This window comes from Phytobacter sp. RSE-02 (assembly GCF_040578655.1).
Taxonomy (GTDB): Bacteria; Pseudomonadota; Gammaproteobacteria; order Enterobacterales; family Enterobacteriaceae; genus Phytobacter; species Phytobacter diazotrophicus.
On record NZ_JBEULY010000006.1, the window covers coordinates 1 to 115,343 of the forward strand.

General features: G+C 53.4%; 102 protein-coding genes (1 of these 102 running past the window's edge). 40 read left to right on the forward strand and 62 right to left on the reverse strand.

Annotation, left to right across the window (positions count from 1 at the left end; translation table 11 throughout):
- Positions 1-337 precede the first annotated feature (337 nt).
- On the reverse strand, positions 338-904 hold the full coding sequence (gene gmhB / locus ABU190_RS14235) for a D-glycero-beta-D-manno-heptose 1,7-bisphosphate 7-phosphatase (RefSeq protein WP_039078460.1): 567 nt from the start codon (positions 902-904) through the stop codon (positions 338-340).
- A gap of 188 nt (positions 905-1,092) precedes the next feature.
- Here gmhB and metN point away from each other — a divergent pair, with 188 nt between their 5' ends.
- The 6 genes from metN (at position 1,093) to proS (ending at position 6,676) form a co-directional block, all read left to right on the forward strand.
- Positions 1,093-2,124 (forward strand): methionine ABC transporter ATP-binding protein MetN, encoded by a 1,032-nt coding sequence (gene metN, locus ABU190_RS14240; protein WP_039078459.1) that lies wholly within the window; start codon positions 1,093-1,095, stop codon positions 2,122-2,124.
- Entirely contained in the window at positions 2,117-2,770 is a 654-nt protein-coding gene (locus ABU190_RS14245) for a methionine ABC transporter permease MetI (protein WP_039078458.1), read from the forward strand. Before metN ends, ABU190_RS14245 begins: the two co-directional genes overlap by 8 nt.
- Before the next feature lie 43 nt (positions 2,771-2,813).
- Entirely contained in the window at positions 2,814-3,629 is an 816-nt protein-coding gene (gene metQ, locus ABU190_RS14250; protein WP_071193686.1) for a methionine ABC transporter substrate-binding lipoprotein MetQ, read from the forward strand.
- Positions 3,630-3,736: 107 nt separating this feature from the next.
- Positions 3,737-4,141, forward strand: coding sequence for an Rcs stress response system protein RcsF (rcsF, locus tag ABU190_RS14255; RefSeq protein WP_039078456.1), 405 nt, complete (start codon positions 3,737-3,739; stop codon positions 4,139-4,141).
- Complete coding sequence (tsaA, locus tag ABU190_RS14260) at positions 4,138-4,845, forward strand: tRNA (N6-threonylcarbamoyladenosine(37)-N6)-methyltransferase TrmO (protein WP_354691771.1); 708 nt, start codon at positions 4,138-4,140, stop codon at positions 4,843-4,845. Before rcsF ends, tsaA begins: the two co-directional genes overlap by 4 nt.
- 112 nt (positions 4,846-4,957) lie before the next feature.
- A complete protein-coding gene (proS, locus tag ABU190_RS14265; protein ID WP_354691670.1) occupies positions 4,958-6,676 on the forward strand; it encodes a proline--tRNA ligase in 1,719 nt (572 codons plus the stop codon).
- 32 nt (positions 6,677-6,708) lie between these two features.
- Here the strand turns inward: proS and nlpE are convergent, their stop codons facing one another.
- From nlpE to ABU190_RS14280, 3 genes are read right to left on the reverse strand one after another with little or no spacing between them, the layout of a single operon-like run.
- Complete coding sequence (nlpE, locus tag ABU190_RS14270; protein WP_354691671.1) at positions 6,709-7,407, reverse strand: envelope stress response activation lipoprotein NlpE; 699 nt, start codon at positions 7,405-7,407, stop codon at positions 6,709-6,711.
- Positions 7,408-7,442: 35 nt separating this feature from the next.
- Entirely contained in the window at positions 7,443-7,865 is a 423-nt protein-coding gene (gene arfB / locus ABU190_RS14275) for an alternative ribosome rescue aminoacyl-tRNA hydrolase ArfB (RefSeq protein ID WP_354691672.1), read from the reverse strand.
- On the reverse strand, positions 7,862-8,407 hold the full coding sequence (locus ABU190_RS14280; protein WP_354691673.1) for a YaeQ family protein: 546 nt from the start codon (positions 8,405-8,407) through the stop codon (positions 7,862-7,864). Before ABU190_RS14280 ends, arfB begins: the two co-directional genes overlap by 4 nt.
- A gap of 193 nt (positions 8,408-8,600) precedes the next feature.
- On the opposite strand from ABU190_RS14280, the gene ABU190_RS14285 reads away from it, so the two are divergent.
- Both ABU190_RS14285 and rof read left to right on the forward strand, forming a co-directional pair.
- Positions 8,601-8,801 carry a YaeP family protein gene (locus ABU190_RS14285; protein WP_039078450.1) on the forward strand — a complete coding sequence of 67 codons (201 nt, stop codon included), beginning with the start codon at positions 8,601-8,603 and terminating at the stop codon, positions 8,799-8,801.
- Entirely contained in the window at positions 8,788-9,048 is a 261-nt protein-coding gene (rof, locus tag ABU190_RS14290; protein ID WP_039078449.1) for a Rho-binding antiterminator, read from the forward strand. Before ABU190_RS14285 ends, rof begins: the two co-directional genes overlap by 14 nt.
- Before the next feature lie 29 nt (positions 9,049-9,077).
- Here rof and tilS read toward each other — a convergent pair whose 3' ends face one another.
- The 20 genes from tilS to rpsB form a co-directional block, all read right to left on the reverse strand.
- The gene (gene tilS, locus ABU190_RS14295) at positions 9,078-10,367 is read right to left on the reverse strand and encodes a tRNA lysidine(34) synthetase TilS (protein WP_354691772.1); all 1,290 of its coding nucleotides are present in this window, start codon (positions 10,365-10,367) and stop codon (positions 9,078-9,080) included.
- A gap of 69 nt (positions 10,368-10,436) precedes the next feature.
- Positions 10,437-10,826: a VOC family protein gene (locus tag ABU190_RS14300; RefSeq protein WP_039078448.1), complete on the reverse strand. Its 390-nt coding sequence runs from the start codon at positions 10,824-10,826 to the stop codon at positions 10,437-10,439.
- 56 nt (positions 10,827-10,882) lie between these two features.
- The gene (locus ABU190_RS14305; protein WP_354691674.1) at positions 10,883-13,021 is read right to left on the reverse strand and encodes a lysine decarboxylase LdcC; all 2,139 of its coding nucleotides are present in this window, start codon (positions 13,019-13,021) and stop codon (positions 10,883-10,885) included.
- A gap of 106 nt (positions 13,022-13,127) precedes the next feature.
- Positions 13,128-14,087: an acetyl-CoA carboxylase carboxyl transferase subunit alpha gene (accA, locus tag ABU190_RS14310; RefSeq protein ID WP_039078446.1), complete on the reverse strand. Its 960-nt coding sequence runs from the start codon at positions 14,085-14,087 to the stop codon at positions 13,128-13,130.
- 12 nt (positions 14,088-14,099) lie between these two features.
- Positions 14,100-17,582 carry a DNA polymerase III subunit alpha gene (gene dnaE, locus ABU190_RS14315; RefSeq protein WP_354691675.1) on the reverse strand — a complete coding sequence of 1,161 codons (3,483 nt, stop codon included), beginning with the start codon at positions 17,580-17,582 and terminating at the stop codon, positions 14,100-14,102.
- Positions 17,583-17,607: 25 nt separating this feature from the next.
- Complete coding sequence (rnhB, locus tag ABU190_RS14320; protein ID WP_039078444.1) at positions 17,608-18,204, reverse strand: ribonuclease HII; 597 nt, start codon at positions 18,202-18,204, stop codon at positions 17,608-17,610.
- On the reverse strand, positions 18,201-19,349 hold the full coding sequence (gene lpxB, locus ABU190_RS14325) for a lipid-A-disaccharide synthase (RefSeq protein WP_354691676.1): 1,149 nt from the start codon (positions 19,347-19,349) through the stop codon (positions 18,201-18,203). The genes rnhB and lpxB overlap by 4 nt, the downstream gene beginning before the upstream one ends.
- On the reverse strand, positions 19,349-20,137 hold the full coding sequence (lpxA, locus tag ABU190_RS14330; protein ID WP_039078442.1) for an acyl-ACP--UDP-N-acetylglucosamine O-acyltransferase: 789 nt from the start codon (positions 20,135-20,137) through the stop codon (positions 19,349-19,351). Before lpxA ends, lpxB begins: the two co-directional genes overlap by 1 nt.
- Before the next feature lie 3 nt (positions 20,138-20,140).
- Positions 20,141-20,596 (reverse strand): 3-hydroxyacyl-ACP dehydratase FabZ, encoded by a 456-nt coding sequence (fabZ, locus tag ABU190_RS14335; protein WP_004145858.1) that lies wholly within the window; start codon positions 20,594-20,596, stop codon positions 20,141-20,143.
- Between the two features lie 104 nt (positions 20,597-20,700).
- On the reverse strand, positions 20,701-21,726 hold the full coding sequence (gene lpxD, locus ABU190_RS14340) for a UDP-3-O-(3-hydroxymyristoyl)glucosamine N-acyltransferase (RefSeq protein ID WP_039078441.1): 1,026 nt from the start codon (positions 21,724-21,726) through the stop codon (positions 20,701-20,703).
- Positions 21,727-21,729: 3 nt separating this feature from the next.
- The gene (gene skp, locus ABU190_RS14345) at positions 21,730-22,224 is read right to left on the reverse strand and encodes a molecular chaperone Skp (RefSeq protein ID WP_039078473.1); all 495 of its coding nucleotides are present in this window, start codon (positions 22,222-22,224) and stop codon (positions 21,730-21,732) included.
- Between the two features lie 119 nt (positions 22,225-22,343).
- Positions 22,344-24,758, reverse strand: coding sequence for an outer membrane protein assembly factor BamA (bamA, locus tag ABU190_RS14350; RefSeq protein WP_354691677.1), 2,415 nt, complete (start codon positions 24,756-24,758; stop codon positions 22,344-22,346).
- A 31-nt stretch (positions 24,759-24,789) separates the two neighbouring features.
- Positions 24,790-26,139: a sigma E protease regulator RseP gene (gene rseP / locus ABU190_RS14355; RefSeq protein WP_354691678.1), complete on the reverse strand. Its 1,350-nt coding sequence runs from the start codon at positions 26,137-26,139 to the stop codon at positions 24,790-24,792.
- An 11-nt stretch (positions 26,140-26,150) separates the two neighbouring features.
- On the reverse strand, positions 26,151-27,008 hold the full coding sequence (gene cdsA, locus ABU190_RS14360; protein ID WP_039078438.1) for a phosphatidate cytidylyltransferase: 858 nt from the start codon (positions 27,006-27,008) through the stop codon (positions 26,151-26,153).
- Between the two features lie 12 nt (positions 27,009-27,020).
- Entirely contained in the window at positions 27,021-27,779 is a 759-nt protein-coding gene (gene ispU, locus ABU190_RS14365; RefSeq protein ID WP_039078437.1) for a (2E,6E)-farnesyl-diphosphate-specific ditrans,polycis-undecaprenyl-diphosphate synthase, read from the reverse strand.
- 183 nt (positions 27,780-27,962) lie between these two features.
- On the reverse strand, positions 27,963-29,162 hold the full coding sequence (gene ispC, locus ABU190_RS14370; protein WP_039078436.1) for a 1-deoxy-D-xylulose-5-phosphate reductoisomerase: 1,200 nt from the start codon (positions 29,160-29,162) through the stop codon (positions 27,963-27,965).
- Between the two features lie 95 nt (positions 29,163-29,257).
- A complete protein-coding gene (gene frr, locus ABU190_RS14375) occupies positions 29,258-29,815 on the reverse strand; it encodes a ribosome recycling factor (protein WP_039078435.1) in 558 nt (185 codons plus the stop codon).
- A gap of 152 nt (positions 29,816-29,967) precedes the next feature.
- The gene (gene pyrH / locus ABU190_RS14380) at positions 29,968-30,693 is read right to left on the reverse strand and encodes a UMP kinase (RefSeq protein WP_039078434.1); all 726 of its coding nucleotides are present in this window, start codon (positions 30,691-30,693) and stop codon (positions 29,968-29,970) included.
- Between the two features lie 146 nt (positions 30,694-30,839).
- Positions 30,840-31,691 (reverse strand): translation elongation factor Ts, encoded by an 852-nt coding sequence (gene tsf / locus ABU190_RS14385; protein ID WP_039078433.1) that lies wholly within the window; start codon positions 31,689-31,691, stop codon positions 30,840-30,842.
- A gap of 139 nt (positions 31,692-31,830) precedes the next feature.
- Positions 31,831-32,556, reverse strand: coding sequence for a 30S ribosomal protein S2 (rpsB, locus tag ABU190_RS14390; protein ID WP_039078432.1), 726 nt, complete (start codon positions 32,554-32,556; stop codon positions 31,831-31,833).
- A 377-nt stretch (positions 32,557-32,933) separates the two neighbouring features.
- Between rpsB and map the strand changes: the two genes are divergently transcribed.
- The 4 genes from map (at position 32,934) to ABU190_RS14410 (ending at position 37,950) form a co-directional block, all read left to right on the forward strand.
- Positions 32,934-33,725, forward strand: coding sequence for a type I methionyl aminopeptidase (gene map, locus ABU190_RS14395; protein ID WP_039078431.1), 792 nt, complete (start codon positions 32,934-32,936; stop codon positions 33,723-33,725).
- A 183-nt stretch (positions 33,726-33,908) separates the two neighbouring features.
- Complete coding sequence (gene glnD / locus ABU190_RS14400; protein WP_354691679.1) at positions 33,909-36,584, forward strand: bifunctional uridylyltransferase/uridylyl-removing protein GlnD; 2,676 nt, start codon at positions 33,909-33,911, stop codon at positions 36,582-36,584.
- 30 nt (positions 36,585-36,614) lie between these two features.
- Positions 36,615-37,439, forward strand: coding sequence for a 2,3,4,5-tetrahydropyridine-2,6-dicarboxylate N-succinyltransferase (gene dapD, locus ABU190_RS14405; RefSeq protein WP_354691680.1), 825 nt, complete (start codon positions 36,615-36,617; stop codon positions 37,437-37,439).
- A 121-nt stretch (positions 37,440-37,560) separates the two neighbouring features.
- Complete coding sequence (locus tag ABU190_RS14410; protein ID WP_039078428.1) at positions 37,561-37,950, forward strand: DUF3461 family protein; 390 nt, start codon at positions 37,561-37,563, stop codon at positions 37,948-37,950.
- A gap of 100 nt (positions 37,951-38,050) precedes the next feature.
- Here ABU190_RS14410 and cdaR read toward each other — a convergent pair whose 3' ends face one another.
- From cdaR to dgt, 3 genes are all read right to left on the reverse strand, one after another.
- Positions 38,051-39,208 carry a DNA-binding transcriptional regulator CdaR gene (gene cdaR / locus ABU190_RS14415; protein WP_039078427.1) on the reverse strand — a complete coding sequence of 386 codons (1,158 nt, stop codon included), beginning with the start codon at positions 39,206-39,208 and terminating at the stop codon, positions 38,051-38,053.
- A 162-nt stretch (positions 39,209-39,370) separates the two neighbouring features.
- The gene (degP, locus tag ABU190_RS14420; RefSeq protein WP_039078426.1) at positions 39,371-40,819 is read right to left on the reverse strand and encodes a serine endoprotease DegP; all 1,449 of its coding nucleotides are present in this window, start codon (positions 40,817-40,819) and stop codon (positions 39,371-39,373) included.
- 135 nt (positions 40,820-40,954) lie between these two features.
- Positions 40,955-42,469: a dGTPase gene (gene dgt, locus ABU190_RS14425; protein WP_354691681.1), complete on the reverse strand. Its 1,515-nt coding sequence runs from the start codon at positions 42,467-42,469 to the stop codon at positions 40,955-40,957.
- Between the two features lie 108 nt (positions 42,470-42,577).
- Here dgt and mtnN point away from each other — a divergent pair, with 108 nt between their 5' ends.
- From mtnN to ABU190_RS14440, 3 genes are read left to right on the forward strand one after another with little or no spacing between them, the layout of a single operon-like run.
- Positions 42,578-43,276 carry a 5'-methylthioadenosine/S-adenosylhomocysteine nucleosidase gene (gene mtnN, locus ABU190_RS14430; RefSeq protein ID WP_039078424.1) on the forward strand — a complete coding sequence of 233 codons (699 nt, stop codon included), beginning with the start codon at positions 42,578-42,580 and terminating at the stop codon, positions 43,274-43,276.
- Positions 43,269-44,069 (forward strand): vitamin B12 ABC transporter substrate-binding protein BtuF, encoded by an 801-nt coding sequence (gene btuF, locus ABU190_RS14435; RefSeq protein ID WP_193795153.1) that lies wholly within the window; start codon positions 43,269-43,271, stop codon positions 44,067-44,069. Before mtnN ends, btuF begins: the two co-directional genes overlap by 8 nt.
- 14 nt (positions 44,070-44,083) lie before the next feature.
- Positions 44,084-44,707 carry a TRIC cation channel family protein gene (locus tag ABU190_RS14440; protein ID WP_039078422.1) on the forward strand — a complete coding sequence of 208 codons (624 nt, stop codon included), beginning with the start codon at positions 44,084-44,086 and terminating at the stop codon, positions 44,705-44,707.
- Positions 44,708-44,755: 48 nt separating this feature from the next.
- Here ABU190_RS14440 and erpA read toward each other — a convergent pair whose 3' ends face one another.
- Entirely contained in the window at positions 44,756-45,100 is a 345-nt protein-coding gene (gene erpA, locus ABU190_RS14445) for an iron-sulfur cluster insertion protein ErpA (RefSeq protein WP_039078421.1), read from the reverse strand.
- A gap of 193 nt (positions 45,101-45,293) precedes the next feature.
- Here erpA and hemL point away from each other — a divergent pair, with 193 nt between their 5' ends.
- Positions 45,294-46,574 carry a glutamate-1-semialdehyde 2,1-aminomutase gene (gene hemL, locus ABU190_RS14450; RefSeq protein WP_125125295.1) on the forward strand — a complete coding sequence of 427 codons (1,281 nt, stop codon included), beginning with the start codon at positions 45,294-45,296 and terminating at the stop codon, positions 46,572-46,574.
- A 149-nt stretch (positions 46,575-46,723) separates the two neighbouring features.
- Here the strand turns inward: hemL and fhuB are convergent, their stop codons facing one another.
- From fhuB to hrpB, 6 genes are all read right to left on the reverse strand, one after another.
- Entirely contained in the window at positions 46,724-48,706 is a 1,983-nt protein-coding gene (fhuB, locus tag ABU190_RS14455) for a Fe(3+)-hydroxamate ABC transporter permease FhuB (protein WP_354691682.1), read from the reverse strand.
- Positions 48,703-49,593 carry a Fe(3+)-hydroxamate ABC transporter substrate-binding protein FhuD gene (gene fhuD, locus ABU190_RS14460; protein ID WP_354691773.1) on the reverse strand — a complete coding sequence of 297 codons (891 nt, stop codon included), beginning with the start codon at positions 49,591-49,593 and terminating at the stop codon, positions 48,703-48,705. Before fhuD ends, fhuB begins: the two co-directional genes overlap by 4 nt.
- Entirely contained in the window at positions 49,593-50,390 is a 798-nt protein-coding gene (gene fhuC / locus ABU190_RS14465) for a Fe3+-hydroxamate ABC transporter ATP-binding protein FhuC (protein ID WP_125125298.1), read from the reverse strand. Before fhuC ends, fhuD begins: the two co-directional genes overlap by 1 nt.
- Before the next feature lie 47 nt (positions 50,391-50,437).
- Positions 50,438-52,687 carry a ferrichrome porin FhuA gene (fhuA, locus tag ABU190_RS14470; RefSeq protein WP_354691683.1) on the reverse strand — a complete coding sequence of 750 codons (2,250 nt, stop codon included), beginning with the start codon at positions 52,685-52,687 and terminating at the stop codon, positions 50,438-50,440.
- A gap of 251 nt (positions 52,688-52,938) precedes the next feature.
- Positions 52,939-55,476 (reverse strand): bifunctional glycosyl transferase/transpeptidase, encoded by a 2,538-nt coding sequence (mrcB, locus tag ABU190_RS14475; protein WP_039078415.1) that lies wholly within the window; start codon positions 55,474-55,476, stop codon positions 52,939-52,941.
- 180 nt (positions 55,477-55,656) lie between these two features.
- On the reverse strand, positions 55,657-58,086 hold the full coding sequence (hrpB, locus tag ABU190_RS14480) for an ATP-dependent helicase HrpB (protein WP_354691684.1): 2,430 nt from the start codon (positions 58,084-58,086) through the stop codon (positions 55,657-55,659).
- A 136-nt stretch (positions 58,087-58,222) separates the two neighbouring features.
- On the opposite strand from hrpB, the gene thpR reads away from it, so the two are divergent.
- The 9 genes from thpR to panD all read left to right on the forward strand — a co-directional run bounded on the left by thpR (position 58,223) and on the right by panD (position 65,445).
- Positions 58,223-58,753, forward strand: coding sequence for an RNA 2',3'-cyclic phosphodiesterase (thpR, locus tag ABU190_RS14485; RefSeq protein ID WP_354691685.1), 531 nt, complete (start codon positions 58,223-58,225; stop codon positions 58,751-58,753).
- A 12-nt stretch (positions 58,754-58,765) separates the two neighbouring features.
- Complete coding sequence (gene sfsA / locus ABU190_RS14490; RefSeq protein ID WP_039078412.1) at positions 58,766-59,470, forward strand: DNA/RNA nuclease SfsA; 705 nt, start codon at positions 58,766-58,768, stop codon at positions 59,468-59,470.
- 180 nt (positions 59,471-59,650) lie between these two features.
- A complete protein-coding gene (gene dksA, locus ABU190_RS14495) occupies positions 59,651-60,106 on the forward strand; it encodes an RNA polymerase-binding protein DksA (protein ID WP_001155227.1) in 456 nt (151 codons plus the stop codon).
- 125 nt (positions 60,107-60,231) lie between these two features.
- Positions 60,232-61,128, forward strand: a complete 897-nt coding sequence (gluQRS, locus tag ABU190_RS14500) for a tRNA glutamyl-Q(34) synthetase GluQRS (RefSeq protein WP_079497231.1) — start codon at positions 60,232-60,234, stop codon at positions 61,126-61,128.
- A 69-nt stretch (positions 61,129-61,197) separates the two neighbouring features.
- Positions 61,198-62,595 (forward strand): polynucleotide adenylyltransferase PcnB, encoded by a 1,398-nt coding sequence (pcnB, locus tag ABU190_RS14505; RefSeq protein WP_222557120.1) that lies wholly within the window; start codon positions 61,198-61,200, stop codon positions 62,593-62,595.
- Positions 62,596-62,663: 68 nt separating this feature from the next.
- Positions 62,664-63,149, forward strand: coding sequence for a 2-amino-4-hydroxy-6-hydroxymethyldihydropteridine diphosphokinase (gene folK / locus ABU190_RS14510; protein ID WP_110295033.1), 486 nt, complete (start codon positions 62,664-62,666; stop codon positions 63,147-63,149).
- A 117-nt stretch (positions 63,150-63,266) separates the two neighbouring features.
- Positions 63,267-64,058 carry a 3-methyl-2-oxobutanoate hydroxymethyltransferase gene (panB, locus tag ABU190_RS14515; RefSeq protein WP_271848845.1) on the forward strand — a complete coding sequence of 264 codons (792 nt, stop codon included), beginning with the start codon at positions 63,267-63,269 and terminating at the stop codon, positions 64,056-64,058.
- Positions 64,059-64,069: 11 nt separating this feature from the next.
- Entirely contained in the window at positions 64,070-64,924 is an 855-nt protein-coding gene (gene panC, locus ABU190_RS14520; RefSeq protein WP_079497233.1) for a pantoate--beta-alanine ligase, read from the forward strand.
- A 140-nt stretch (positions 64,925-65,064) separates the two neighbouring features.
- Positions 65,065-65,445: an aspartate 1-decarboxylase gene (panD, locus tag ABU190_RS14525; RefSeq protein ID WP_039078406.1), complete on the forward strand. Its 381-nt coding sequence runs from the start codon at positions 65,065-65,067 to the stop codon at positions 65,443-65,445.
- A 161-nt stretch (positions 65,446-65,606) separates the two neighbouring features.
- Here panD and ABU190_RS14530 read toward each other — a convergent pair whose 3' ends face one another.
- The 4 genes from ABU190_RS14530 to ABU190_RS14545 all read right to left on the reverse strand — a co-directional run bounded on the left by ABU190_RS14530 (position 65,607) and on the right by ABU190_RS14545 (position 69,167).
- Positions 65,607-66,851, reverse strand: coding sequence for a polysaccharide deacetylase family protein (locus ABU190_RS14530; protein ID WP_354691686.1), 1,245 nt, complete (start codon positions 66,849-66,851; stop codon positions 65,607-65,609).
- A 63-nt stretch (positions 66,852-66,914) separates the two neighbouring features.
- Complete coding sequence (locus ABU190_RS14535) at positions 66,915-67,355, reverse strand: PTS sugar transporter subunit IIA (RefSeq protein WP_271848842.1); 441 nt, start codon at positions 67,353-67,355, stop codon at positions 66,915-66,917.
- Positions 67,356-67,473: 118 nt separating this feature from the next.
- The gene (locus ABU190_RS14540) at positions 67,474-68,244 is read right to left on the reverse strand and encodes an ABC transporter permease (RefSeq protein WP_039078403.1); all 771 of its coding nucleotides are present in this window, start codon (positions 68,242-68,244) and stop codon (positions 67,474-67,476) included.
- Positions 68,241-69,167, reverse strand: a complete 927-nt coding sequence (locus tag ABU190_RS14545; RefSeq protein WP_354691687.1) for an ABC transporter ATP-binding protein — start codon at positions 69,165-69,167, stop codon at positions 68,241-68,243. Before ABU190_RS14545 ends, ABU190_RS14540 begins: the two co-directional genes overlap by 4 nt.
- 106 nt (positions 69,168-69,273) lie before the next feature.
- On the opposite strand from ABU190_RS14545, the gene can reads away from it, so the two are divergent.
- The gene (gene can / locus ABU190_RS14550; protein WP_039078401.1) at positions 69,274-69,936 is read left to right on the forward strand and encodes a carbonate dehydratase; all 663 of its coding nucleotides are present in this window, start codon (positions 69,274-69,276) and stop codon (positions 69,934-69,936) included.
- A gap of 74 nt (positions 69,937-70,010) precedes the next feature.
- Here can and hpt read toward each other — a convergent pair whose 3' ends face one another.
- Positions 70,011-70,547: a hypoxanthine phosphoribosyltransferase gene (gene hpt, locus ABU190_RS14555; RefSeq protein WP_039078400.1), complete on the reverse strand. Its 537-nt coding sequence runs from the start codon at positions 70,545-70,547 to the stop codon at positions 70,011-70,013.
- Positions 70,548-70,754: 207 nt separating this feature from the next.
- Here hpt and ABU190_RS14560 point away from each other — a divergent pair, with 207 nt between their 5' ends.
- Positions 70,755-73,142, forward strand: a complete 2,388-nt coding sequence (locus ABU190_RS14560; protein WP_039078399.1) for a glucose/quinate/shikimate family membrane-bound PQQ-dependent dehydrogenase — start codon at positions 70,755-70,757, stop codon at positions 73,140-73,142.
- A gap of 115 nt (positions 73,143-73,257) precedes the next feature.
- Here the strand turns inward: ABU190_RS14560 and cueO are convergent, their stop codons facing one another.
- A complete protein-coding gene (gene cueO, locus ABU190_RS14565; protein ID WP_354691688.1) occupies positions 73,258-74,841 on the reverse strand; it encodes a multicopper oxidase CueO in 1,584 nt (527 codons plus the stop codon).
- Between the two features lie 155 nt (positions 74,842-74,996).
- On the opposite strand from cueO, the gene ABU190_RS14570 reads away from it, so the two are divergent.
- The 3 genes from ABU190_RS14570 to speD all read left to right on the forward strand — a co-directional run bounded on the left by ABU190_RS14570 (position 74,997) and on the right by speD (position 77,116).
- The gene (locus ABU190_RS14570; RefSeq protein ID WP_039078397.1) at positions 74,997-75,344 is read left to right on the forward strand and encodes a YacC family pilotin-like protein; all 348 of its coding nucleotides are present in this window, start codon (positions 74,997-74,999) and stop codon (positions 75,342-75,344) included.
- Positions 75,345-75,440: 96 nt separating this feature from the next.
- Entirely contained in the window at positions 75,441-76,307 is an 867-nt protein-coding gene (gene speE / locus ABU190_RS14575; RefSeq protein ID WP_039078396.1) for a polyamine aminopropyltransferase, read from the forward strand.
- Positions 76,308-76,321: 14 nt separating this feature from the next.
- Entirely contained in the window at positions 76,322-77,116 is a 795-nt protein-coding gene (gene speD / locus ABU190_RS14580) for an adenosylmethionine decarboxylase (RefSeq protein ID WP_125125322.1), read from the forward strand.
- Between the two features lie 81 nt (positions 77,117-77,197).
- Here the strand turns inward: speD and ABU190_RS14585 are convergent, their stop codons facing one another.
- From ABU190_RS14585 to pdhR, 8 genes are all read right to left on the reverse strand, one after another.
- A complete protein-coding gene (locus tag ABU190_RS14585) occupies positions 77,198-77,371 on the reverse strand; it encodes a hypothetical protein (protein ID WP_165159226.1) in 174 nt (57 codons plus the stop codon).
- A 160-nt stretch (positions 77,372-77,531) separates the two neighbouring features.
- Complete coding sequence (gene yacL / locus ABU190_RS14590) at positions 77,532-77,894, reverse strand: protein YacL (RefSeq protein WP_039078394.1); 363 nt, start codon at positions 77,892-77,894, stop codon at positions 77,532-77,534.
- A 230-nt stretch (positions 77,895-78,124) separates the two neighbouring features.
- On the reverse strand, positions 78,125-80,722 hold the full coding sequence (gene acnB, locus ABU190_RS14595) for a bifunctional aconitate hydratase 2/2-methylisocitrate dehydratase (RefSeq protein WP_354691689.1): 2,598 nt from the start codon (positions 80,720-80,722) through the stop codon (positions 78,125-78,127).
- Between the two features lie 271 nt (positions 80,723-80,993).
- Complete coding sequence (locus tag ABU190_RS14600; protein ID WP_354691690.1) at positions 80,994-82,430, reverse strand: hypothetical protein; 1,437 nt, start codon at positions 82,428-82,430, stop codon at positions 80,994-80,996.
- Positions 82,431-82,585: 155 nt separating this feature from the next.
- On the reverse strand, positions 82,586-84,010 hold the full coding sequence (lpdA, locus tag ABU190_RS14605; RefSeq protein ID WP_039078471.1) for a dihydrolipoyl dehydrogenase: 1,425 nt from the start codon (positions 84,008-84,010) through the stop codon (positions 82,586-82,588).
- 196 nt (positions 84,011-84,206) lie between these two features.
- Complete coding sequence (aceF, locus tag ABU190_RS14610; protein ID WP_335257409.1) at positions 84,207-86,105, reverse strand: pyruvate dehydrogenase complex dihydrolipoyllysine-residue acetyltransferase; 1,899 nt, start codon at positions 86,103-86,105, stop codon at positions 84,207-84,209.
- Between the two features lie 14 nt (positions 86,106-86,119).
- Positions 86,120-88,783 carry a pyruvate dehydrogenase (acetyl-transferring), homodimeric type gene (aceE, locus tag ABU190_RS14615; RefSeq protein ID WP_039078391.1) on the reverse strand — a complete coding sequence of 888 codons (2,664 nt, stop codon included), beginning with the start codon at positions 88,781-88,783 and terminating at the stop codon, positions 86,120-86,122.
- Positions 88,784-89,068: 285 nt separating this feature from the next.
- Positions 89,069-89,833: a pyruvate dehydrogenase complex transcriptional repressor PdhR gene (gene pdhR, locus ABU190_RS14620; protein ID WP_039078390.1), complete on the reverse strand. Its 765-nt coding sequence runs from the start codon at positions 89,831-89,833 to the stop codon at positions 89,069-89,071.
- Between the two features lie 534 nt (positions 89,834-90,367).
- Between pdhR and aroP the strand changes: the two genes are divergently transcribed.
- The 3 genes from aroP (at position 90,368) to ABU190_RS14635 (ending at position 94,264) form a co-directional block, all read left to right on the forward strand.
- Positions 90,368-91,741, forward strand: a complete 1,374-nt coding sequence (gene aroP, locus ABU190_RS14625; protein ID WP_107224044.1) for an aromatic amino acid transporter AroP — start codon at positions 90,368-90,370, stop codon at positions 91,739-91,741.
- Between the two features lie 169 nt (positions 91,742-91,910).
- A complete protein-coding gene (locus tag ABU190_RS14630) occupies positions 91,911-93,317 on the forward strand; it encodes an MFS transporter (protein ID WP_125125324.1) in 1,407 nt (468 codons plus the stop codon).
- On the forward strand, positions 93,314-94,264 hold the full coding sequence (locus ABU190_RS14635; RefSeq protein WP_317086418.1) for a family 43 glycosylhydrolase: 951 nt from the start codon (positions 93,314-93,316) through the stop codon (positions 94,262-94,264). Before ABU190_RS14630 ends, ABU190_RS14635 begins: the two co-directional genes overlap by 4 nt.
- Before the next feature lie 141 nt (positions 94,265-94,405).
- On the opposite strand, the gene ampE is transcribed toward ABU190_RS14635, so the two are convergent.
- Together ampE and ampD are read right to left on the reverse strand one after the other, a co-directional pair.
- Positions 94,406-95,260 (reverse strand): beta-lactamase regulator AmpE, encoded by an 855-nt coding sequence (gene ampE / locus ABU190_RS14640; RefSeq protein WP_354691691.1) that lies wholly within the window; start codon positions 95,258-95,260, stop codon positions 94,406-94,408.
- Positions 95,257-95,820 carry a 1,6-anhydro-N-acetylmuramyl-L-alanine amidase AmpD gene (gene ampD, locus ABU190_RS14645; protein ID WP_354691692.1) on the reverse strand — a complete coding sequence of 188 codons (564 nt, stop codon included), beginning with the start codon at positions 95,818-95,820 and terminating at the stop codon, positions 95,257-95,259. Before ampD ends, ampE begins: the two co-directional genes overlap by 4 nt.
- 142 nt (positions 95,821-95,962) lie before the next feature.
- On the opposite strand from ampD, the gene nadC reads away from it, so the two are divergent.
- The 4 genes from nadC (at position 95,963) to hofC (ending at position 100,116) form a co-directional block, all read left to right on the forward strand.
- Positions 95,963-96,856 (forward strand): carboxylating nicotinate-nucleotide diphosphorylase, encoded by an 894-nt coding sequence (gene nadC, locus ABU190_RS14650; protein WP_039078384.1) that lies wholly within the window; start codon positions 95,963-95,965, stop codon positions 96,854-96,856.
- Positions 96,857-97,091: 235 nt separating this feature from the next.
- On the forward strand, positions 97,092-97,529 hold the full coding sequence (gene ppdD, locus ABU190_RS14655) for a prepilin peptidase-dependent pilin (protein ID WP_354691693.1): 438 nt from the start codon (positions 97,092-97,094) through the stop codon (positions 97,527-97,529).
- Between the two features lie 9 nt (positions 97,530-97,538).
- Positions 97,539-98,924 carry a type II secretion system protein GspE gene (gene gspE, locus ABU190_RS14660; RefSeq protein WP_354691694.1) on the forward strand — a complete coding sequence of 462 codons (1,386 nt, stop codon included), beginning with the start codon at positions 97,539-97,541 and terminating at the stop codon, positions 98,922-98,924.
- Positions 98,914-100,116, forward strand: coding sequence for a protein transport protein HofC (gene hofC, locus ABU190_RS14665; protein WP_354691695.1), 1,203 nt, complete (start codon positions 98,914-98,916; stop codon positions 100,114-100,116). Before gspE ends, hofC begins: the two co-directional genes overlap by 11 nt.
- Before the next feature lie 32 nt (positions 100,117-100,148).
- Here the strand turns inward: hofC and ABU190_RS14670 are convergent, their stop codons facing one another.
- The gene (locus ABU190_RS14670) at positions 100,149-101,192 is read right to left on the reverse strand and encodes a GMP reductase (RefSeq protein WP_039078380.1); all 1,044 of its coding nucleotides are present in this window, start codon (positions 101,190-101,192) and stop codon (positions 100,149-100,151) included.
- A gap of 328 nt (positions 101,193-101,520) precedes the next feature.
- On the opposite strand from ABU190_RS14670, the gene coaE reads away from it, so the two are divergent.
- From coaE to yacG, 3 genes are read left to right on the forward strand one after another with little or no spacing between them, the layout of a single operon-like run.
- A complete protein-coding gene (coaE, locus tag ABU190_RS14675; RefSeq protein ID WP_193795131.1) occupies positions 101,521-102,141 on the forward strand; it encodes a dephospho-CoA kinase in 621 nt (206 codons plus the stop codon).
- The gene (gene zapD / locus ABU190_RS14680; RefSeq protein ID WP_039078378.1) at positions 102,141-102,884 is read left to right on the forward strand and encodes a cell division protein ZapD; all 744 of its coding nucleotides are present in this window, start codon (positions 102,141-102,143) and stop codon (positions 102,882-102,884) included. The genes coaE and zapD overlap by 1 nt, the downstream gene beginning before the upstream one ends.
- Positions 102,885-102,893: 9 nt before the next feature.
- Positions 102,894-103,088, forward strand: coding sequence for a DNA gyrase inhibitor YacG (gene yacG / locus ABU190_RS14685; RefSeq protein WP_039078377.1), 195 nt, complete (start codon positions 102,894-102,896; stop codon positions 103,086-103,088).
- A gap of 39 nt (positions 103,089-103,127) precedes the next feature.
- Here yacG and mutT read toward each other — a convergent pair whose 3' ends face one another.
- The 11 genes from mutT to ftsW form a co-directional block, all read right to left on the reverse strand.
- Positions 103,128-103,517, reverse strand: coding sequence for an 8-oxo-dGTP diphosphatase MutT (mutT, locus tag ABU190_RS14690; protein WP_039078376.1), 390 nt, complete (start codon positions 103,515-103,517; stop codon positions 103,128-103,130).
- Positions 103,518-103,575: 58 nt separating this feature from the next.
- Positions 103,576-106,281 carry a preprotein translocase subunit SecA gene (secA, locus tag ABU190_RS14695; RefSeq protein WP_039078375.1) on the reverse strand — a complete coding sequence of 902 codons (2,706 nt, stop codon included), beginning with the start codon at positions 106,279-106,281 and terminating at the stop codon, positions 103,576-103,578.
- 59 nt (positions 106,282-106,340) lie between these two features.
- The gene (secM, locus tag ABU190_RS14700) at positions 106,341-106,841 is read right to left on the reverse strand and encodes a secA translation cis-regulator SecM (protein WP_039078374.1); all 501 of its coding nucleotides are present in this window, start codon (positions 106,839-106,841) and stop codon (positions 106,341-106,343) included.
- A 286-nt stretch (positions 106,842-107,127) separates the two neighbouring features.
- Positions 107,128-108,045, reverse strand: a complete 918-nt coding sequence (gene lpxC / locus ABU190_RS14705; RefSeq protein ID WP_039078373.1) for a UDP-3-O-acyl-N-acetylglucosamine deacetylase — start codon at positions 108,043-108,045, stop codon at positions 107,128-107,130.
- Positions 108,046-108,145: 100 nt separating this feature from the next.
- Positions 108,146-109,297 carry a cell division protein FtsZ gene (gene ftsZ, locus ABU190_RS14710; protein ID WP_039078372.1) on the reverse strand — a complete coding sequence of 384 codons (1,152 nt, stop codon included), beginning with the start codon at positions 109,295-109,297 and terminating at the stop codon, positions 108,146-108,148.
- A gap of 59 nt (positions 109,298-109,356) precedes the next feature.
- Positions 109,357-110,613, reverse strand: a complete 1,257-nt coding sequence (gene ftsA / locus ABU190_RS14715) for a cell division protein FtsA (RefSeq protein WP_039078371.1) — start codon at positions 110,611-110,613, stop codon at positions 109,357-109,359.
- Positions 110,613-111,443 (reverse strand): cell division protein FtsQ, encoded by an 831-nt coding sequence (gene ftsQ / locus ABU190_RS14720; protein WP_354691696.1) that lies wholly within the window; start codon positions 111,441-111,443, stop codon positions 110,613-110,615. The genes ftsA and ftsQ overlap by 1 nt, the downstream gene beginning before the upstream one ends.
- A 1-nt stretch (position 111,444) precedes the next feature.
- On the reverse strand, positions 111,445-112,365 hold the full coding sequence (locus tag ABU190_RS14725; protein ID WP_354691697.1) for a D-alanine--D-alanine ligase: 921 nt from the start codon (positions 112,363-112,365) through the stop codon (positions 111,445-111,447).
- Positions 112,358-113,830, reverse strand: coding sequence for a UDP-N-acetylmuramate--L-alanine ligase (murC, locus tag ABU190_RS14730; protein WP_354691698.1), 1,473 nt, complete (start codon positions 113,828-113,830; stop codon positions 112,358-112,360). Before murC ends, ABU190_RS14725 begins: the two co-directional genes overlap by 8 nt.
- Positions 113,831-113,886: 56 nt before the next feature.
- Complete coding sequence (gene murG / locus ABU190_RS14735; RefSeq protein ID WP_354691699.1) at positions 113,887-114,954, reverse strand: undecaprenyldiphospho-muramoylpentapeptide beta-N-acetylglucosaminyltransferase; 1,068 nt, start codon at positions 114,952-114,954, stop codon at positions 113,887-113,889.
- Positions 114,951-115,343: the 3' end of a cell division protein FtsW gene (gene ftsW, locus ABU190_RS14740; RefSeq protein ID WP_047371825.1), read on the reverse strand. The gene runs 852 nt beyond the window's last position; only the last 393 of its 1,245 coding nucleotides appear in the window; the start codon falls outside the window, past its right edge; its stop codon occupies positions 114,951-114,953. The genes murG and ftsW overlap by 4 nt, the downstream gene beginning before the upstream one ends.

Sequence of the window (115,343 nt, forward strand, 5' to 3'; positions counted from 1 at the left end):
GAATTACGTGTTCACTCGTTGAGACTTGGTATTCATTTAGTGTCCGAAGACATCAAGAATCCATGTCACTTTGAGTGCCCACACAGATTGTCTGATAAATTGTTAAAGAGCAGTGCAACGCGGCTTTCGCTCACCGTTGCGAGGTGGCGTATATTACGCTTTCCTCTTTCAGAGTCAACCCGTTATTTCAGGATTTTTCTCTTCAACCAACCCGGCTGTTTGTGTGAAGTGATTCACATCCGCCGTGTCGATGGAGGCGCATTATAGGCAGCCCACGATGAATGACAAGCGAAAAAATGCATTTTTATTTCAACCGCTCATCTTTTCATCATAACGGTTACTTTTGTTGCTTTTTGATAGCCGCAGGCAGGTCCGCAAGGCTATTAATCACCCAATCTGCCGCATTTTCCGCCTCTGGCGTGACGGGCTTGCCGGTACGCACCAGTACTTTCGTTCCCACATCTGCAGCGGTAGCCGCCTGCATATCTTCGAGTTTGTCACCCACCATATAAGAAGCAGACATATCAATGTGCAGATAGTCTCGAGCAGAAATGAGCATGCCCGGATGTGGTTTACGGCAATCACACACCTGGCGGAACTCTTCTACCGTCCCCTGAGGGTGGTGCGGGCAATAATAGATACCATCCAGCTCGACATCGCGATCGGCCAGCGACCAGTCCATCCATTCGGTGAGTGTTTCAAATTGCGCTTCGGTGAATTTACCACGTGCGATACCGGACTGATTGGTCACCACCACCAGCGCGAAGCCCATGGCTTTCAGTTCGCGCATGGCGTCAATGACACCGTCTATAAATTCGAAGTTATCAATTTCGTGCACATAACCGTGGTCGACATTAATAGTGCCATCACGGTCGAGGAAAATTGCGGGTACTGATTTTGCCACCGGGTTGCTCCTGAAAAAGGCATGTGGGCGTAGTATCTCATGTTTCACCGCACAGGAAAGTGCTCATCGCGCAGGGTTCGATTGATTTAGACGTCTGGATGCCTTAACATCCGCCTTGTTTACGGCCATCACCCGTAACAGGCAGAACAAAATGCCACGGCTAACTCTCATACGATAAAAATAATCTGATGATTAAACTTTCCAATATAACCAAAGTATTCCAGCAGGGAACTCGCACCATTCAGGCGTTGAACAATGTCAGCCTGCATGTTCCTGCCGGGCAAATTTATGGCGTCATTGGTGCCTCTGGCGCCGGTAAAAGTACGCTTATTCGCTGCGTTAACCTGCTTGAACGCCCGTCCCAGGGTAGCGTCCAGGTTGACGGACAGGAGCTGACAGCCCTTTCTGAAGCACAACTCACTAAAGCTCGCCGCCAGATTGGCATGATCTTCCAGCACTTTAATTTACTCTCTTCCCGCACCGTGTTTGGTAACGTCGCGTTGCCACTTGAGCTGGATAACACGCCGCGCGAAGAGATTAACCGTCGCGTCAAGGAATTGCTGGACCTGGTTGGACTGGGCGACAAACACGACAGCTATCCGGCGAATCTGTCCGGTGGTCAAAAGCAGCGTGTGGCCATTGCCCGCGCACTGGCGAGCAACCCGAAAGTATTGCTGTGTGATGAAGCCACCAGCGCACTGGACCCGGCAACTACGCGTTCCATTCTGGAGTTGTTGAAAGACATCAACCGTCGCCTGGGCCTGACGATTCTGCTCATCACCCACGAAATGGATGTCGTAAAACGCATTTGCGACTGCGTTGCCGTTATCAGTAATGGTGAACTGATCGAACAGGACACAGTAAGTGAAGTGTTCTCTCATCCCAAAACGCCGCTGGCCCAGCAGTTTATTCAGTCAACGTTGCACCTGGATATCCCTGAGGATTACCAGCAGCGCCTGAAAGATCAGCCACTGGCAGGCAGCGTGCCGATGTTACGCATGGAATTCACCGGTCAATCGGTCGATGCCCCACTGCTTTCTGAGACCGCACGCCGCTATAACGTGAACAACAATATTATCAGTGCGCAAATGGATTACGCCGGTGGCGTGAAATTCGGCATTATGCTGACAGAAATGCACGGCGAGCCGCAGGATACGCAAGCCGCTATTGCCTGGCTTAAGGAACACCATGTGAAAGTAGAGGTGCTGGGTTATGTCTGAGGCAATGATGTGGTTACTGGCGCGTGGCGTCTGGGAAACGCTGGCAATGACCTTCGTATCGGGTTTCTTCGGCTTTGTGCTGGGTCTTCCGGTTGGCGTGCTGCTGTATGTCTCGCGCCCTGGACAAATTTCGGAGAATGCAAAACTCTACCGTACCATTTCGGCGCTGGTGAATATTTTCCGTTCGATCCCGTTCATTATTTTACTGGTCTGGATGATCCCATTCACCCGTATTATCGTGGGAACGTCCATCGGCCTGCAGGCAGCGATTGTGCCTCTGACCGTCGGTGCAGCACCTTTTATTGCCCGTATGGTGGAAAACGCCCTGTTGGAAATCCCGACCGGCCTGATTGAAGCCTCCCGCGCAATGGGCGCAACTCCGATGCAGATCATCCGTAAGGTGCTACTGCCGGAAGCACTGCCGGGTCTGGTCAATGCAGCAACAATTACCCTGATTACCCTGGTGGGTTATTCCGCAATGGGCGGTGCCGTGGGCGCTGGCGGTCTGGGGCAGATTGGCTACCAGTACGGTTACATTGGCTATAACGCCATTGTGATGAATACCGTCCTGGCACTGCTGGTGATTCTGGTTTACTTAATTCAGTTTGCAGGCGATCGTATCGTTCGCTCTGTTACGCATAAATAACGTTGCTCACAACACAACGACTCTGAAAGAAAGGAAAAAACACATGGCTTTTAAATTCAAGACCTTTGCGGCAGTGGGTGCCCTGATTGGTTCTCTGGCTCTGGTAGGTTGTGGTCAGGACGAAAAGAATCCGAACCACATTAAAGTCGGCGTCATCGTCGGTGCTGAACAGCAAGTTGCCGAAGTTGCACAGAAAGTCGCGAAAGAGAAATACGGTCTGGACGTTGAGCTGGTAACCTTTAATGACTACGTTCTGCCGAACGAAGCGCTGAGCAAAGGCGACATCGATGCGAACGCCTTCCAGCACAAACCTTACCTGGATCAGCAGATCAAAGATCGTGGCTATAAACTGGTTGCTGTTGGCAATACCTTTGTTTACCCGATCGCAGGCTACTCCAAAAAAATTAAATCTATTGATGAATTGCAGGAAGGCGCTCAGGTCGCTGTACCGAATGATCCGACTAACCTTGGCCGCTCCCTACTGCTGTTGCAGAAACAGGGCCTGATCAAACTGAAAGATGGTGTTGGCCTGCTGCCGACCGCTCTGGATATTACAGAGAACCCGAAAAACCTGAAAATTGTTGAGCTGGAAGCCCCGCAACTGCCGCGCTCGCTGGACGATGCACAAATCGCACTGGCCGTTATTAACACCACCTACGCCAGCCAGATCAATCTGACGCCAGCAAAAGATGGTATCTTTGTCGAAGATAAAGACTCTCCGTACGTTAACCTGATCGTTACCCGCGAAGACAACAAGGACGCAGAAAACGTGAAGAAATTCGTTCAGGCCTATCAGTCTGACGAAGTCTACGAAGCAGCGAACAAAGTCTTCAATGGCGGTGCGGTGAAAGGCTGGTAATCCGGCCCGTCAGCAATATCCTTCAGGACGGGCTCATGCCCGTCTTGTCATTTGTGCAAGCTCCTGATTCAATAAGCGGCGTTAAGATCATTTTTTGAGGATATATTATGCGTGCTTTACCGATCTGTTTTTTAGCACTCATGCTGAGCGGCTGTTCAATGCTAAGCAGATCTCCTGTCGAACCTGTTCAAAGCACAGCAACCCCGCCTAAAACAGAACCAGCAAAACCGAAACCGCCGCGTCCGACGCCGGTTCGAATCATTACCAATGCTGAAGATTTGGTGGGTAAACCGTTCCGTGATTTAGGTGAAGTGACCGGTGACTCTTGCCAGGCAACCAATCAGGATTCACCTCCGAACATCCCGACCGCCCGTAAACGCATGCAAATCAACGCATCAAAAATGAAAGCGAATGCGGTTCTGCTCCACAGCTGTGAAATCACCAGCGGCACGCCGGGTTGCTACCGTCAGGCTGTATGCGTAGGTTCAGCACTGAACGTCACGGCGAAATGACCACATTTGCCATTGAGCAGATAGGCGTCATCCGCTCCCCCTATAAAGAAAAGTTTGCCGTTCCCCGCCAGCCAGGTCTGGTTAAACACGGAGGCGGCGAACTTCATCTGCTGCCTCCCTATAATCAGGCCGAAGCCGTACGCGGGCTTGAGGCGTTCAGCCATCTCTGGATTGTGTTCATTTTCCACCAGACGATGGCTGGCGGCTGGCGTCCTACGGTACGCCCTCCCCGGCTCGGGGGGAATGCGCGGATGGGGGTTTTTGCCACGCGCTCAACCTTCCGTCCTAATCCGATTGGCATGTCTTTGGTGGAGCTTAAAGGCATTCACTGCGAGAAAGAGCGTGTCATTTTGCAACTGGGCAGTATTGATCTCGTCGACGGCACGCCCGTCGTGGATATCAAACCCTATTTACCCTTTGCTGAGGCTTTGCCACATGCCAGCGCCAGTTATGCGCAGCAGGCCCCCGTCGCGGAGATGGCGGTGTACTTCACACCAGAGCTCGAAGCGGCATTTCCACAGTTAGAAAAGCGTTACCCGCAGCTAAGATCGTTTATTATTGACGTCCTGGCGCAGGACCCGCGCCCGGCATACCGTAAAGATGAGGAAATGGGGAAAACGTACGCGGTCTTGTTGCTGGATTTCAACGTGCGCTGGCGCGTGACCACTGCAGGTTTTGAAGTGTTTGCGCTGGAAGGCCGTTAATTTCTCCTCCCTCTACTTTTGGCATCTCTTTCTCGCTGGTAAACTGAATCACTTTTTTTGAATCAGGCTCCTTTTGAGTCTGTTCCAATCGTCCAAATGGAACCGTAACAACATGCGTACTAGCCAATACCTGCTCTCCACTCTGAAGGAGACACCTGCCGACGCCGAAGTCATCAGCCATCAGTTGATGTTGCGCGCCGGGATGATCCGCAAGCTGGCCTCCGGGTTGTATACCTGGCTGCCGACCGGCGTGCGCGTCCTGAAAAAAGTCGAAAACATCGTGCGTGAAGAGATGAACAACGCCGGTGCGATTGAGGTGTTAATGCCGGTCGTTCAGCCTTCTGAACTGTGGCAAGAGAGTGGTCGTTGGGAGCAGTACGGCCCGGAACTGCTGCGTATTTCTGACCGTGGCGAGCGTCCGTTCGTACTCGGCCCGACTCACGAAGAAGTGATCACCGATCTGATTCGTAACGAGCTCAGCTCTTACAAACAGCTACCGCTGAATTTCTTCCAGATCCAGACCAAGTTCCGTGACGAAGTACGTCCGCGTTTCGGCGTGATGCGTTCCCGTGAATTCCTGATGAAAGATGCCTACTCTTTCCATACTTCTCAGGAATCGCTGCAGGAAACCTACGACGCAATGTATGCCACCTACAGCAAAATCTTTACCCGCATCGGGCTGGAGTTCCGCCCGGTTCAGGCAGATACCGGCTCTATCGGTGGTAGCGCGTCTCATGAGTTCCAGGTACTGGCGCAGAGCGGTGAAGATGACATCGTTTTCTCTGATACCTCTGACTATGCCGCCAACATCGAACTGGCAGAAGCTGTGGCGCCGAAAGCACCGCGTGCAGCGGCAACTCAGGAGATGACGCTGGTTGATACGCCGAACGCGAAAACCATCGCCGAGCTGGTTGAACAGTTCAACCTGCCGATTGAAAAAACCGTCAAGACACTGCTGGTCAAAGCCGTTGAAGGCAGCAGCTACCCGCTGGTCGCCCTGCTGGTACGTGGCGATCACGAACTGAACGAAGTAAAAGCCGAAAAACTGGCACAGGTTGCCAGCCCGCTGACTTTCGCGACCGAAGCTGAAATTCGCGCCGTGGTAAATGCGGGTCCGGGTTCGCTGGGGCCGGTAAACATGCCGATTCCGGTCGTTATCGACCGTACCGTTGCGGCAATGAGCGATTTTGCCGCTGGCGCTAACATTGATGGTAAACACTACTTCGGTATCAACTGGGACCGCGACGTAGCCACCCCGGAGATTGCCGATATCCGTAACGTGGTTGCCGGCGACCCAAGCCCGGACGGTCAGGGGACGCTTCTGATCAAACGCGGTATCGAAGTGGGTCACATCTTCCAGTTAGGTACCAAATACTCTGAAGCGCTGAAGGCGTCCGTTCAGGGTGAAGATGGTCGTAACCAGATCCTGACCATGGGCTGCTACGGTATCGGGGTAACCCGCGTGGTAGCGGCGGCTATTGAGCAAAACTTTGATGACCGCGGTATCGTCTGGCCTGACGCTATCGCGCCGTTCCAGGTGGCGATTCTGCCGATGAACATGCACAAATCTTACCGTGTGCAGGAACTGGCCGAGAAATTGTATGCTGAGCTGAGCGCACAGGGTATCGACGTGCTGATGGACGACCGTAAAGAGCGTCCGGGTGTGATGTTCGCTGATATGGAGCTGATCGGTATTCCGCACACCATCGTGCTGGGCGACCGTAACCTCGACAACGACGATATCGAATACAAATACCGTCGCACTGGCGAAAAACAGATGATCAAGACGGGTGATATCCTGAATTACCTTGTCAGTGCCATCAAGGGCTAACAGTAAAAAGCCTCGCAAATGCGAGGCTTTTTTTATTGGTGATTACAATCTTTTCCGGCTATAAATTTCGCGTTTTTATCCGCCACCAGCGTCTTCTCCATCGCACCGTTATCCGTTTTCGGCTGTAGCGTGAAATGTCCTTCCACCTCCAGCAAAACCGGCTGCGAAGCCTGACCTGCCGCTGCTTTATATTGCTGTTCGAGCCGCGCATCGTTGCTGACTGCAATCCGTTTACCCGTCATACAATCAGCAAACTCCGCCACACTTGCCGTATGCGAATACATGCCACGCATCGCCATCGGCGTTGTCGGTAAGGTCGCCGCGACAGGCTGCAAGATATAATTTAGCTGTGAGTGAATCGGGTTCCCTTCACGATCCAACATTTCCAGCGCACTGCCTTTCGCACGGAAGTAAAGTTTCTCGCCACCTGCATCTGTCAGCACCAGCTTGTCCGCGGTGCGTGCCCATCGCCCGTAAGAGGCAAAATTTGATGGCGCTTTGCCACCCTGATAGCCCTGATTCATCACCCAGGTGCCATCCTTTTCAAGGAACAGTGAGGTTTCGATGCCTTCACAATCTGCGCACGGCAGAATACCGCGCCAGCTCTGTTGCATTGGCTTGAGCTTTTCAGCCCGCACGGGGGAGACGGTTTCCACCTCTCCCCGATTGTTGCACCCCATCAGCGCAAAGAGTGTCATTGCCACAGCCAAAGATACAATCGCTTTATTCACTCTTTCTTCCTTATGAACAGTTCTTATCTCGTCCGTCACTCCTGTGGGCGACGAACCTTCCCTCGTAGCGCTTTTACAGAAGATTTCTGCGCTTTTCCTGCCAGACGCCGCTCTTTCGATGCCCGTGTTGGACGGGTGGCCCGACGGCTTTTTTGCACCACCGTCAGTTCCCTGATTAACGCCACCAGCCGGGCAATCGCCGCTTCTCGATTCATTTCCTGGCTGCGGTACTCCTGCGCCTTGATGATCACCACGCCCTCGGCCGTTAAGAGATGATGCGTTGCTGCCAGCAACTTCTCTTTATAAAACTCGGGCAAGCTGGATGCACGAATATCAAAACGCAGATGGATCGCCGTAGAGGCCTTATTTACATGCTGCCCACCCGCCCCTTGCGCGCGAATCGCCGTAATCTCCAATTCTTCATCAGGAATACTGACATGGCGGGATATCTCAATCATGCGTGCTGTTGCCAGGTCGTCAGGTGGATTTCCAGATTGGTTTGAGTGTCGCTCAGCCAGATAGTTCCTTCCTGGAGAGTAGCTTGCAGTGACATTGTCCGCTCCGCCAGTCCACTCAGCATTGTCAGTTGCTCATCATCCAGGTACCAGATACTCAGATTTTTAAATCCAGCGAGTTTGCTCTGGTTCTGCTGCCACCAGATTTGTGCCGCACGCGAGTTATAGGTGAATAGCGCCACCTCTTTCGACTGCGAACAGGCCTTCTTGATGCGCCGTTCGTCCGGCAATCCGAGTTCGATCCACAGATCGATACCCAGATGATCGTTGCGCAGCCACACTTCGGGCTCGTCATCCGCACACAGCCCACGGGTGAACTGTAGCCGTTCATCGGCGAATTTAATCCATGCCAACAGGCGCAGCATCATGCGCTCCTGCGTCTCGGAAGGATGACGGGCAAGCGTCAATGTGGCATCGAGAAATTGATTCCGGTCTAAATCCGCCACATTCACAGTAGCTTTATAAATGGTTGCTTTGAGCGCCATACCGCCTCCTTTGCATAACAGCGGCTATTGTAGCGAATAAAGATATAACGTGCTGTTATCTCTTATTCTGCGGTTAATTCATCACTCTGATAATGACCCGTCGGGTATGGTATAGTCACCTTGCTAAACAGAGTTAATCTTCGTAGGCTTAATGGTATCTCACAGTAAAGCCAGGGTGCTGACAGGAGGACGTGTGGGAAATTATTGTGAGTTAATACGCCAGCGGTATGCGGAAATTGCCAGCGGAGACTTAGGGTATATCCCGGATGCGTTGGGGTGCGTATTGAAAGTTTTGAATGAAGTGGCTTCGGACGATGCCGTTTCAGAGTCGGTCAGGGAAAAGGCGGCGTATGCTGCCGCGAACTTACTGGTGAGCGATTATGTCAATGAATGATACCTATCAACCCATCAATTGCGACGACTATGACAACCTGGAACTCGCCTGTCAGCATCATCTCCTACTGACGCTCGAGCTCAAAGATGGCGAAACTTTGCAGGCAAAAGCCAGCGATTTAGTATCTCGCAAAAATGTGGAATATTTGGTTGTTGAAATTGCAGGAACAACGCGCGAACTGCGTCTCGACAAAATTGCCAGCTTTAGTCATCCGGAAATCGGCACCGTCGTGGTGAGCGAATCCTGACAGCACTTTCGGGCAGCGCTGACTGCCCGTTACTTCTGCCACATTAGCCGTACGCCTGGCTGCCCATTTTCTGCTTTGCCCTCCTGCGTGACAAACACGCCTGCCGCAGCAATCAGCGACTCACCGTAAAACAGTAGTGGTGTTGTATCCCGACGCCAGGGTGCCACGCCCAACTCCTGCCAGATCTTTTTAAGTTTACGGCCACCGTTACGCCCCTGGATGTGCAAGGTTCCCGTCGCCTGAAAGCGTACAGATACCACTTCGTCAGCGCCCGGTGGACGTAGTTCATCGCCCGGCACAAGGCGCAGAACGCCAAGCCCATCCGGCAACGTCAGCGGCAAAAAAGGATCCGTCCATTGCAGAACTTTTTCGCGCTGGCCCGCAAGCGCTTTAACCCACCACAAATAACCCTGATAACGGCGGATTTCATGATCGCCAAGGCGCAAGCATGGCGCTGCATCCTCTCTGGCTAACGCCACCTCTTGCCAGACCCGTAGCAACATTTCCCGGGCAGGCATCGGCGCCTGCTGCGCGGAAAGCCAACGTCGTAAGATAGCGGCGCGCCGTGCCGCACTTAACGTTTCCAGCGCCGCAATCGACAACCCACCGTCACGGTGTGTCGCCGCCGCAAGCTCGTCTGCCAGCAGTTCATCCAGCAATTGCTCCTGCTCGCCGCACAAGGCCGCACTCCGGGCGACCGCATCGGCAAAATGCGGCCAGCGGGCATTCAATGCCGGCAGAACGCGTAAACGCAGGAAGTTGCGGTCATAGGCATCATCAGCATTGCTCTCGTCTTCAATCCATGACAAACCATGTTGCTGCGCCCAGCGAAGAAGGGCTTCGCGTGTTTCGTTCAACAACGGTCTGAGGAGCATAGTGTCGGCAAACGGCAGCGTTTCCGGCATACCCGCAAGACCGGCCGGACCACTCCCCCGTTTAAGCGCCAGTAAAAACGTTTCGCACTGGTCGTCAAGATGCTGGGCGGTGAGCAGCAATTCTCCGGGGACTAACGCCTGAGTAAAGGCGGCATAGCGGGCTTTTCTCGCCTGCGCTTCAATTCCATTGCCTTCATCCACCAGTTGTACCCGATGAACAACAAGCGGTACCTGCCAGCCATCGCAGACCTGCTGACAATGAGCAGCCCATGCATCCGCATTGGGGCTTAATCCGTGGTGAATATGAATCGCGCGCAGGGAAATGTCCGGCTGCTGCTGACGCCACTGCACCAGACGGTGCAACAGTACTGTCGAATCGAGCCCGCCGCTAAACGCCACCAAAAACTGGCGTTGATGGGCAGGCAAGCGAGAAAGTAAGGGCATGATCATGGCATTAACCGAAACGGAAATAATGCCCGGCACGTTACCGGGCATTCCTGTGACTGGCAAGGCTTACTGCTGATAGAGTTCCAGCGGAAGGTTGTCAGGATCTTTAAAAAAGGTAAAGCGCTTACCGGTGTAAGGGTCAACACGAATCGCTTCGCACGAGACATTGTGCGCTTGCAGGTGAGCAACCGCCTGATCGATATCCACAACGCTAAAGGCCAGATGACGTAATCCGCAGGCTTCCGGCCCACTCGGACGTGCTGGCGGAAAGGGAAACGAAAACAACTCAATGACATACTGGCCATTCAGCGCCAGGTCTCCTTTCCAGGAGTCACGCTCTTCACGATAAACTTCGCTTTGCAGCGTAAAACCCAGGATATCGCAATAGAACGCTTTACTCTTTACATAATCCGTCGCGATGATGGCGATGTGATGTACCTGTTTTAAACCCAGCATAATGTCTCCTTTTGTCTTTGCGCACGTTACCGTTGTGACAGGTAACCCGCAAGAGGCTACGGTCTTTTTAAGACACGTACCCAATAGACGCCATCTTCTCCCCGCTTCGCGCCATGGATATCCGTTTCAAACCCCGGATAGTGCCGCCCTATCGCACAGAGCATTAACAGGAAATCCAAAACCGAGCGGCTCGCTTCGGTGATCATCTCCCCTGGCATCAGTAACGGCACGCCCGGTGGGTAAGGTAAGATCATATTGGCGGAGATACGTCCCGTAAGCCTTTCCAGTTCAATGGTTTCAACATCTCCACGGATTTGCTGCTGCCACGCCTGATGCGGCGTCAGCTTCATTTCCGGCAACACATCAAATGCCCGCAACATCAGTTGCGGCAGATCGTGCTGGCGGATCAATTTATGGATACCCTGCGCAAGATCCTGGATCCGCATATTGCGGTAGAAGTCGGGATCTTCGGCATACAGATCCGGCAGCATGTTCTTCACGCGTAAATTGAGATCGTAGGCACGCTTGAACTCCATTAACCCACGCAGCAGGCCCATGGCACGGGTTTTGTCGATCCCGATACTGAACAGGAACAACAGATTGTAAGGACCCGTTTTTTCAACTACCACGCCGCGCTCATCAAGAAACTTCGCCACCAGCGCCGCCGGAATCCCCTCTTCACTCATATTGCCTTGTTCATCCATACCCGGCGTCAGAATAGTCACCTTGACCGGGTCGAGAAACATGTGGTCTTCGTCAGCATCGCGGAAACCGTGCCAGCTTTCTCCCGGTGCTACCGGCCAGCAATCGGCCTCATTGATCTCCTCGGGCTGCCAGATATCAAAGAACCAGCCATCGGCTTCATCTTTTAACCGCTGTACCTCTTTGCGGAAATGCAAAGCGCGCTCAACCGAACGGTTAATCAGCCGTTTACCGGGGTTACCGCGCAACATTGCCGCCGCGGTCTCAATGGAGGCCACCAGCGGATAGCTTGGCGAGGTAGAGGTGTGCATCATAAAGGCTTCGTTAAAGGTATCTTCGTCATACTCACCTTTCACATGGATAAGCGAGGCCTGCGAAAACGCCGCCAGCATTTTGTGCGTCGATTGCGTTTCGAAAATCACTTTCCCCGGTACCCGCTCACCGCTCATGCCGCTCTTCCCGGCATAAATCGGATGAAAGTTGGTATACGGCACCCAGGCGGAATCGAAATGAATAGAAGGCACATCCAGCGTTTTTTTAATCCAGTCAGTGTTGTATAGCAGCCCATCGTAAGTGGAATTGGTGATAACCGCATGCACCGGCCAGGTTGCACCTGCGGTTGCAGCAATCTTTTGTTCAATGCTGGCATGGGTAAATTCCCGGCGCGGAATACCGGCCAGAATCCCCAGCGCGTTACGTCCCGGTTTTAACCACAGCGGCGTAACGTCGCTCATCATTAACAGATGGGCCAGTGACTTGTGGCAGTTGCGATCAATCAGCAGCGTACTACCCACCGGTGCGGCGTACATACCCACAATTTTATTGGAGGTGGAGGTGCCGTTGGTGACCATATAACTTTGCTCAGCGCCAAAGGTGCGGGCGATATACTCTTCGGCTTCCAGATGCGGCCCGCTATGGTCCAGAAGCGAGCCCAGTTCAGTGACTGAGATAGACACATCCGCTTTTAGTGTGTTGCCACCGAAGAAATCATAAAACAGGCAGCCAACCGGGCTTTTCAGGTAGGCCGTACCCGCCATGTGGCCTGGCGTGCAGAAGGTGTATTTTCCTTCTTTCACATAGGTAAAGAGCGCTTTGGTAAAGGGCGGCGTGATGTTATCGAGATACTCTTTTGTGTACTGCCCGATACGTGTTGCAATGTCATCGGCCATCCCCAGGGCATATTCAAAAAACCACAGCGCCATCCGCATATCTTGTGCGCTGACATCCAGCGTCGAATGGGTGTTAATAAAGGCATAAAGGGGAAGATATTCGTTAAGCTGGTTGATATCGCTGCATAAATCGAGCGTGTACTCGTCCCAGTCGAAAATGACGCCGCAGATACGCGGATTGTGTTCGATGAATTTCAGCAGGTCGCTGCTGTTTTGTGGCCAGATTATCTGAAACCCTTGCGCCTGGAGCGCCTTCTCAAGCTCCTTGATCGGCTCATCTTTGTAAAAGACGCCGTGCGGCCCCATGATGGCAATAATATTCACGGTTACCTCCTGAAAAAAACCTAAGTTAATCATAGCTGAGGTAAACAGGGGGTATAAAAAAAGCCACAACACTGTGTGGCTTTTCAGAATGATCTTTCAATGCTTATCAGGCGTAACCGTAGCTCATCAGACGCTGGTAACGGCGATTACGCAGATCGTCTTTGCTCAGCACGTCCAGATCCGCCAGATCCGCAATCAACTGCGCTTTCAGAGAGGCCGCGATGGCTTCCGGGTTACGGTGTGCGCCGCCTAACGGTTCCGGAATGATCGAGTCGATCAGTTTCAACTCTTTCAGACGCGGTGCAATGATACCCATTGCGTCGGCAGCCAATGGTGCTTTGTCTGCGCTTTTCCACAAAATGGACGCACAGCCTTCCGGCGAGATAACGGAATAGGTGCTGTATTGCAGCATATTCACTTTATCACCCACGCCAATGGCCAGCGCACCGCCAGAACCACCTTCACCGATAACGGTACAAATGACCGGTACGCTCAGACGGGACATTTCTCGCAGGTTACGCGCGATCGCCTCAGACTGACCACGCTCTTCCGCGCCCACGCCAGGGTATGCGCCTGGGGTGTCGATAAAGGTGATGATCGGCATATTGAAACGTTCAGCCATTTCCATCAGGCGCAGCGCTTTGCGATACCCTTCCGGTGCCGGCATACCAAAATTGCGGCGAATTTTTTCTTTGGTTTCACGTCCTTTCTGGTGGCCGATAATCATCACCGGGCGACCGTCAAGGCGAGCGATACCACCGACGATGGCTTTGTCGTCCGCATAAGCGCGGTCGCCAGCCAGCTCGTCGAATTCATCAAATGCGAGGCGGACATAATCCAGGGTGTATGGACGCAGCGGATGGCGTGCCAGCTGAGCGACTTGCCATGCACCAAGATCGGCAAAGATTTTGCGCGTCAGCTCTACGCTTTTTTCACGCAGACGATGCACTTCTTCATCGATGTTAATATCCAGTTTTTCATCCTGACGACTTACTGACGTCAGAGAATCGATTTTCGCTTCCAGCTCGGCAATCGGCTGTTCGAAATCAAGGAAATTCAGACTCATAGTATTCCTGTATTAGTCAAACTCCAGTTCCACCTGCTCCGAACCAATGAGGCCACGGAGATCGTTTAATAAACGATCGCTCGGAGAGACACGCCACGTTGCGCCGAAACGTAATCGTGCACGTGCATCCGCCCTCTGATAGTAGAGATGTACTGGAATGGTCCCCGAGCGATGGGGTTCCAGAGACTGACGGAGTCGGTTCAAAAGCTGGTCATCAATTTGCCTGTCCGTCAGCGAGATAGCAAGCCCGCGCGCATATTTTTCACGAGCTTCGTCAATGTCCATCACTTCGCGGGCGGTCATTTTAAGCCCCCCGCTGAAGTCATCAAAGCTGACCTGTCCGCTGACGATCAGTATGCGGTCTTTTTCCAGCAGTTGCTGATATTTGTCCAGGGCGTCCGTGAACAACATCACTTCCAGACGCCCGGAACGGTCATCCAAAGTACAGATGCCAATACGATTGCCGCGCTTGGTGACCATAACCCGCGCAGCAATCACCAGCCCCGCCGCCGTGGTGACCTTGCCACGTTCGGTCGGGTGCATGTCTTTTAGTCGGTAGCCACCGACGTAACGATCGATCTCTTTCAAATACTGGGTGATCGGATGCCCGGTCAGGTACAGCCCCAGGGTTTCACGTTCACCGTCCAGCACCACCTGCTCTGGCCATGGCTGGCAACTGGCGTAAGACTGTTCCACCTGTTCGGGCTCTTCTGCCAGGACACCGAACATATCCGCCTGACCAATCGCTTCCGCTTTCGCATGCTGATCTGCCGCTTTCAGGGCGTCGCCGAGGGAATTCATCAGCGCGGCACGATGCGGCCCAAGGCGGTCAAACGCCCCGGACATTATCAGTTTTTCCAGCACCCGGCGATTGAGTTTTTTGGTGTCGGTACGGGCACAGAGATCAAACAGCTCCCGGAAATAGCCGCCGTTATTACGAGCCTCGAGGATCGCTTCAATCGGGCCTTCACCCACGCCCTTGATAGCCCCAATGCCGTAAACAATTTCACCGTCGTCATTCACGTGGAAATGGTACAGACCAGAGTTGATATCCGGCGGCAGGATCTTGAGCCCCATGCGCCAGCATTCGTCCACCAGGCCTACCACCTTCTCGGTGTTGTCCATATCGGCGGTCATTACCGCCGCCATAAACTCTGCCGGATAGTGCGCTTTCAGCCACAGCGTCTGGTATGAGACTAAAGCATAGGCAGCAGAGTGCGATTTGTTAAATCCGTACCCGGCGAATTTCTCCACCAGGTCGAAGATTTTCATCGCCAGCTCGCCGTCAACGCCATTTTTCTTCGCCCCTTCTTCGAAGGTCCCGCGCTGCTTGGCCATCTCCTCCGGCTTTTTCTTACCCATCGCACGACGCAGCATGTCCGCGCCGCCGAGGGTATAGCCAGAAAGCACCTGGGCTATCTGCATCACCTGTTCCTGATACAAGATGATGCCGTAGGTCGGCTCCAGTACCGGTTTCAGACTCTCATGCTGCCACTGCACGTCCGGGTAGGAAATCTCTTCGCGCCCGTGCTTACGGTCGATAAAGTTATCCACCATTCCCGACTGCAATGGGCCCGGACGGAACAGGGCCACCAGGGCTATCATATCTTCGAAGCAGTCAGGCTGCAGACGCTTGATCAAGTCTTTCATACCGCGGGATTCAAGCTGGAAGACCGCTGTGGTTTCCGAGCGCTGCAGCATGTCGAAGCTTTTCTTGTCATCGAGCGGGATAGCGGCGATATCAAGCGGTGGCTCGCCGTTCTTCTCACGACGGGCGTTGATCATTTCCAGCGCCCAGTTGATGATGGTGAGCGTACGCAGCCCCAGGAAGTCGAACTTCACGAGACCCGCGTATTCCACGTCGTTCTTATCAAACTGGGTGACCGGATGTTGCCCCGCTTCATCACAATAGAGCGGTGCAAAATCGGTGATTTTGGTCGGCGCGATAACCACACCACCGGCGTGTTTACCGGCGTTACGCGTGACGCCTTCCAGCTTACGCGCCATATCAATTAGCGCCCTGACTTCCTCGTCAGCCTCGTAGATTTCTGGCAGTTGCGGTTCCGCTTCAAAGGCTTTCGCCAACGTCATACCGGGATCGGGCGGAACCAACTTAGAAATACGATCAACAAAGCCGTACGGGTGCCCCAGCACGCGGCCTACGTCGCGAATAACCGCTTTTGCCGCCATCGTACCGAAGGTGATGATCTGCGATACCGCATCACGCCCGTACATATCTGCTACGTGCTCAATAACCTGATCGCGTTTTTCCATACAGAAGTCGACGTCAAAGTCGGGCATGGAGACTCGTTCCGGGTTAAGGAAACGTTCGAACAGCAGATCGAACTCCAGTGGGTCGAGGTCGGTAATTTTCAGCGCATAGGCTACCAGCGAACCCGCACCGGAGCCTCGCCCCGGGCCTACCGGTACACCGTTATCTTTCGACCACTGGATAAATTCCATAACGATAAGGAAGTAGCCCGGGAACCCCATCTGGTTAATAACCTGGAGTTCAATATCCAGACGTTCATCATACTCAGGACGTTTCTCTTTACGGACCGCCTCATCCGGGAAAAGGAATGCCAGGCGCTCTTCCAGGCCCTCTTTCGACTTCGCGACAAGAAAATCTTCGGTGGTCATATCCCCGGTCGGGAATTGGGGCAGGAAGTATTCGCCCAGACGCACCGTGACATTACAACGTTTGGCGATTTCTACCGTGTTTTCGAGTGCTTCCGGGATGTCAGAGAAAAGCTCACACATCTCGTCTTCGCTGCGCATATATTGCTGCGCAGAGTAATTACGCGGACGTTTGGGGTCATCAAGGGTAAAGCCGTCGTGAATCGCGACACGGATTTCATGGGCATCGAAGTCGCCCGCATCGATAAAACGCACGTCATTGGTCGCCACAACAGGCAGACCGCGTTCTTCGGCGAGCCGTACCGCCGCATGCAAATAGTTCTCTTCGTCCGCGCGACCGGTACGAATCAGTTCGAGATAATAGTTGTTGGGGAAATGCTCTTCGTAAAACGCCACGCACTGCTCGACCAGCGCGCTATTACCGCGCATCAGACTTTTACCAACATCCCCCATCCGGGCACCAGACAACAGGATCAGCCCGTCTTTCAGCTCAACCAGCCAGTCGCGGTCAATCCACGGCCCCGCCGCCCCGTATCCACGCTGATAGGCACGAGAAATTAGCAGCGTCAGGTTTTGATAGCCGACGTTGTTTGCTGCCAGTATAGTGAGCTGCGTCAGTTCGTCCGCGAGGAGTTCGCTCTGAACATGAAAATCGGCCCCCACGATCGGTTTTAACCCCGCGCCATGGGCCGTTCCGTAGAACTTCACCAGGCCACACAGGTTGGTAAAATCGGTGATCGCCAGCGCTGGCATGCCGAGCGCGGCCGCCTTTTTCACCAGCGGCCCGGTTTTCGCCAGCCCGTCTATCATGGAGTAGTCGCTATGCACCCGCAGGTGTACGAAACGTGGTTCAGCCATTTTCAGATCTCTTCACGTCACAGAATCAGGACACAAGGCCCAGCACGCGTTTGACGGGCGCAAAGCTGCGCCGATGATGTTCCGTTGCGCCATGCTCAGCCAGTTTTTCCAGATGGAAAGCGGTTGGATAGCCTTTATGCTGCGCGAAACCGTATTGAGGAAAAGTCAGATCGAGCGTGGCCATTTCTGCATCACGAGTGACCTTCGCCAGAATGGAGGCGGCGCTGATTTCAGGCACCCGACTGTCACCTTTTACAACCGCCAGAGAAGGCATCGGTAGTTTGGGGCAACGGTTGCCATCAATGAGAACATACTCCGGAATAATACCCAAACCAGCGACCGCACGCTGCATTGCCAGCATCGTGGCATGCAGAATATTTAACTCGTCGATTTCGTGCGGCTCTGCACGGCCCAGACTCCAGGCCAGCGCCTTCTCTTTGATCTCGTCAAACAATGCCAGACGGCGTTTCTCAGATAATTTTTTCGAGTCATTAAGACCGATAATGGGACGCGCCGGATCGAGGATAACAGCAGCAGTCACCACCGCGCCAACCAACGGGCCGCGTCCAACTTCATCCACACCGGCAACCAGGTGTGTATGGGGGTAAATAAATTCCATCATTGTGCCAACTCCAGTACGGCATTTGCGGCCTGCTCATCGGCATTACAGCGGATCTGCAGATGCAGCTCCCGGAAAATATCGTGCATCGCATGGCTGGTTTTGCCATTTGCTAACAGGGGAAGTAACGCATCAGCCAGCGCCTGAGGCTGACATTCATCCTGCAGCAGCTCTTTAACAAGCTCACGACCCGCCAGTAAATTGGGCAGCGACACGTAATCGGTTTTAACCAGACGCTTCGCCAGCCAGAAGGTAAACGGCTTCATCCGATAACCCACCACCATCGGGCATTTCGCCAGCATGCACTCCAGCGCGGCTGTGCCGGATGCCAGCAATGCAGCATCACTGGCAATCATCGCTTCCCGCGCCTGGCCATCCAGCATATGTACGCGCAGATCAGGGGCAACATCCGCTTTGATGCGTTCAAACTGCTCGCGACGCTTTGCATTCACCAACGGCACAACAACTTCCAGGTCCGGATAATGCTTACGCAACAGTTGCGCCGTACGCAAAAAGTCAGCGCTCAGCATCTCAACCTCTGCGCCACGGCTGCCCGGAAGTAACGCAAGGCAGTGCGCGTCATAGGGAATGCCTAATGTGTCCCGCGCCGCATTTTTATCCGGATCCAGCGGCATCGCATCCGCCATGGTATGGCCGATAAAACGACAGGGAACATTGAATCTATCGTAAAACGCTTTTTCGAAAGGCAGAAATGCGAGCACCAGGTCGGTGGCTCTGCCTATTTTGAAAACGCGTTTCTGGCGCCAGGCCCATACCGAAGGGCTGACATAATGAATGGTCCTGATGCCCTTCTTTTTCAGGTTCCCCTCAAGGGTAATATTGAAATCGGGTGCATCAATGCCGACAAAGACATCGGGTTTAAGCTCGCTAAAGCGACGCGTGAGGTCGGCACGGATATGCAGCAGACGTCGCAGGCGACCAAGCACCTCGACAATCCCCATCACCGCCAGCTCTTCCATTTCGTACCAGGCCTCGCAGCCTTCAGCCTGCATACGCGGCCCGGCAACACCGACGAAGCGCGCATCGGGCATACGCGCTCTCAGTGCGCGGATGAGACCCGCACCAAGAATATCGCCGGAGGTTTCTCCGGCGACGAGGGCAATCGTTAACGGACGACGTTCGACCATTACCGAATTAAACCACGCGTGGAACGTTCAAAAAACGCCATGAACGTTTTCACTTCCGGATGCTGTTCTGCCAGCTCGGCAATTTCAGGTTTCGCTTCATCCAGCGTTTTGCCGCTGCGGTACAGCAGTTTATACGCGTTACGGATTGCGGTGATCGCTTCACGGCTAAAGCCACGACGCTTAAGACCTTCAATATTTACACCAAACGGAGTGGCGTGATTACCCTGAGCAATCACGAACGGTGGAACGTCCTGTGCGACACCAGAACAGCCGCCAACCATAACGTGCGCACCGATAATGCAGAACTGGTGCACCGCGGTCATACCGCCGATGATCGCGAAATCATCAACGGAAACGTGGCCTGCCAGTGTGGCGTTATTCGCCAGAATGCAGCGGCTGCCAACGGTGCAATCATGCGCAACGTGCGCATTGACCATCAGCAGGTTGTCGCTGCCCACCTTCGTCAACCCACCGCCTTGTACCGTGCCACGGTGAATGGTGACGCTTTCGCGGATGCGGTTGCGATCGCCAATTTCCACGCGGGTCGGTTCACCAGCATATTTCAGATCCTGGTTAACCTCGCCGATGGAAGCGAACTGATAAATCTCGTTATCGCGACCAATTTTGGTATGGCCATTAATAACAACATGAGACTTCAGTACGGTGCCTTCGCCGATTTCGACGTTAGCACCAACAATACAAAACGGACCAATGTGAGCGTTAGCACCAATAACGGCACCGTCTTCAACAATGGCAGAAGGATGAATAAAGGCGGTTTTATCAATCACGTATCAGGCCTCCCGGCTACGTGCACACATCATAGTAGCTTCACAAACAACTTTACCGTCTACCAGCGCGACACCCTTGAAGCGAGTCAGGCCACGGCGCGTTTTTTCGAAAGTTACTTCCATGATCATTTGATCGCCTGGCACAACCGGACGCTTAAAGCGCGCTTCATCGATACCTGCGAAGTAGTAGAGCTCGCCTGGTTCCAGTTTACCGACGCTTTTGAACGCCAGAATACCGGTTGCCTGCGCCATCGCTTCCAGAATCAACACGCCAGGTAAAATCGGTTTGCCTGGGAAATGCCCCTGGAAAAACGGCTCATTTACCGAAACATTTTTAACTGCGCGCAGAAAACGACCTTCTTCAAAGTCCAGCACACGGTCTACCAGCAAAAACGGGTAACGGTGCGGCAGAAGCTCCAGAATCTCTTCAATGTGCAGAGTATGAGTGTCAGTAGTCAAAATACTCTTCCTGTCTAAATATACTAAAAGGCCATAATAACACGGCCCGCGGCAATCGTAAGAATGCCGACAGGCCGGGAAGTTTAAACGTAGCGAGCGAGCTATTAGTCTTCTTTATTGACTTTACGCTCAATAGCTTTGAGGCGCTTGCTCATGTCATCAATGTTCATCACCAGGGCTGCGGTTTTACGCCACACCTTGTTCGGCTGTAGCGGGATGCCGGAGGAATAAATTCCTGGCTCGGTGATAGGACGCATCACCATCCCCATTCCCGTCACGGTGACTTTATCGCAGATTTCCATATGCCCGTTGATAACGCTGGCACCGCCAATCATGCAATAACGGCCAATTTTCAAACTACCCGCCATGATGACGCCACCAGCAACCGCGGTATTGTCGCCAATCACGACGTTATGTGCAATCTGGCACTGGTTATCAATGATGACACCGTTACCAATACGGGTATCATCCAGCGCACCGCGATCGATAGTGGTACATGCACCAATTTCAACACGATCGCCGATGATGACACGACCAAGTTGAGGGATCTTAACCCAGGTGCCGCGATCGTTAGCATAACCAAAACCATCAGAACCGATCACGGTGCCCGATTGAATCAGGCAATTCTCACCGATCTCGATTTCATGGTAAATGGTCACATTGGCCCATAAACGGGAGCCCGCACCAATTTTCGTATTTTTCCCAACGAAGCAGCCGGGGCCAATGACGACATTGTCGCCAAGCGTCACGCCGGATTCGATGACCGCGTTTGCGCCAATCGCCACGTTGTTTCCCAGCGTAGCATCGGGATCGATCACCGCCCCTGGGGCGATGTTCTGGGCCGGTTGCGGCGTGGTATCAAGAATTTGGGCCATGCGCGCGTATGTCAGGTAGGGGTTTTTAACTACCAGAGCCGCACTCGTGGCAAAAGGAAGATCGTCCTGCGTCATGACGACAGCAGACGCCTGACAGGCAGCTAAGCTTTCACGGTACTTTGGATTTACCATGAAGGTGATTTGCCCTGCTTTAGCGGATTGCATGGACGCAACGCCGGTGATGACGATATCGCCATCACCGTGTAACTCTGCATCCAACTGTTGAGCTAAATCAGACAGTCGAATTGAAGGCATTACTTATTTAACCTGTTTCAGTACATCAGCAGTGATGTCTTTAACGTCATTGCTGTTGTAGATAGCGGCGTTAGAAGGAATAACCAGATCCACGCCCTGATCGGAAGCAACTTTCTTCACAGCAGCCTGAATTTTGGTCATCAGCTTGCCACGTTCTTCGTTAGAACGACGAGCCTGATCCTGCTCGAAAGCCTGACCTTTCTGTGCCAGATCCTGACGCTGAGCCTGGATATCTTTTTCCAGCTTAGTACGATCGGCCGCTTTCATTGTGGAACCGTCACGCTGATAGCGCTGCATTTTAGTCTGCAGGTCAGATTCCATACGCTGCAGTTCGCTGGCACGGCCACTGAATTCGTTTTTCATTGTCTGAGAAACGCCAGAAGTCTGCGCAACCTGTTGGAACAGGCTGTTCATGTCTACGACCGCAATTTTATCGGCCGCCTGAGCAGACGTTGCCATTGCCAAACCTACACCTGCAGCTAATAACCACTTTTTCACAATTAACTCCTCACCATCCCGTTTGTACCCGAAGGTACCGTTCTTTGCGTTGGCAGGCAGTACGAAGCGCACTGCCTCACCATCACGACACTACTTATGCATTCCTTCGCTGCGGCAAGTTACCAGGTTTTACCAATGTTAAACTGGAACTGTTCTGCCTTGTCTCCATCGTATTTCTTAAACGGCTGGGCGTAGGAGAAAACCAACGGCCCCAATGGGGACATCCATTGTAAGGCGATACCCGCGGACATACGGATATTGCTCGGGTCACTGTAATCCGGTATGCCTAAAGCTTTCATATCAGCAGTGTTTTGCCAGTTGGTATCCCAAACGGTACCTGCATCCCAGAAGAACGATGTGCGCACAGAATTCGCATATTTATCACTGATAAATGGCGTCGGCGTGATGAACTCTACGCTTGCCACGCCCATTGCGTTACCGCCCACGGCGTCATTAGAGCTACAGTATTTCTTAGTCGTCGAATCACAGTTATCCAGCCCCTTCGCACCGTAATAAACTGCTTTCGGACCAATGTTGTTGGACTGGAAACCACGAACGCTGCTGGAACCGCCAGCATAGAAGTTCTCATAGAACGGCAGCTCTTTACCACTTAAGCCGTCACCGTAACCCCAACGTGTACGTCCCAGAACAACCCATTTATGATCGTCATCGATCGGGAAGTAGGAAGCCGTATCAATCGTAACTTTGTAGAACTCGTTATCGGAACCCGGAATCGTCACCTTACCATTCAGGTTGACACGTGAGCCCTTGGTCGGGAAGTAACCCCGGTCAAGGTTGTTGTATGTCCAACCATAGTTGAAGGTGAAGTCGTTTGCTGTGAAACCGTTATTATCGTCGGTTTTACTGGCGCTTTGACCAATGGAATCCAGATAACGCCACATCGCCACCTGCGGTTCCATCTTAGACAGATCGTTATGGACATAGCCTAAGCCCACACGCAGGGTATTGTATTCGTTAACCGGGAAACCTAACGTGCCATCCAGACCATAACTTTTGTTGGTGTAGGAAGACAGATCAGCATCGTCAGCTTTAAAGTCATTGTAGAAGATACGCCCGCCGAGACTCACACCATCCACCGTAAAGTACGGGTTGGTCACCGAGAATTCGGAATAGGTCTGGTAGTCGTTCTTCGTACCGTTGATACCCACGGAGTAGCCAGTACCCAGCCAGTTGTCCTGCTGGACACCTACCTGGAAGCTAACACCGCTCTCTGTACCGTAGCCAACACCGAAGTTGAAGCTACCAGTGTTACGCTCTTTAACTTTGTACACGACGTCAACCTGGTCCGGGCTGCCCGGCACACGCTGCGTATCGGTATCTACCGTTTCGAAGTAACCCAGACGGTTCAGACGCTCTTTACCCTGATCTACAAGGTCGCTGCCCAGCCAGGCACCTTCCATCTGACGCATCTCGCGGCGCAGAACGGCATCTTTCGAAGTATCGTTACCTTCGAAGCGAATTTTACGCACGTAATAACGGTTACCCGCATCGACGTTCACATGCAGCTTAACGGTTTTATCCGTATCGTTGATTTCCGGCTGCGACTGAACGCGCGGGTAGGCATAACCATAGCGACCAAGAAGTTTTTTAATGTCATCTTCCATTTTGGTCACTTTGGTGCCGTTATACAGCTCGCCCGGCTGGATTTTGGTGAGGCTTTCAATCTCCGCAGAGTGACCCGCCAGATTGCCGCTGACTTCAACACCAGAGAGTTTGTACTGATCCCCTTCGGTCACGTTGACGGTGATGTAGATACCTTTTTTATCCGGCGTCAGACTCACCTGCGTGGAATCAATATTAAAACGCGCATAACCGCGATCCAGATAGTAACTACGCAGGGTTTCAAGATCGCCCGCCAGTTTCTGTTTCTGGTACTTGCGATCGCCCACCACGTTCCACCATGGCACTTCATCGCGCAACTGGAAGGTGGAGATCAGCTCTTCGGTCGTAAACGCATGGTTCCCGACGATGTTGATCTGTTGGATCTGGGCTGATACGCCTTCCTGGAAGACCAGTTTAAGGTCAACACGGTTACGTGGCAGAGGCGTAACGACCGCCTTCACGCTGGCACTGTATTTACCGACACTGTAATAGAAATCTTCCAGACCTTTTTCGATATCAGACAGTGTGGTGCGATCCAGAGATTCACCAACACGTACGCCTGAAGCTTCAAGGTTCTGCTTCAGCATGTCATCTTTCACCGACTTGTTACCGGAGAAAGTGATACTGGCGATTGTCGGCCGTTCTTTTACCTGAACGAGGAGGGTATCACCGTCGCGGAGTACGCGAACATCCTCGAAGTTACCAGTGGCAAACAGGGCGCGGATGGTGTTACTGATGTCTTCATCATTCACCGTGTCGCCTGGGCGAACCGGCATACTGAGGAGGGCCGCACCAACGGCGACACGCTGCAGGCCTTCGAAATGAATGTCCTTCACTACGAACCCGTCAGCACCGTATACGGTGGCGCTGCTAAACAGCAGCGACGCTATGAGCAACTTTTTCATCGCCATCGTTATTATGCGTTCTTCCTAACAAACTCTCTTACAACCGAGAGAAATCATTGAAAAGTGCAAGCCCCATTAACAACACCAGCAAAATCGAGCCAATGCGATAACTAAAGTCTTGAACCCGCTCGGATACCGGTCCGCCTTTCAGCTTCTCAATCGCTAAAAACAGCAGATGCCCCCCGTCGAGGACAGGTAATGGGAACAGATTGATGATACCTAAGTTCACGCTTATCAACGCGAGGAACATCAGGTAGTAAATCAACCCGAACTCTGCTGACATCCCAGCCCCCTGAGCGATTGAGATCGGCCCACTGAGGTTGTTCAGTTTTACGTCACCGGTTATCAATTTCCCCAACATACTGACCGTCAGCTTCATCAACTGCCACGTTTTGTCCGTAGCTTCAGCGATGGCGCTAAATGGCCCGTACTGGCGTACTGTCTTATATTCATCCGGCAGCGGGATAATTTTCGGCACAACGCCGGCAAAACCCTCTGCCTTGTTACCGGGTTTCGCATCCGGTATTAGCGTTAAAGACAAGGGACTCCCATGCCTTTCAATGTCCAGTGCTAACGGTGTGCCCGGATTATCGCGCACCAGGGTGACAAACGTCATCCACTGCGTTAGTTGCTGACCATCGACTTTAACGATCCTGTCGCCAGCTTGCAAACCTGCTTTGCTTGCAGCCGAGCCTAATTGTACCTCAGCTAATACCGGTTCAATCTGCGCACCGCGAGGACGAATCCCTAATGACGCGACCGGGTCGTCTTTATCAGGTGCAAAATTCCACTGTTGTAAATCGAGAACTTTGTCCTGGCGGTTATTGCTCCCAAACGGAGCCACGCTGAGTGTGGTTTGCCTGTCACCAATTTTGGCGATCAGCTGCAAACGTACTGCGTCCCAATCAGGCGTTTCGATACCATCAATCGCTTTAAGTTCCGTTCCTGGCGTAATTTGCGCATTTGCCGCGATGGAATTGGGCGCAATTTCACCAATAACCGGGCGAACACCCGGTACACCGATGATAAACACCAGCCAGTAAGCCACGATAGCAAAGAGGAAATTGGCGATCGGTCCCGCCGCGATAACCGCGGCACGCTGGCCAACGGTTTTATTGTTGAAGGCATAATGGCGCATTTCCGGCGTCACCGGTTCAACGCGCTCATCCAGCATTTTGACGTAACCACCAAGCGGAATGACGGCAATAACGAATTCCGTACCTTGCTTGTCCTTGCGGCGCCAGAGCGCTTTGCCGAAACCAATGGAAAAACGCTCGACTCTCACGCCGCAACGGCGAGCAACCCAGAAATGGCCAAATTCATGCACGGTGATCAGAACACCAAGCGCAACAATGAACGACGCCAAATCCCAGAGAAAGCTCAGCATAAAACCGTCCGTTAAATCGTCCTGAAAACCAGTAACAGCAGACAGGCAAATACAGGAACCGCCGCCGTCAGGCTGTCGATGCGGTCAAGTATACCACCGTGACCGGGGATTAAATGACCACTGTCTTTAATACCGGCTTCACGCTTAAACATGCTTTCCGTCAGATCGCCCAGCACCGAGGCCAGCGCCGCGATCACAGAACAGAGTAATAATGTTGATGGCGCAACCTCGAGATTTGCCCACGCACCATATCCCCAGGAAATAATTCCTGCGGTAAACAGGCCGCCAATAAAGCCTTGCCAGGTTTTTCCCGGTGACACCTTCGGTGCCAGCTTATGTTTACCAAACAGTTTGCCAAACATATACGCACCGGAATCTGCTCCCCATACAAGGATCATGATATACAGCAACCATAACGCCCCGCTGTAGTGATTATCAGCGTAATGCCATGACCGCAGCGCCAGCATACCCCAGAAAAAAGGAATAATTGTGAGAATGCCGAAAATCAACCGTATAGGTTTCGAATTACGCCAAATTGCTGCAGATGCAGGATAACCCAGCACCAGCACCAGAGCGATAACCCACCAGACAAGCGAAGCCCAAAGTGAAACCTCGACGACTGGCTGATGAATATTATGATGGTACTCCGGCAGCATAAACAACATCAATGCCAACACCAGCCCGCATAATACCGCCAGCCAGACACGCTGTGTCCGTGACGTAAAACCGCTCAGTTGTCCCCATTCCCATGCTGCCAGCATGCAAACGGCAAGCGTAACAATCGCAAAACCCACAGGCGGCAATAAGAACAATGCAGCAATGACAATGGGTATTAATACAAACGCAGAAATCAGGCGATACTTCAGCAAAAGCTACCCCCATCAGGCTTTGTCGCCACCTGGCTCGGTGCCGCCGAAACGACGCTCTCGATTGGCAAAGGCATGCAGCGCACCTTCAAAGTCTTGTTCATCAAAATCGGGCCAAAGAACATCCGTAAAGTAAAGTTCGGCATAGGCAATTTGCCAAAGTAAAAAGTTACTTATGCGATGTTCCCCACCCGTCCTAATCACTAAATCTACAGGTGCCAGTTCATGCATACAGATTTGCTGACTCAGCAAATCTTCATCAATTTGGTCAGGATGCAATACCCCTTCCTGAACCTGAACGGCCAATTGCCGTACTCCCTGTACGATATCCCAGCGTCCGCCATAATTCGCCGCGATATTTAGCGTCAGCCCCGTATTCTGGGCAGTCAACGCTTCCGCTTTACGAATACGCTCTTGCAGACGCGCGTTGAAACGGCTGGTATCACCAATAATGCGCAAACGCACATTATGTCGGTGCAGGCTCTTCACTTCACTGTCCAGCGCCCAGACAAATAATTCCATTAGTGCACTGACTTCTTGCGCCGGACGATTCCAGTTCTCACTACTGAACGCGTAAAGCGTTAACGCATCAATCCCGCTGTTGGCAGCAAAAGAAACGGCACGGCGGACTGATTTCGCACCCGCTCTGTGTCCAAATGCCCGTATCTTTCCTTGTCTTTTCGCCCAGCGACCATTGCCGTCCATAATGATTGCTACATGGCGACAGCCATGTGCTGGCAAATTTTCGCTCATTGGTTGATTCGCAGACAACATAACGCGTTTTAGTCCCTGAAAAGGATTTAGCGGTACTCAGGAATACAAAAGCCTTTACGCAAAAAAGCCGTGTCAACCACGGCTTCCCCTGACAGCCCGACATTAAACAGGCTGATGGATGGCGCAGACTATATCACCGAAGCCCAACGCTAACAAATAGCATGACTGTTAGTGGCTGGATTATCACCAGCTTGCGAAGCGCGTCACTTGTTTTTGCGCTACGTCACGTGCAAGCCGATCTACAGCCAATACATCATCAATACTTTGTGGTTCGCTTAATACCATCTGTTCCAGAACAGACAGATTCAGCGCAGCAATATCCGTAAAACGGATAGCGGAAGCCAGAAATGCTGACACCGTTACCTCATTAGCCGCATTCAGCGCCGTCGTCGCTGCCTGCCCCTGCGCAAACGCATCTATCGCCAGTTTCAGGCAGGGGTAGCGGTCATAATCAGGTGCGGCAAAACTCAACGCGCTCAATTTACAAAAATCGAGGGCATTGGCGCCGGAGGGCACACGTTCAGGCCAGGCCATAGTATGTGCAATCGGTGTACGCATATCCGGTTCACCAAGCTGCGCTAAAACACTGCCGTCCTGATAACGCACCATGGAGTGGATCACCGATTGCGGGTGAATAAGCACTTCCATCTGGCGGGCAGAAGCGTTGAATAACCAGCGCGCTTCAATGTATTCCAGACCTTTGTTCATCATGGTGGCGGAGTCAACGGAGATCTTTCGCCCCATCGACCAGTTCGGATGACGACATGCCTGATCCGGCGTCATCGAGGCCAGTTCGGACATAGGCGTTTCACGGAACGGGCCACCAGACCCGGTAAGCAGAATAGACGAAACGCCATTCTGCTCTAAATCAGCGTACCCCAGGTTTTGTTGGATTGTTTCCGGTAAACTCTGAAAAATAGCGTTATGTTCGCTATCCACCGGGAGGAGCTGCGCCCCGCTCTCTTTCACTGCGTCCATAAAAAGACGTCCGCAGGTCACCAGCGACTCTTTATTGGCAAGCAGCACGGTTTTACCCGCGCGGATAGCCGCAAGCGTAGGCACAAGGCCAGCAGCACCAACAATCGCCGCCATCACCTGGTCGACATCATCGAGCGCAGCCATCTCACAGGCCGCCTGCTGACCACTCATGACCTGCGTCGGGCAGCCCTGTTGCTGTAATTCAGCTTTTAGCTGACGCGCACTGGCTTCATCGTCCATCACCGCAAAACGCGGGGTGAACTCCAGGCATTGTTCCACCATACGGGTAACATTTTTACCCGCAACCAGGGCAGTAATGGAAAAGCGATCGGGATTGTGGCGAACCACATCGAGCGTGCTGCAACCAATAGAACCTGTTGAGCCCAGAAGGGTTAAATGCTTCATGAAACGCTCACAATATTGTGCAGATTAAAAGCAAAACGCCGCCAGCAAAGCCCCCTTGGCGGCTCTCTGTACGGCGTTTTTCGTCGGTTTTCGAATCAGAACTGCATCAGTTCTGCTTCTTTATCCGCCAGCGCCGCATCGACTTTTTTGATTGCAGCGTCAGTCAGTTTCTGCACGTCTTCCTGAGAACGACGGTCATCATCTTCACTGATTTCTTTATCTTTCAGCAGCGCTTTAACTTTATCGTTCGCATCACGACGTACGTTACGAACAGCAACGCGCGCTTGTTCAGCTTCGCCACGAACAATTTTGGTCAGGTCTTTACGACGTTCTTCAGTCAGCGGCGGCAGCGGAACACGAATGTCGGTCCCGGCGGAGCTTGGGTTCAGACCGAGGTCGGACGCCATAATGGCTTTCTCAACGGCCGGGCCCATAGAACGATCGAACACGTTGATTTTCAGCGTACGGGAGTCTTCTACCGTTACGTTCGCCAGCTGGCGCAGCGGCGTCGGAGTACCGTAATACTCAACGACGATACCATCCAGAAGGCTCGGGGAAGCACGGCCAGTGCGCACTTTGCTGATTTGGGTTTTGAATGATTCTACGCATTTTTCCATGCGCACTTCAGCATCTTTTCTGATATCGCTAATCACGTTACGAATCCTTGAAATCTTGTCTCAGGCAAACCATACGCCACTTGAGTGGTTAGTATAGTCTCGTTCAGTACAAGGCACCGTGAAGATGCCCGACAGAACTGCTAAATAAATTAAGGCGGAATCTTACCCTTATTTGTTGCTTACGGGAATTATTCCGTAATCAAAGTGCCTTCATTTTCGCCCATTACCACACGACGCAACGCGCCCGGCTTGTTCATGTTGAACACGCGGATAGGTAATTTATGGTCGCGGGCCAGGGTAAAGGCGGCAAGATCCATTACTTTCAGTTCTTTATCAAGAACTTCGGTATAACTGAGCTGATCGTACATGGTCGCAGCCGGATCTTTTGCCGGATCGGCAGTAAACACGCCATCAACCTTGGTGGCTTTCAGTACGACATCCGCTTCTATCTCAATGCCGCGCAGGCAGGCAGCGGAATCAGTCGTAAAGAACGGGTTACCCGTACCGGCACTAAAGATCACAACACGATTGTTACGCAGCAGACTGATCGCCTCAGCCCAGCTGTAATTGTCACACACACCGTTCAGCGGAAATGCGGACATCAGGCGGGCATTCACATAGGCGCGATGCAGCGCGTCGCGCATTGCCAGGCCATTCATGACCGTAGCCAGCATGCCCATGTGGTCACCCACCACGCGGTTCATACCCGCTTTCGCCAGGCCAGCCCCACGGAACAAGTTACCGCCACCAATTACCACCCCAACCTGAACACCCAGTTCAACAAGTTCTTTGATTTCTTGCGCCATGCGGTCAAGGATGCTTGCATCAATACCGAAACCTTCGGAACCCTGCAGGGCTTCGCCGCTCAGCTTAAGCAGAATGCGTTTATAGACGGGTTTTGCATTGGTAGCCATGTTTCTTTCCTGAGACTGTCAACAATTAGACGGGTTTAAATCCGGCGATATGATACGTCGCCTGTCAGCGCAAACACTATAGCGATTGGCTGATTTTACTCTGACGGGAACAAAAAGAAGCCGCCCTCAGGCGGCTGCTTTAATAATTAAGACTGCTTGGACATTGCAGCAACTTCTGCTGCGAAGTCAGTCTCAACTTTCTCGATACCTTCGCCCACTTCGAAGCGGATGAAGTTAGTCACGTCAGCGCCCTGCTCTTTCAGCAGTTGGCCAACGGTTTTGCTCGGATCCATAACGAAAGGCTGACCCGTCAGAGAAACTTCGCCGGTGAATTTCTTCATGCGGCCTTCAACCATTTTCTCAGCGATTTCTTTCGGTTTGCCAGACTGCATGGCGATGTCCAACTGAACCTGGTACTCTTTTTCTACCACTTCAGCAGACACATCTTCCGGCTTAACGAATTCTGGTTTGCTTGCAGCGATGTGCATAGCCAGCTGTTTAACCAGCTCTTCGTCTGCGCCTTTAGCCGCAACCAGAACACCGATACGTGCGCCGTGCAGGTAAGAACCCAGCACTTCGCCTTCCAGGGAAGCAACACGACGGATGTTGATGTTCTCACCGATTTTAGCAACCAGCGCTACACGTTCTTCTTCGAACTGTGCTTTCAGAACTTCAACGTCAGTGATTTTGCCTGCAACAGCTGCGTCCAGAACTTTGTTAGCAAATGCCTGGAAACCACCGTCTTTCGCAACGAAGTCAGTCTGGCAGTTAACTTCCAGAATGATACCGTAGGTGCCGTCGATCTTGGTGATGATCACGCCGTCAGCAGCAACGTTGCCTGCTTTTTTCGCAGCTTTGATTGCACCAGATTTACGCATGTTTTCGATTGCCAGCTCGATGTCGCCGTTAGCTTCAGTCAGTGCTTTTTTGCAATCCATCATGCCTGCGCCAGTACGTTCACGCAGCTCTTTTACCAGGGATGCGGTAATTTCAGCCATTCTTTATTCCTCGGGAGAATTTGACCTGCCCGGTTCGAAGAACCGCACAGATATGAAAGTAAAAAAGGGGCCTGAGACAGGCCCCCTAACCAAACTTGTAACTACCTGGTTAATAAGGGCTCTAAAAGAGCAAACCTTATTATTCAGCTTCTACGAAGCTTTCTTCCGCTTGGGTAGCCAGATCCTGAGAACGGCCTTCACGGACGGTCGCAGCAACAGCATTCAGGTACAGGGTCACAGCACGGATTGCATCGTCGTTACCCGGGATAACGAAATCAACGCCATCTGGATCAGAGTTGGTATCAACGATAGAGAATACCGGGATACCCAGGTTGTTCGCTTCTTTGATAGCAATGTGCTCATGGTCAGCATCGATAACGAACAGTGCGTCCGGCAGGCCGCCCATGTCTTTGATACCGCCCAGGCTGTTTTCCAGTTTCTCAAGCTCACGAGTACGCATCAGCGCTTCTTTCTTGGTCAGCTTGTCGAAAGTACCGTCCTGAGACTGAGTTTCCAGGTCTTTCAGACGTTTGATGGACTGACGAACGGTTTTCCAGTTAGTCAGCATGCCGCCCAACCAGCGATGGTTCACGAAGAACTGATCGCAGCTGTTTGCAGCTTCTTTTACCGCTTCGCTTGCAGCGCGTTTAGTACCAACGAAAAGGATTTTACCTTTACGAGAAGAGATCTTGTTCAGTTCAGCCAGAGCTTCGTTGAACATCGGTACAGTTTTCTCAAGGTTGATGATGTGAACTTTGTTACGCGCGCCGAAGATGAAAGGCTTCATTTTCGGGTTCCAGTAACGGGTCTGGTGACCGAAGTGAACACCAGCCTTGAGCATGTCGCGCATGGAAACAGTTGCCATGGTAAAAACCTCTATAGATAAAGTTGGGGTTAAGCCTCCACGTATCCCATATTACCGACCCCGAAGGGCACCCCGGAATATGTGCCGATACGTGTGTGTTATTACACAAAGTGAGATTTGGTCGCCTCAGTTCCGAAGAGGAACGGAAGTCCGGCGCGCTTTATACCATAAACAGGCGTCAGACTCCAATAATTGTTGGCGTTACGCACGGTACTGAACGATGAATTTCCTGTTACAGGAGGCATTGCAGTACACGGGCGGTACGAAAGACGAAGTTCAGAATGATTCTCAATTTGGCACAGGACTCGTCAGACTGTTACCATTGACAGCACTTAGACTAGTATTGTCGAAAAATTCGACGCTGATGGACAGAATTCATGGCTATCTCAATAAAGACCCCAGAAGAAATTGAAAAAATGCGCATCGCCGGCCGTCTCGCCGCCGAAGTGCTGGAAATGATCGAACCGTACATTAAGCCCGGCGTAAGCACCGGTGAGCTGGATCGTATCTGTAATGACTATATCGTTAACGAACAGCATGCCATCTCCGCCTGCCTTGGCTATCACGGCTTCCCGAAATCCGTTTGCATATCTATTAATGAAGTGGTTTGCCACGGCATTCCGGACGATGAAAAACAGCTTAAAGATGGCGATATCGTCAACATCGATGTGACGGTGATTAAAGATGAGTACCATGGCGATACGTCGAAAATGTTTATCGTCGGCAAACCCACTATTTTGGGCGAGCGTCTGTGCCGTATCACTCAGGAGAGCCTCTATCTGGCGCTGAGAATGGTGAAACCTGGCATCCGTCTGCGTACCCTCGGTGCAGCCATTCAGAAATTCGTGGAAGCGGAAGGTTTCTCTGTCGTCCGTGAATATTGCGGGCACGGTATTGGTCGCGTTTTCCACGAAGAGCCGCAGGTACTGCACTACGATGCGGATGACGGTGGCGTAGTGCTGCAGGCCGGTATGACCTTCACCATTGAACCGATGGTGAACGCAGGCGATTACCGTATTCGTACCATGAAAGATGGCTGGACGGTAAAAACCAAAGACCGCAGCCTTTCCGCACAATACGAGCATACGATTGTGGTTACCGATACAGGGTGCGAAATTCTCACCTTGCGTAAAGATGACACTATCGACGCTGTGTTAACCGCCGCTTGATAGTATTTAACGGTCCGCGTCGCGGGCCGTTGTTTTCTCCCCCCGCCCTGCTCTACGTCATAGATATAAACGACTTTTCATTTCTCGTTATCTCTTCTAATTTGTCGCATATGTCTTCGCATCCCGAACGCTCTCTGGTTCGGCTATGTCGCGTCCTGCCTTCAACTTATGGGTGGCCTGTTAATGAGCAATACATTTTCTGAACAATTCATCAGTACGGTGAAACCCACCCTTCCGGGTCAACCGGACTATCCCGGGAACTGGCCACAGGACGAACTGAATTGCGCCTCCATCAAGGCGCATATCGATACATTTCAGCAATGGCTGGGGCATGTTTTTGACGCAGGCCTTTCTGCCGAACAACTGATAGAAGCTCGCACGGAATTTATCGATCAGCTCCTGCAACGCCTGTGGCTGGAGTATGGTTTCGGCGACATCGGCGATACCGCGCTGGTTGCCGTGGGGGGCTACGGTCGCGGCGAGCTGCACCCGCTGTCGGATATCGACCTCCTTATTTTGAGCCGCACGAAATTGCCTGACGAGCAGGCACAAAAAATCGGTGAACTGCTCACGCTTTTATGGGATGTGAAGCTGGAAGTTGGTCACAGCGTGCGTACGCTCAGCGAGTGTCTACAGGAAGGGCTTTCCGATTTAACGGTCGCCACCAACCTGATTGAATCCCGCCTGTTAATTGGCGATGTTGCCCTGTTTCTTGAACTGCAAAAGCATATTTTCAGCGAAGATTTCTGGCCATCGGAAAAATTCTTCCCGGCAAAAGTGGCCGAACAAAATGAGCGCCACCAGCGTTATCACGGCACCAGCTACAATCTGGAGCCCGATATCAAAAGCAGCCCTGGCGGCCTGCGCGATATCCACACCCTGCAATGGGTCGCACGTCGCCATTTTGGCGCAACGTCCCTGGATGAGATGGTTGGGTTTGGCTTTTTAACCGAAGCCGAACGCAACGAGCTTAACGAGTGTTTGCACCTGCTATGGCGTATTCGCTTCGCCCTGCACCTTGAACTCAACCGCTATGACAACCGTCTGCTATTTGACCGCCAGCTCAGCGTTGCTCAACGCCTGAATTACGTCGGTGAGGGGAATCAACCGGTCGAACATATGATGAAGGATTTCTTCCGCGTCACTCGTCGCGTGACCGAACTGAACCATATGCTGTTACAGCTCTTTGATGAAGCGATTTTGGCGCTCACCGAAGATGAAAAGCCGCGCGCCATTGATGATGAATTCCAACTACGCGGCACGCTGATTGACCTGCGCGATGACAATCTGTTTATCCGCGAGCCGCAGGCCATTCTGCGTATGTTCTACATCATGGTGCGTAACAGCAGTATCACCGGTATCTATTCGACCACCTTGCGCCATCTGCGCCATGCGCGACGCCATCTGACGCAGCCGTTGTGCTATATCCCCGAAGCGCGGTCAATATTTCTTAGCATGCTCCGTCATCCCGGAGCCGTGAAGCGTGGCCTGCTACCGATGCATCGCCATAGCGTTTTGTGGGCTTATATGCCGCAGTGGTCGCACATTGTCGGGCAAATGCAGTTCGACCTGTTCCATGCCTATACCGTAGACGAGCACACCATCCGGGTAATGCTGAAACTGGAAAGTTTCGCCAGCGAAGAGACGCGTCAGCGCCATCCGCTTTGCGTGGAACTGTGGCCGCGCCTGACGCATCCCGAGCTTATCCTGATCGCTGCGTTGTTCCACGATATCGCCAAAGGACGCGGGGGCGACCATTCCGTGCTTGGCGCACAGGATGTGCTGAAATTCGCCGAATTACACGGTCTCAACTCCAGGGAAACACAACTGGTTGCCTGGCTGGTGCGTCACCACTTGCTGATGTCTGTCACCGCACAACGCCGTGATATCCAGGATCCTGAGGTGATCAAACAGTTCGCCGAAGAAGTGCAAACAGAAAACCGTCTGCGCTTCCTGGTGTGCCTGACAGTGGCTGATATTTGCGCCACCAATGAAACCCTGTGGAATAGCTGGAAGCAAAGCCTGCTACGCGAACTCTATTTCGCCACGGAAAAACAATTGCGTCGCGGCATGCAAAACACGCCGGATATGCGCGAACGCGTGCGGCACCATCAGCTCCAGGCGCTGGCGCTGCTGCGTATGGACAATATAAATGAAGAGCAACTGCATCAGATTTGGGGACGCTGTCGCGCCAACTACTTCGTCCGCCACAGTCCAAACCAGCTTGCCTGGCACGCGCGGCATCTGTTGCAACACGACCTGAGTAAGCCATTGATCCTGCTCAGCCCGCAGGCCACGCGCGGCGGTACGGAGATTTTTATCTGGAGTCCGGACAGGCCTTATTTGTTTGCCGCCGTCTGCGCCGAGCTGGATCGGCGCAACCTGAGCGTACACGACGCACAGATTTTCACGACCCGTGATGGCATGGCGATGGATACGTTTATCGTCCTGGAACCAGACGGTAGCCCACTGTCGCCGGATCGTCATGACGCCATCGGGTTTGGCCTGGAACAGGCGATTACACAGCCCAGTTGGCAGGCACCGCAGCCGCGTCGTCAACCGGCCAAGTTGCGCCACTTTACCGTCGATACGGAAGTGAATTTCCTGCCGACGCATACAGACCGAAAAAGTTTCCTGGAACTCATCGCGCTGGATCAGCCAGGGCTGCTGGCCCGCGTGGGCAAAGTGTTTGCGGACCTTGGTATTTCGCTGCACGGGGCAAGAATTACGACAATTGGTGAGCGAGTAGAAGATTTATTTATAATCGCGACTGCCGACCGGCGTGGCCTTAATAATGAGCTGCAAAAGGAGGTACAACAACGGTTGACAGAGGCCCTCAATCCAAACGATAAAGGGTGACGTGTTTTTTTATATGGAAAGAGTTTAACAATGCAGCAGTTACAGAACGTTATTGAAGCCGCTTTTGAGCGTCGCGCAGAGATCACCCCGGCAAACGCAGATACCGTTACCCGTGAAGCGGTTAACCAGGTTATTGCCCTGTTAGATTCCGGCGCGCTGCGCGTCGCAGAGAAAATTGATGGTCAGTGGATCACTCACCAATGGCTGAAGAAAGCCGTGCTGCTCTCTTTCCGCATTAACGATAATAAAGTTATCGAAGGTGCGGAAAGCCGCTACTTCGATAAGGTACCGATGAAGTTCGCCGACTACGACGAAGCGCGTTTCCAGAAAGAAGGCTTCCGCGTTGTGCCACCCGCGGCGGTGCGTCAGGGCGCGTTTATTGCCCGTAACACCGTGCTGATGCCGTCTTATGTGAATATCGGCGCTTACGTCGACGAAGGCACAATGGTCGATACATGGGCGACTGTCGGTTCATGCGCGCAGATCGGTAAAAACGTTCACCTCTCTGGCGGTGTCGGGATTGGAGGTGTTCTGGAGCCATTACAGGCGAATCCGACCATTATCGAAGATAATTGCTTTATCGGCGCACGTTCCGAGGTAGTAGAAGGTGTTATTGTTGAAGAAGGTTCGGTGATCTCCATGGGCGTGTACATTGGACAGAGTACGCGTATTTATGACCGCGAAACGGGCGAAGTTCATTATGGCCGCGTACCAGCGGGTTCAGTTGTTGTTTCAGGCAACCTGCCGTCTAAAGACGGTAAATACAGCCTGTACTGCGCTGTCATCGTGAAAAAAGTCGATGCCAAAACGCGTGGTAAAGTCGGCATCAACGAACTGCTGCGCACCATCGACTAAGTCATACCCTCTCCTGATTCGGGAGAGGGTGACATATCCCGCCTTTTTTGCATTTCCAGGTGGCGAAAATAGATTTTTTCGTTAATTATTCATAGGTTATGTTGAGCTTAAGGGTACCGCTATGTACGATAATCTGAAAAGTTTAGGCATCACCAATCCTGATGAAATCGATCGCTACAGCCTTCGTCAGGAAGCAAACAACGACATTCTGAAAATCTATTTCCACAAGGACAAAGGCGAGTTTTTTGCGAAAAGCGTAAAGTTTAAATATCCTCGTCAGCGCAAAACGGTGGTCGCGGATGGTATCGGTCAGGGATACAAAGAGGTGCAGGAGATCAGTCCAAACCTGCGCTACGTGATCGACGAGTTAGATCAAATCTGTCAGCGTGATCGGACAGATGTGGATCTGAAACGGAAGATCCTGGACGATCTCCGCCATCTGGAAAGCGTTGTCGCGAATAAGATCAGCGAAATTGAATCCGATCTGGAAAAACTGACGCGCAATAAATAATGCGGGGGTGACGCATTCTGATGCCCTCACCCCGTCCCTCTCCTGGCTGGAAAGGGCGCAAACACTAAAAAGGCAACTCAGGTTGCCTTTTTGCTTTCATTTACCGCTGTTCATCCAGTTGCAGCGCCACATAGAGCAGCAACCTGTCGTCAAAGTTCCCCAGATCCAACCCGGTGAGTTCAGAAATACGGTTCAGACGATATTCCAGCGTATTGCGATGAATAAACAACGCCTTTGACGTCGCCAGCGGCTGAACATTGTGGCGGAACCATGCGGAAAGCGTACGGCGCAAAAGACCATTATTATCCATCGCCTTGAGACGCTGCAGCGGGCGGGAAAGCTCATTCGCCTGCCAGCCTCCGCGTAAACTGTCGAGCAGCACCGGCAGCATCAAATCCTGATAGAAGTAACTACGGCTTTCCGGCATGCGCTGTTTCCCCACCATCATGGTGGTGCGCGCAGTACGGTAGGAACGAGCGATACTGCCCGGCCCGGTAAAGTAGTTACCCAGCGCAACACGGAAACGCAACTGACCGTTCTCTTTCATACGCTGAATCAGTTGCTCAACGCGCTTACGATGATCTTCGGCATCCCAGCGACCAAACTGATTCAGTGCCGGTTTAAGCACGACCATTTCGGTCAACGAGACAATCGCAATAAGATTGTTACGCTCAGGCGTGGTCAGGGCATTTTGCAGTTGCTGGAGTTCCGCCATCGCGCTGTCTACCCCCAACTGCCCGCTATCGACCTCCACCACGGCAACCACACGCGGCTGATTTAAATCGATACCCAGACGCTGTGCCCATTCGGTGAGTGCTGGGGTATGCTCTTCTGCCTGAATCAGGTTCATTACCAGCTCTTCACGCAGACGACTGTCCTGAGCCAGCAGATGCATCAGCCGGGATTGTTCCAGCATCATCTCGGCGGTCATGCACACCAGCTCGCCATATTTGCGCAACGACTCTGGCTCACCCGTCAGACCAATAACGCCGACGATTTCCCCTTCCAGACGCAACGGCAAGTTGATGCCCTGACGGACCCCATGAAGGTGACGGGCCACCGCATCATCGATATCCACCACGCGCCCTTGCGCCAGCACAAGCAACGCGCCTTCGTGCAATTCCCCAATTCGCTCGCGATCGCCGCTACCAATAATGCGGCCACGAGCATCCATCACGTTAATGTTTGTATCTATGATGCGCATAGTGCGCGCCACGATATCCTGCGCCATTTTAGTATCAAGATGCCAGCCAGCCATGTAACCCTCCCGTGAGCAGAGCACAAGCATATGGGAGATAATTACGGTGCGCACTGTGCAAATGCACAAAGCAGGCGGTGGAAGTATGGAGTTGTGGAAGGCCTCACAAAATCTGAGGAGAGCGCCCTCTTCTCCCGAATGGAAGAAGAGGGCTTAAGCGGGTTACTGCATCAGCAGATAGATTGAAGTATCACCACGCTGAATATTCAAAGCAAGGACCGAAGGCTTGCTGTCGATGATTTTGCGCAACTCGCCAAGGTTTTTCACCGGTTGCTGGTTAGCCCCCACGATGATATCCCCTTTCTTAAGACCAATGCGCGCAGCAGGCGTGTTGGCTTTCACCACGTTCACGACAACGCCCTCATCTTTACCATTGTTGCTCATTTCAGCGCCTTCAATGCCGCTGAAAATATTGCCGGACTCGACCTGATTCTGGCTGCTTTGCTGCAGTTCAAGGCTCACATTCACAGGTTTACCGTCGCGAACCAGACCCAGTTGCACTTTGCTGCCGATAGGCATAGAACCCACTTCCGCACGCAGCGCGGCGAAGCTGCTGATTGGTTTGCCATTCAGCGAAGTAATCACATCACCGGCTTTCACACCTGCTTTCGCAGCCGCAGAATTTGGCATGACCTGGCTGACAAAGGCACCACGCTGCGCATCGACTTTCATCGCTTTCGCCAGCTCAGAGTTCAGTTCAGTACCCATGATACCCAGTTCGCCACGACGTACCTGACCATACTGCACCATTTGCGCCGTCAGGTTTTTCACCATATTACTTGGGATAGCAAAGCCGATACCGATGTTGCCGCCATCCGGAGCGAGGATGGCGGTATTGATACCGATCAGTTCGCCATTCAGGTTAACCAGCGCACCGCCGGAGTTACCCCGGTTGATCGCCGCATCGGTCTGGATAAAGTTTTCATAGTTTTCCGCATTCAGGCCGCTGCGACCCAGCGCAGAGACAATACCTGAGGTCACGGTTTCACCCAGGCCAAACGGGTTACCGATAGCCACGGTATAATCACCGACGCGCAGAGCGTCAGAGTCAGCCAGCTTAATAGCCGTCAGGTTTTTCGGATCCTGAATTTGCACCAGTGCGATATCGGAACGCGGGTCTTTACCAACGATTTTGGCATCGAATTTACGGCCATCGCTCAACTGAACTTTAATAGAGGTCGCATTATCCACCACGTGGTTGTTTGTCACGACATAGCCTTTGGCCGCGTCAATGATGACACCGGAACCCAGGGCCATAAATTTCTGTTGCTGAGCGCCATCACCCCCGGGGCCACCCTGCCCGCCCGGAGCACCACCGCCCTGACAAAAAGGCGAACTCTGGAAGGGGGAACCGTCCTGGCAGAACGGGGAATTATCACCGAAGAACTGCTGGAAATTACGCGGCATACGCGGCGTATTAACCGTGGTGCTGCCTTCTACGTTAATACTTACAACGGATGGCATGACCTGTTCCAGCATGGGCGCCAGGCTTGGCATCTGCTGCGAAGTCGACACCGATGAGGCGGTTTCAGCAGCCATCACGGAAACAGGGGACAGCGCCAGGCTTAAAGCCAACGCCAGTGCACTCATTGCTAAAGTCGTTTTTTTCATGTCTCTCAATCTCTTTACTGGTAACGCAAACGGCTGTGTATGTATCACTCAGAGTCGCTTTATAGCGTGAAGTTCCGGGATTAAGTTTTTGGAAAAAGTAAAAATTTATTGTCCGTCTTTACAATTCCCAACCGATTATTCCACCGCCATCAAGCGGCGGTATTCATCCCATGCATATAAATCTGTCATTCCGCTGATATAGTCCTGGATGAGCCGACAACGGTGATAATATTCCATTATCGCGAAGTCTGTCCCTTCCCGGGATAATTTGCTCACAGCTTCAACGTAAGCCAGTCGATGGCGCGTAGATAACTTCTGGAACAAGCGTGATTCAATCGGTAAACGTCGCACGCGATCTTTTTCCACAAGCTCTGAAAAATCCGCCAGCGATAATTGCAGTAGCGGACGATAAATCTCCAGCAGCCCACTGATTACGCGATATCCCTGTAACTCCAGTTGTTCAACATCGGGATGACTAAACACCTCTTTAATGGCGACATTTTTATAAAGTTCAAGGAGCTGGCTATAATCGCTGTCATCTTCCAGCAGGGCGTGATTGAATTCTCCGCTGAATATTTGCGGTAGGTTTTCAATAAATCGCTGCGCGGCATAAGGCACAAGTTTATTTAAGGTATTTACACGTAAATACATAAAGAACTGATCTTCGGCGCTGCGGCTTAATGAATTTGCGCGGGATTTCTCCCAGGCGTTCTCCACTACCTGAGAGAACAACGAACCTTTACTGTGTTCTCCCCAGGCGTCATAGAGATGCTGATAGAGTTGCTCTGCGGTAAAAATGCGCTTTTCCACCGCATCTTCAAGGTCAGCAACACAATAGGAAATATCATCAGCGGCTTCCATTATCCAGGTCAGTGGGAAACGACTGTAAGTATCGAGTTCAAGTTCTTTACGCAGCCGGGCGACATACGTCTCTTCGGAAAAATAAAAACCCGGCTTTTTCATTAAATAACTGTGGGTGGATGGCGGTGGACCACTCCACCAGGCAGGCCGGGTATATTTTAAAATACAGCCCACCTGTGCCCAGGTCAGATTCATGCGCATCAGGGTGTGAACCAGACGAATACCCTGCGCATTTCCTTCAAAATGGCTGAGATCCTGGCGCACCTTACGGCGTAGCGCATTGAGGGCGTCTTCCCCCTCCCGCAGACGTAACGCCACCACTTCGCAGCGATCGTCCGTCAGTGGCTGGCTGGCAGCATCCTCTGGCGCCAGACGCTGACGAAACCAGTCATTGATTGCCGCCTCGCCAAAATGACCAAATGGAGGATTACCAATGTCGTGCATCAGGCACGCCATCTCAACAATGCTTTCAAAGGGCCCGGTAAGTTCATCCAGGCCATAGGTTTCAAGCAGACGAAGCTCTTTCAGGCGGCTTAACACTTCTTTAGCGATGTAACGCCCAACCTGCTGCACTTCCAGCGAATGGGTCAACCGCGTGCGCACCGCCGCGTTACGTTCCAGGGGGAAGACCTGCGTTTTTTGCTGCAGACGGCGAATCGCCGCCGAGTTGATTATCCGACCGCGATCGCTTTCAAAAATGCGCAGGATTTCGCGCTCAGTTTTCACGCCCTGTGGCGAACGGTAGCGACGATGCCAGTTTATTTTTTTGCGAAAATCGATCTCAGCCATTTCCTCTCCTGTCAGCGAGGCGTCACGGGGTATCATGCAATTGTGTATGCCATGATAGACTATGCCCTGTAAACGTAACCCTGTCTTATCACATTAGCGAGTATCTCCATGAAAATTGGCATTATTGGTGCAATGGAAGAAGAAGTTACGCTGTTGCGTGACAAAATCGAAAATCGTCAGACGCTGACCATTGGCGGCTGTGAAATTTACACCGGTACGCTGAATGGTACAGAAGTCGCCCTGCTGAAATCTGGCATCGGCAAAGTGGCCGCCGCAATGGGCGCAACACTGCTGCTGGAACGCTGCAAGCCGGATGTGATTATCAATACAGGTTCCGCTGGTGGTCTGGCGTCAACCCTGAAAGTCGGCGATATCGTGGTCTCTGACGAAGCACGCTATCACGACGCAGACGTCACAGCATTTGGCTACGAGTTCGGCCAGTTGCCCGGTTGCCCGGCTGGCTTTAAAGCAGATGAAAAACTGGTTACTGCGGCAGAAAGCTGCATTAAACAGCTCAATCTGAACGCGGTTCGCGGTCTGATTGTCAGCGGTGATGCCTTTATTAACGGCTCCGTGGGTCTGGCCAAAATTCGCCATAACTTCCCGCAAGCCGTAGCCGTTGAAATGGAAGCAACCGCTATTGCGCATGTCTGCCATAACTTTGGCGTACCCTTTGTGGTGGTGCGCGCCATCTCCGACGTGGCCGACCAGCAATCCCACCTGAGCTTTGATGAGTTCCTCGTGGTTGCCGCGAAACAGTCCAGCCTGATGGTTGAGACACTGGTGCAGAATCTGGCACGTGGCTAAACACCTGTTCAGGGCGCTGGCCGCCCTGCTTATTTTTGCTTCGGCGTGGCTTAGCGCCGCGCCGCGCGTGATCTCCCTTTCTCCTGCAAATACGGAAATGGCCTTTGCCGCTGGCATCACGCCTGTGGGCGTCAGCAGCTATTCAGACTTTCCCCCTGAGGCGAAAAAAATCGAGCAGGTTGCCACCTGGCAAGGGCTGAACATCGAGCGGATTGTGGCGTTAAAACCCGACGTCGTTCTCGCCTGGCGCGGCGGCAATGCGGAACGTCAGGTCGATCAACTGGAACGGCTGGGTATCAAGGTGCTGTGGCTGGATTCGGTAACCATCGAACAAGTCGCAGAATCTTTAGCCGGGCTCGCACAATACAGCCCACACCCCAAACAAGCACAGCAGGCCTCCACTGAGCTGCTGGCCCAGTATCAGGCACTGAAAAAACAGTATGCCGGGCAGACGAAAAAACGGGTGTTTCTGCAGTTTGGCGGAGAACCGCTTTTCACCAGCGGCAAAGGCTCGCTGCAAAACGAAGTGCTGGAACTGTGCGGAGGCGAGAATATCTTTGCCGCCAGCCGGGTTCCCTGGCCCCAGGTAAGCCGTGAGCAAGTGCTGGCGCGCGAACCCCATGCGATCGTGGTAGCAGGAAATGTGAGCGAAATTCCTAAAATCGAACAATTCTGGCACAAACAGCTCGATATTCCGGTCATTCCGCTAACCAGCGACTGGTTTGAGCGCGCCGGTCCGCGTATTATCCTCGCCGCTCAACAACTCTGCCCTGCCCTGGCGCAGGTGAAATAACCGGGGATTAAACCATGCTCGTCTACTGGCTGGATATTGTCGGTACCGCTGTTTTTGCCATCTCAGGTGTGCTGCTTGCCGGAAAGCTACGGATGGATCCTTTTGGTGTGCTGGTATTAGGCGTGGTAACCGCCGTCGGTGGCGGCACGATCCGCGATATGGCGCTCGCCCATGGCCCTGTATTCTGGGTGAAAGATCCGACCGACCTGGTGGTGGCAATGGTCACCTGCATGCTGACGATTTTGCTGGTTCGCCAGCCAAGGCGTCTGCCGAAGTGGGTGCTGCCAGTGCTTGATGCCGTCGGGCTGGCCGTGTTTGTCGGTATTGGGGTAAACAAAGCGTTTATGGCTGGCACCGGGCCGCTGGTCGCAACGGGTATGGGGGTGCTGACCGGTGTTGGCGGTGGGATTATTCGTGATGTGCTGGCACGCGAAGTACCGATGATCCTGCGAACGGAAATCTACGCCACCGCTTGTATCATTGGCGGCATTGTCCATTCAACAGCGGCTTACTCTTTTGATGTGCCGCTGGAAAACGCCGCGATGCTTGGAATGGTGGTCACATTGGGCATTCGCCTTGCCGCCATACGCTGGCATCTCAAGCTGCCGACATTCGCGCTGGATGAGAATGGCAGATAGCAAAAAGCCGTGTCACTGACACGGCTTTTTTGTAGCATCCGAAAGGGATCAGATGCTGAATGAGGATCCGCAACCGCAGGTGCTTGTTGCGTTCGGGTTGGTCACCACAAAACGGGAACCTTCCAGACCTTCGGTATAATCAACCGAACCACCCACCAGATATTGCAGGCTCATCGGGTCAACAACAAGGCCTACGCCCTGTTTCTCAATGGTCATGTCGCCATCGTTGATCTGGTCGTCAAACGTGAAGCCATACTGGAAGCCACTGCAACCGCCGCCCGTAATGTAGACACGCAGTTTCAGGTTCGGATTGTCTTCATCCGCAATCAGGTTTTTCACTTTACTGGCTGCTGCGTCGGTAAACTGCAGCGGCAGCGCTACATCGTCACTCATTTTTCGCTCCCATTCATACTGCGATCTGGGCAAATAATAACCCGATCATTTTGGCTATTATCTATTACCCTGGTTATTCGTTCAAGTATTCTCCCTCTGGGGTGGCTATCCTTTCCGTGCGCAATACTTTTATCCTCTTCCAGGAATCCCTTAGAATAAGCCCCATTGTTTTTAACAAACCAGGAACGATTTCATGAGTAAGTCAGAAAACCTCTACAGCGCCGCACGCGAACTTATCCCCGGCGGCGTTAACTCGCCGGTACGCGCCTTCACCGGCGTAGGAGGCACGCCGCTGTTTATTGAGCGCGCTGACGGCGCTTACCTCTACGACGCCGATGGCAAAGCTTACATTGATTACGTCGGCTCCTGGGGTCCGATGGTGCTGGGTCACAACCATCCGGCTATTCGCAATGCGGTAATTGAAGCCGCCCAGCGCGGTCTGAGTTTTGGCGCGCCGACCGAGATGGAAGTGAAAATGGCCGAACTGGTGACTCAACTGGTACCGACCATGGATATGGTGCGTATGGTGAACTCGGGTACCGAAGCCACCATGAGTGCGATTCGTCTGGCTCGCGGTTTTACCGGTCGCGACAAGATTATCAAATTTGAAGGCTGCTACCACGGTCACGCAGACTGCCTGCTGGTCAAAGCGGGATCCGGCGCATTGACGCTGGGCCAGCCAAACTCTCCGGGCGTGCCGGCGGATTTCGCCAAACATACCCTGACCTGCACCTATAACGATCTGTCGAGCGTCCGCGACGCTTTCGAGCAATATCCGCAGGATATCGCCTGCATCATCGTTGAACCGGTCGCGGGTAACATGAACTGTATTCCGCCGAAAGATGACTTCCTGCCGGGCCTGCGCGCGCTCTGTGATGAGTTCGGCGCGTTGCTGATTATCGACGAAGTGATGACCGGCTTCCGCGTCGCGCTGGCGGGGGCGCAATCTTACTATGACGTCACGCCGGACCTGACTTGCCTGGGTAAAATCATCGGCGGCGGAATGCCGGTGGGCGCATTTGGTGGCCGCCGCGACATTATGGAAGCCCTGGCGCCGACAGGCCCGGTCTATCAGGCCGGTACACTTTCCGGCAACCCCATTGCCATGGCCGCTGGTTATGCCTGCCTGACCGAAGTGTCGCAAGTGGGCGTGCATGAAACCCTCAATGATCTGACGGCATTGCTGGCAGATGGCTTGATTGATGCGGCGCGCGGCCAGGGTATTCCACTGGTGGTCAACCATGTAGGCGGCATGTTCGGTCTGTTCTTTACCGATGCGCCGGAAGTGACCTGTTATCAGGATGTGGTGGCCTGCGATGTGGAACGCTTTAAGCGCTTCTTCCATCTGATGCTTGAAGAGGGTGTCTATTTTGCACCGTCAGCCTTCGAAGCAGGTTTTATGTCCATCGCGCATAGCGAAGAAGATATCCGCAATACGGTTGATGCAGCACGCCGCGTGTTTGCGAAACTGTAATTTCTGACGAGACAGGTGTCGCCTTGCGTGGTACCTGTTCAGTCAGAATCGTAGCCCGGAGAAGGCGCTTGCGCCGTCATCCGGGACACGCCCTGGTGGCGCAACGCTTACCGGGGCTACACATCAGGGCCGCACCGGCGACCCACCGATTATCGGCTCTGCTTTCTCAGTAAATAGATAAAATACGGCGCGCCGATAAAGGTCGACAGCAGTCCTGCCGGGACCTGGTAGGGGAACATCATCATCCGCCCGCACCAGTCGGCAAACACCAACAGAAGCCCCCCCGTCAGCGCAGACATAACGATATGCGGCATGGTACGGCGAAAACCCATCATACGCGCGATATGCGGTGCCATAAGGCCGATAAAACTCAGCGGGCCAATGGTCATCGTTGCGGTTGCCGTTAACGCCGCCGCCAGCAGCAATAGCCCAATACGTGATGTGGTCAACGCCATCCCCACCGAACGCGCCGTATCACCGCCCAGCGGCAATACCGTCAGCCAGCGACGACATAACGGCACCAGCGCCAGGAGCACGACCATCATCAGGCCCGTACGCATCACCTGCTCAAAGGTTGCGTGATAGGTCGAACCGGAAATCCACGTCAGGATCTTCGCCATACGCGGATCGCCGCTTGCCTGCAACATCATCAACAGCATGGTGAACGCGGTACTGAGCGCCATCCCGGCCAGTAGCATACGGTGTGGCGAAAAGCCCCCGCGACCGGCGGCAATCAGAATGATCAGCAGCGTAATGGCCGCACCGAGACTGCCGGCTGGCATCAGCCAGCCAAACGCATTCCCCGGCACGAAGAACAGCATGACCACAACACCGAAGGCCGCTCCGGAGCTGATCCCCAGCACTTCCGGGCTTGCCATCGGGTTCCCCGTCAGGCGCTGAATAATACACCCGGCTACCGCCAGCATGATCCCGGCGGTCAGCGCGGCGATAATCCGTGGCAAACGCCACTGCATTAGATCGTCAAGCATCGTACCGCTAATCCAGCGCCAGCCTTCCGCGTCGCGTCCGAACGAAAGAGCCACCAGTACGCCCAGTAACAATACAACCAGCCCGGCCAGCGCAAACCATTGCACGTTCTGCCGTTCCGTGGGGACATTGTCCCCGACATCCATCGAAGGTGCGCTCATGCTACGCAAACGCGGCAGCAGCCACAGTAACAGCGGCGCGCCAATCAACGCCGTCATAGATCCTGTGGAGACCTCTCTCCATACGCGGGCGAGCCACAGGATAAGCTGGTCAGATAGCCAAAGAATCAGGGCGCCAATCAGGGGGGCAAGCATCAGACGCGCCAGCAGACGCCGCGCACCGAGCATTTTCGCCAACAAAGGTGCAAACAGGCCGATAAAGCCGATAATCCCGACCGCATTCACCAGCAGTGCACTGAGTACGATCGCAAGCGTAAGCGCAGCCAGACGCGCCATTGATAACGCGAGACCAAGATTGCGGGCAACGCCATCATCCAGCCCCATCAGCGTTAATGGTCGCAGCAACAGCAGGGTGAGCACCACGCCGCCGATCAGCTGCGGCCACAGGCGCTGCACGCCGCTCCAGTCGGTCTGGGTAAGCGTACCGGTGCTCCAGAGGAACATACTTTGCAGCGCATCGTGGTGGAAAATCACCAATAACTGGTTGACCGCCCCGCAGTAGAGGCTCACCACCAGCCCTGCCAGAATGAGCGTCACCGGAGAAAGCCGTTTGCCCCAGGCAACCCCAAACACCAGCGCGCCAACCACACAGGCGCCGGCCAGCGCGGCAAACTGCGTGGTCAACGCGCCCGGAAGCGCCCAGAGCGTGACGACGGTGATGCCCAGTTGCGCGCCGGTAGAGACCCCGAGCGTTGTAGGTTCTGCCAGCGGGTTACGTAAGACCTGCTGGAACAGCACCCCCACCAGCCCCAGGCCAGCCCCGACTAACAGCGAAATCACCAGTCGTGGCAGCAGGCTGTAATGGAACAGCATCTGTTCAATCACATCAACGTTGGGCGAAAAGAGCGCCTGTCCCCACTGTACGCGAGGAAGTGCGGCATTCAAATTCAGCCAGGTTAGCCAGGCGCCAGCAATGAATAATACTGCCAGTAGCAGGCCCGGCAGTAACGCAAACGGTCTTCTCATGCTTTGCCCCCGAGTGCGTTATCCAGAACACGCACAAAGTGCATGGCAGAGAGCGTCGCGCCATAGAACCAGACAGCAGGTACGCGCTGGAATCGGCCCGCGCGAACAAAGGGCATCGCCTGCCACAGCGGGGTCGCCATCAACTTACGCATATCAGCATCATTACCGTGGTCAAAACAGAGAACATCGACGTCTTTATACATCGCCAGGCGATCAATCCCCACGGCGGTGCTCCCCCAGAACGAGGTTTCCCCCTGCCAGGCGTTTTGAATACCAAACTCATCCAGGACTTCCTGGAACAGGCAGTTGCGGGTAAAGACCAGCATGTGGCGTGCATCCAGCAGCGTCATCATCAGCAACGGGCGTTCGCCACGCGGTCTGAAGTGCAGTTTTCTATCGGCAATAAAGCTATCGAAGGTATCCAGATGCGCTTTCGCCGCCGCTTCCATATGGAACAGTTGTGCCATCTCGTTGAGGGATTTTCTTGCCGTCGCCAGCGGTTTCTTACCGTCGCTAAAATTGAACCCCTGCCCCGGCGCGATTCTCGCCAGTACATCGGCAGAGGGGCCATAGCCGGCAGACCAGACCAGGAAAGAAGGTTTCATCTGCGTAAGCAGTTCCAGATTGGGCTCAGTGCGCAGCCCAACGTCAATCACCCCGGCGGGGAGCGCAGGCTCATTCACCCACAGATTGTAATTGGGAATATCGGCAATGCCGTAAGGTTTAATCCCCAGCGCCAGCAGCAGTTCGACTGGCAGCCACTCCAGACCGACAATCCGCTGCGTATCGATTTCCGCGGCCTGCGCGCTGCGCATCTGCCACAGCAAAGGAGAGAGCGCCATCATCGTCAACAGGCGACGACGGCTAATCAGGTTCAGGCCATCCATCAATAGACAAAGCTCACCGGGGCAGCACCTGACGGGTGAGGAAGAATCCCCATCGGGATACCGTAAATTTGTTCGAGAGTCTCCGCGCGCATGAGTGTATCCGGGGTCCCCTGGGCAATCATTTCACCGGCGCGTAATGCGACAAGGTAATCGCAATAGCGCGCCGCCATATTGATATCGTGTAACACGGCAATTACCGTCAGCCCGCGCTGCTGGCTTAAACGATGCACCAGCGCCAGCACGTCCACCTGATGAGCGATATCCAGTGCCGAGGTCGGTTCATCCAGTAGCAGACAACGGCTATCCTGTGCCACCAGCATGGCAATCCATGCACGCTGACGTTCGCCGCCGGACAGGCTATCAACCAGACGATGCGCCAGTGGTTTGAGTCCAACCAGCGCTATCGCCTCTTCCACTTTCTCTCTGTCAGCCACACCAAAACGGCCCAGCGCGCCATGCCACGGATACCGACCAATCGCCACCAGTTCACGTACCGTCATCCCTTCTGCCTGCGGCAACTGCTGCGGCAGATAGGCCACCTTACGGGCAAAGGATTTACTGCTCCAACTTGCCAGCGGCTGTCCGTCGAGCAGAACATCTCCCTGCGAAGGCGGTTGATGACGCCCCAGCATTTTCAGCAGTGTGGATTTCCCTGAACCGTTATGCCCGATAAGGCCAGTGACTTTGCCAACCGGAAAGGTCAGAGAAAGGGGATGCAGCAGCGTGCGGCCAGGCACACTGAATGTGACGTCGGTGAGTTGAAACGTGGTATCGGGAAGCGCGTTGTTTTCCTGCATGAGTGCCAACTTTTAAAAGGGCACGGCGAACCGTGCCCGAAGAGAGATTAGAAGCGGAAGGTTGCTGTCGCCACCACCTGGCGCTCAGCCCCCCAGAAGCAACCATAGGTATTAAAGCAGCTTGCGACGTACTCGCGATCGAACAGGTTGTTCACATGTAACGCCACATTCGAGCCCGTCAGGCCTACACGCGCCAGATCGTAACGCACCAGTGCGTCAACTAACGTGTAGCTCCCCACTTTGAAAGAGTTCGCCGGGTCGCCCTGGCTGGAACCGGTAAAGCGAGCGCCGGTACCCAGCGTCAGACCAGAGAGCGCGCCATCAAAGATGGTGTAATCGCCCCACAGAGATGCCATGTGTTTTGGCACCTGGGCAGGCGTGTTGCCTTTGTAGTTGGTATCGGTAGTGTACTCAGCGTCGGTATAGGTATAAGAACCGACCACATTGATGCTGGCAGAGAGTGCCGCTTTCGCTTCAAGCTCAACGCCGCGCGCACGGATTTCACCGCCTTCAACCGAGTAGAAAGATCCTGCCGGATCGCCCATCAGGTTGTTGGTTTTGGTCAACTGATACACTGCACCGGTCAGCACAATCGGACGATCTTTTGGTACGTATTTCACACCCGCTTCGTACTGTTTACCTTTAGACGGTGCGAAAATCTTGCCATTCTGGCCCGTCGTGGATGCCGGTTCGAAGGATTCGCTATAGCTAAAGTATGGCGTTACACCATTGTCGAACAGGTAGTTAACGCCACCGCGCCAGGTGAACTGCTTATCGTCACGGGTGGTTTGTATGCCAGTGGTACGGGTCAGGGTTTCCTGCTTCGCCCAGTCATAACGCCCCCCGAGGGTGACCAGCACTTTGTCCCACTGCGCCTGATCCTGCGCATACACACCGGTCTGTTTCTGTTTATTCAGCACCTGATAAGGACCTGAGTTAGTCAGATCTTTGGTGCCGAAATCGAAATCAGAAGAGACAGGGTTGTAGAGATCCAGCAACGGAACAGAGTTGTCATAACCGAACCAGGAGTCGATATCATTACGCATACGCATAAAGTCAACGCCAGTCAGCAGGGTATGATCTACATCGCCAGTGGCGAATTTGCTCTGCAACTGAGTATCCACAGTGAACGTCTGCAGGCGTTCGCTATCAACGACGTATTTACGTGCCAGATAGTGGCCTTTATCCGCTGCAGAGAGCGCATTACAGCTAGCGTTAAAACCATTGGCTGAATCTGAGCAGACGCCGTAACCATAGACGCTATTCTGCGCGACTTTGTTTTCCGCGTAACGCAGGTTCTGGCGCAGCGTGAAGGTATCGTTAAAGCCATGTTCGAAGCTGTAACCCACCATTTTCTCATTACGGGAATAGGTGTTGTTCTTCGCGCCTTCGTTGAAGTCGGTCGGCAGACGGGAGCCATTTGGCAGCGGCTGAACGGTCCCCTCTTTCGGTAACCAGCCGTAATAACCGGTATCCGGTTCGTTCTGGAAATAAGAGAGGAATGTGAAGTTCGTTTTGTCATCAGGACGCCAACTGAAAGACGGCGCAATGGTGTAGCGCTGCTCTTTTGCCCCTTCCTGTTGGGCGTTAGCGGAGCGCGCCAGACCGGTCAAACGATAAGAATAAACGCCATCGTCATCCAGCGCGTCGCTAAAATCAAAACCTGTCTGGTACAGGTTATCGGTGCCCATCTTGAACTGCACTTCATACAGTGGCGTCGTTGTCGGACGTTTACTGACCATGTTCAGTAACCCACCCGGGCTGCTCTTACCGTACAGCACAGAAGCCGGACCGCGCAGGATTTCAGCACGTTCGAGCATGTAAGGATCAATCACCGCGTCGTTATAGAAGTTGCCCTGCATCTTCATACCGTCGAGGTAGTTATTCTGGCTCTGACCATCTGCGGCAAAACCACGAATAACAAGATAGTCATAGGTGTTGGATGCACCACGCGTCCCCACGGCGACACCCGGCGTGTAACTCAGCGCTTCCTTCACGGACTTCGGCTGATGCAGGGCCATCTCTTCGCTGGTTACCACAGAGATCGACTGCGGGGTCTTCTCTATCGGGGTGTCGGTTTTGGTCCCCGTCGCAGAGTGGCGCGCGGCAATCGTCGCCGCCGGGCCCCAGGCATTTTCCTGCCCCGCCGTGCTGCTGGAGGTTACGGTAACGGTTTCTTCAGGTTGGGTTGTTGCAGCCTGTGCATAGACAGACATGCCGCTAACCGCTGTGGCTACAACTACTGCGAGTTTACGCAGTGAGGTGTTGACTGGCTGAGCAGTTTTTAGACGCGCCATTGTTTGTTCTCTGACAATGAGTGAATGATAACGTAAACGATAATTATTATTATGACGGCAGCATAATATGCGAAGCGCCGACCGCATAGCAAGCGCTAAGCGGCCCTGCGCGGTGTGAGGGATTAATAAACAACCAGGTAAAAAGGATGGCGTTAAGAAGGAATTAAAAAGGATTTAAAACGAGGTTAAAGAGATGTTCCAGCCATGCCTAAATCAAAAACCCCCAGCCGGGCGACTGGGGGGTTTGAGCATTAGTTACTACCGAACATATCTTTAATCCAGCCTGCAACACCGTCGCTCTTCTCTTGCTGCTGCGGTGGCTGTTGCTGAGGCTGCTGCTGTTGCGGCGGCGGGGTTGACTGATCGAACGGATTACCCTGCTGCGGCTGCTGCATCATCGGATTTTGCTGACACAGCGTTTCCGGGCTGGTCGTCCAGACCGGCAGTGAACGCACACCGCCACCGCCGCAAATGAAGTTGCCCATATCATCCACGCTCATGGTGGTGATATCTTCCGGCGGCGTCAGATCCAGCGGAATTGGCGACTGGTTTGCCAGATAGCGCTGATAGATAGCCATCGCCCCGCTCGCACCATACAGCTTGGTCGGCTGGTTATTATCACGCCCAACCCAGGTAATCGTCACTTCACGCCCGTCAATCCCGGCAAACCAGGTATCGACGTTGTTGTTGGTGGTACCGGTTTTCCCTGCCAGATGCAGCCCCGGATATTTCGCGCCGAGCTGGCGCCCGGTACCACGCTGAATAACCTGTTGCATGGTCCACAGGGTCAGATAGGCCGCCTGTGCAGGCACCGCACGCTCAGACTGCGGATAACTCTGGTACAGCACCGTACCATCCTCCGCAATGACTGAACGCAGTGCAGACAACGTTGCGCGGTTACCGCCGCTGGCGATGGTCTGGAACGCTTGCGCGACTTCAATCGGCGTCAGGTTGAGCGCCCCCAACAGCATGGACGGGTTAGCCGTTAACTGATCTTTAGGCGCACCTAATTTCAACCAGGTGTCGGTCACCGCAGGCAGCCCCATTGCCATCCCGAGGTTAACTGTCGGCACGTTCATGGAGCGCGTTAACGCATCCACCAGCATCACCTGACCACTAAAACGGTGGTCGTCGTTCTGCGGTGCCCAGACCTGACCATTCGACAGACGCAGTGAAATCGGCGCATCGGCAATGGAGGTGTTCAGACGGAATTTATCCGGCTGGCTTAGCGCTGTCAGGTAGGTCGCCGGTTTTGCCAACGAGCCGATAGAGCGGCGCGCCTGCATCGCACGGTTATAGCCCGCAAATTGCGGCGTCGCCCCGCCGACCATTGCACGGACTTCGCCACTGAAGCGATCCACAACCACCATCGCGGTTTCCAGGTCGTCCAGCTTACGCTGCTTGATCAAGGCCGGAATACCTTCCACCGCCGCTTTTTCTGCCGCGTCCTGCGCAACAGAATCAAAGGTGGTGAAAATCTTCACGCCCGACAAGTCCTTCACTTTGTCATCGCCGAGTTTAGCCTGAAGCTCCTGACGGACCATCTGCATAAACGCAGGCTGCGGCGAAATCACGCCACCGCGCGGCTGCACGCCAAGCGGACGAGCGCTGAGCATGTCGTAAAGCTCCTGGTCAATCACCTTCTGCTCTTGCATCAGGCGCAGGACAAGGTTACGTCGCTCCAGGGCCAGTTTTGGGTTACGCCACGGGTTGTAGATTGACGCCCCTTTCACCATCCCGACCAACATCGCCTGCTGGTCGAGACTCAGCTCTTCCACCGGACGGCCAAAGTAGTAAAGGCTTGCCAACGGGAAACCACGGATTTCGTTATCACCGCTCTGCCCGAGGTAGACTTCGTTCATGTACAGTTCAAGGATACGATCCTTGCTGTAACGGGCATCGACGATCAGCGCCATATAGGCTTCGTTAGCCTTACGCCAGTAGGAGCGCTCGCTGCTCAGGAACAGGTTTTTTACTAATTGCTGGGTCAGCGTACTCGCCCCCTGCACCGTACGCCCGGCGGTCAGGTTCGCCAGCACCGCACGGCCAATCGAGTAAAAACTGATACCATCATGCTCGTAGAAATGGCGGTCTTCGGTCGCCAGCAGCGTATCCACCAGCAGATCCGGGAAGCCACTACGCGGAACAAACAGACGCTGTTCACCGTTAGGCGAGGAAAGCATGGTGATCAAACGCGGATCGAGACGGAAGAAACCGAACTGACGGTTGCTGTCCATGTTCTCAATGCTATCGAGTCGGTCGCCATCAAACGTCAGACGTGCCCGGACCTGCCCTTCTTTGCTATCAGGGAAGTCAAACGGGCGGCGGATCATCTCAATGCTTTTCGCCTGCACGGTAAACTCGCCAGGACGCGTCATCTTCGTCACCTGACGGTACTGTGTGGCTTCCAGCAGTTTGACCATCTCGTTTTTGCTGATGGGCATATCCGGCTCAAGGTTGACCATACGGCCATAGACGGCAGCCGGCAGTTGCCACACTTTGCCATCGATACGGCTGCGGATCTTCTGATCCAGGTACACGCCATAAATGGCCAGCAGCACCGCACCCACGATACAAATTTTCAACAGCAGCCAGAACCAACGGCGCTTACCGCGAGGTTTACCGCCTTTACCTTTCCCTTTGCGCGGCGCTGAGTCCTGCTCATCGCCATCATCATCTTCGTAATCGTCGTATTCCTCTTCTCTGACTCGACGACGACTTACTTTCTCTTTTGCCGGACGTGAAGGTCTGCTCTTACGTCCAATTGGCTCGCGGTCATTCCCCGCCATGCTCTCTCTCCGCAACATTCAGGCGCAAGGGCCTGATTCTCAGTTCTTCCGCCTCCAGGCAGAAGAAGAAATCTCTCAAAATAAACAGCAAGATTTTCTCAACGAGAAAATCTTTAGTGTCTGCACCCTCTCCCTGTGGGAGAGGGCCGGGGTGAGGGCATCACTCTGCCCCGCCCATAACTACGAATACTTTTTCGTGCGCCGCGTCGGTGCGGCATTCGCCGGATCGTCAGGCCAGACATGTTTCGGGTAACGCCCTTTCATCTCTTTTTGCACTTCACGGTACGCCCCCTGCCAGAACGCCGCTAAATCGCGCGTAATTTGCAGCGGACGCTGAGCCGGGGAAAGCAGTTCCAGTACCAGCGCAATGCGCCCCTGAGCGATAACAGGCGTTGTGGCCTCACCAAACATCTCCTGCATACGCACCGCCAGAGCAGGCGGATTATCCTCATGATAACGAATGGCAATCCGACTGCCCGTCGGCACAGTGTAATGCCCAGGCAGTTCACTATCCAGACGTTGACGCAAAGGCCAGGGTAAGAAAGCTTTTAATGCTTCGCCCACATCCAGCGCTTTCAACGCGCGAAGCGAATGTACGCCCCCCATTTGCGGTAACAGCCAGCTTTCCAGAGAAGCCAGCAGCGAAGCGTCATCCACAGCAGGCCATGCCTCTTCCGGCAGCCATTTCGCCGCGCAATGTAAACGCAGACGAAGCTGTTTCGCCTCGGGCGTCCAGTTAAGGACATCCAGCCCTTTATCACGAATGCCGTTGAGCATTGCCTGGTGTAGTTCTTCTTCCGGAAGCTTCGCCAGCGGCTGAACCTTCACCGTCAATTGACCAATCCGGCTACGGCGAAACGCCTTTAAGGTTCCCAGCGCTTCATCCCATTCCACAGAGTCAGACGGCTCAACAATGTGCGGACAGGCTGCCATTAACCGATCAATGTCCAGCGGCAGCGCCAGCAAAATGCGGGCATCCGGCGACTGGCTCCCTTGTAACAGCAGTGGCGCGAGCAGCCATTCATGGCGATTAAGCGCGTCATCCGCGTCAAGCATTGCGCCCATTCCGTTTGCCAGTTGATAACGCCCGTCCTGCCCACGCCTGCGCGCAATGCGGTCGGCAAAAGCGCTGGCGAGCAACGGCGCCAACAGATCGCTATCCGGCTCCCCTTCCGCACTTTTCAACCGCCGGATCAGCTGTCGGGCACGCTGCTGCCACTGGGGCTGATTGCGGGAAAAGGCAACGCTCAAATCGGTATTACCGCCGCGCGGCGGTTCTTCAAGGATGGCTGCCAGCTTCGCCGCCGTTGCCACCTCATCCGCACCGCTGGCGCTCGCTAACATCGCGGCCAGGCGCGGATCGTTACCCAGCGATGCCATTTTTTTCCCGAACGCAGAGAGGCGCTCGCCTTCCAGCGCCCGCAGTTGCGTCAACAACCGCTTCGCTGCGGCAAGGTTAGTCGCTGGCGGTAAATCCAGCCAGCTAAGCTGCACGGGATCCTGGCATCCCCACTGTAACAACTCCATCAACAGGCCAGACAAATCGCTTTGCAAAATCTCTGGCTCGCTCTGTGCCGCCGCCCTTTCGGCCTGTTCTTTGCCGATCAAATGCAAACAGATACCTGGTTCAAGGCGCCCGGCACGTCCGGCACGCTGCGTCATCGATGCCTGGCTCACGCGCTGAGTGACAAGCCGTGTTAGCCCTGTTCGCGAATCGAAACGGGCCACCCGCTCCTGGGTGCTGTCCACTACCAGACGAATGCCTTCTATGGTCAGGCTGGTCTCGGCGATATTGGTCGCCAGCACCACCTTTCGTTGCCCGACAGGCGGCGGAAGAATGGCTTTGCGTTGTTCATTGAGCGACAACGCCCCATACAGCGGACAGAGCAATACATCGTCAGCGACCCGGCTGGCCAGTTGTTCCTGCACACGCTGGATCTCCCCGACTCCCGGCAAAAACAGTAACAACGACCCCGATTGCGAACGCAGCAAATCGGCTGCCGCCACCGCGACCGCCTCGTCAAAGCGCTGATGGCTGTTTAAGGCCTGATAGCGCCGCTCGACCGGGTGCATACGCCCCTCGGAAACAATCAGCGGCGCATCCGGCAACAGGTTCTGCAGGCGGCTGTTATCAAGGGTGGCTGACATGACCAGCAGTTTCAGGTCGTCACGCAGTCCCTGCTGGACATCCAGCAATAGCGCCAGCGCCAGATCGGCCTGCAGGCTACGTTCGTGGAATTCATCAAGGATCACCAGACCAACGCCGTTCAGCTCGGGATCGTGCTGGATCATTCGCGTCAGGATCCCCTCAGTCACCACTTCCAGACGCGTATTCGGCCCAACACAAGTTTGGGCTCTCATCCGATAGCCGACCGTGTCACCAGGCTGCTCATTGAGCAGTTCCGCCAGCCGTTGCGCCACGTTACGGGCAGCCAGCCTGCGCGGTTCAAGCAGTAAAATACGCCCGTCAATACCGCCCTGCTGCAACAATTGCAGCGGCAGCCAGGTTGACTTCCCCGCGCCTGTCGGGGCAGTTAGCAGTACCTGGGGAGCGTGTTGTAACGCATTGAGAAGGTCGGGCAATACGGCAGCAACCGGCAGTGAGGACACTCAAGGCTCCAGAGGATTCACATTGATAAGGACGGGGCCAATTGTACATGAACTACGGCGCTTTGGAGCGCCGAAGCATTTGCGAGCATCCTCCTGCCATTGTAGCATCGCGACAAATCCTAACTGAGTGCCTGCCATGTCTGAATCGAAAAGGCTGTTTTTTGCCATCGAATTGCCCGACGCCACCCGACAGGAGGTGGTGCGCTGGCGGGCGGAACATTTCCCGCAGGATGCCGGGCGACCGGTTGCGGCAGCAAACTTACATCTGACACTGGCGTTTTTGGGGGAAGTGAGCACGGAAAAACAACGGGCGCTGGAAACGCTGGCCGGGCGCATTCGTCAGCCAGGCTTTACGTTACAACTTGATGATGCCGGGCAATGGTTGCGTTCGCGCGTCGTCTGGCTTGGCTGTCGCCAGTCGCCACGCGGGCTGTTGCAACTGGCGGATATGCTGCGCGCTCAGGCTGCACGCAGCGGATGCTGGCAAAGCCCAACGCCGTTTCATCCGCATATCACCCTGCTGCGCGATGCCAGTCATGCGGTCACGATACCGCCGCCGGGTTTTCACTGGACTTTTCCTGTAACAGAATTTGTCTTATATGAATCGCTGTTTGCCGGAGGACGTCTGCGCTACACGGCGTTAAACCGCTGGACGCTAAAAACATAAAAAGGATATGTCATGGAATTTTCTCCGCCCCTTAGATCCGCCACGCTTATTCAGCGCTATAAGCGGTTTCTTGCCGATGTGATCACGCCAGAAGGCGAAACATTGACAATCCATTGTCCCAATACCGGCGCAATGACCGGTTGCGCCACGCCTGGCGACACAGTTTGGTATTCCACATCAGAAAATACTAAACGCAAATATCCGCATACCTGGGAATTAACGCAAACCCAACAGGGCGCTTTTATTTGCGTTAATACGCTTCGCGCTAATACGTTAACGAAAGAAGCAATACAGCAAAACCGCTTGCCAGGACTGTCGGGTTACAGTGCACTGAAAAGTGAAGTGAAATATGGTGCCGAAGGCAGCAGAATTGATTTTCTGTTACAGGCGGATGGCCGACGCAACTGCTATATTGAAGTGAAATCAGTAACGCTCGCCGAGCGGGAATGCGGTTTTTTCCCTGATGCAGTTACGCTACGCGGACAAAAGCATCTGCGTGAGTTAATGAGCGTAGCGGCCAGCGGCGACCGCGCGGTTATTCTGTTTGCCGTGCTGCATTCAGCCGTTGAACATTTTTCTCCAGCGCGCCATATTGATGAGAAATACGCACGATTGTTAAAGGAAGCACAAGGTCAGGGTGTAGAAATTCTGGCGGTAAAAGCGGAACTTTCTGCTACAAATATGACTCTGAGATTGCCGCTGCCTTTCACGATATAGGGCAGCGATTGACTAAATTGACTAATAAGTGTTCTGGTCGCGTGCGCAAATACGCTTTTCCTCACAGGCTTGTCAAGTGTTACGTTTAGATATTTGCCATCCGGAAAAGCATCTGCTATTTATAGCGGCCTGATTTTCCCCCAACACGGGGATCGATAGTGCGTGTTAAGGAGAAGCAACATGCAAGAAGGGCAAAACCGTAAAACATCGTCCCTGAGTATTCTCGCCATCGCTGGGGTGGAGCCGTATCAAGAGAAACCGGGCGAAGAGTATATGAATGAAGCCCAGCTGGCGCACTTCAGGCGTATTCTTGAAGCGTGGCGTAATCAACTCAGGGATGAAGTCGATCGCACCGTCACCCATATGCAGGATGAAGCAGCTAACTTCCCGGACCCGGTAGACCGTGCCGCACAGGAAGAAGAGTTCAGCCTCGAACTGCGTAACCGTGACCGCGAGCGTAAACTGATCAAAAAGATCGAGAAAACGCTGAAAAAAGTTGAAGACGAAGATTTCGGCTACTGCGAATCCTGCGGTGTTGAAATCGGCATTCGCCGCCTGGAAGCGCGTCCGACCGCTGACCTGTGCATCGATTGCAAAACACTGGCGGAAATTCGCGAAAAACAGATGGCGGGTTAATTCGCCTCTGACCGACAGCCGGTCAACCCCTCAGACGGCGCAGCGCTGATTCCAGCCTGCGCCTTCAAATCAGGCTGTGCTATAGTCGGGGAAAATTTCCCGTATTGTCGGCGTTTCCTGTCTTTATGTCTGACTCTCACTATATTGGGCGCTTTGCGCCGTCACCGTCCGGTGAACTCCATTTTGGCTCGCTCATTGCTGCACTTGGCAGCTACCTGCAGGCGCGCGCGCAGCAGGGTACCTGGCGAGTGCGTATCGAAGACATTGATCCCCCGCGTGAAGTTCCCGGTGCCGCAGACACCATCTTGCGCCAGCTTGAGCATTACGGCCTGCACTGGGATGGCGATGTACTCTGGCAATCGCAACGTCATGAAGCCTACCGCGACGCGCTGGCCTGGCTTCATACCCGTGGGCTGAGTTACTACTGTACCTGTACGCGGGCGCGCATTCAGAGCGTGGGCGGCACCTATGACGGCCACTGCCGTAGCGCTAATAATGGCCCGGAAAATGCGGCTGTACGTCTGGTGCAGCAACATCCGGTGCTCCATTTTCACGACAGGCTACGCGGCGAACTCTATGCGGATGAAAAACTGGCGCGCGAGGATTTTATTATCCACCGCCGGGATGGCCTGTTTGCCTATAACCTCGCCGTCGTGGTTGACGACCATTTTCAGGGCATCACAGAAATTGTGCGCGGCGCAGATTTAATTGAACCCACGGTCAGGCAAATTTCGCTCTACCGACAATTTGGCTGGCCAGTGCCACAGTATGTCCATCTGCCGCTGGCGCTCAATGCGCAAGGGAATAAACTCTCCAAGCAAAACCATGCTCCAGCCTTGCCCGGTGGCGATCCGCGCCCCATAATAATCAGGGCGTTACAATTCTTAAACCAGAGCGCAACAAATGAGTGGCAGGATCTCAGCGTCGACGATTTGTTGAAAAATGCGGTGGCAAACTGGACGCTCGCTAACGTGCCCATTGCAGTGGATGTGAATACGGCATTCTCAAACGCCTCGCGCTGAGCTATGATTAGCCGCTATTTTTTTGTCCTTATTTTTTTGTCCTGACGTTTGACACTACCGAGGTGCACTATTTTTACCCGAGTCGCTAATTTTTGCCGTAAGGTGCTAAGTCGCGAAGAGAGCATGGTCGTTGAGGCTAGCGTACAACCTCAGATGACGGTTATCCCGCGTGAACAGCACGCTATTTCTCGCAAAGATATCAGTGAAAATGCGCTCAAAGTCCTCTACCGCCTGAACAAAGCCGGTTACGAGGCTTATCTCGTCGGTGGTGGCGTGCGTGATTTATTGCTGGGCAAAAAACCAAAAGATTTCGACGTCACGACGAACGCCACGCCGGACCAGGTGCGTAAATTATTCCGCAACTGCCGCCTGGTGGGTCGCCGTTTCCGCCTGGCCCACGTCATGTTCGGGCCGGAAATCATTGAAGTCGCCACCTTTCGCGGCCATCACGAAGATACCGAAGCCGACCGAACCACGTCTCAGCGTGGCCAGAATGGCATGTTGCTGCGCGACAATATTTTCGGTTCTATCGAAGAAGATGCTCAGCGTCGCGATTTCACCATTAACAGCCTTTATTACAGCGTTGCTGACTTCACCGTGCGTGATTATGTCGGCGGCATGCGCGATCTGGATGAGGGCGTCATTCGCCTGATTGGCAACCCGGAAACCCGCTATCGCGAAGACCCGGTACGTATGCTGCGCGCGGTGCGTTTCGCCGCCAAGCTGGGTATGAACATCAGCGCTGAAACGGCCGAACCGATTCCTCGTCTGGCCGCCCTGATTAATGACGTCCCCCCTGCGCGCCTGTTTGAAGAGTCGCTGAAATTATTGCAAGCGGGCTATGGTTTCGATACCTACATGCTGCTGCGCGAATACAACCTCTTCCAGCCTCTGTTTCCTACCATCAGTCGCTTCTTCACCGAAAACGGTGACAGCCCGATGGAACGCATCATTGCGCAGGTGCTGAAAAACACCGATACCCGCCTTCACAACGATATGCGGGTTAACCCGGCGTTTTTGTTTGCAGCTATGTTCTGGTATCCGCTGCTGGAAACCGCGCAGCGCATTACTCAGGAAGGCGGTCTGGCATATTACGACGCCTTTGCGCTTGCCATGAACGATGTGCTGGATGAAGCCTGCCGTTCACTGGCCATCCCGAAACGCATCACCTCGCTGATTCGCGATATCTGGCAGCTACAACTGCGTATGTCCCGTCGTCAGGGTAAACGCGCGTGGAAACTGATGGAGCATCCGAAATTCCGCGCAGCTTACGATCTGCTGGCCCTGCGTGCCGAGGTTGAAAACAACGGCGAACTGCAGCGGCTGGTGAAATGGTGGGGAGAATTTCAGGTTTCCGCACCGCCGGAGCAGAAAGATATGCTTGACGACCTGGGCGATGAACCCGCCGTTCGCCGTCGCCATCGCCGCCCGCGCAAACGCGCGCCGCGCCGTGAAGGCAGCGCATAATGTTATTCCTTTCAGGCCTGCCACGCGCAGGCCTGATGCTATAGAGAATGAAAAACGCAGGAGCCTGTATGTCCCCGACCCTTTGCTATATCGCCATCGGCAGTAATCTCGCATCGCCTCTGGAGCAGGTAAAGGCAGCGCTGGACGCCATTGGGGAGATCCCGCAAAGCCGCGTGGTCGCCGTCTCCTCGTTCTACCGCACGCCTCCGCTTGGTCCGCAGGATCAGCCTGACTATCTCAACGCCGCCGTCGCGCTGGAAACGACCCTTGAGGCCGAAGCGCTGCTTGACCACACCCAGCGCATTGAACTGCAGCAAGGGCGCGTGCGAAAAGCCGAGCGCTGGGGGCCACGCACGCTGGACCTGGATATCATGCTGTTTGGCGACCAGGTTATTCAGACGCCGCGTCTCACCGTTCCCCATTACGACATGAAAAATCGCGGCTTTATGCTGTGGCCGTTATTTGAAATTGCCCCTGCCCTGCGATTCCCTGATGGTATGACGCTGAGCGCCGCCCTCACAGAATGCGCAGCGGACAAACCTGCCTTGTGGTAAAACGCTTTTCTGGCGCTTCTGATGTGATCAGTGTTAAACGATTGCCTAAAATCATTGTTCACCTGAATGTTGCTGTTAGAATGCGCCAGAATTCGTTTTTAGCCATCAGGAAACGTTATGAAACCCACCACCATCTCCTGGCTGCTTAAGTGCAAACAGGAAAAAAAACGCTTCGCTACCATCACAGCCTACGATTACAGCTTCGCTAAACTGTTCGCCGAAGAAGGCATCAACGTGATGTTGGTTGGCGACTCGTTAGGGATGACGGTACAAGGTCATGATTCCACCCTGCCCGTGACGGTAGACGACATTGCCTATCACACGCGCGCGGTGCGCCGTGGCGCCCCTCATTGTTTGCTACTGGCCGACCTGCCGTTTATGGCGTATTCCACACCGGAGCAAGCCTTTGAAAACGCCGCCGCCGTGATGCGCGCCGGGGCCAATATGGTAAAAATCGAAGGTGGTCGTTGGCTGAGTAATACGGTGAAAATGCTCACCGAACGCGCTGTACCGGTGTGCGGGCACCTGGGGTTAACGCCGCAGTCCGTAAATATCTTCGGTGGCTACAAAGTTCAGGGGCGCGGCGATGCCGGACAAACGCTGCTGGACGACGCGCTGGCGCTGGAAGCCGCTGGTGCGCAGTTGCTGGTGCTGGAGTGTGTGCCGGTTGAGCTGGCAAAGCGTGTCACGGACGCGCTGACCATTCCGGTCATTGGTATCGGCGCAGGTAACGTCACAGACGGCCAGATACTGGTGATGCACGACGCGTTCGGCATTACCGGTGGTCATATCCCCAAATTTGCGAAAAACTTTCTGAGCGAGGCAGGCGACATGCGCGCTGCCGTGCGCCAGTATGTTGCCGACGTTGAGTCCGGGGTCTATCCGGGCGAAGAACACAGTTTCCATTAAGGAGTGCCGTTGTGTTGATTATCGAAACCCTGCCGTTACTGCGCCAGCATATTCGAAGAGCGCGTCAGGAAGGAAAACGCATTGCGCTGGTGCCAACGATGGGCAACCTGCACGATGGTCATATGACGCTGGTTGAGGAAGCCAAAGCCCGCGCGGATGTGGTCGTGGTGAGCATTTTCGTCAACCCCATGCAGTTTGACCGCGCCGACGATCTGGCTCGCTACCCGCGCACCCTGCAGGAAGATTGCGAAAAGCTTAATAAACGGAAAGTGGATTTTGTTTTCGCCCCTGCGCCAAATGATATTTATCCGCAGGGTACGGACACGCAAACCTATGTGGATGTGCCTGGTATCTCCACCATGCTTGAAGGCGCAAGCCGCCCGGGGCATTTCCGTGGTGTTTCCACAATCGTCAGCAAGCTCTTTAACCTGGTCCAGCCAGATATCGCCTGCTTTGGCGAAAAGGACTACCAGCAGTTGCAGCTCATTCGCAAAATGGTTGCCGATATGGGCTATGACATTGAGATTGTCGGGGTTCCGACCGTGCGTGCTAAAGACGGTCTGGCGCTCAGTTCCCGTAACGGCTATCTCACCGCCGATCAACGCAAAATCGCACCGGCTCTGAGCAAAACCATGAACGCGATGGCCGCAAAACTGAGCGCAGGCGATCGCAATCTCGAAGAGATCATTGCCCTGGCGGAACAGGAACTTAACGACAGCGGCTTTCGCGCAGATGACATCCAGATCCGCGATGCAGACACGCTTCTGGAGCTGGCGCAGACCAGCAAACGCGCGGTGATTTTGATGGCCGCCTGGCTGGGTCAGGCGCGTCTCATCGACAATAAAGTGGTTGATCTCCCCCTGTAGACAGGGGTTAAAAAACGGGCAATACTGGCCTGTTATCGGCCTGGTCTGGCGCTGTCGCCGGGCCGGGAAAGTCTGGCCGGGCAGCCAAATGCCACCCGGCGATATACCTGTATTTCGTTACGCCATTAAAGGTAGAAGTTATGATTCGCACGATGCTGCAAGGCAAGCTCCACCGCGTCAAAGTGACACAGGCCGACCTGCACTATGAAGGTTCCTGCGCGATTGACCAGGATTTCCTTGAGGCGGCTGGTATCCTGGAATACGAAGCCATCGATATTTACAACGTCACTAACGGTAAGCGCTTTTCCACCTATGCCATTGCCGGTGAACGTGGCTCCCGCATCATTTCAGTTAACGGTGCGGCGGCGCACTGTGCTGACGTTGGCGACATCCTGATTATCGCAAGCTACGTCACCATGCCGGATGAGCAGGCGCGTAGCTGGCAGCCGAAAGTCGCCTATTTTGACGGCGACAACGAGATGAAACGCACGGCAAAAGCGGTTCCGGTACAAGTTGCCTGAATGGCATAGCCGACTCATTAATCAGGCATAATGGGCGTTATTGATGCAGACAGTTTGAACACGGACAGCGCGTAGTCACCAGAGCGTACACGCAGTACGCGAGGATGACGAGCACTGCCCTGGTTCAAAAATGGCAAATAAAACAGCCCATTTTGCCTGATTTATCCCTGAGGTTGATTGCTTATTAACCTCGACATATCCTCCAGCGAATCCGTCTTTAAGATATACAACCGTTTCAGTAAGTACGGATTATCCCCAGGCTTTACCTTCCCTCGCACCGTGGTCAGCGCAAGATGGAAACCGGCATCTTTCGCCGCAGCCAACGCTTTGTCGTCATAGCCGCCGAACGGATAGGCCAGATACCAGATGTGCTGGTTGAACTGCGAAAGCGCGCGGCGTGAATGCTTAAAATCCATCAGGATATTGTCATAACTGCGACTTAGCAGGATCGGATGGCCCACGTCATCGGTGCGATGCAGGAAATGAGTATGCGACTGGAAATCAAAGACATGCGAAATTTGCTCCAGTTCAGAGATGCTCATAAACTGCAGGGATTTTGGATCCCAGAGCTGCGGTTTGCGCTTAATACGCGACGAAATAATAAAAGCGGTCGCCCTGAAACCGTTCTGCTTTAACACCGGATACGCATAACGACTGACCGATTTCAGTCCGTCATCAAAGGTGAGCACCACTGAACGGGCAGGAAGGTTCATCGCGTTACGTATATAACCTTCCAGTTGATACATGCTTAACGTGGTATAGCCCTGGTCATGCAGCCAGCTCATCTGGTTGGTGAAAGCGCGAAGAGAGGTGGTCGTCGAGGTATGACGAAACCGCGTGTTCTCCTCATCTTCCAGAATATGATGGTAGGTGAGCACCGGAATACCGTTATCTTCCTGCGCATCCAGGCTACTGATCCACGCCAGACGTTCGCCAATGCGAATCTGATACCAGGTCTGGTTGAGTCTGTCTTTCAGCTTGCTGATGATGGGGTAGCGCAGATTCCCGGCCAGAATACCCAGTTGTTCACTGGTATTGTCCGCCTCGTTATACATCGGTGTATCACGCCAGGTGATCAAATTTTGATTACTCAGGGGTTTATTGAGGTCGCCAAGGCTATCCTGAACCTTCTCACTGCCACGAACCGTTCCCAGATGCCCTTTATCTATCCACGCTTTACCGAAGCCGAAGCGAAATTCGTAGTAGTCTTCCGCCCCTGGCACAACCGCCAGAATTTGTCCGGCGCGGATATTGCCAACAGTCATAACATTGTTGCCAATCTGCGCCCAGATGTCGGCATCTTCCGTAATTTGCATATAGCGAGCAGGATCGGGATTTTGACTAACGAGACGTGCAGAAACGCTACATGACACCAGCAAGAAAAGAATGAGGAGAAAACGAGGCATGCACCTAACCAGGCTAAAAATAATTTAGGTTATTGTAGGAAAAAGAAAAATGAATACCAACGTTTATTTTTCATACAAATCATGTAACAACACAAACGGCGGATTTTTCTGTTGCTGATGCCAGAGACTGCTGACCACCGGCGCGCCAGCGCCAACAATCTGCTCACGAAAATCGGCACTGCTACATACTTCACGCAGCGGATACATTGCTTCCAGCAAGTCAGCATCAACGCCGGATATCACTTCACAATGCTCATGCTTATGGCTCATGAGCGAGGCGGCACGGTAAGGTGCGGCCCCGGAAATATCGGTCAAAAAAACCACGCCATCACCGGAATCCGTTTCATGCAACGCATCACAAATCATGCGGCTGAGCATATTGGTGCTAAGCCCGTGGCGAAAGTTGACCGCTCTACATTGTTTAAGCGGACCAAACCGGCTCTCCAGACTGTCCAGCATCTCCTGCGCCAGTTCACCATGGCACGTAATGACCCATCCCAGCATACGTATCTCCTTAGCAGACTTGCAGTTTAGCCAGGTGACCATCAGCCGTCGGTGACAGATATCATAGATTAAAAGGGCAATGAGAACCCGGCGACGAACGCCGCCGGGTAAGTGGCGATTAACTGCGCAGACCGCGTCCGCGCTGAATTAAATACCAGCACAATATATAAAAAGCGATGATAAACACCGCCAAAACCGCCACAGTGGTGAAAAGCGGCACATCGGTAATACCGAGGAAACCAAAGCGGAAACCGCTAATCATGTAAACAATGGGGTTGAGATGAGACAGCGCCTGCCAGAAGGGCGGTAGCAACGTCAGCGAATAGAACACCCCGCCGAGATAGGTCAGCGGTGTCAGGACAAATGTCGGGATCAGGCTGATGTCATCGAAGGTTGTCGCAAAAACGGCATTCAGCAGACCCGCCAGCGAGAACAATACCGCGGTCAACAGCAGCGTTAACGCAACAAAAACCCACGAGTGGACCTGAAAAGGCACGAAAAACAGCGACACGGCCGTCACCAGCACCCCGACACATAAACCACGCGCCACGCCGCCCCCCACATACCCTGCGATAATCACATGCGTGGGCACCGGGGCGACCAGCAGCTCTTCAATGTTGCGTTGAAACTTGGCGCTGAAAAATGATGACGCCACGTTTGCATAGGCGTTAGTGATCACCGCCATCATGATCAGGCCTGGCACGATGAATTGCATATAGGTAAAGCCGTGCATCTCACCGATACGTGAGCCAATTAAATTACCAAAGATAATAAAATAGAGGGTCATGGTAATCACCGGCGGCACCAGCGTTTGTACCCAAATACGCATAAACCGTTGAATTTCTTTATGCCAGATACTTTTCAATGCCACCCAATAAAGCTGCATCATGCGTGCTCTCCTTTTTTCTCATGCACCAGCGTGACGAACAGCTCTTCCAGACGGTTAGCCTTGTTGCGCATACTCAAGACCTGTACGCCCTGCGCGCTAAGCTGGCTGAACACGCTATTTATCCCCTGTTCACGCAACACTTCGACCTCCAGGGTCGACGTATCCACCAGCCGATACTGGTAACCCTCCAGCTTCGGTAACGGGCTTTTCGTTGCCAGATCGAGGATAAAAGTTTCCGATTTTAGCTTCGCCAACAATGACTTCATGGAGGTGTTTTCAATCAGCTCACCGCTCTGAATAATGCCAATGTTGCGACACAGCATCTCGGCCTCTTCCAGATAATGGGTAGTCAGAATGATGGTGGTGCCTTTGTCGTTGAGATCTTTCAGGAAGCCCCACATAGAACGACGCAGTTCGATATCCACCCCGGCCGTAGGCTCATCAAGGATCAGCAGCTTCGGCTCATGCATCAGGGCACGGGCTATCATCAAACGACGCTTCATCCCACCCGATAACATACGCGCACGTTCGTTGCGTTTTTCCCACAGATCGAGCTGGTTCAGGTATTTTTCGCTACGCTCCAGCGCCTCTTTACGTTCAACGCCGTAGTAACCCGCCTGGTTAACCATAATCTGCTGTACGGTTTCAAACGGGTTAAAATTGAACTCCTGCGGCACAAGACCGAGCTGCCGTTTGGCGTTAACGATATCTTTTTGCAGGTCGTAGCCGAAGACACTCACGCGTCCGGACGTTTTATTTACCAGAGAACTGATGATACCTATGGTGGTCGATTTTCCTGCGCCGTTTGGTCCCAGTAACGCGTAAAAATCCCCAGCTTCTACTTTAAGATCAATACCACGTAGCGCATGAACGCCGCCCGGGTAGGTTTTTTTAAGCTGCTCAAGCTCCAGTGCAATGGTCATGAATTTTCACTTACCTTATTCTTACACTCGATGTGTGGTTTAAAAAACGTGGGAGTTGACCTATATTAGCGCAACGCACTTATTTGGTTACAGGTCGTTAACTTCCATGAAAGACATAGATACACTCATCAGCAACAATGCACTATGGTCAAAAATGCTGGTGGAAGAGGATCCCGGCTTTTTCGAAAAACTGGCGCAAGCGCAGAAACCGCGTTTTCTATGGATTGGATGTTCTGACAGTCGCGTTCCCGCAGAACGCCTTACCGGCCTTGAGCCAGGCGAACTGTTTGTTCACCGTAACGTTGCCAACCTGGTTATTCATACCGACCTGAACTGCCTTTCTGTGGTTCAGTACGCGGTCGATGTGCTGGAAGTTGAGCATATCATCATCTGCGGCCACTACGGCTGTGGTGGTGTGCAGGCGGCGGTGGAAAACCCGGAACTGGGGCTGATTAACAACTGGCTGCTGCACATTCGCGATATCTGGTTCAAGCATAGTTCGTTGCTTGGCGAGATGCCGCAGGAGCGCCGCCTTGATACCCTTTGCGAGCTGAACGTGATGGAGCAGGTGTATAACCTGGGTCACTCCACCATTATGCAATCTGCCTGGAAACGTGGACAAAAAGTCACGATTCACGGTTGGGCGTATGGCATCCACGATGGTTTACTGCGTGACCTGGAAGTCACCGCAACGAACCGCGAAAGCCTGGAACAGCGCTACCGTCAGGGCGTCTCGAACCTCAGCAAGAAACACATCAATCACAGATAATCTTGCCTTCCCGGCAGCATGATGCCAGCCGGGATAACGCATCAGGCCGGGCTAAAGCCCGGCTTTTTTTATGCTTACTCGTCCAGCATTACCACTTTGCCGACATACGGCAGGTGGCGATAACGTTGCGCATAATCGATACCGTAGCCCACCACGAATTCATCAGGGATCGAGAAGCCGACAAATTCCACATCAACCGGCACTTCACGGCGCGACGGTTTATCGAGCAGGGTGCAAATAGAGAGAGACTTCGGCTCGCGAAGACTGAGAATTTCGCGCACTTTAGAGAGCGTATTGCCGGAATCGATAATGTCTTCAACGATCAGAACGTCTTTACCGCGAATATCTTCATCCAGATCTTTGAGGATTTTAACATCGCGGGTCGAAGACATGCCGCTGCCATAGCTGGAGGCGGTCATAAAATCGACTTCGTGCGGTACCTGCACTTCACGGCAAAGGTCCGCCATGAACATAAATGAGCCGCGCAGCAGGCCCACCAGCACCATTTCACTGCCACTGTCCTGATAACGTTCTGTGATTTGACGACCCAATTCGGCGATACGCGCTTTGATCTCCGCTTCCGGGATCATCACTTCAACAATATGTTTCATTTTAAATAACCATATGATTTAAATACTAAATCACTCAATAACCCGCGTTTTGCTTTGGTTATTGAAGCGCAAGGCGTGCAGTATACCAGCAAACGCATTTCCGATGCTTATCTGTCGATAAAGCTCATTTTGTGATGACGATCACACTTGTTAAATCCTATAATTAGTTGCTACTAAAACATTAATGAATTTGATGAGTGTCTTTTTATGGCTGAAACAAAAACGCAACGCTCAGGTATCCTTGTGATACTGACCGCGCTGTTCGCAGCATTCTGCGGACTGTACTTACTGATCGGCGGAGTATGGCTGGTCTCCCTTGGTGGTTCCTGGTACTACCCTATTGCCGGGGTGGTAATGCTTGGCGTCACCGCACTGCTCTGGCGGCGTAAGCAGTCAGCATTATGGCTGTACGCCGCGTTGCTGCTGGCGACCATGATCTGGGGCGTGTGGGAAGTGGGCTTCGACTTTTGGGCGCTCACGCCTCGCAGCGATATTCTGGTCTTCTTCGGTATCTGGCTTATTCTGCCTTTTGTCTGGCGCAGACTGATTTTCCCTTCCGGTGGTGCGGTTGCCGCACTGGTGGTTGCGCTGCTGATTAGCGGCGGCATTCTCACCTGGGCGGGCTTTAATGACCCGCAAGAAGTGAACGGTACGCTGAATGCGGATGCCACGCCGGCTGCCCCGATTTCTCAGGTTGCTGACGGCGACTGGCCAGCTTATGGCCGCAACCAGGAAGGTCAACGTTTTTCACCGCTCAAGCAGATCAATGCGGATAACGTTAAGAACCTGAAAGAAGCCTGGGTGTTTCGTACCGGAGACCTGAAACTGCCAACAGACCCGGGTGAACTGACCAACGAAGTGACGCCGATTAAAGTGGGCGACACGCTTTATCTGTGTACCGCTCACCAGCGCCTGTTCGCTCTGGACGCCTCGACCGGTAAAGAGAAATGGCATTTTGACCCGCAGTTAAATGCCAACCAGTCCTTCCAGCATGTCACTTGTCGCGGTGTTTCTTATCATGAAGCACGTGCAGAGAACGCCAGCCCGGATGTTGTCGCGGATTGCCCGCGTCGCATTATGCTGCCGGTTAACGATGGCCGCCTGTTTGCCATCAACGCCGACAACGGCAAACTGTGCGAAACCTTTGCCAACAAAGGTATTCTGAATCTGCAGACCAATATGCCGGACACCACGCCAGGTCTGTATGAACCTACCTCACCGCCGATCATCACCGATAAGGTGATTGTGATTGCCGGTTCGGTAACGGACAACTTCTCTACCCGTGAAACCTCCGGTGTTATTCGTGGTTTTGACGTGAATACCGGCAAGTTGCTCTGGGCTTTTGATCCAGGCGCGAAAGATCCCAACGCTATTCCGTCTGACCAACACAGCTTTACGTTCAACTCGCCCAACTCGTGGGCGCCAGCCGCCTATGATGCGAAGCTGGACCTGGTCTATCTGCCAATGGGTGTGACTACCCCGGATATCTGGGGCGGCTACCGCACGCCGGAGCAGGAACGCTATGCCAGCTCTATCGTGGCGCTGAACGCTACAACCGGTAAACTGGCGTGGAGTTATCAGACCGTTCACCACGATCTGTGGGATATGGATATGCCGTCCCAGCCGACACTGGCCGATATCACGGTTAACGGCAAAACGGTTCCGGTGATTTACGCTCCGGCGAAAACCGGCAACATCTTCGTGCTGGATCGCAGCAACGGTAAGCTGGTTGTCCCGGCACCGGAAAAACCGGTTCCGCAGGGTGCGGCCAAAGGCGATTACGTCACCAAAACTCAGCCGTTCTCAGATCTGAGCTTCCGTCCGAAGAAAGATCTCAGCGGGGCGGATATGTGGGGCGCGACCATGTTCGACCAACTGGTCTGCCGCGTGATGTTCCATCAGTTGCGCTATGAAGGCATCTTCACTCCGCCATCTGAGCAAGGCACACTGGTGTTCCCGGGTAACCTGGGGATGTTCGAATGGGGGGGTATCTCCGTTGATCCGAACCGTCAGGTCGCGATCGCCAACCCGATGGCCCTGCCGTTTGTCTCTAAACTGATCCCACGCGGTCCGGGCAACCCGATGGAGCAGCCGAAAGATGCGAAAGGTAGCGGTACAGAGGCGGGGATTCAGCCGCAGTATGGCGTGCCGTTCGGCGTAACTCTCAACCCGTTCCTCTCTCCGTTTGGCTTGCCGTGTAAGCAGCCTGCATGGGGTTATATTTCCGCACTGGATTTGAAAACCAACCAGGTAGTGTGGAAAAAACGTATTGGTACGCCGCAGGACAGCATGCCTTTCCCGATGCCCGTTCCGGTGCCATTCAATATGGGGATGCCGATGCTGGGCGGCCCAATCTCTACTGCCGGTAATGTGCTGTTCATTGCTGCAACCGCAGATAATTACCTGCGCGCGTACAATATGAGCAACGGCGAGAAACTGTGGCAGGGCCGTTTGCCAGCAGGTGGCCAGGCAACGCCAATGACCTATGAAGTGAATGGCAAGCAGTACGTTGTCATCTCTGCGGGTGGTCACGGTTCGTTTGGTACGAAGATGGGTGACTATATTGTTGCCTACGCCCTGCCGGACGAGAAGTAAGGAACCGTCCCCTCAGACCGCACAAGGTAAAAGCAAAAAGGCAACGCAAGTTGCCTTTTTTAATGTCTGCTCCCGGTATGAACCGGGAACATGGGTAACACTTTTTACCGTAAACCTACACCGTAAATCCAAGCATCATGCCCGTATCTTCATGCTCAAGCAGATGGCAGTGTGCCATATAGGCATACTCCTTCGGCGCGTCATGCGCAAAGCGGACCAACACTTCGCTTTTCGCCCCTTCAACGCTGACAATATCTTTCCAGCCTGCGCGATGCGCGGCAGGCGGCTTACCGTTTTCTGACAGAATGCGGAACTGTGTGCCGTGAATATGGAACGGATGCAGCATCATGTCGCCTTCCCCGGAAATGACCCAGCGCTCCCAGGTATCTTTCTGCGCGGCAAACGCAGGCACTTGCATATCGAACGCCTTGCCGTTGATTCGATTGGCGCTATGGAATGCCATCCCGCCATCGCCGTGATTCATCTGCCCCATGTCGCCATGATTCATTCCGCTGTGGTTCATCTGCATCTGACCATGGTTCATATTGCCATGCTGCATCCCCATCCCTGCCATTGCGGCATCGCCGTATTTTTGCTGCAGAGCCTGCATCCCCATCATGTCCAGCATGGGATCCATGGAGAGCTGCAAAGTCCGCTGTGTTAATCCATCCAGCGCTGGCAGCCCGGGCAGCGTCGCCAGTGTATCGGGTAAAATACCAGATGCCGTTACCACCACCGGTTGAATACGCAACAGCGGATAGGGCTTATCAAAAGGCGCCACCGTCATGCCCATTTGCTGTACGGGCAACGTGACCAGATCGAAGACTTTATTATCCCGGGTCTCCACCAGCACTTCAAAGCGCTCACCCGGCAACATGGCCAGCTCGCTGACTTTCACTGGCGCATTCAACAAGCCACCGTCGCTGGCAATAACGTACAACGGGCGATTATCGCTGGCAGCCACGTTAAGCGAGCGAGCGTTACAACCATTGAGTAAACGTAAACGCAGCCAGCCACGAGGTGCCGCGTGCTGTGGATAAACCGCACCGTTCGTCAGTAACGTATCGCCAAACCACCCTACCGCCGCGCTCATCACATCCAGTTGATAGTCAATCTGCCCGTCAGCGGTAAAACGTTTGTCCTGCATGATGACCGGAATATCATCAATGCCCCACTGTTGCGGTAGACGTAGCTTTCGGCTGTTATCATCTTCAATCAGTAACAGCCCGGCCAGCCCCATCGCCACCTGATGGCCGGTTTTTCCATGTTGATGGGGGTGAAACCAGCAGGTTGATGCAGGCTGATCCGGGGTAAACGAGACCGTACGGCTATCGCCGGGCTTAATCACGCCCTGCGGCCCGCCGTCGACGTCGCCCGGTACTTCCAGACCGTGCCAGTGTACGGTTGTCTCTTCCGCCAGCGCATTGCGAATGGATACGTTAACGGTTTTCCCCTGACGCAATTGAATCGCCGGCCCCAGCAGGCTGCCGTTATAACCCCAGGTTGTCGCCTGTTTGCCCGCAAACGTTGATGACCCTGCCTGAACCGTAAGTTGAATATGGTTTTGTGCATCGGCGCTCAGTAACGGGGGAATCGGTAGCACAGGCCTTTCCGCCGCCAGCAAAGAACGACTCCAGAGCGGCAGTGCACTCGCCACGCTCAGCGCAGCAGAGTATTTCAAAAAATCACGACGTTGCATGTCCCTTTCCTTACGGTTATCAGCCTGGAATTTGAGCATAAACCCTCCCCTTGCCGGAAGGTCAAGAAAAGTGGCTGTAATCGGACAATAATAAATATCGTCGCCTCGCCAACAGTGTGCTAACGTTTAATTTCCGTTATGCCGTGGTAGAAATAATGAAGACGCTTTTCAGAACAATTTTATTCGGCAGCCTGCTGGCTGTCTCCGCTAATAGCTACGCCCTGAATGAATCCGAAGCGGAAGATATGGCCGACCTTACGGCTGTGTTTGTTTTTCTGAAAAATGACTGCGGTTATAATAACTTACCTAATGGTCAGATTCGCCGGGCGCTGGTTTTCTTCGCACAGCAGAACAAGTGGGATCTGAGCAATTACGACTCCTGGGATATGAAATCGCTCGGTGAAGCAAGCTATCGCGACCTGAGCGGCATCCGCATTCCTACCGCCAAAAAATGCAAAGCGCTGGCACGAGATTCGCTCAGCCTGCTCGCCTACGTGAAATAAGTTATTTCCAGCGGGGGACGCTGACCGTGCATCCACGGTCAGAGTTAGCTATGATGTTGCGCCTGTTTTGAGCAGGTGTTAACAAAGGAGCAACCTATGGCCGATAACACGTTGTGGCACGAAACGCTGCACGATCAGTTTGGGCAATACTTTGCCGTTGATAAGGTGCTGTACCACGAGAAAACCGGGCACCAGGACCTCATCATTTTCGAAAACGCCGCTTTTGGCCGCGTAATGGCGCTCGATGGCGTGGTGCAAACCACCGAACGCGACGAATTTATCTATCATGAAATGATGACCCACGTTCCGCTGCTCGCCCATGGCCGCGCGAAACATGTGTTGATTATCGGCGGCGGTGATGGCGCTATGCTGCGTGAAGTCAGCCGCCATAAAAACATCGAGACCATTACCATGGTCGAAATTGATGCCGGCGTCGTCTCTTTCTGCCGTCAGTACCTGCCAAAACACAACGCTGGCGCTTACGATGATCCCCGTTTCCAGTTGGTTATCGATGATGGCGTAAACTTTGTAACACAGACCACGCAAACGTTTGACGTGATCATTTCCGACTGTACCGATCCGGTCGGTCCCGGCGAAAGTCTGTTTACCTCGGCGTTTTACGAAGGCTGCAAACGTTGCCTGAATCCCGGCGGGATCTTTGTGGCACAGAATGGCGTCTGCTTCCTGCAACAGGATGAAGCGCTGGACAGCCACCGTAAGCTTGGTCATTACTTTGCCGATGTCGGTTTTTACCAGGCGGCTATTCCCACCTATTACGGTGGCATTATGACCTTCGCCTGGGCGACAGATAATGAAGCGCTACGTCACCTTTCCAGCGAAATTATTCAGGCGCGTTTCCACAATGCAGGCCTGACGTGCCGTTATTACAATCCGGCCATTCATACGGCGGCATTTGCTCTGCCACAATATCTGCAAGACGCACTCTCTTCACAGTCGTCCTAAGGAGAGATACGAAATTGAAAAAACTCAAACTGCATGGCTTTAACAACCTGACCAAGAGCCTGAGTTTTTGTATTTACGATATCTGCTATGCCAAAACGGAAGCAGAGCGTGACGGGTATATCGCTTATATCGATGAACTCTATAACGCCAATCGTCTGACAGAAATCCTGACGGAAACCTGCAATATCATTGGCGCCAATATTCTTAATATCGCCCGTCAGGATTATGAGCCGCAGGGTGCGAGCGTGACTATTCTGGTCAGCGAAGAACCGGTCGACCCGCAGCTTATAGATAAAACCGAGCACCCCGGCCCGCTACCGGAAGCCGTGGTCGCCCATCTCGATAAGAGCCATATCTGTGTGCATACCTATCCGGAAAGCCATCCGGAAGGCGGGCTGTGCACTTTCCGCGCGGATATAGAAGTGTCGACCTGCGGGGTGATTTCGCCGCTGAAAGCGCTGAATTATCTGATTCACCAGCTTGAATCGGACATTGTGACGATCGATTATCGCGTGCGTGGCTTTACCCGTGACGTGAACGGCATGAAGCACTTTATCGATCACGAGATCAATTCCATTCAGAATTTTATGTCAGAGGATATGAAGTCGCTGTATGACATGGTGGATGTGAATGTTTACCAGGAAAACATTTTCCACACCAAGATGTTGCTAAAAGAATTCGACCTTAAGCACTACATGTTCCATACCAGGCCAGAAGAGCTGACCGCGCAGGAACGCAAAGAGATTACAGAAGCCTTATGGAAAGAGATGCGTGAGATTTACTACGGTCGCAACATTCCGGCCGTGTGATCTACAACGGAGCAAGGATGCTCCGGTCTGTTTGCCAGAGCGCATCGCTCATTCCAGTAGGTTTCGCGGGTCGCGCGATGTTCAGCGTGTTGTTTGGTCATGGAACCACTCCACGTCCACATTGGCGACATCAACACCGTACAGGCTGGCAACGGCGAGCAGCGATTCCATCATTCGTCTGCTGTTATGTTCCGCATCATGGCGCTGAGCGCGCGCTGAACTGCGCAAAAAATAACGGGAAATAAACGCTTTCATCTCAGTCTCCGTAAGGTGTCCGGAAGACCATTCCAGCGTAAAAATTCGACAAAGGGAAATATGAAAAACAGCTGAGGTTTTTCACTACGCGCATTTGTAAGGGCAGAGCGCCGGTTCCCGGCATTGCGGAAGACCGGCCCCGGTGAAACAAGGGAGAAAATTAACGCTGTTTAAGGAATTCGCGGTATGCCGCTACCACATTGAGAAAGTCTTCCACGCCGCACATCGACAGACTCTCTTCGTCGTAATAGCTCATCCCTTCTTCCATCTCATCACCTGAGAATTCCAGTTGGTTGGCACGTACCATGACCTCTTCGCCGTCCATCCACAGCGTATATTCATGCCCGGCGCGCTGCCAGGAACGCTCGCTGCCTTTCACGGTATGCGCCGCCTGTTCCACTTCATCAAGCAGGGCCAGGTTATCTTTCACTTCTTCATTAAACCAGTGCCCGACAGCTTCGTGGCCCATCGACATGCGTACCTTTACCCCACCGGTAATATCACGCAAAAATTCGTAATCCATAATCTCTTCCTCATGCAGGCTTATCGTCAGCCCATAAGGTAATTATCGCAGCACAACGGAAGAAAAAAAGCGTAACGGCGGGAAGGAAGCAATAAAAAAGCGGAGAAGATCTCCGCTTTGGAATATGGTGCGGTCTGATACCCTCCCCCCCAGCCCCTCTCCTACAGGGAAAGGGTGGCCTGGACAGTCCCCTCGCCTTTTGGGGAGAGGATTAGGGTGAGGGGAACCCCTTACACCGCTGTCTGGAAAATCACGCCGTCAGCTTTGTCCGTATACTGGTTCAACTGGTCGAAGTTCAGATAACGGTAGGTATCCACCGCCGTCTTATCAACCTGAGCAATATAGGTCTGGTACTCTTCCGGCGTCGGCAGTTTGCCGAGCAGAGAAGCCACCGCCGCCAGTTCAGCAGACGCCAGATAAACATTTGCACCGGTACCTAAACGGTTCGGGAAGTTACGGGTCGAGGTGGAGACCACCGTCGCACCGTCCGCTACGCGCGCCTGGTTACCCATACACAGGGAACAACCTGGGATCTCAATACGCGCACCGCTCTTACCAAACACGCTGTAGTAGCCCTCTTCGGTCAACTGCGCGGCATCCATACGGGTCGGCGGCGCAACCCACAGGCGGGTCGGCAACTGGCCTTTATGGGCATCCAGCAGTTTACCGGCAGCACGGAAGTGCCCGATGTTGGTCATGCAGGAACCGATAAAGACTTCATCGATCTGCGCGCCCTGAACATCAGAAAGCAGACGTGCGTCATCCGGATCGTTCGGCGCACAGAGAATCGGCTCTTTGATTTCTGCCAGATCGATGTCGATCACTGCCGCGTATTCTGCATCAGCATCGGCTTCGAGCAGTTGCGGATCCGCCAGCCATTTTTCCATACCCTGAATGCGACGTTCCAGAGTACGACGATCGCCGTAGCCTTCTGCGATCATCCACTTGAGCAGAACGATGTTAGAGTTCAGGTACTCGATGATCGGGTCTTTGTTCAGCTTGATGGTACAGCCCGCAGCAGAACGTTCAGCAGAGGCATCGGTCAGCTCAAATGCCTGCTCAACTTTCAGATCCGGCAGACCTTCAATCTCCAGGATGCGGCCAGAGAAGATGTTTTTCTTGCCTTTCTTCTCAACGGTCAACAGACCCTGTTTGATGGCGTACAGCGGGATCGCATGCACTAGGTCACGCAGGGTGATACCCGGCTGCATTTTGCCTTTAAAGCGCACCAGAACAGATTCCGGCATGTCGAGCGGCATCACGCCGGTCGCCGCAGCAAACGCCACCAGGCCGGAACCTGCCGGGAAGGAGATGCCGATCGGGAAACGGGTATGGGAGTCACCACCGGTACCTACGGTATCGGGCAGCAGCATACGGTTCAGCCAGGAGTGAATAACGCCGTCGCCCGGACGCAGCGATACACCGCCACGGTTCATAATGAAGTCCGGCAGCGTATGGTGCGTGGTCACATCAACCGGCTTCGGATACGCCGCGGTGTGGCAGAAGGACTGCATCACCAGGTCGGCAGAGAAGCCGAGGCACGCCAGGTCTTTCAGTTCATCACGGGTCATCGGACCGGTGGTATCCTGAGAACCTACAGAGGTCATCTTCGGCTCACAGTAAGCACCCGGACGGATACCCGCAACGCCGCAGGCGCGACCGACCATTTTCTGTGCCAGTGAATAACCGCGGCTGCTTTCCGCCACGTCTTTCGCCTGACGGAAGACATCGCTGTGCGGCAGCCCCAGCGCTTCACGCGCTTTGGTCGTCAAACCACGGCCGATAATCAGCGGAATACGGCCACCGGCGCGCACTTCGTCGATCAGCACGTCGGTTTTCAGTTCGAAAGTGGCCAGCAGTTCGTTGGTGTCATGGTTGCGAACTTCACCTTTGAACGGGTAAACGTCGATCACGTCGCCCATATTCAGGTTATTCACGTCCACTTCTATCGGCAGTGCGCTGGCATCTTCCATCGTGTTGAAGAAGATCGGCGCAATTTTACCGCCCAGCACCAGGCCACCACCGCGTTTGTTCGGCACATGAGGAATGTCATCCCCCATAAACCACAGCACGGAGTTGGTGGCGGACTTACGGGAAGAACCGGTACCCACAACGTCACCGACGTAGGCCAGCGGGAAACCTTTCTGTTGCAGGGCTTCGATCTGTTTGATCGGGCCGACAGCGCCTGGCTGATCCGGCTCGATACCTTCACGGGCGTTTTTCAGCATCGCCAGTGCATGCAGCGGGATATCCGGGCGCGACCAGGCATCCGGTGCCGGAGACAGGTCATCGGTGTTGGTTTCACCGGTCACTTTGAAGACGGTAACGGTAATTTTTTCCGCCAGCGCCGGACGGCTCAGGAACCACTCAGCATCGGCCCAGGATTTCAGTACCTGCTGCGCGTATGCATTGCCCGCCTTCGCTTTTTCTTCTACGTCGTAGAAATTATCGAACATCAGCAGGGTGTGGGAGAGCGCTTTCGCAGCACCGGGCGCCAGTTTGTCGTTATCCAGCGCGTCAATCAGCGGATGAATGTTGTAACCACCCTGCATGGTACCCAGCAATTCGATGGCTTTTTCCGGGGTAACCAGCGGAGAAGTGGCTTCACCTTTGGTAATCGCAGCAAGGAAACCCGCTTTTACATAGGCAGCTTCATCAACGCCCGGCGGGACACGGTTGGTCAGGAGGTCTAACAGGAAATCTTCTTCGCCAGCAGGCGGGTTTTTCAGCAGCTCAACAAGTGCTGCCATCTGGGTTGCATCTAGCGGTTTTGGCGCAATTCCCTCAGCGGCACGTTCGGCTACGTGCTTACGGTATTCTACTAGCACGACGGTTCTCCTCGCTCTCATTGTCATAATGCGGCAGGCGATTCTCTTCACGCTCCTGTGAGACAGCAGTTTGTAGGGTAAATCCGCAATACCGCAACGGGCAGGATAGCAGGATTTTCAGGGGGTGTTAATCTGTTTACAAAAAAGCAACATTAAAAATTGGCTGAATCGTTAAGGGCAGGATAAAGCAGAGGAAATCGTCTTTTAAAGACAGAGAAAAAACGGTAGAAACCACGCAATACGGCCCCGCAGGGCCGTATCAGAAGAAACGTTACTTGTCTTTTGACATAGAGAGTAAGTTATTGCGCTCATACTTTTCTGGGGTGATGGTTTTATCCACCAGTTCGCCCAAAACATACTTACGCACCGTTTCGACATTATTCACCTGCGTATGGTTACCAATACTGGTGAGGAGGCCTTTCGCATTGTAATTGAAGGTGGTGGCGTTGGTTTCTTCATTATCCACAGTATGGTACAGATAATTCTGTGAATTTTTGCTCGAGTTAAGCGAAAGCGGCGTAGCCGGATCCAGCGCCTGATACCAGGACGCGGTCAGATGCGTATGCAGCGTCTGCTTAACGCTCAGCGAACCATCATGCGACGTACTCTCTTGTGTCGATTGCGATGCCTGGTACGCGAAGCTCTCTTTCTCATCCATACGATACGGGTTAATGGCTTTCTCCGTTTCTGTCAGCGACAGGGAGAAATCATTCAGACCACGGACCTGTACTTTGCCGTCACCGCCCATCTGGATAGCGCTCGGTGAGCTCGCCTTGCTGCTCTCTTTCGGCTGCGTCTTATTCAACGCATGGAACGCAGTCTTAAGCATCGCCATTTGATCGCTATCGCCATGACCATCACGACGCGCTTTATCAAACTTGCTATCCCAGGCGTTTAATGCCGCCTGTTGTTCAGCCGCATTGCCCACCAGAGACGGATTAGACGTATCGCTGGTCATTTTCAGCGAGAAATTATTGTCCTGATAACCAATCCAGCGTTCTTTATCGTCAGCATGGAAGTTAAGGGATTGCTGCGACAGATCGCCACGGCTGAGGTCAGTTTTCAGATCGACGGATTTGATGAGTGAGCTGTCAAACTGCGTCAGGCCGGAAACGTCCATTCTCGGAGGCTTCTCGCTCAGACCGTTAAGCGCAGACTGGAAGGCATTTCCCAATTTTGCGATTTCTGCCGCTTCGTCATCGCTGGCTTTGCCGCCTTCGGTCGTGAGCTCTACCGCAATACCGTCACTCTGACGCGTCAGATTCAGATGTACAACAGAACCCGATTGCGTCGTGATATTCAGCGACACGGCAGATTTGGTTGGGAAATTCGTGTTGGTGTCCAGCCCGAGGCTGGTCAGCGCCTGACTCACATCGCCCTGATTATCGGCGTAGTTACTGAGGAGTAATCCCCCCAGCCCGCTTAGCGAGGATACGCCTTCACTGCTCAACCCAAGTTGCATCAGGCCCGAAAGCGCACTATCCGCTTGCGTTGATGCTTTCGCAGCATCGCTGATTTTGGTTGGCGACATGGAGTACACGGCAGCAATTTCTGCCGTCTGACTGCCAAAAATCACCTTCGCAGAGGCAGATGCCGCAGCGGGCAGCGCCGTGCCGTTGGATTTTACTGTCGGTGAGGAGTTCCCGACAGAGGAAGCCAGATGCGACAGCGTGGTCAGAAACGTCTTGTTGTTGATGCCAGTGATCATGACGATGAAACTCCCTCTCCCATCGATAAGGTGTGGACTATATACATCGGCAGATCGCGCGCATTATTTATACCAAAATGGAGAAATTATGAATTTATTCGCGAAAGACAGACAAAAAAAAACGCCTCCGAAGAGGCGCTTAGTATGAAGCGAAATTATTTTTTCTTCGCTTTCGGGTTCGGCAGGTCGGTAATACTACCTTCGAACACTTCTGCCGCCAGGCCCACGGACTCGTGCAGCGTCGGGTGCGCGTGGATAGTCAGCGCGATGTCCTCTGCGTCACAGCCCATTTCGATCGCCAGACCGATTTCACCCAGCAGCTCGCCGCCGTTGGTACCGACAATCGCACCACCGATGACGCGGTGAGTCTCTTTGTCGAAAATCAGTTTGGTCATACCGTCTGCGCAGTCAGAAGCAATAGCACGGCCAGAAGCAGCCCACGGGAAGGTGGCGGTTTCGTAGCTGATGCCTTTCTCTTTCGCTTCTTTCTCAGTCAGACCAACCCATGCAACTTCTGGCTCGGTGTACGCGATAGACGGGATAACTTTCGGATCGAAGTAGTGTTTTTTGCCAGCGATAACTTCGGCAGCAACATGACCTTCGTGAACACCTTTGTGCGCCAGCATCGGCTGACCGACGATATCGCCGATAGCATAGATGTGCGGTACGTTGGTACGCAGTTGTTTGTCAACGCGGATAAAGCCACGCTCGTCAACTTCAACACCCGCCTGGCCTGCGTCCAGCAGTTTGCCGTTCGGTACACGACCGATAGCGACCAGCACGGCATCATAACGCTGTGCTTCGGCAGGCGCTTTTTTGCCTTCCATGGAAACGTAAATACCGTCTTCTTTCGCTTCAACGGCAGTCACTTTGGTTTCCAGCATCAGGTTGAATTTCTGGCTGATGCGTTTGGTGAAGACTTTCACGATGTCTTTATCGGCAGCCGGGATAACCTGGTCGAACATTTCAACCACGTCGATCTGTGAACCCAGCGCATGGTAAACGGTACCCATTTCCAGACCGATGATACCGCCACCCATAACCAGCAGGCGTTTAGGAACGGTTTTCAGTTCAAGTGCATCGGTGGAGTCCCATACGCGCGGATCTTCATGCGGAATAAACGGCAGTTCGATCGGACGGGAACCCGCTGCGATGATGGCGTTGTCGAAATTGATCACGGTTTTGCCGTTTTCGCCTTCAACTTCCAGGGTGTTCGCACCGGTGAATTTACCCAGACCGTTGACCACTTTAACTTTACGACCTTTCGCCATGCCTGCCAGGCCGCCGGTCAGTTGAGTGATAACTTTCTCTTTCCAGGTACGGATTTTATCGATATCAGTCTGCGGCTCACCAAATACGATACCGTGAGTCGCCAGCGCTTTAGCTTCTTCAATAACTTTCGCTACGTGCAGCAGCGCTTTAGAAGGGATACAACCGACGTTCAGACAAACACCGCCGAGGGTGTTGTAACGTTCTACGATGACGGTTTCCAGACCTAAATCAGCGCAACGGAAGGCAGCAGAGTAACCTGCCGGGCCTGCCCCAAGTACCACGACCTGAGTTTTGATTTCAGTACTCATCATGACCTCTTATTGATTTCCGGCAGTCAGGTACTTGTCGCCCTTTATCCACCGGGACGTTCTATCCGTCCGCAGTTTACAAAAATGTTAACAATTTTGAAACAACAAACGGCTCACGAATTCTCGTTTCGCTAATAACCTCACAGACATTATGAGGTTAAAAGGAAAAAAGCCGGCCGTCAGGCCGGCTTTTCGATTACATCACCAGACGACGGATGTCTGACAGCATGTTGTTGATGATGGTAATGAAGCGAGCACCATCAGCACCGTCAATCACGCGGTGGTCGAAGGACAGAGAGATCGGCATCATCAGACGCGGAACGAACTCTTTACCATTCCAGACCGGCTCCATCGCAGACTTGGAGACACCCAGAATAGCCACTTCCGGCGCGTTAACAATCGGGGCGAAGTGGGTTGTGCCCAGGCCACCGATGCTTGAGATAGTGAAGCAACCGCCCTGCATTTCGCCAGCAGTCAGCTTGCCATCACGCGCTTTTTTGGAGATCACGGTCAGCTCACGAGACAGCTCAGTGATGCTCTTCTTGTTCACGTCTTTAAAGACCGGAACAACCAGACCGTTCGGGGTATCAACCGCAACACCGATATTGATGTATTTTTTCAGGGTCAGACGCTGAGCATCTTCGGACAGAGAGCTGTTGAAGCGCGGCATCTGTTCCAGCGCAGCAGCAACGGCTTTCATGATGAAGACAACCGGAGTGAATTTCACGTCCAGTTTACGTTTCTCAGCTTCGGCGTTCTGCTGTTTACGGAACGCTTCCAGATCGGTGATATCGGTTTTGTCGAAGTGCGTAACGTGCGGGATCATCACCCAGTTACGGCTCAGGTTAGCACCAGAGATTTTCTGGATACGACCCAGTTCCACTTCTTCGATTTCACCAAACTTGCTGAAATCAACTTTCGGCCACGGCAGCATGCCAGGCAGACCGCCACCAGTCGCAGCAGCAGGAGCAGCTTCTGCGCGCTTGATAGCCTCTTTCACGTAAGTCTGAACGTCTTCGCGCAGGATACGACCTTTGCGGCCAGTCCCCTTCACTTTTGCCAGGTTCACACCGAATTCGCGCGCCAGGCGGCGGATCAGCGGAGTCGCGTGAATATAAGCGTCGTTTTCAGCAAACTCAGATTTGCCTTCTGCTTTCGCCGCAGGAGCAGCAGCAGGTTTAGCAGCCTGAGCGGCCGGAGCCGGGGCAGCGGCGGCTGGTGCAGCAGCCGGAGCCGCCGCAGGCGCAGCGCCTTCCACTTCGAAGACCATGATCAGGGAACCGGTAGACACTTTGTCGCCAGTGCTGATTTTGATCTCTTTAACGGTACCTGCGAACGGCGCCGGCACTTCCATAGAAGCCTTGTCGCCTTCAACGGTGATCAGTGACTGCTCAGCGGCAACTTTGTCGCCCACTTTAACCATCACTTCGGTCACTTCAACTTCGTCACCGCCGATATCCGGTACGTTAACGTCTTTTGCGCCAGCCGCAGCAGCAGGGGCCGCGGCCTGAGCCGGAGCCGCCGCCTGTGCAGGCGCGGCAGCAGGTGCAGCACCCGCCACTTCGAAGACCATGATCAGGGAACCGGTAGACACTTTGTCACCGGTGCTGATTTTGATCTCTTTCACGACGCCCGCGAACGGTGCCGGAACTTCCATAGAGGCTTTATCGCCTTCAACGGTGATAAGAGACTGCTCAGCGGCAACGGTGTCGCCTGGTTTAACCATGATTTCAGTGACTTCAACTTCATCGCCGCCGATATCCGGTACGTGAACTTCTTTCGCGCTCGCGGCTGCAGGTGCTGCTGCCGGAGCCGCTTCTTTCTTCTCTTCTGCCTTGGCAGGTGCAGCGGCTGCTGCACCGTCGGCGGAATCGAAAATCATAATCAGTTTGCCGGTCTCGGTTTTGTCGCCAACAGAAACTTTAATTTCTTTGACGACGCCAGCCTGTGGAGACGGGACTTCCATAGAGGCTTTATCGCCTTCTACGGTGATCAGCGACTGTTCTGCTTCAACTTTGTCGCCCACTTTGACCAGGATCTCGGTGATTTCAACTTCATCAGCCCCGATGTCCGGTACGTTGATTTCGATAGCCATTATCTCTTTACCTCTTACGCCAGACGCGGGTTAACTTTTTCTGCATCGATGTTGAATTTGGTAATTGCTTCCGCAACCACTTTCTTATCGATTTCGCCACGTTTAGCCAGTTCGCCCAGTGCTGCTACAACCACATAAGAAGCATCAACTTCGAAGTGGTGACGCAGGTTTTCACGGCTGTCAGAGCGGCCGAAGCCGTCGGTACCCAGTACACGGTAATCATCAGCCGGTACATAAGTACGAACCTGCTCTGCGAACAGTTTCATATAGTCAGTAGATGCCACAGCCGGCGCATCGTTCATCACCTGAGCAATGTACGGAACGCGCGGGGTTTCCAGCGGGTGCAGCATGTTCCAGCGCTCACAATCCTGGCCATCACGAGCCAGTTCAGTGAAGGAAGTGACGCTATAAACGTCAGAACCAACGCCGTAGTCTTTCGCCAGGATCTGTGCCGCTTCACGCACGTGACGCAGGATAGAACCGGAGCCCAGCAGCTGAACTTTACCTTTGCTACCTTCCAGAGTTTCGAGTTTGTAGATACCTTTACGGATACCTTCCTCGGCACCTGCTGGCATTGCCGGCATATGGTAGTTTTCGTTCAGCGTGGTGATGTAGTAGTACACGTTCTCTTGCGCTTCACCGTACATACGGGTCAGACCATCATGCATGATGACCGCCACTTCGTACGCGTAGGACGGATCGTAAGAGATACAGTTCGGGATAGTCAGAGACTGAATGTGGCTGTGACCATCTTCGTGCTGCAGACCTTCGCCGTTCAGGGTCGTACGACCGGAAGTACCACCTACCAGGAAGCCGCGCGCCTGTTGGTCGCCAGCCTGCCAGCACAGGTCACCGATACGCTGGAACCCGAACATGGAGTAATAGATGTAGAACGGGATCATCGGCAGGTTGTTGGTGCTGTAAGAGGTCGCAGCAGCCAGCCAGGATGCGCCAGCGCCCAGCTCGTTAATACCTTCCTGCAGAATCTGGCCTTTTTCGTCTTCTTTGTAGTAAGCAACCTGCTCACGGTCCTGCGGGGTGTACTGCTGGCCGTTCGGGCTGTAGATACCAATCTGACGGAACAGACCTTCCATACCGAAGGTACGTGCTTCGTCAGCGATGATTGGAACCAGACGATCTTTGATCGACTTGTTCTTGAGCATCACGTTCAGGGCACGAACGAAGGCGATAGTGGTAGAAATCTCTTTATTCTGCTCTTCCAGCAGTTGGGAGAAATCTTCCAGCGCAGGCAGTTCCAGCTTCTCGGTGAATTTAGGCTGACGAGCAGGCAGGTAGCCTTTCAGCGCCTGACGACGTTCGTGCAGGTACTTATACTCTTCAGAACCTTCCGGGAAGGTCAGGTAAGACAGGTTTTCAACCTGCTCATCGGTTACTGGAACGTTGAAGCGGTCGCGGATATAACGCACGCCGTCCATGTTCATTTTCTTAACCTGGTGCGCGATGTTTTTACCTTCAGCGGTATCGCCCATGCCGTAACCTTTGATGGTGTGGGCCAGGATTACAGTCGCTTTACCTTTGGTTTCACGCGCTTTTTTCAGTGCCGCGTAGACTTTCTTCGGATCGTGACCACCACGGTTCAGGGCCCAGATCTGCTCGTCAGTCCAGTCGGCAACCAGTGCAGCAGTTTCCGGGTATTTACCGAAGAAATGCTCACGGACGTAGGCGCCGTCTTTGGATTTAAAGGTCTGATAGTCGCCGTCAACGGTTTCGTTCATCAGTTGAATCAGTTTACCGCTGGTGTCTTTACGCAGCAGCTCATCCCAACGACCGCCCCACATCACTTTGATCACGTTCCAGCCAGCACCTGCGAAGATGCCTTCCAGTTCGTTGATGATCTTGCCGTTACCGGTTACCGGGCCATCAAGACGCTGCAGGTTACAGTTGATGATGAAGCACAGGTTGTCCAGCTTCTCACGGGTAGCGATGGTGATCGCGCCTTTTGATTCCGGCTCGTCCATTTCACCGTCGCCCAGGAAGGCGTAAACAGTCTGCTCAGAGGTGTCTTTCAGGCCACGGTGTTCCAGATATTTCAGGAATTTTGCCTGATAGATCGCACCGATAGGGCCCAGACCCATGGATACGGTCGGGAACTGCCAGAATTCCGGCATCAGTTTCGGGTGCGGATAAGAAGACAGGCCTTTGCCATGAACTTCCTGACGGAAGTTGTTCATCTGCTCTTCAGTCAGACGGCCTTCCAGGAAGGCACGTGCATAGATGCCCGGAGAGATGTGGCCCTGGAAGTACACCAGATCGCCGCCGTCTTTCTCGTTGGCTGCACGGAAGAAATGGTTAAAGCACACTTCGTAGACAGTTGCGGAAGACTGGAAGGACGCCATATGGCCGCCCAGTTCGAGGTCTTTCTTGGAAGCGCGCAGAACCGTCATGATAGCGTTCCAGCGAATTGCCGAGCGAATACGACGTTCCAGCTCCAGATTACCCGGGTATTCCGGTTCGTCTTCAACGGCAATAGTGTTGACATAGTTGCTAGCTCCGGTACCAGCGGCAACTTTCACGCCCCCTTTGCGGGCTTCGGAAAGCAGCTGGTCAATCAGATACTGAGCACGCTCAACACCTTCTTCACGGATTACCGATTCGATCGCCTGTAGCCAGTCGCGAGTTTCAATCGGATCCACGTCATTTTGGAAACGTTCTGACATGGGGGGTATTCCTTATCTATCTAATACGTTGAGTTATCTGGAACCTGTCCCATTGCCCTCTTTGTTCTTCATACCTCAGGTTGTCTCGTTGTTGGCTGCGCTTCCTCGCACCAGCCACATAGTTCACTATGCTGCTGGTGCCTCGCGCATTTGCCGCCGCGATACAACCCGAATTATTTTGAACAACTAAAAGAGCAATAAGACAGGTTCTGCGTTTAGTTGCCGCGCTCTAAATTTTTGGCGCTCTGGTTACAACTCTTCCGGCACAAACTCCACCAGAAAATGCTAATTCTTTCTCTGTTCCAGCCGACGGAGCGAGCGTTCACGACGGCTCTGCTCACGGCTGCGGTCCAGCAGGATCTCTTCGATAAAAGCCAGGTGGCGATGAGAGGCTTCACGCGCTTCTTCAGGTTCGCCCGCCATAATGGCTGCAAAGATACTGCTGCGATGCTTGCTCACCAGCGGCAGCATCTCGCGGCGCGCGTAGAGCAATTCGAAATTCTCACGAACATTCTGTGCCAACATAGGTTCCATGCAACGAAGCAGATGTAAAAGCACAACATTATGTGCCGCTTCGGTTACAGCGATTTGATATTGCACGACAGCGTTCGATTCCGCGTCGAGGTCGCCGGACTGCTGCGCCAGTTCAATCGCCTGATGCAGTTCGCCAATGCGTACCTTGTCTTCGTCCGTGCTGCGTAATGCGGCGTAATAAGCGGCAATGCCTTCCAGTGCGTGACGCGTCTCGAGCAAATCAAATTGGGATTCGGGATGATCGGAGAGCAACTCAACGAGCGGATCGCTGAAGCTCTGCCAGAGGCTGCTTTGAACAAACGTACCGCCACCCTGGCGACGCAGCAGAAGCCCTTTCGCTTCGAGGCGCTGGATGGCCTCACGCAATGAAGGACGTGAAACATCGAACTGTTTGGCCAGTTCGCGTTCTGGAGGCAATTTTTCACCGGGGCGCAAGGTCCCCTCAAGAATCAAAAACTCCAGTTGCTGCTCAATCACATCGGATAGTTTTGGCTGGCGGATTTTGCTGTAGGCCATTGTTCCCTGTCTCTACCATTCGCCCGGAGTAAATTGGTCTTACCAATTTCATATTCGTGACGCTAAAGTAACAAAGTATTCACCTTATGTCCATACAGGTTTTGATTGAAATCAGTAAACACTGCACATTTTAACAACGTTACAGAAATAACGTTTCAAACATGTAACCTTGCACAAATGACTCGTTTACTCCCAAAGAGGCAGTTTTAACTTTATTGAAACGCGCTCAATTAAATTTGAACCGATTCAGTGTGAATATATTTGCATACCAAAGCCAAATAAACGCATAAATAGTCATACGGTCAAATAACAGCCTGAACCGAGACGATTTACAAATGGTTTCTTTTTATGCAAGTCGTCATATCCCCTTCACAAAGCAGGTGCAAACGCCAGCGCTTACCACTATTCTGAGCTTCACGAAAGGGATGAGTGCAAATTCACGTCAGCATTTCGTAAATAAAAACATACAATAAATGGAATTTCTCCCTTACACGCAGACAACAGCGTAGACATAATAACCACACACGAGGTTTCATGATGGAAGGTCAACAGCACGGCGATCAGCTTAAGCGCGGCCTTAAGAACCGCCATATTCAGCTTATCGCGCTGGGCGGCGCTATCGGGACTGGCCTGTTTCTGGGCAGCGCGTCAGTCATTAATTCTGCAGGGCCAGGGATTATCCTGGGTTACGCCATTGCGGGTTTCATTGCTTTTCTGATTATGCGCCAGTTGGGCGAGATGGTCGTTGAGGAGCCGGTTGCAGGCTCATTCAGCCACTTCGCGTACAAATACTGGGGTAATTTCGCGGGTTTTGCCTCCGGCTGGAACTACTGGGTACTGTATGTGCTGGTTGCGATGGCGGAACTCACCGCCGTTGGTAAATATATCCAGTTCTGGTGGCCAGAAATCCCAACCTGGGTCTCCGCAGCGGCCTTCTTCGTTATTATCAACGCCATTAACCTCACCAACGTTAAAGTGTTTGGTGAGATGGAGTTCTGGTTCGCCATTATTAAAGTGGTTGCTGTAGTGGCGATGATCCTGTTCGGCGGCTGGTTACTGTTCAGCGGCAGCGCAGGTCCACAGGCGACAGTACGCAACCTGTGGGAGCAAGGCGGTTTCTTGCCACACGGTATCTCAGGCCTGGTAATGATGATGGCTATCATCATGTTCTCCTTTGGTGGCCTTGAGCTGGTAGGGATTACGGCTGCAGAAGCGGACAACCCGGAGCAGAGCATTCCAAAAGCGACCAACCAGGTTATCTACCGCATCCTGATCTTCTATGTGGGCTCACTGGCTGTCCTGCTTTCTCTGCTGCCGTGGACGCGCGTTACCGCGGATACCAGCCCGTTCGTATTGATTTTCCATGAGCTGGGTGACACCTTCGTGGCGAATGCATTGAACATCGTCGTGCTGACTGCCGCGCTGTCGGTTTACAACAGTTGCGTATACTGTAACAGCCGTATGCTGTTCGGCCTCGCACAGCAGGGGAACGCGCCAAAAGCGCTGCTCTCCGTCGACAAACGTGGTGTTCCGGTTAATACCATTCTGGTTTCCGCTGTAGTCACTGCGCTGTGCGTACTGATCAACTACATGGCGCCTGAATCGGCATTTGGCCTGCTGATGGCACTGGTGGTTTCTGCCCTGGTCATCAACTGGGCGATGATTAGCCTGGCGCATATGAAGTTCCGTAAAGCCAAACAGCAGCAGGGCGTGACGCCGCGTTTCCCGGCGCTGTTGTACCCGTTAGGTAACTGGATTTGCCTGCTGTTTATGGCGGCCGTACTGGTCATTATGCTGATGACTGACGGTATGGCTATCTCCGTATATCTGATCCCGGTATGGCTGGTCATCCTTGGCGTCGGCTATATGTTCAAAGAGAAAAGTGCAAAAGCAGTGAAAGCGCACTAATCTTGCCTGCTGCCCTCTCCTGCCCGGGAGAGGGTTGTTATTCAATTGTTATCAACCTCACACTTTCCCCTATGTAGCTGTTTTGTCCATATTCCCGCCAACATCCTGTAACGCAAATTATGTTTAGCGGGCGAATAATTATTCCCACAACTCACTGGGAGTATCGTCGATGGACAACAGTAAACTATCTGTCAAAGAGAAAATCGGCTATGGGATGGGCGATGCCGGATGCAACATCATCTTTGGCGCCATCATGCTGTTTGTTAATTACTTTTACACGGATATTTTCGGTCTGGCACCTGCACTGGTAGGGGTGTTATTGCTCTCAATTCGCGTGATAGATGCCATCACTGACCCGATCATGGGGGCGATAGCCGACCGCACCCAAAGCAAGTACGGACGTTTTCGTCCATGGCTTTTGTGGATAGCCTTGCCCTATGCCGTGTTCAGCGTGCTGATGTTTACCACACCGGACTGGACCTACCATAGCAAAGTTATCTATGCCTTTATTACCTACTTCCTGCTCTCACTGACCTACACTGCGATCAACATCCCCTACTGCTCGTTAGGCGGCGTGATAACCAACGATCCAAAAGAGCGTGTGGCCTGCCAGTCTTATCGTTTTGTGATGGTAGGGATTGCCACCCTGCTGCTGTCGCTGACGTTACTCCCTATGGCCGAATGGTTTGGTGGCGAAGACAAAGCCAAGGGCTATCAAATGGCGATGACGGTTCTGGCGTTTATCGGCATGTGTATGTTCTTGTTCTGCTTCGCTACAGTTCGCGAGCGTGTGCGCCCGGCGGTCCCAACCAACGACGATATGAAAAAGGACATGAAGGATGTCTGGAAAAACGACCAGTGGGTGCGGATTTTGCTGCTCACGCTGTGTAACGTCTGCCCGGGCTTTATCCGCATGGCTGCCACCATGTACTACGTGACCTGGGTCATGGGGCAAAGCACTCACTTCGCCACTCTCTTTATCAGCTTGGGCGTTGTCGGCATGATGATCGGCAGTATGCTGGCAAAAGTCCTGACCGACCGCTGGTGCAAGCTGAAAGTCTTCTTCTGGACTAACATCGCGCTGGCGATTTTCTCCTGCGCCTTCTACTTCTTCGATCCGAAAGCCACGGTCATGATTGTGGTGCTCTACTTCCTGTTGAATATTCTCCATCAGATCCCTTCCCCGCTGCACTGGTCGCTGATGGCGGATGTAGACGATTATGGCGAGTGGAAAACCGGCAAACGTATCACCGGGATCAGCTTCTCTGGCAACCTGTTTTTCCTGAAAGTGGGGCTGGCGGTTGCTGGTGCGATGGTGGGCTTCTTACTCTCCTGGTACGGTTATGATGCAGGTGCCAAAGCGCAGAGTGCCAGCGCTATCAATGGCATCATGCTGCTGTTTACCGTTATTCCGGGCGTGGGCTATCTGATTACCGCAGGAGTCGTACGCCTGCTGAAAGTGGATCGGGAACTGATGAAAACCATTCAGGCCGACCTGGAAAAACGCCGCGTCAATTATCATGAACTGAGCGAGAGCCAGGGCGTTCCCGTTGGTGAACATGTAAGGAAAGCATAATGAACTGGCCGAATCCCTTTATTGAGCAGCGTGCCGACCCGTATATTTTGCGTCATGATGGCAACTATTATTTTGTGGCCTCAGTCCCGGAATATGACCGGCTGGAAATCCGCCGGGCCAGTACTTTGGAGGGGCTGCGCGAAGCGCAAGGCGTGACCGTCTGGCGTAAACCGGCTACCGGACCAATGAGCGAACTCATCTGGGCGCCTGAACTCCATTATATCGACGGCAAATGGTATCTCTACTTTGCCGCCACCTGGACGAAGGCGCTGGATGCGCTGAACATGTTCCAGCACCGTATGTTTGTGCTGGAGTGCGCCGATGCCGATCCCCTTAGCGGGGTCTGGCTCGAAAAAGGCCAGGTGAAAACCCCGTTCGACACCTTTGCATTGGACGCCACGACCTTTGTTCATCAGGGTAAACGCTGGTACCTGTGGGCACAGAAATCACCGGAGATTGCCGGTAATTCAAACCTCTATATTGCGGAGATGGAAAACCCCTGGACGTTAAAAGGTGAACCTCTCTTACTGAGCAAGCCGGAGTACGACTGGGAATGCAGGGGTTTTCTGGTAAACGAAGGCCCGGCGGTGCTGTTTCACGGCGACAGATTGTTTATCAGTTACTCTGCCAGCGCCACGGACGAGAACTACTGCATGGGACTGTTGTGGATTGATGTAAACGCTGACCCGCTAGTGGCGGCCAACTGGCATAAATCACCGCAACCGGTATTCCGAACCAGTTACGAGAACCGGCAATATGGCCCCGGTCATAACAGCTTTACCCAAACCGCGGACGGTAAAGATGTGCTGGTCTACCATGCCCGAAACTATACGGAGATTGAAGGCGACCCGCTTTACGATCCAAACCGCCATACCCGCCTGAAGCTGATTCGCTGGCAAGAAAACGGGATGCCAGACTTCGGCATCCCGCCTGCGGACACGCAATAAATTTATACTCTAAATTATTCTGGTTGCAGGAAGGCGGCAAGTCAGTAAATCCCCAGGAGCATAGATAACTTTGTGACTGGGGTGCGCTGACGTAGCCAACGCACATGCAGCCTGAAGTATGACGAGTATAACGGCACGCGGCTACATCAGCGTGCCGTAAATCGTCAACAGCGCCACCACCACCACCATCACGAACGAGGTTTTTTTGGCCATTGAGACGGCGGCTTTTGGTGTCTCGACTTTATCCATATGCGGCTCGCGGGCCAGCGAGAACTGCGCAAGGCGCGTTAATACATGATATTGCGAAGAATGCCGGTCGGTCAGCGAGGCAAACCATGCTGGCAGTGCCTTTTCACCATGGCCGATCAACGCATATACCACGCCCGCCAGGCGCACCGGGATCCAGTCCAGCACGTGTAAAATCGCGTCGATTCCGGACTGCTGGCGTTCATTCGGCGTCTGATAGCGAGCCAGCCAGGATTGCCATGCACGCAAAAAGCCGTAGCCAACCAGCGTCACAGGCCCCCATATTCCGCCGACGATAAACCAGAACAGCGGTGCCAGATAATAACGAAAGTTGATCCACAAAAGCGCATTTTGCAACTCGCACAGGTACTCCCGTTCATTACAGCCCGGCGGTATACCATGAATCAACGTGAGCTCATTCGCCATGGCATTATGGGCGTGGCTGTCATTGCGCGCGGCTGCTTTGAGGTAAGCATGGTAATGCAGACGCACTTTTCCAGCACCGATACACAAAAGCCCCAGCAGGATCCACACCACCAGCAGTGGCACATTGAAAAAGAGCCCCTCCAGCGCCTGCAAAATGAGGAAGGTCACCAGCATGGCGACCACCGCCATCAGGAGCGTTCTCAGCATAGAGTAGTGTTTGACCCGGCGGAACAACACTTCCAGGCGATGATCCAGTTGCCAGTGTTCTCCGAGTTTAAAAAGCCGCTCGGCAATAAGAACCAGCAGCATGGTAAACAGTGTCATGACATCTCCTTATCTGATTCTCCCGCCACCAGCCCGCGAAATCGTGGCCAGTCAAACGCCGGACCGGGATCGGTTTTGCGCTCAGGGGCGATATCGCTGTGCCCGGTCATGTTGCTGGCAATCGAGGGATAAAGCGAAATCAAAGCGTGGGTAACGTTCGCCAGTTGCTGATATTGGGCGTCGGTATAGGGCTGATTGTCTGTGCCTTCCAGCTCAATGCCGATGGAAAAATCATTGCAGCGTTCCCGCCCCTGATAACGCGACACTCCCGCATGCCAGGCTCGCTTATCAAACGGCACATATTGAACAACTTCACCGTCACGACGAATCAGGCAATGAGCGGAGACGCGCAGATGAACGATCTCAGCAAAAAAAGGATGAGCGTCAGGATCCAACGTACCGGTAAACAGCGCATCGATCCAAGGTCCGCCAAATTCACCGGGAGGCAGGCTGATATTGTGGACCACGAGCAACGAAGGGGTTTCACCGCCCGGGCGGCAATCAAAATGCGGAGAAGGTACGCGACGCGCATCCGCCAGCCAGCCCTCATTTAACTGCATGCAGGATCTCCTTAATTATGGTGCTCAAACACGCTCTAGAGTAGCATGTTCAGACGCTGTCCGGTCATTATATGTTGACGAAACGTGCAATGACAGGACACTGTCTAACTTTCTGATTCGTTACCCTTTTTGGAGTTTTATCATGCCGCCTCGCCGTTACAACCCCGATCTTCGACGTGACGCGCTTTTGCAACGCATTGAACTGGACATCCCCGCAGCCGTCGCGCAGGCCCTGCGCGAAGATTTGGGTGGAGAAGTGGATGCGAACAACGATATTACCGCGCAATTATTGCCGCCGGATAACCGCTCTCATGCGGTGATCATTACCCGCGAAAAAGGCGTGTTCTGCGGTAAGCGTTGGGTCGAAGAGGTCTTTATTCAGCTAGCTGGCGACGATGTTCGTGTCACCTGGCATGTCGCCGATGGCGATGCGGTGACGCCAAACCAGCCGTTGTTTGAACTGGAAGGCCCCTCACGCGTTCTGCTCACCGGAGAGCGCACGGCGCTTAACTTCGTACAAACACTGTCGGGTGTTGCCAGTGAAGTAAGTCGCTATGTCGCCTTGCTGGATGGAACCAAAACACAGTTGCTGGATACGCGTAAAACCCTGCCTGGCCTGCGTACCGCGCTGAAATATGCAGTTCTGTGCGGCGGCGGCGCGAATCATCGTCTGGGGCTCTCCGATGCGTTCCTGATTAAAGAAAATCACATTATCGCTGCTGGCTCCGTTCGCCAGGCCGTCGAGAAAGCCTTCTGGCTGCATCCTGACGTTCCGGTTGAAGTGGAAGTGGAAACGCTGGAAGAGCTGGATGATGCCCTGAAAGCCGGTGCCGATATCATCATGCTGGACAACTTCGATACGCCGATGATGCGCGAGGCGGTAAAACGCACCAATGGCCAGGCGCGTCTTGAAGTTTCCGGCAACGTCACGTTCGAGACTATCCGTGAATTTGCCGAAACGGGCGTCGATTTTATCTCTGTCGGTGCATTAACCAAGCATGTCCACGCGCTGGACCTGTCGATGCGTTTTCGCTGATACCCCATAGCCCGATGGCGTCTCTCTGTCGGGCTTATCCTTCTCTTTTTCCCCTGCAAGGTAAAGCCTTTACGCCACGTTATGACTCGTTTTTCGTAAAGCCTCGCAAACCTGTTGTTCAATGCTGCAATCTGTTCAATAACGGCTGAAGCTTCGTTCCCGTTTCGTTTTTCGACCCTCGCAGGCCATCCCTTATGTTTGCCAAAGTAGCGCCACCTAACTCAAGGAGCGAACAATGGACAAGCAACGAGGTTTCACCCTTATCGAACTGATGGTGGTCATTGGCATTATTGCTATTTTGAGCGCGATCGGTATTCCGGCGTATCAGAACTATCTGCGCAAAGCCGCACTCACCGACATGCTGCAAACCTTTATCCCCTATCGTACGGCCGTTGAGCTATGCGCACTGGACCGTGGCGGCGTCACGGGTTGCGAAGGTGGTACTAACGGTATCCCTGCCCCCACCACCACCCGCTATGTTTCAGCCATGACCATCAGCAAAGGGGTGATTACCCTCACCGGCCAGGAGAGCCTGACGGGCCTGAGCGTAGTCATGACGCCGCAGTGGAATGCAGGCAACGGTATGGCGGGCTGGGCACGTAGCTGCACGGTGGCCGATAGCGGCGCACTGAAACAGGCCTGTGAAGATGTCTTCCGTGGAAACAGTAATTAAGGACAGTCCATGCGCCAGGATAAACTCACCACGCTGTGCAAACGCCACCATGCCTGCCTGCTTAATTGTGATGAAAAGATACTGACCATTGCCGTCGTGGGCGATCCCTCATCGGAGCTACTGGAAGCATTACGTTTCGCGACACAAAAACGCATTGATATCGAATGCTGGACGCAGGAGCAGATGGACAGCCATCATCAACAGTCTGTAGAAGCGCAATCTCTCGTCCCCGTAGAGGATTCAGGTTCAGCGGTCGAATTACTTGACCAGACGCTGCAACAGGCGCTTAGCCAGAGGGCATCCGATATCCATTTTGAACCCGCGGAACATACCTATCGCATCCGGCTGCGCGTTGATGGCGTACTGCATGCGCTGCCTCTGATTCCCGGCGCGCTCGCCAACACGCTGACCGCGCGACTGAAAGTATTAGGTAATCTGGATATTGCCGAACGCAGGCTGCCGCAAGACGGTCAGTTCAGCACCACGCTTAACGGACAGAATGTCTCGTTTCGCATTGCCACCCTGCCGTGCCGACATGGTGAAAAAGTGGTGCTGAGGTTGTTGCATCAGGTAAGTCAGGCACTCGACCTTCATCAGCTAGGAATGACCCACTCCCAACTGGCGCAATTCCAGCAGGCATTGAACAAACCCCAGGGATTGCTACTGGTCACCGGCCCCACGGGCAGTGGAAAAACCGTCACCCTCTACAGTGCGTTGCAGGCTCGCAATAAGCCTGAGATCAATCTCTGCAGCGTGGAAGATCCGATTGAGATCCCGCTTACTGGCCTGAATCAGACACAGATTAACCCACGCGCCGGGTTGACCTTCCAGAGTGTATTACGGGCGCTTTTGCGCCAGGATCCGGATGTCATAATGGTCGGTGAGATCCGCGATGGCGAAACGGCTGAAATCGCCATCAAGGCCGCGCAAACCGGGCATCTGGTCCTCTCAACGCTTCACACCAACTCGACAGCCGAAACACTGGTACGCATCCAGCAAATGGGGGTTGCCCGCTGGATGATCTCCTCCGCGCTCTCGATGGTTGTCGCACAGCGGCTGGTGCGAAAGTTGTGCCCCCACTGCCACAGCCGGGAGCACGAGAATATTAACCTGCCGACATCACTCTGGCCGCGCCCATTACCGCGCTGGGTATCAAAGGGCTGTGAGCGTTGTTATCACGGATTTTATGGGCGAGTCGCGCTTTTTGAGGTTCTGGAAGTAGACGGGGAACTGCGTCAGGCTATTGCCACTGGGCTCCCTGCCAGCGACATTGAAAGGCAATCACGTTCGGCGGGCATGATGACATTATTCCGGAATGGCTGTATGGCGGTAGAAAACGGGATCACTACCTTTGAAGAGCTGGTTCGCGTACTGGGTATGCCCGATGGCGACTAAACAACTCTGGCAGTGGGCCGGGCTGGACGATAACGGTGAGCGGCACGAAGGCGCTTACTGGGCAGAACAGCGCAGTGATGCACTGTTCGCTTTGCAACAGCAATGCCTTCACCCCCTCTCTCTACGCCGTCGCCCTGTACGCCAGGCACAGTGGCGCGGTGAACACAGTAGCGACGTCATCCATCAGCTTGCCACATTGCTGCAGGCTGGTCTGACGCTGCCGGATGGCCTGCAGTTGCTGGCCAAACAGCAGCCTTCTGTTCAGTGGCAGGCGCTATTACAGACACTGGCCGAAAACCTGGCACAGGGCGAGACATTCTCTGGTGCGCTGTCGCGCTGGCCGGAGGTCTTTCCGCCCCTTTACCAGGCAATGATACGAACCGGTGAGCTTACGGGGAAGCTCGATGAGTGCTGCTTTAAACTCGCTGCGCAGCAAAAAACACAGCTTGTCCTGGCGCGGAAAGTGAAAAAAGCGCTGCGTTATCCGCTTATTGTGCTGACATTGGCCTTCATCGTAGTGCTGGCGATGATCTATTTCGTACTCCCGGAATTTGCCACCATTTACCAGACATTTAACACGCCGTTGCCTGCCCTCACGCGTGGGGTGCTTGCATGTGCGGATATACTGCAGCAAGCCAGCCTTCCGTTAGCCATTATCAGTCTGCTGCTGGCAATTCTGTTGGGGCGTTTACAGAAACAGTCAGGCTGGCTGCGTTATCAGCAGCGTATTCTGCTGGCATGCCCGCTGATAGGGCAACTTGTTCTTGGACAGAAACTCAGTCAGATCTTTACCGTGCTATCGCTGACGCAGCGTGCTGGCATAGCCTTCTTACAAGGTATGGAAAGCGTTAAAGAAACGCTCACATGCCCATGGTGGCGAGATATTGTTGATGCCATACATCAGGATATTACACAGGGTCAGTCGATTTCAGCGGCATTCAGCGCCAGAGGGGTTTTTACGCCGCTTTGCATTCAACTGGTCAGTACGGGGGAAGCCTCTGGCGCACTGGACGCAATGTTATTTAATCTGGCAAGGCATCATAGTGAACAGACGCAACATCAGGCCGACGGGCTGGCCTCCATGCTGGAGCCTTTACTGCTGGTTGTGACAGGAATTATTGTCGGCACACTGATCGTGGCCATGTATCTGCCGATTTTCCATCTGGGAGATGCGATGAGTGGAATGGGATGAGACAGGCGCAGCAAACTGCGCCTGTAAGCCGATTAAAGGCTATTGAAAACGCGGTTTTCTTGCTCCTGAACGCGGATAAAGGTGGTGCGTTTGGTCAGCTCTTTCAGCCGAGATGCGCCTACATAAGTACAGGCGGAACGCAAGCCACCAAGGATATCGCGCGCGGTATTTTCGACCGGACCACGTAGTTTCAACTTAACGGTTTTACCTTCTGCCGCACGGTACTGAGCAACCCCACCAACATGACGGGTCATCGCCGACTCAGAACTCATGCCATAGAACAGCATGAATTTTTCACCGTTTTCGTCAACCACGGTACCGCCGCTTTCTTCGTGCCCTGCTAACATTCCACCGAGCATGACAAAATCAGCGCCGCCGCCAAAGGCTTTCGCCACATCGCCAGGCACGGTACAGCCGCCATCGCTAACGATTTGACCGCCCAAGCCATGTGCTGCATCGGCACACTCAATCACAGCGGAAAGCTGAGGATAACCGACACCGGTTTTCACACGTGTAGTGCAAACAGAACCCGGGCCGATACCGACTTTGACGATATCCGCACCGGAGAGAATCAGCTCTTCACACATTTCGCCTGTCACTACGTTTCCTGCGCAGATCGTTTTGTTCGGCCAGGCTTCGCGCGCTTTCGACACAAACTGTACAAAGTGCTCGGAATAACCATTCGCGACATCAATGCAGACGAAATTCAACTGGGAGTGCAGCGCCAGAATTTGTTTGGTTTTTTCAAAGTCAGCATCTGAGGTACCTGTTGATACCATTACATGACGCAATACATCGTCAGATTCGCGCTGAACAAATGCTTTCCAGTCTTCGACAGAATAATGTTTATGTACTGCGGTCAGAATATCGAACGAAGCCAGCGCTTTCGCCATAGCAAAGGTGCCAACGGTATCCATATTGGCTGCAATTACCGGTACGCCAGACCAGTTCTGTCCTGAATGCTTAAAGGTAAACTCGCGTTCCAGCTCAACATCGGAACGGCTTTTGAGGGTAGAGCGTTTAGGGCGGATAAGAACGTCTTTAAAGCCTAATTTCAGATCTTCTTCAATACGCATGTGCGGATTCCTGGGGTTAATGGCGAACAACGCAGACTTGCAAACACACAACTCCAGTGACGCTATCATACGCACTAATCAGGACTCCGCAAGACTGCGAAATTCTCTTTTTTTACGCTACAATCCTATAAATTTACCTGGTGAAAGGGCAAGATTAGCCGCATTTGCGTAAGTTCGTCTTGTTCAAATTATAACCTACTGATTCAGATGACAAATGCATAGTTATTTTTCCGCGTTTCGCTTACTGACGACCTTAGTAAAGCAAACTGGCAAAATTGAAAATGTGTAGGTTATGTTTTTTTTACCGACTATTTTGAGATCAGGCGCTATGGGGTATACGGTCGCGTTAACCGGAGGTATTGGTAGCGGCAAAAGCACGGTCGCTGATGCCTTCGCCCGTTTGGGTGTTGATATTGTCGATGCAGATATTATTGCCCGCCAGGTTGTTGAACCGGGCTCTGTTGCATTACAAGCCATCGCCGAACATTTTGGTTCAGACATCCTCACACCCGAGGGTTTACTGAACCGTCGCTTATTACGCGAACGCATATTTGCTTCTCCAGCCGAGAAAAACTGGCTCAATGGTTTGCTGCACCCATTAATACATCAGCAAACCCAGCGACAAATTGCCGGGGCTACCTCACCCTATGTATTGTGGGTTGTTCCTTTGTTGGTTGAAAACCACTTACAGAGCAAAGCTGACCGGGTATTGGTTATCGACGTCTCCCCAGAGACGCAAATTTTGCGAACGATGCAGCGTGACGGCGTAAGCCGTGAAAATGCTGAGCATATTCTGGCGGCGCAAGCGACACGTGAAGCACGCCTTGCCGTTGCGGATGATATTATTGACAATAATGGCGCACCAGATGCAATTGCATCGGATGTTGCCCGCCTGCATGCGGCTTATCTGAGCTATGCATCGCAGGCAGTTTCACAGGAAAACCCTTAATGCAGACCCACGTCCTATTTGAACACCCGCTCAATGAAAAGATGCGCACCTGGCTGCGTATCGAATTCCTGCTCCAGCAACTCACCGCCCGCCTTCCTCTTGCCGATCATGCAGATGCGCTGCATTTCTTCCGCAATGCCGGTGAGCTACTGGATATTTTCGAGCGTGGTGATACACGTACAGAATTGCTTAAAGAGCTGGAACGCCAGCAACGTAAATTGAAAGCCTGGGCCGAAGTGCCTGGTGTTGATCAGGGACGTATCGATGCCATTCGCCAGCAGTTAAAAGAGACCAGCACCATGCTGATGGCAGCTCCCCGCATTGGGCAGCTTCTGCGTGAAGACCGTCTCATCGGCCTGGTCCGCCAGCGTCTGAGTATACCGGGCGGCTGTTGCAGCTTTGATTTGCCCACCCTGCATGTCTGGCTGCATTTGCCACAGGTTCAGCGTGACGAGCAGGTGAATATCTGGCTGTCCAGCCTGACGCCACTCAATCATACGTTGTCACTGATTCTGGATTTGATCCGCAACTCAGCCCCGTTCCGTAAGCAAACCAGTCTGAACGGTTTTTACCAGGATAATGGTGAAGATGCCGATCTGCTTCGCCTGCACCTGGATTTAGACAGCCAGTTATTCCCACAGATTTCGGGGCATAAAAGTCGTTTCGCCATTCGTTTCCTGCCGCTCGATAGCGAAAATGGCATCATCCCGGAACGCCTGGATTTCGAACTGGCTTGTTGTTAAGGAGAAATGATGTCAGACGCAACGCGTGTAAATTGCCCGACCTGCGGCAAGAGCGTGGTATGGAGCGAAACCAGCCCGTTTCGCCCGTTCTGTTCAAAACGCTGCCAGTTAATAGACCTGGGTGAATGGGCTGCGGAAGAAAAGCGCATCCCAAGTGCAGGGGATCTTTCCGACAGTGACGACTGGAGTGAAGAACAGCAGTAAATGGCAAGGTGGCGGGAAGCCCCGCCACACTCTGCGCCATCAGGCGTTTGCCAGTTTTGAAATGACAGGCTCATTAGCGGGGGGGAACTCATCTGCCAGCAGTTGAGTCTGATGGACCCAACGCCCAGGCTGTCCTTCTTTTCCCCACGGTTCCCCTTCCCACTGCTCAACAAGATAAAACCAGAGCGTAATGTGGCGGTCCGGGAAGCGATATTCCAGTTTATCGAACAGGCTGGCCGCACCAGCTTTGATACCCACTTCTTCGTGCAGCTCACGGATAACCGCTTGTTCAGGCGTTTCACCTTCTTCGATCTTGCCGCCAGGAAATTCCCATTTATTCGCCATATGCGCATCGGCTGCGCGCTGGGTAATAAAGATCTCTCCCTGTGGATTGCGAATAATTCCGACGGCGATTTGCAGTATTTTCATTGTCGTTACTCCATAAGAAAGGCGCAGATATCTGCGCCTTTCTTTATTTATTCGTGCCTTAGCTCAGACGGCCATGGCACTGTTTGTATTTTTTACCTGACCCGCAAGGACAAGGGTCGTTGCGACCGACTTTACGATCGCCAGTCTGCGCTGCCAGTGCTGCCGCCGCCTCAGATTCATCATCACGGTGGCTAAGTTGCTGCATCTGCGCCAGACGCTCTGCTTCTTCGCGGCGCTGCTGCTCCATTGCTTCAACTTCTTCCGGCATACGTACCTGAACTTTACTCAGGGTGCTGATCACTTCATATTTCAGCGACTCCAGCATCGCGGCGAACATAGAGAAAGATTCGCGCTTGTACTCCTGCTTCGGATCTTTTTGCGCATAGCCACGTAAATGGATCCCCTGACGCAGATAGTCCATCGCCGCCAGGTGCTCTTTCCACAGTGAGTCCAGCGTTTGCAGCATGACGCCTTTTTCGAAGTGGCGCATCATCTCCGCGCCGACAACCTCTTCTTTGCGAGCGTAGACTTCAACTGCCTGAGCAAGGATACGCTCACGCAGGGTCTCTTCATGCAATTCCGGCTCTTTATCCAGCCACTCAGCAATCGGCAAATCGAGGTCGAAATCATTTTTCAGGCGTTCCTGCAAACCAGGAATATCCCACATTTCTTCCAGCGACTGCGGTGGGATGTGAGCGTCGATAGTCGCTTTGAACACATCCTCACGAATGCTGTTAATGGTCTCGCTCACATCAGAGACATCCAACAGTTCATTACGCTGGGTGTAGATTGCGCGACGCTGATCGTTCGCCACGTCATCATATTCCAGCAACTGTTTACGGATATCGAAGTTGCGGCTTTCCACTTTACGTTGCGCGTTGGCAATCGCCTTGGTCACCCATGGGTGTTCAATCGCTTCGCCCGGTTTCATACCCAGTTTACGCATCATGCTCGAAACACGATCGGAGGCAAAAATACGCATCAGCGCATCTTCCATCGACAGGTAGAAGCGGGATGAGCCCGGGTCACCCTGACGACCAGAACGGCCACGCAACTGGTTATCGATACGGCGTGATTCGTGACGCTCGGTACCAATGATATGCAGGCCACCCGCAGCCAGAACGGCATCGTGACGCACCTGCCAGTCCGCTTTGATCTTCGCGATCTGCTCCGGCGTCGGGTCGGTCAGCTCGGCGACTTCTGCCTGCCAGCTACCCCCCAACACAATATCGGTACCACGACCAGCCATGTTAGTTGCGATCGTTACCGCTGCGGTATAACCCGCCTGAGCAACGATATCTGCTTCTTTGGCGTGGAACTTCGCGTTCAGTACGTTGTGTTTGATACCCGCTTTCGTCAGCTCATTTGAAACCACTTCGGATTTCTCAATGGAGATCGTACCCACCAGCACCGGCTGGCCTGCGGCGGTACGCTCACGAATATCTTCGATAATCGCCTGAATTTTTTCCGCCTCGGTCATGTAGACCAGATCCGGCATATCTTTACGGATCATCGGACGGTTGGTCGGCACCACCACGGTGTCGAGTTTATAAATAGAACTGAACTCGAATGCTTCGGTATCCGCAGTACCGGTCATCCCCGCCAGTTTCTCGTACAGACGGAAGTAGTTCTGGAAGGTAATAGAAGCCAGCGTCTGGTTTTCGTTCTGAATATCCACACCTTCTTTGGCTTCCACAGCCTGGTGCAGACCATCAGACCAGCGGCGACCCTGCATGGTACGACCGGTGTGTTCATCGACGATAATAACTTCGCCGTCTTTAACAATGTAATCCACGTCACGGGTGAACAAAGCGTGCGCGCGCAGCGCTGCGGTAACATGGTGCATCAGCATAATGTTACCCGGCGAGTACAGTGACTCACCCTCATCCATGATGCCTTCTTTAACCAGCAGTTCTTCAATCAGCACCAGACCACGTTCGGTCAGGTTAACCTGACGCGCCTTCTCATCAACGGAAAAGTGGCCTTCACCCTGGAAAGTATCAGAATCTTCCTTCTCCTGACGAATCAGGTGCGGGATGATTTTGTTCACTTTTTTGTACATTTCCGAGCTGTCTTCAGCCGGGCCGGAGATGATCAGCGGTGTACGTGCTTCATCGATGAGGATGGAGTCCACCTCATCCACCAGCGCATAGTGCAGTTTGCGCTGTACGCGTTCTTCAGGGCTGAACGCCATGTTGTCGCGCAGGTAGTCAAAACCATATTCGTTGTTAGTACCGTAGGTGATATCTGCGGCATACGCTTCACGCTTCGCCACAGACGGCATCCCCGGCAGGTTGATACCGACGGTCATGCCCAGGAATTCGAACAGCGGACGGTTGTTTTCGGCGTCACGTTGCGCCAGATAGTCGTTCACGGTGACTACGTGGACACCTTTGCCGCTCAGCGCATTCACATAAGCAGGCAGCGTCGCGGTCAGCGTTTTACCTTCACCGGTACGCATCTCTGCGATGCAGCGTTCATTCAATACCATGCCGCCGAGTAACTGGACGTCGAAGTGGCGCATACCGAAGACACGTTTACTGGCTTCGCGCACGACGGCAAACGCTTCCGGGATCAGGCTTTCAACCGTTTCGCCTTTTTCCAGACGGCCACGAAATTCCGCTGTTTTTGCTTTCAGTTCGTCGTCTGACAGCTTTTCCATTTCCGGCTCCATCGCATTGATGATGCCGACTGCTTTGCGCATACGACGCAGTGTACGATCGTTACGACTACCGAATACTTTTGTTAATAATTTGATAAGCATAATAAAATCTCAAACGCCCCGCTCTGCGGAGTCACAAAATTAGTTGAAGGATAAATTTTTCAGCTAAGGCGTTGAGGTCCCGCACGGATGCCCTGTACCTGGCTAATCCAGGCCCGGACGCTAAACGCGGAATGGGTAGGGAAATCAGTATCAAATGTCTGGCTAACACTTGCTGCCGGTCTCTGTTCCTGGGTCAGCAGTGCGCTGAGCGTATCCAGCAGAGCGAGATGATGCGCCTGCAAAGGTAGCGGTTCTTCCACGACGGGTAACGCCTGCGGCGCCATCGCAAAAGAGAGATGTCGAATAACGGTACGGATAGCATGCTGATGCCAGTAATCAACAGTGAAGCTTGGGCGGCGAGTCCCTTCAAGCAACGCGAGGTTGGTGAAGTTGACGCTGCCAGCGCCTTCATGATTACGCGTCGTCGCTTTGGCCGGTTCAGTGTGGTTGCTGTTGCTGAGCGCGGGCATGCCAAAACTTGCCGCGACCATCCCTAATAAGAGATGCGGCCAGAAATAACGTCTGCCAAATTGTCGCCAGCGCGTCAGAATTCCGCTCACTCAGTCCACCAAAAAATCACTATTGCCCGTTTTTTACTTCGGTACGCGTTATTTTGCGCAAAGATATTACCATTAATGCAGCGGGAGGACAGCGATTATAAGGCGCTCTGAGGGATAAAAACGGCCAGGAGAGCAGCGATCGCGCTCATTGAATGGTAAAAACAATCTTCATGAACCAAAGCGAGGCAAAAGTACAGATTTTAAAATAAAAAACGACTGGCACTCCTGGCAGGAGAGAGTGTGCCAGGTGGACCAGTCGAATTTAGGTCTTACTTATTGTCTGGTATTACGCCAGAACCATCGTCGGTGCTTTGAACGCCAATGGCAGTTCCGCATCGTCTTCGAAGGTCACAAATTCCCAAGCTTCCTGTTTCGCCAGGACCGCCTGCAACAGTTTGTTGTTTAGCGCGTGACCAGATTTATATGCCGTAAACGCACCGATGATATTGTGACCACACATGAACAGGTCACCAATCGCATCGAGCATTTTGTGACGAACGAATTCGTCTTCAAAACGCAGGCCGTCTTCGTTCAATACGCGATAATCGTCAACAACGATGGCACAATCGAAGCTACCGCCCAGGCACAAACCACGGGACTGCAGATATTCGATATCACGCATGAAACCGAAGGTACGCGCGCGGCTAATCTGGCGCATAAACGCGTCGGCAGAAAAGTTCATCGCGTAACGCTGGGTGCTGGCATCAATGGCCGGGTGGTTAAAGTCGATGGTGAAATCGAGAGAAAAACCGTTAAACGGTTTAAACTCTGCCCATTTATCACCGTCTTCAACGCGGACCGTCTCTTTGATTCGCACGAATTTCTTCGCGCTGCGCAGCTCTTCGATGCCTGCATCCAGCAGAAGATAAACGAACGGTGCAGCACTACCATCCATAATCGGGATTTCCGGCGCATCGACTTCAACAATAATGTTGTCGATACCCAGCCCGGCCAGAGCAGCATTAAGGTGCTCTACGGTTGAAATCCGCACGTCATGCTCGTTCACCAGACACGTACAGAGCATTGTATCACGCACAGATTTAGCATCAGCCGGGAAATCTACCGGTGGATTCAAGTCAGTGCGACGATAGATGACCCCGGTGTTGGCCGGCGCAGGGCGCAACGTCAGTGTGACTTTCTTGCCGGTATGTAAACCGACACCAGTCGCCTGAACGATACGTTTAAGTGTCCTTTGTTTGATCATCGTATAATCTCGCCTAATTAACTATCCAACCGAAGTGTACTACACAATCGGTGGGGCAGTTTAGCACAAAGAGCGAAGATGCCCAACTTCCAGCGTATTCTTAATCAGCTTGCTTACGCAAAAACGCTGGAATATCCAGGTAATCCGGTTCTTTAGTCGTCTGCGGCGTATTGTCGTTGACCACTTTAGACTGAGGTTTCTGCTCCTGCTGCATCGTCGACATGCCATGCTGCTGGTAGCGGTCCATCACCGGTTGCTGCTGCTGTTTGTTGGTTACCAGAGTAATTTCCGGACGTTTGTCCATACCAATACCGGTTGCAACAACAGTGACACGCAGCTCATCATTCATATCCGGATCCAACGATGTACCAATAACAACAGTAGCATTGTCAGAAGCGAATGCACGAATAGTGTTACCCACCGTTTCGAACTCATCGAGACGCAGGTCGAAGCCCGCGGTGATGTTAACCAGCACGCCGCGCGCACCAGACAGATCGATATCTTCCAGCAGCGGAGAGGAGATCGCCATTTCCGCAGCTTCTTCAGCGCGGTCTTCGCCTCTCGCAACACCAGAGCCCATCATGGCATAGCCCATTTCGGACATCACGGTACGCACGTCAGCAAAGTCGACGTTCATCAGACCCGGACGGGTAATCAGTTCGGCGATACCCTGCACCGCACCTTTCAGTACGTCGTTGGCCGCACCGAATGCATCCAGCAGAGAGATACCACGACCGAGAACTTTCAGCAGTTTATCGTTCGGGATAGTAATCAGCGAGTCCACATGTTTGGACAGCTCGGCGATACCCTGTTCAGCAAATGCCATACGCTTCTTGCCTTCAAAATTGAAAGGCTTGGTCACGACGGCAACCGTCAGGATACCCAAATCCTTAGCCACTTCTGCAACGACCGGTGCCGCACCCGTGCCGGTGCCGCCGCCCATGCCCGCTGCGATAAAGACCATATCCGCACCATCAAGCGCAGCGCGCAGTGCTTCACGGTCTTCTTCAGCCGCATTACGACCGACTTCCGGGTTAGCCCCAGCGCCCAGACCTTTGGTGATACCACCACCGATCTGAATGGTCTGACCCACCGCAGTCTTACGCAACGCTTGCGCGTCGGTATTCACTGCGAAGAATTCAACACCCTCAATGCGCTCGCGCACCATGTGTTCAACGGCATTACCGCCGCCGCCACCGACGCCGATGACTTTAATCACCGCGTCGTTGGTCAGTTCCATAGGTTCAAACATAATTTCTCTCCGTTTTGTGCCTGTCGCCTGAGACCGCTAATGTTTTCGGTCTCTGAAAATTAAAATTCTTTACGCAGCCAGCTGTTGATTCGTTTAAACCACGAGCCGACTGATGCACGTTTTTCCACTTCTGCTTCACCACTGAGATGGGTTTCTTTCCCGTAGTGCAGCAATCCCACCGCCGTTGAGTAGTACGGCTCCTGGGCGTAATCCGTTAAACCTGTAATATTGAGCGGCGCACCAATACGCACCTGCGTATGGAATACGCGCTGAGCACAGGCCGCAAGACCTTCAATTTGCGCTGCTCCGCCCGTTAACACAATCCCCGCCGCCAGATGATGTTTCACCCCTTGCTGACGAAGCTGCTCTTGTAACTGCAAAATCTCATCATTCACCAGATTGAGCAACTCGGTATAACGCGGCTCAATCACGTCGGCCAGCGTCTGGCGCTGCAAACTGCGCGGTGGACGTCCACCTACACTCGGTACTTCGACACTCTCGTCTTTACCTACAATGGAGCCCAGTGCGCAACCATGGCGAACTTTAATGGCTTCTGCATCGCTGGGTGGCGTACCGAACGCATAAGCGATATCGCTGGTCACGACATTCCCCGCATACGGGATCACTTTCGTATGGCGCAGCGCTCCGCCTGTATAAACGGCCATGTCCATTGTACCACCACCGATGTCTACAACGCAGACACCCAGCTCACGTTCATCTTCCGTCAATACGGAATAACTGGACGCCAGTCCGGCGAAAATAAGTTGGTCAACTTTCAGACCACAACGTTCCACGGCTTTAACAATGTTTTTCGCCATATCGTTATGGCAAGTAATCAGATGTACTTTCGCCTGCATACGCACACCCGAAAGACCTACCGGGTTTTTGATACCTTCCTGGTAATCAATGGCATATTCCTGAGGAATGACGTGCAGAACGCGGTGTTCATCACGCACACGCACCGATTTCGCCGTGTGCACCACATTTTCTACATCTTCCTGCGTCACTTCTTCTTCTGAAATCGGCACCATACCAATTTCATTCTGGCAGCTAATATGTTTACCCGATAACGCCAGATAAACAGAGGAAATCTGGCAATCGGCCATCAATTCGGCCTGATCGATAGCGCGCTGAACGCATTTCACCACAGATTCCAGGTCGTTAACGCCACCTTTATCCATACCACGGGACGGGCAGCTTCCCACTCCGATGATATTGATCATACCGTCGGGCAGAACTTCCCCTACCAAAGCGGCTACCTTCGCGGTACCAATCTCCAGTCCTACTACCAGTTTTCTGTCCGTCGCCTTGATCATTATTGTTCTGCCTGTGCCTGATTCTGTTGCTGATTAGGGTCCTGAACTGGGGCCGGCTTCCAACCTACCGCCGCGCCAGAGTCATAGCGTAAATCCACGTAACTGATTTCTTTGTGATCCGTCTGCGCCTGCTGTTGCAGAACCGGATACAGTTCGACAAAGCGCGCCAGGCGTTTCATCGTATCGCCACGGCCGAGGTTGAGCTTAATATCGTTATTTAGCGTCACCTGCCACGACCGCCGGGCAGTCATCGCCGCCTCTTTCAACGTGAATTTATCCTTCGCCAGCACCTGCCCCATGTCATGGAAGCCCTGTAAAACTTCGCTCTCACTCCCTTCCGGGCCATACAGCATGGGTAAAACCTGCTTGCTGGTTCGATCCGCAGGAACGCTGAACGAATTACCGTCCATGTCCACCATATGCTGATCATTCCAACGTGCTATGGGCACATATTCAACCAGATGAATCTTCAATTCATCAGGCCATTGCTTTCTGACACTCGCCTGCTTTATCCAGGGCAGACGCTCAATCTGGCTCTGGATAATATTGACATCCTGCGTCATAAACGTGCCGGGTGCGCCAAGCGCCAGAATTGACTGGCGAATGTCGTCGTTGCGGGTGTAATGACGATCGCCTGTCAGCACCAGCTTCGACAACGGTAAACGTTGCGCATCTTCCATCCAGCCCAGGACTACCCAGCCGCTAGCCAACACGGTACACAACACCGTCAGCAGGAACAGGATTCCTGCAAGGCGCGTTCCATTATTACGACGGGAGGAAGGCATTTCCTCGACATCGCGATTTCTCGTGTTCAGCGCAGCCTGAGACATATCACTCCGCCAGTTCCAGAATTCGCACGACCAACTGCGAGAAGGTTAACCCCGCCTGTCGCGCTGCCATCGGGACCAGGCTATGACTCGTCATACCCGGCGCGGTATTGGCTTCCAGCAGATAAAACTGCCCATCACTGTCTAACATAGCGTCAATTCTTCCCCAGCCCCGACATCCCAGCGCACGCCAGGCTTTCAGTACCAGGTTTTGTAAATTGGCCTCATCTTCTGCTTCCAGACCTGACGGACAGAAATATTTTGTCTCATCAGAGAGATACTTCGCCTCATAATCATAGAAGGTTCCAGCGGGCTGAATGCGAATTGACGGTAAAATTTCTTTTCCGAGCATGGCAACTGTAAATTCGGGCCCACTTAGCCATTTTTCGATAAGAACTTCATCATCATGTTGAAAGGCAAGCGCTAACGCAGCCGTTAACGCACCAGGTTCTTCAACTTTTGACATCCCGACACTTGAGCCTTCACGGCTCGGTTTAACGATAACCGGTAAACCTAACGCATCAATGCGCTGAATAACGTCGTTATTGAGTCCCGATTCAAATTCGCTGCGTGTTAATGCAACCCACGGGGCGACCGGTAACCCTGCACCTTGCCAGAGCAATTTGCTGCGCAATTTATCCATGGAGATTGCCGACGCCATAACACCGCTGCCGGTATAGGGTACCCCTGTTATCTCCAGCAATCCTTGCAGCGTACCGTCTTCACCGCCACGCCCGTGCAGCGCAATGAATGCTTTATCGAAGCCCATCGCTTTCAGGCGAGTGACATCCACATCACGCGGGTCAATCGGGTGGGCATCAACGCCCCCCTCACGTAACCCCGCAAGCACCGCAGCGCCGGAGTTTAATGACACCTCACGCTCAGCAGAAACCCCGCCCAGCAGGACCGCGACTTTATCAGCCATTGCGCTCGTCCTCCTGTTGCGGCTTGAGTTTCACTTCCGCCAGTTGACGCGCAATCTTACCGACATTGCCTGCGCCCTGAATCAGAATCAAATCATTACCGGTCAGAACCGGAGCCAGCATTGCCGCGGTTTGAGCCGGATCGGACACCAGAATCGGGTCGATTTTTCCACGGCCGCGAATGGTACGGCACAGGGAACGGCTGTCCGCTCCCGGAATCGGCGTTTCGCCCGCAGAATAAACATCCAGCATCAGCAGCGAATCGACCTGGGTCAGAACATTGGCAAAGTCGTCATACAGATCACGTGTACGGGTAAAGCGATGCGGCTGGAATACCATCACCAAATTTTTATCCGGCCAGCCCGCGCGTGCCGCTTTAATGGTGGCATCCACTTCCGTCGGGTGATGACCGTAATCATCCACCAGCATGGCAGTCCCTGGTTTACCGTTAACGGGTTCCAGCGGAAACTCACCCAGGAAATCAAAACGACGACCGGTGCCCTGGAAGCTCTCCAGCGCGCTCAGAATATCTTCGTCATCGATGCCTTCCTCAGTCGCCACCGCGACCGCAGCCGCTGCATTAAGCGCATTATGGCGGCCCGGCGCATTGAGCGTGACATGCAGTTCCGGCTTGTCCTGGCGAATCAGGGTGAAATGCCCTTGCGCGCCTTTCTGTTGATAGTTTTCAATGCGTACATCCGCATCCTGGCTAAAGCCGTATGTAGTGAGCTGACGACCCACTCGCGGTAATAATTCGCGAATAACCGGATCGTCCACGCACATCACCGCGCGACCATAGAACGGCAGGTTGTGCAGGAAGTTGATAAACGTCGTTTTTAAATTCTCGAAGTCACCCTGATAGGTGTCCATATGGTCAGCTTCGATATTGGTGACAATCGCCACCATCGGTTGCAGATGGAGGAATGACGCATCACTCTCGTCTGCTTCCGCAATCAGATAACGGCTGTGGCCCAGACGCGCATGTACGCCTGCCGCTTTCACCAGACCGCCATTCACGAAGGTAGGATCAAGCCCGCCTTCGGCGTAAATGCTGGCAACCATAGCAGTGGTTGTCGTTTTGCCATGCGTACCGGCGATAGCGATACCGTGGCGAAAGCGCATCAACTCTGCCAGCATTTCGGCACGGCGAATCACCGGGATGCGCGCTTCATTCGCGGCTACGATTTCCGGGTTATCCGCTGCAATCGCGCTGGACACAACGACAACACTCGCATCGCTAACGTTTTCCGGGCGATGGTTAAAATAGATGGTCGCGCCAAGCGACGCTAACTGCTGCGTTACCGGATTCGGCGCCAAATCAGAACCGCTGATTTGATAACCTTCGTTAGCCAAAACTTCGGCAATACCGCCCATGCCAGCACCGCCAATGCCGACAAAGTGAATGTGCCGGACGCGACGCATCTCGGGCACGATTGAACGCAGTTTCGCCAGTTGTTGTGTATTCATTCTCTAAACGCCATCTACCACTTCAAATTCGCGCGACGCAAAAGGCGTCGCCAGTATTAAGCCTGTGCTGCAAGACTCACTTCTTTTGCCACTCGTTCAGTGGCATCGGGAATGGCAGCGGCGCGTGCGCGCTCGGCCATATCCAGTAATGCTTCCCGGTTCCAGCCTGCAAGCGTCTCTGCCACAGCATCGACCGTAAATTGCGGCTGCTCCAGAATCTTCGCCGCACCCGCTTTTTCCAGCGGCAGCGCATTCCAGTACTGCTGTCTATCCTTATGCTGGTATGGAACAAATAACGCAGGCAGGCCTGCGGCAGCGATCTCACTGACCGTCAGTGCGCCAGAGCGGCATACCACAACGTCCGCCCAGGCATAGGCCTGCGCCATATCATCAATAAATTCGGTCACTTTATGCTGAGGCTGACCAGCATCGGCGTAGGCCTGCTCAACGGTTTGCTGAGCCCCCTTTCCACTCTGATGCCAGATAGTCACCGCACTGCCCAGTTTTGCCGCGACCAGCGGTATCGTCTGATTTAGTACGCGCGCCCCCTGCGAACCGCCCACCACCAGAACCCGCACCGGCCCTTCACGGCCCGGCAATCGTTCTTGCGGCAATGGCAGCGCCAGCACATCCACACGGACCGGGTTTCCTACTACCTCGGCTTTCGGGAATGCGCCAGGAAAGGCCTGCATGACTTTGGTGGCAATCTTCGCCAGCCATTTGTTGGTCAGCCCTGCGATACCGTTTTGCTCATGCAGCACGACGGGAATACCTAACGACCATGCGGCTAGCCCGCCTGGGCCAGAGACATAACCGCCCATGCCCAGCACTACGTCTGGCTTGAAGCGCTGCATAATGGCGCGCGCCTGACGCCAGGCGTTAAAAATTCTCAACGGCGCAAGCAGCAGGGCTTTCACCCCTTTGCCGCGAAGGCCGGAGATACGGATGAAGTCAATCTCGATACCGTGTTTCGGTACCAGGTCGGCTTCCATGCGATCGGCGGTTCCGAGCCAGCGCACTTGCCAGCCCTGATCCATTAAATGGTGCGCAACCGCAAGCCCGGGGAACACATGCCCGCCGGTACCGCCTGCCATCACCATTAACCGCTTTGGTTGACCGCTCATCGTGAACCTCGTGTAAACGCCTGGGCTTTTTCCAGACGCGTTTCATAATCAATACGTAACAACAGCATGATGGCCGTCGACATAATCAATAAACTGGAGCCGCCATAACTGATGAGCGGCAGAGTCAGCCCTTTAGTCGGCAGCATACCTGCGGCTGCGCCAACGTTTACTAATGCCTGGAAGCTGAACCAAATGCCGATCGAGCAGGCCAGGAAACCCGAAAACCGCTGATCGATTTCCAGCGCTTTGCGTCCGATGGACATGGCGCGGAAAGCGACGAAGAATACCATTAAAAGTGCCAGTACCACACCGATATAACCCAGTTCTTCGCCGATAATGGCGAAGATGAAGTCGGTATGTGCTTCGGGCAGATATTCCAGCTTTTGTAC

Excerpts from the sequence above, each read along its gene's own strand:
- erpA (WP_039078421.1), bottom strand. The coding sequence starts at position 45,100 with ATGAGTGACGATGTAGCGCTGCCGCTGCAGTTTACCGACGCAGCAGCC.
- map (WP_039078431.1), top strand. The coding sequence starts at position 32,934 with ATGGCTATCTCAATAAAGACCCCAGAAGAAATTGAAAAAATGCGCATC.
- fhuC (WP_125125298.1), bottom strand. The coding sequence starts at position 50,390 with ATGCAGGAAAACAACGCGCTTCCCGATACCACGTTTCAACTCACCGAC.
- ABU190_RS14600 (WP_354691690.1), bottom strand. The coding sequence starts at position 82,430 with ATGATCACTGGCATCAACAACAAGACGTTTCTGACCACGCTGTCGCAT.
- ABU190_RS14570 (WP_039078397.1), top strand. The coding sequence starts at position 74,997 with ATGAAGACGCTTTTCAGAACAATTTTATTCGGCAGCCTGCTGGCTGTC.
- ftsA (WP_039078371.1), bottom strand. The coding sequence starts at position 110,613 with ATGATCAAGGCGACGGACAGAAAACTGGTAGTAGGACTGGAGATTGGT.
- ABU190_RS14545 (WP_354691687.1), bottom strand. The coding sequence starts at position 69,167 with ATGACCATTGCACTGGAGCTTGAGCAGCTTAAAAAAACCTACCCGGGC.
- tilS (WP_354691772.1), bottom strand. The coding sequence starts at position 10,367 with ATGCCCTTACTTTCTCGCTTGCCTGCCCATCAACGCCAGTTTTTGGTG.
- ABU190_RS14585 (WP_165159226.1), bottom strand. The coding sequence starts at position 77,371 with ATGAAAGCGTTTATTTCCCGTTATTTTTTGCGCAGTTCAGCGCGCGCT.
- hofC (WP_354691695.1), top strand. The coding sequence starts at position 98,914 with ATGGCGACTAAACAACTCTGGCAGTGGGCCGGGCTGGACGATAACGGT.
- ABU190_RS14300 (WP_039078448.1), bottom strand. The coding sequence starts at position 10,826 with ATGCTGGGTTTAAAACAGGTACATCACATCGCCATCATCGCGACGGAT.
- gluQRS (WP_079497231.1), top strand. The coding sequence starts at position 60,232 with ATGTCTGACTCTCACTATATTGGGCGCTTTGCGCCGTCACCGTCCGGT.
- lpxC (WP_039078373.1), bottom strand. The coding sequence starts at position 108,045 with ATGATCAAACAAAGGACACTTAAACGTATCGTTCAGGCGACTGGTGTC.
- mtnN (WP_039078424.1), top strand. The coding sequence starts at position 42,578 with ATGAAAATTGGCATTATTGGTGCAATGGAAGAAGAAGTTACGCTGTTG.
- dnaE (WP_354691675.1), bottom strand. The coding sequence starts at position 17,582 with ATGGCTGAACCACGTTTCGTACACCTGCGGGTGCATAGCGACTACTCC.
- ispC (WP_039078436.1), bottom strand. The coding sequence starts at position 29,162 with ATGAAGCATTTAACCCTTCTGGGCTCAACAGGTTCTATTGGTTGCAGC.
- fhuA (WP_354691683.1), bottom strand. The coding sequence starts at position 52,687 with ATGGCGCGTCTAAAAACTGCTCAGCCAGTCAACACCTCACTGCGTAAA.
- murC (WP_354691698.1), bottom strand. The coding sequence starts at position 113,830 with ATGAATACACAACAACTGGCGAAACTGCGTTCAATCGTGCCCGAGATG.
- ABU190_RS14540 (WP_039078403.1), bottom strand. The coding sequence starts at position 68,244 with ATGATGCAGCTTTATTGGGTGGCATTGAAAAGTATCTGGCATAAAGAA.
- fhuB (WP_354691682.1), bottom strand. The coding sequence starts at position 48,706 with ATGAGAAGACCGTTTGCGTTACTGCCGGGCCTGCTACTGGCAGTATTA.
- glnD (WP_354691679.1), top strand. The coding sequence starts at position 33,909 with ATGAGCAATACATTTTCTGAACAATTCATCAGTACGGTGAAACCCACC.
- ABU190_RS14725 (WP_354691697.1), bottom strand. The coding sequence starts at position 112,365 with ATGGCTGATAAAGTCGCGGTCCTGCTGGGCGGGGTTTCTGCTGAGCGT.
- metQ (WP_071193686.1), top strand. The coding sequence starts at position 2,814 with ATGGCTTTTAAATTCAAGACCTTTGCGGCAGTGGGTGCCCTGATTGGT.
- bamA (WP_354691677.1), bottom strand. The coding sequence starts at position 24,758 with ATGGCGATGAAAAAGTTGCTCATAGCGTCGCTGCTGTTTAGCAGCGCC.
- ABU190_RS14245 (WP_039078458.1), top strand. The coding sequence starts at position 2,117 with ATGTCTGAGGCAATGATGTGGTTACTGGCGCGTGGCGTCTGGGAAACG.
- lpxB (WP_354691676.1), bottom strand. The coding sequence starts at position 19,349 with ATGGTCGAACGTCGTCCGTTAACGATTGCCCTCGTCGCCGGAGAAACC.
- dgt (WP_354691681.1), bottom strand. The coding sequence starts at position 42,469 with ATGGCTGAGATCGATTTTCGCAAAAAAATAAACTGGCATCGTCGCTAC.
- can (WP_039078401.1), top strand. The coding sequence starts at position 69,274 with ATGAAAGACATAGATACACTCATCAGCAACAATGCACTATGGTCAAAA.
- sfsA (WP_039078412.1), top strand. The coding sequence starts at position 58,766 with ATGGAATTTTCTCCGCCCCTTAGATCCGCCACGCTTATTCAGCGCTAT.
- lpdA (WP_039078471.1), bottom strand. The coding sequence starts at position 84,010 with ATGAGTACTGAAATCAAAACTCAGGTCGTGGTACTTGGGGCAGGCCCG.
- gspE (WP_354691694.1), top strand. The coding sequence starts at position 97,539 with ATGCGCCAGGATAAACTCACCACGCTGTGCAAACGCCACCATGCCTGC.
- yacL (WP_039078394.1), bottom strand. The coding sequence starts at position 77,894 with ATGGATTACGAATTTTTGCGTGATATTACCGGTGGGGTAAAGGTACGC.
- hemL (WP_125125295.1), top strand. The coding sequence starts at position 45,294 with ATGAGTAAGTCAGAAAACCTCTACAGCGCCGCACGCGAACTTATCCCC.
- pyrH (WP_039078434.1), bottom strand. The coding sequence starts at position 30,693 with ATGGCTACCAATGCAAAACCCGTCTATAAACGCATTCTGCTTAAGCTG.
- ampE (WP_354691691.1), bottom strand. The coding sequence starts at position 95,260 with ATGACACTGTTTACCATGCTGCTGGTTCTTATTGCCGAGCGGCTTTTT.
- mutT (WP_039078376.1), bottom strand. The coding sequence starts at position 103,517 with ATGAAAATACTGCAAATCGCCGTCGGAATTATTCGCAATCCACAGGGA.
- speE (WP_039078396.1), top strand. The coding sequence starts at position 75,441 with ATGGCCGATAACACGTTGTGGCACGAAACGCTGCACGATCAGTTTGGG.
- tsf (WP_039078433.1), bottom strand. The coding sequence starts at position 31,691 with ATGGCTGAAATTACCGCATCCCTGGTAAAAGAGCTGCGTGAACGTACT.
- aceF (WP_335257409.1), bottom strand. The coding sequence starts at position 86,105 with ATGGCTATCGAAATCAACGTACCGGACATCGGGGCTGATGAAGTTGAA.
- rnhB (WP_039078444.1), bottom strand. The coding sequence starts at position 18,204 with ATGATGGAATTTATTTACCCCCATACACACCTGGTTGCCGGTGTGGAT.
- panD (WP_039078406.1), top strand. The coding sequence starts at position 65,065 with ATGATTCGCACGATGCTGCAAGGCAAGCTCCACCGCGTCAAAGTGACA.
- secA (WP_039078375.1), bottom strand. The coding sequence starts at position 106,281 with ATGCTTATCAAATTATTAACAAAAGTATTCGGTAGTCGTAACGATCGT.
- murG (WP_354691699.1), bottom strand. The coding sequence starts at position 114,954 with ATGAGCGGTCAACCAAAGCGGTTAATGGTGATGGCAGGCGGTACCGGC.
- cdaR (WP_039078427.1), bottom strand. The coding sequence starts at position 39,208 with ATGGCTGGCTGGCATCTTGATACTAAAATGGCGCAGGATATCGTGGCG.
- ampD (WP_354691692.1), bottom strand. The coding sequence starts at position 95,820 with ATGCAGTTAAATGAGGGCTGGCTGGCGGATGCGCGTCGCGTACCTTCT.
- ispU (WP_039078437.1), bottom strand. The coding sequence starts at position 27,779 with ATGTTGTCTGCGAATCAACCAATGAGCGAAAATTTGCCAGCACATGGC.
- ABU190_RS14410 (WP_039078428.1), top strand. The coding sequence starts at position 37,561 with ATGTACGATAATCTGAAAAGTTTAGGCATCACCAATCCTGATGAAATC.
- ABU190_RS14280 (WP_354691673.1), bottom strand. The coding sequence starts at position 8,407 with ATGGCGCTCAAAGCAACCATTTATAAAGCTACTGTGAATGTGGCGGAT.
- accA (WP_039078446.1), bottom strand. The coding sequence starts at position 14,087 with ATGAGTCTGAATTTCCTTGATTTCGAACAGCCGATTGCCGAGCTGGAA.
- rseP (WP_354691678.1), bottom strand. The coding sequence starts at position 26,139 with ATGCTGAGCTTTCTCTGGGATTTGGCGTCGTTCATTGTTGCGCTTGGT.
- ppdD (WP_354691693.1), top strand. The coding sequence starts at position 97,092 with ATGGACAAGCAACGAGGTTTCACCCTTATCGAACTGATGGTGGTCATT.
- arfB (WP_354691672.1), bottom strand. The coding sequence starts at position 7,865 with ATGATTGAGATATCCCGCCATGTCAGTATTCCTGATGAAGAATTGGAG.
- aceE (WP_039078391.1), bottom strand. The coding sequence starts at position 88,783 with ATGTCAGAACGTTTCCAAAATGACGTGGATCCGATTGAAACTCGCGAC.
- ABU190_RS14630 (WP_125125324.1), top strand. The coding sequence starts at position 91,911 with ATGGACAACAGTAAACTATCTGTCAAAGAGAAAATCGGCTATGGGATG.
- ABU190_RS14535 (WP_271848842.1), bottom strand. The coding sequence starts at position 67,355 with ATGCTGGGATGGGTCATTACGTGCCATGGTGAACTGGCGCAGGAGATG.
- proS (WP_354691670.1), top strand. The coding sequence starts at position 4,958 with ATGCGTACTAGCCAATACCTGCTCTCCACTCTGAAGGAGACACCTGCC.
- dapD (WP_354691680.1), top strand. The coding sequence starts at position 36,615 with ATGCAGCAGTTACAGAACGTTATTGAAGCCGCTTTTGAGCGTCGCGCA.
- rpsB (WP_039078432.1), bottom strand. The coding sequence starts at position 32,556 with ATGGCAACTGTTTCCATGCGCGACATGCTCAAGGCTGGTGTTCACTTC.
- cueO (WP_354691688.1), bottom strand. The coding sequence starts at position 74,841 with ATGCAACGTCGTGATTTTTTGAAATACTCTGCTGCGCTGAGCGTGGCG.
- ABU190_RS14560 (WP_039078399.1), top strand. The coding sequence starts at position 70,755 with ATGGCTGAAACAAAAACGCAACGCTCAGGTATCCTTGTGATACTGACC.
- zapD (WP_039078378.1), top strand. The coding sequence starts at position 102,141 with ATGCAGACCCACGTCCTATTTGAACACCCGCTCAATGAAAAGATGCGC.
- metN (WP_039078459.1), top strand. The coding sequence starts at position 1,093 with ATGATTAAACTTTCCAATATAACCAAAGTATTCCAGCAGGGAACTCGC.
- pdhR (WP_039078390.1), bottom strand. The coding sequence starts at position 89,833 with ATGGCCTACAGCAAAATCCGCCAGCCAAAACTATCCGATGTGATTGAG.
- ABU190_RS14440 (WP_039078422.1), top strand. The coding sequence starts at position 44,084 with ATGCTCGTCTACTGGCTGGATATTGTCGGTACCGCTGTTTTTGCCATC.
- ABU190_RS14530 (WP_354691686.1), bottom strand. The coding sequence starts at position 66,851 with ATGCCTCGTTTTCTCCTCATTCTTTTCTTGCTGGTGTCATGTAGCGTT.
- ftsQ (WP_354691696.1), bottom strand. The coding sequence starts at position 111,443 with ATGTCTCAGGCTGCGCTGAACACGAGAAATCGCGATGTCGAGGAAATG.
- thpR (WP_354691685.1), top strand. The coding sequence starts at position 58,223 with ATGTCTGAATCGAAAAGGCTGTTTTTTGCCATCGAATTGCCCGACGCC.
- ftsZ (WP_039078372.1), bottom strand. The coding sequence starts at position 109,297 with ATGTTTGAACCTATGGAACTGACCAACGACGCGGTGATTAAAGTCATC.
- yacG (WP_039078377.1), top strand. The coding sequence starts at position 102,894 with ATGTCAGACGCAACGCGTGTAAATTGCCCGACCTGCGGCAAGAGCGTG.
- fhuD (WP_354691773.1), bottom strand. The coding sequence starts at position 49,593 with ATGGATGGCCTGAACCTGATTAGCCGTCGTCGCCTGTTGACGATGATG.
- lpxD (WP_039078441.1), bottom strand. The coding sequence starts at position 21,726 with ATGCCTTCAATTCGACTGTCTGATTTAGCTCAACAGTTGGATGCAGAG.
- rof (WP_039078449.1), top strand. The coding sequence starts at position 8,788 with ATGTCAATGAATGATACCTATCAACCCATCAATTGCGACGACTATGAC.
- degP (WP_039078426.1), bottom strand. The coding sequence starts at position 40,819 with ATGAAAAAAACGACTTTAGCAATGAGTGCACTGGCGTTGGCTTTAAGC.
- rcsF (WP_039078456.1), top strand. The coding sequence starts at position 3,737 with ATGCGTGCTTTACCGATCTGTTTTTTAGCACTCATGCTGAGCGGCTGT.
- folK (WP_110295033.1), top strand. The coding sequence starts at position 62,664 with ATGTCCCCGACCCTTTGCTATATCGCCATCGGCAGTAATCTCGCATCG.
- aroP (WP_107224044.1), top strand. The coding sequence starts at position 90,368 with ATGATGGAAGGTCAACAGCACGGCGATCAGCTTAAGCGCGGCCTTAAG.
- panB (WP_271848845.1), top strand. The coding sequence starts at position 63,267 with ATGAAACCCACCACCATCTCCTGGCTGCTTAAGTGCAAACAGGAAAAA.
- mrcB (WP_039078415.1), bottom strand. The coding sequence starts at position 55,476 with ATGGCGGGGAATGACCGCGAGCCAATTGGACGTAAGAGCAGACCTTCA.
- ABU190_RS14670 (WP_039078380.1), bottom strand. The coding sequence starts at position 101,192 with ATGCGTATTGAAGAAGATCTGAAATTAGGCTTTAAAGACGTTCTTATC.
- hpt (WP_039078400.1), bottom strand. The coding sequence starts at position 70,547 with ATGAAACATATTGTTGAAGTGATGATCCCGGAAGCGGAGATCAAAGCG.
- coaE (WP_193795131.1), top strand. The coding sequence starts at position 101,521 with ATGGGGTATACGGTCGCGTTAACCGGAGGTATTGGTAGCGGCAAAAGC.
- tsaA (WP_354691771.1), top strand. The coding sequence starts at position 4,138 with ATGACCACATTTGCCATTGAGCAGATAGGCGTCATCCGCTCCCCCTAT.
- nadC (WP_039078384.1), top strand. The coding sequence starts at position 95,963 with ATGCCGCCTCGCCGTTACAACCCCGATCTTCGACGTGACGCGCTTTTG.
- dksA (WP_001155227.1), top strand. The coding sequence starts at position 59,651 with ATGCAAGAAGGGCAAAACCGTAAAACATCGTCCCTGAGTATTCTCGCC.